Below are 113141 nucleotides of genomic sequence, written 5' to 3'. Positions count from 1 at the left end.
AATGGGCCAGGACGACTTCCGCTCCACCGAGAAGTCGGCCGTCATCGCCGAGGACGGTGCGCTGCGCATCGAGCTCAAGGGCGACGACGGCTCCACCACCGTGCTGCGCGAGTCGGTGCCCGTCCTCAAGGGCGAGGTCGTCGACGCCTCCGTGATGCGTGTCGCCGCGCTGCGCGAGTTCCTGACCGCGCAGGTCGCCCGCGCCAAGCAAGAGGGCGTGCTGTTCTCCGTGCACCTGAAGGCCACGATGATGAAGGTCTCCGACCCCATCGTCTTCGGCCACGTGGTGCGCGCCTTCTTCCCGAAGACGTTCGCGCAGTACGGCGACAAGCTGGCCGCGGCCGGTCTCACCCCGAACGACGGCCTCGGCGGCATCTACAAGGGCCTGGAGAGCCTGCCCGAGGGTGCCGAGATCAAGGCGTCCTTCGACGCGGAGCTCGCCGAGGGCCCGAAGCTGGCGATGGTCGACTCCGACAAGGGCATCACCAACCTGCACGTCCCCTCGGACGTCATCGTGGACGCCTCCATGCCGGCCATGATCCGCACCTCCGGTCACATGTGGGGCCCCGACGGCCAGGAGGCCGACACCCTCGCGGTGCTCCCGGACTCCAGCTACGCCGGCGTCTACCAGGCCGTGATCGACGACTGCCGCGCCAACGGCGCCTACGACCCGTCCACCATGGGCTCGGTCCCGAACGTCGGTCTGATGGCGCAGAAGGCCGAGGAGTACGGCAGCCACGACAAGACCTTCGAGATCCCCACCACGGGCACCGTCCGTCTGGTCGACGGCAACGGCGACGTGCTCATCGAGCAGGCCGTCTCCGCCGGTGACATCTTCCGCGCCTGCCAGACCAAGGACGCCCCGATCCGCGACTGGGTGAAGCTGGCCGTCACGCGCGCCCGCGCCACCGGTGACCCGGCCGTCTTCTGGCTGGACGAGACCCGCGCGCACGACGCCAACCTGATCGCCAAGGTCAAGGAGTACCTGCCGGAGCACGACACCGAGGGCCTGGACATCCGGATCCTCAACCCGGTCGAGGCGACCAAGCTGTCGGTGGAGCGCATCCGCCGCGGCGAGAACACCATCTCGGTCACCGGCAACGTGCTGCGCGACTACCTGACCGACCTGTTCCCGATCCTGGAGCTGGGCACCAGCGCCAAGATGCTGTCGGTGGTCCCGCTGATGGCGGGCGGCGGCCTGTTCGAGACGGGCGCCGGCGGCTCGGCGCCGAAGCACGTGCAGCAGCTGGTCAAGGAGAACTACCTGCGCTGGGACTCCCTCGGTGAGTTCTTCGCGCTGGTGCCGTCGCTGGAGCAGTACGCCGAGGCCACCGGCAACACCCGCGCCAAGGTCCTCGCCGACGCCCTCGACCGCGCCACGGCGACCTTCCTCAACGAGGACAAGTCCCCGACCCGTCGCGTCGGCGGCATCGACAACCGCGGCAGCCACTTCTACCTGTCCCTGTACTGGGCGCAGGAGCTGGCCGCGCAGACCGAGGACGCGGACCTCGCGAAGGCCTTCGCCCCGCTCGCCGAGACCCTCGCCGCCAACGAGGCGAAGATCGTCGAGGAGCTGAACTCCGTCCAGGGCAAGCCCGCCGAGATCGGCGGCTACTTCCAGCCCGACCCGGCCAAGGCCGCCGCGGTGATGCGTCCGTCCGCCACGTGGAACGAGGCGCTGGCGTCCCTCAGCTGACCCGGACACCCCTGCGCTCCGCCCCGGCCGGCGACCCGCCCGGCCGGGGCGGAGCCCTGTCCGGGGTCCGGCTCCCCTCGGTCCGGCTCCTCGGGGTCCGGCTCCCCCGGGCGGTCGCTCGAGGGCAGTTGTCAGTGGCGTGTGGCACCTTGATCGTCCGTAACCACCGACAGCACCTTCGGAGCAGCGCATGACCGTCGTGCCGCCCTCGTTCGACCTCCTTCCCGGGGACCCCGCCTCCCCGGTGATCCTGCACGTGCCGCACTCCGCCCGGGAGATACCGGCCGACGTCCGGTCCGGCATCGTCCTGGACGACGCCGCGCTGGAGCACGAGCTGGACCACATCACCGACGCGCACACCGCGTCGATCGCGGATGCGGCGGCCCGCGCGGCCGGCGTCACCCCGTGGCGGTTCGTGAACCGGCTCTCGCGTCTGGTCGTGGACCCCGAGCGGTTCCCGGACGAACGGGAGGAGATGCTCGCCGTGGGCATGGGCGCGGTGTACACGCGGACCACCCACAAGGACGAGCTGCGGCCGGACGGCTTCGACGCCGCCCCGCTGGTCGAGCGGTACTTCCACCCGTACGCGCGTGCCATGACGGAGGCCGTGGCCGGCCGGCTCGCGGCGACCGGGCGGTGCGTGATCGTCGACGTGCACTCCTACCCGAGCGCGCCGCTGCCGTACGAGCTGCACGCGGAGGGGCCGCGGCCCGGGGTGTGCCTGGGCACCGACCCGTTCCACACCCCGCCCGCACTGCTCGCCGCCGCCCGTGAGGCGTTCGCGCCGTGCGGGGAGACGGGGCTGGACAGCCCGTTCGCGGGGACGTACGTGCCGCTCGCGTTCTATGGCAGGCGGGCGGAGGTGTCCGCGCTGATGGTGGAGATCCGCCGTGACACCTACATGACCGAACCGGGCGGCCCGGCAGACGAGGGCCTGCCCCGCCTCGCGGCGGCACTCGGCACGCTGATCGACGCGGTCTGACGCCGCGGGGGCCGCCGCGGCAGCCGAGGCGCTCCCCCGGACCCGCCGCCCGACACCGGGGCCCGCGCCGAGCGGGGCCGGTCCACGGCGGACAGCCCCAGGTCCACGGCACCGGGTCCGCGGCGGACGGCCCCGGTTCCGCATCCGACAGCGCCCGGTCAACAGGCGGGCAGCGCCCGGACCCCCGTGTTCGGGTCGGTCAGACGCGGAGCCACTCCGTGACGACCACGTCGTCGTCGGTGCGCAGGCGCAGGGCGAACGGGCCGGACGGGGTGGTGTCCGCGGTGAAGCGGCCCATGTCGTCGGCCGTGAACGACGCGGCGGGCCGGGGGCCGTCCAGCACCTCGATGCGGGCGGGCCCCGGCGGCAGCACCTGGCCGATCAGTCCGTTCCCGGTCACCTCCACGTCCAGGGTGACCTCGCCCGCCGTGAACGTCAGCATGCGCGCCGTGTCCGCCGCCCCCCGCACGGGGATCGCGTCGGCCAGCGAGTCGAACGTCAGCTCGGCGACCCGGGCGTCCAGGTCGACCAGCGTGAAGGCGTCGACCGCGCTCTGGAGCAGCGCCGCGGGCACCGGGTCCAGGACGGCCGCGGCCTGCCGCAGCTCCTCCTCCAGCAGTTCGTCGTCCACGTCGGGACCCTGGAGCCCTGTCCCGTCCCTCATGTCGTCCATGCCGCTCACGTCGTCCCCCGTGACTCGAGCCGGGCCCGCAGCCGGCGCAGACAGCGCTGGCGCATCGGCCCGATGCTGCCCACCGCGATGTCGAGCGCGGCGGACACCTCCTGATAACTGGGCGGCGGCGAGGCGATCAGCACGCGCAGCAACTGGCGGCAGCGGTCGCCGAGTTCCTCGAACTCCTGCCACAGCCGCCGTACCCGCTCGCCCTGCGCGGCCGCCTCCTCCGACTCCAGCAGCGACTGTTCCGGTTCGCCGTCCTCGCTGACCCGGTCCAGCAACTGCGGGTCGTCCGTCAGCACCAGCCGGCGCGCGCCGCGGTGCACCTTCAGGCACTCGTGGCGCGCGGTGCTGGCCAGCCACGAGCCGGCCTTCTCCGGCTCCCGGATGCGGCCCAGGTGCTGGGTGAAGCGGAACCACACGGTCTGGTAGACCTCGTGGGCGTCGGCGTCGGAGAGCCGGTGCGCGCGCACCACGGACCACACGAGCGGGCCGAGCCCTTCCACGATCGCCTTCCAGGCCGCCGCGTCGCCGTCGACAGCGGACCGGACCAACGCGCCGACTTCCGAACGCTCCACGGTGCCACCCCTCGTGTACGGCACGTCATGGTACGCCGCGGAGGGGATGGTGGCGATCATCATGGGCGCGCGGTGGGCGCGGTGGCGCGCACGGGGCGCCAGGTGGGCGGGAGCAGCGCGGGCACGTGCGCCCCGCGCACTTCGGCGAACTCGGTTACGTCGTCGAGCAGTTGCCGGAGCGCCGCGCGCGGATCGCGTACCCCGTGCGCCGTCATGTACGAGGCGATCATGCCGACCGCGACCGGGGTCGCGAAGGAGGTGCCGCTCCACTGGGCGAGCCCCTCGAACATCACCTGGTCCGGCTTGGCGGTCGTGCCGTCCTCGCTCAACACACCCGTGTGACGGGGGTGGTTGCAGGTGCAGGCGTAGGTGAAGCCGTAGCGGCAGGCGTCGTAGGTGGAGTGCTGGTAGACGTACGGGACGGGCGTCTCGAAGCCGGTGAGGGCACTGGTCAGCCGCTCGCCGGGGGCGTAGGCCTTCACCCAGCCGCCGTGGTTGCTGAAGCACGCGCCGGCCTCCCCGTCGGCGCGCAGCGCTCCGACGGACAGCACGGTGTCCTCGTAGCCGGGGAGGTCCGCGTAGGCGGCGGGCCAGAAGGGCGTGGCGCTGCCGTTGTTGCCCGCGGCGGCGACCAACAGGGTGCCTCGGTCCCGCAGTTCGCGCATGAAGGCGTCGATGCCGAGGAGTCCGTCGGTGCGGCCGTTGGAGGTGCCCGCCGAAAGGCTGAGGACGTCCGGCCAGCCGCCCGCGTCGACGGCGTCGAAGAGCTTCTCGCCGAACTCGTGCTCCAGCACCGCCCCCGCGTCGTTGAGCGCGCCGCTGACGGTGATGTCGGTGTGCGGGGCGACGGCGGCGACCAGTCCGGCGATGAACGTGCCGTGTCCGCAGTACTGCTGGAGGATCCCGTCGTCGTCGCACTCGGCGACCTGGGCGTCCCCCACGGTGCGGGCGAGCGGCGGGTAGGAGCGGTAGTCGTGCATCAGGCCGGTGTCGACGACCAGGACGCGGGCCGCGTCCCCGGGCGGGTCGCCGTCGGTCTCGGCGACGGCCGGGTTCGGGCCGGCGTCGCGCGCCACGGGTACCGGCTCGTCGCCGGGGCAGGCGTTGACGGCGATGTGCACCACGTGGTTGCGGCTGACCATGCGCCGTCCTACGCGGCCCTGCACCGCGGACAGCGCGCGCAGCGCGCCCGTGACGGCCGGGTCCCCGGCGGCATCGCCCTCGCCGGGGTCGGAGACCTGGATGCGGACGACGCCGGAGCGGTTGGCCGCGGGGCCGAGCCGGCGCACGCGGTCCGGGACACCGGCGGCGAAGGTGGTGAAGTGCCCGCGCACGGTGTCCTCCACGACTTGGGCCTCCTCCCCCTCGCGGGCGAGGACGACGCCCTTCTCGTAGAGGAACTCCCCGGCGTCGTCGGGTCCGACGGCCAGCGGCACGTCGGGCATGGAGCGCTGGATCTGCCGGAACTGCTCATGGAATCGCCGGGGCGCCATGGCGTGTCCTCCACTCGGTCGACGGGGGCCGGGGCCGCGCAGTTGTCGTGAACTGGAGCCTCCGGACGGTCGTCTGATACAACGCCACATCTGTGAGGCATGGTTGCGGACCACTACCATCGTGGAGGTGACAGCCGGAAGCGACGCGGTGCAGGACCTCCTGCCGATGGTGTTCGCCGCCCCCGGCGAGGCCCGGACGAAGGCCGAGGCCGTCCTGCGCCACCGCCCCGAGCCCTTGCACGCCTCGGTCGCCCACCAGGTGATCGGCATCTGGCAGCGGGACTTCGGGGACATGCGGCTCGCCCTGCGCCATCTGCGCCGGGCGCGGGACTGGGCGGCCCGCGCGGGCTCGGCCGACCGGGAGGCGGACGTCCTCGCCACGCTCGGGGTCGCGCTGGTGCACTCGGGCCGCACCCGGCAGGGCCTGGACGCGCTGGGCCGGGGGGTGCGGCGCGGCACGGGCCACACACGCGCCCGGGTGCTGTTCCGGCGGGCGTACTCCTGGTGGGTGCTGGGCCACCACAAGGAGGCCCTGGAGGACGTACGGCGGGCCGTCCCCGTGCTGCGGCAGGCGGGGGACGTGATCTGGACGGCGCGGGCGCTGACGCTGCGGGCGACGGTGCACCTGGCGCTGGGCGCGGTGGAGCGGGCGGACGCCGACTTCGCGTCGGCGGAGGACCTGTGGGCGGTCACGGACCAGGAGCACGACAAGGCGGACGCGGTGGAGAGCCGGGGGCTGGCCGCCTTCCGGTCCGGTGACGTCCCGGCCGCGCTGCGGCTGCTGGACGAGGCGGAGGAGCGGTACGCCAAGCTGGGCACGCCGACGTTCATGCTGAGCATCCGGCGCTGCGAGGTGCTGATGGCGGCCGGTCTGGCGGCGGAGGCGCTGGCCGAGGCGGACGCGGCGATCGCCGAGCTGGACTCCATCGGCGGGCAGTCCACCCGCAAGGCGGAACTGCTGCTGGCCGCCGCGCGGGCCGCCCGGCTGGCCGACGACCCGGCGACGGCCATCGCGCGCGCGGCGCTCGCGGTGCGGCTGTTCGCGGGACAGCGGCGCTCCTGGTGGGAGGCGCATGCCCGACTGGTGCTGATCGGGGCCCGGCACGCGGCCGGTCGCCGTTCGGGCCGGCTGGTCGCGGACGCGGCGGCGGTCGCGGAGCGGCTGGTGGAACTCGGCGCGCCGGCCGCGCCGGAGGCGCTTTTGCTGGCCGGACGGATGGCGCTCGGCCTCGGCCGCACGGCGGACGCGGAACGGTATCTGGCGGTGGCCGCGCGCAGCAGACGGAGCGGGCCGCCGCTGGCGCGGATGACCGGCTGGGCGGCGCAGGCGCTGCGGGCCCGGGCGGCCGGCTCCACGCGGGGGATGCTGGAGGCGTGCCGGCGCGGCCTCGACGTGCTGGACGACCACCGGATGACGCTGGGCGCGTCGGAGCTGCGGGCCCGGGCCACCGCGCAGGGCGCGGAGCTTGCGGCGCTCGCGCAGCAGGCCGCCCTGCGGTCGGGAGGGCCGCGGCGGTTGCTGGTGTGGAGCGAACGCTGGCGGGCCACCGCGCTGTCCGCGCCGCCGACCCGGCCGCCGGCCGACCCTGAGCTGCTCCGGCACATGACCGCCTACCGGGAGATCGCCGCCCGCGCGGAGGCGACCCGGATGGAGGGCCGGCCGATGCCGGCCCTGGAGCGGGACCAACGGCGCCTGGAGCGGGAAATCCGCTCCCGCACCCTCCACATGCGGGCCGAGGCGCCCCACGGCGGCGACCGTTTCGACGCCGGCCGTCTGCTGGAGCGTCTGGGGGACGGCGTACGGCTGGTGGAGCTGGCCGTGGTCGACGGGCGGGTGCAGGTGCTGCTGTGCGGGCGGGGCAGGGTGCGCCGGTTCGAGGCGGGACTGCTGGCGGCGGCGGAGACGGAGGCCGAACACGTCCAGGCGGGACTGCGGCGGCTGGCGCATCCGGGGGCGCAGGCGCGGCTGCCGGTGGTGGAGGCGGCGGGCCGCCGCCTGGAGGAACTGCTGCTCGGTCCCGCTGTGACGCACCTCGGTGACGGTCCCCTGGTGATCGTGCCGCCGGGGCGGCTGCACCGAGTGCCGTGGGCGCTGCTGCCGTCGCTGCGGGAGCGGGTGGTCAGCGTGTCGCCGTCCGCCAGCAGTTGGCTGCGTGCGCGGGAGACGGTGCCGCCTCGCGGCGGACGCCAGGTACTGGTGCGTGGGCCCGGACTCGCCACGGGCGGCGCGGAGGTGACCCGGCTGGCCGACCGCTACGGCGGGGCCACGGTGCTGGAGCACCGGGACGCGTCCGTGCCGCGTGTGCTGGCGGAACTGGACGGTGCCGGGCTGGCGCACATCGCCGCGCACGGCACGTTCCGTACGGACGGCCCGATGTTCTCGGCGCTGCGGATGGCGGACGGTCCGCTGATCGTGCACGACTTCGAGCGGCTCGGCCGCAGCCCGTACCGGATCATCCTGTCCTGCTGCGACACCGCCCGCTTCGCCACCGTCGGCGCGGACGAACTCCTCGGCCTGGTCACGGCGTTGCTGCCGCTGGGCACGGCGGGGGTGGTGGCGTGCAGCGCCCCGGTCAACGACGCGGCGGTCGTCCCGCTGATGCTGGCGCTCCACGAGGGCCTGGAGGCGGGCCTGCCCCTCGCGGAAGCGCTGCGCGACGCCCGGGCAGCTCTCCCCCAGGACGCCCTGCACCGGGCCACGGGCTGGGCGTTCACTGCGTTCGGCGCGGCGTGAGAGGCGTGGTGCGACATGGGAGAAGTTGACGCATGCGTGGACGAGCCAGTCATGAACCCGGTACTCCTCGTGCGTCGCGGCGCGACTGGTGGGGCGTCGTGCTGGAGGCGCCTGATCCGTCGGCGCTCGCCCGCTTCTACTCGGAGCTGTTGGGCTGGGAGATCGGCAAGGAGGAGCCCGACGGCGCGGTCGTCGCTCCTCCGGAGGGCGTGGGGTACGTGGCCTTCCAGCTCTCGGACCCCTACGTCCCTCCCGTCTGGCCCGCACGAGAAGGCGCCCAGCGCATCACCATGCACCTGGACTTCGAGGTCGTCGATCTGCCGGCCTCCGTCGCGCACGCGCTGCAACTCGGCGCGCGGGAGGCCGGCGATCAGCCGCAGGACAACGTCCGGGTGATGCTCGACCCCGCCGGTCACCCCTTCTGTCTCTACCTGGACGAGGAGCAGTCGTGAACAGGCGGCGGCAGAAGAAGCTGACCCGTCGGCTGGTCGGGGCGGCGCCGTTCGGTGACAGCCGTGAGATCGACGCCCTGCTGCGGGCCGGGGCCGACCCGGAGGCCCGCGATCCCGAGGGCACCACGCCTCTCTACGCCGCGGCGGTCCACGGAGCCGCCGACAACGTACGGAGTCTGTTGAAAAGCGGCGCACTCCCCGACACCGAGAGCGGACATGGGAGCGAGGGCACGCCCCTGTGCGGGGCCGCGTGCTGGGGGCACACGGAGACGGTGCGGGTGCTCCTCGCCCACGGGGCCGACCCCTGCCTCCGGGAGGACCACGGGACGGGCCGTACGCCGCTCCGGTGGGCGGAGGAGGGTCCGTACCCGGAGACCGTCGCCGTTTTGATCGCCGCGGGCGCCCAGGGTGTCGGTCCGCGGGGATGAGAAGTGGAGGCCGGGCGCCTCCGTCTCGGTCGTCGTACGGCAGGCCCTGAGGGGTGATCCCGCCGGGCGCAGGCCAGTTGGTGTTCCCCTCCGGAGACGCCACCGGCCCGCGCCTGCCCGCAGGGCCCGCTCTAACCCTCGACGTCCAGCGCCGTTCCGTACAGCCGGTTCACCTTCAGGCGGATGACCAACCGCCGTTCGTCGACCAGCTGTTGCAGGACGGCGTCCTCGTCGTCCGGGCGGGCGAACCGCGAGACGATGTCGAGCAGTTCCCGGCCGGCCGCGTCACCCGGCACCGTCGTGACGTCCGACAGCTCGGCCTCGCCCTCGGCGACCGCGAACGACCAGACGTCGTCGCCCTGTACGTGCAGCGCCGCGTGCGGGTCGCGGCGCAGGTGCGCGACCTTGACGCGGTCGGCCGTGGTGGAGAACCGCACCGTGCGGGTGTCGGGGTCCCAGTCGTACACCATCGTGCTGAGGTGCGGGTGGCCGCTGCGTCTGACCGTGGCCAGCGTGCCGAACCGCTGTGCGCCGAGCAGGTCGGAGAGAGCGTCGTCGGTGAGGGAACGGGGTCCCGGTCGTGTCGTCACGTCCCGCACAACACCCGTTGCCCCGGGTTGGATTCCTCGTCACGCGAACAGGGGTCCGCCGTCGAACGGCGGGCCCCTGTCCTCGCATCGTCGGGACGACAGGATTTGAACCTGCGCCCCCTTGACCCCCAGTCAAGTGCGCTACCAAGCTGCGCCACGTCCCGATGCGGCTCCCGCGGTGAACCGCGTGATCTCGCAGGTCAACCCTACCGTATGCACGGGAGGGGACAGGCCGGGGCGGGGGCGCCGCACGCCCGCCCCTCGGATTGTCCTGTCAAATGGTTGACAGGACACCGAGCCGGACCCGAAGGTGGCGGGCGGAACAGGACCCGGCCGGAGAGAGGCAGTCATGGTGGATGCGCTGGGCGTCGCCGTCGTCGGATTCGGCTGGATGGGGCGGGTGCACACCCAGGCCTACGCACGGGTCGCGCACCACTTCCCGGGGCTGCCGCTGCGTCCGGAGCTGATCACCGTCGCCGAGGAGGTGCCGGGCCGGGCCGAGGAGGCCGCCGCGCAGTTCGGGTTCGCCTCGACGACCCGGGACTGGCGCGACGTGGCCGCCGACCCGCGCGTGCGGGCCGTCAGCATCACCGCGCCGAACTTCCTGCACCGCGAGATCGGCGTCGCCCTGGCGGAGGCCGGCAAGCACATCTGGATCGAGAAGCCGGTCGGTCTCACCGCGGACGACGCCCGGGCCGTCGCGGACGCGGCCGCCAAGGCCGGCGTCCAGGGTGCCGTCGGCTTCAACTACCGCAACGCGCCCGCCGTGGAGGCTGCCCGCGAACTGATCGCCTCCGGTGCGATCGGCACCGTCACCCACGCCCGCGTGCGGCTGTTCAGCGACTACGCGGCGCACCCCGACTCGGCGCTGACCTGGCGCTACGAGCGGGAGCGCGGCGGCAGCGGGGTGCTCGGCGACCTGGCCTCGCACGGCGCCGACCTGGCCCGCTTCCTGCTCGGCGACATCACCTCGCTGACCGCCGACACGGCGATCTTCTGCCCCGAGCGGGCCCGCCCGGCCGGCGCCACGGCCGGCCACTCCCGCGCGGCGGGGGGTGAGCTCGGCCCTGTGGAGAACGAGGACTACGTCAGCTGTCTGCTGCGGTTCGCCTCCGGTGCGCGTGGCGTGCTGGAGGCCTGCCGGGTCTCGGTGGGCGAGCAGAACAACTACGGCTTCGAGGTGCACGGCACCGAGGGCGCGGTGTTCTGGGACTTCCGCCGGATGAACGAACTGGGGGTCAGCCGCGGCACCGGCTACCAGGACCAGCCGGTCAGCACCGTGTACGTCGGGCCGAGAGACGGGGAGTTCGGGGCGTTCCAGCCGGGCGCCGCGAACGCCATGGGGTACGACGACCTGAAGGTGATCGAGGCGTACCGCTTCCTGCGGTCGGTCGCCGAGGGCGTCCCGTACGGCGCCACGCTCGCCGACGCCGTGCGCGGCGCCGTCGTGCTGGACGCGATGGTGCGGTCGGCGGAGAGCGGGTCCTGGGTGACGGTGGACGCGCCGGCGTGACTCCCCCGCCGGGGCGACGGTACTCACCCCGCCGCCGCGTTCTCCCTCCGTCCCAGCCACACCTTGACCGGCAGCAGCACCAGCCACCACCACATGGCGGCGGGCCCCACCAGCAGGGTCAGCGGAATGGTCACCACGAACACCACCACCGTGGCCCCCAGATCGATGGCGTAGAGGAACTGGTCCCGGACGGGTTCGGCGCCGCCGCGCAGCCAGGGCCGGCGGGCGATGACGGCGGCGAGCGCGAGGTGGACGGCGCCGAGGGAGGCCACGGCCGCCGAGTAGACGACCACGGAGACGCGTTCGTGGCCGTACTCGGAGACCAGCGCGGTGGGGAAGGGCAGCAGTGCGGCGAGGCCCAGGCCGAGGACGGTCAGTCCGATCACGTCGGGGTCGACCTGCCGCACCGGGCGGAAGATCGCCCGGTGGTCGCGCCAGAAGCCGCCCAGCACCGCCAGGCTGACGGCGTAGGCGCCCAGGTTGGGCAGGGTGTCGGCGAGCGCCTGGTGGAACTGTGCCGGGTCCAGGTCCTGCGGCACGGAGATGTCGAGGACCAGCAGGGTGATGGCGATGGCGAAGACGCCGTCGGAGAGCGCCACCAGCCGGTCGGGCCCTCCTTCCGTGGTCGGTTTCCTCATGCGCACGACGGTAGGCACGGTGCGACCGGGGGTCAGGGATACACGCCAGGCGGGTCACCCGCCCACGGCGGGGGCCGGCATGTTGTAGGGGGTCACCACCTGGATCGCGGACGGCAGGATCGGTCCGGCGGGAGGCAGCGCGCCGTGGGCGCGCATCACCAGGTGGCATGCCTCGCGCAGGTCGTGGCGCAGGTCGTGGTGGAGGACGGCGGACAGCCGGTGCTCGCGCAGCAGCCGGGTGTTGTCGTGGTCGAGGTCGTGGGCGATGAAGACGGCGCACTCGCGGCCGGCGTCCTGGAAGGCGCGCAGGGTGGCGATGTTGCCGCCGCCGATCGAGTACACGGCGCGGATCTCCGGGTCGCGTTCCAGGGCGGCGCGGACCAGGTCGTACTGGGTGGCGTCCAGGCCCTGGCCCTCGGCGATCTCGACGAGGGTGCGCTCCGGATGCCGGGCGCGCATGGTGCTGCGGAATCCCATCTCGCGCTCCTCCTCGTTGCGGAAGAAGCCGCTGGAGAGGCTGGTGAGGACGTTGCCGGGCCGGTCGCCGAGCCACTGCCCCATGAGGTAGGCGGCGGTGGCGCCCGCCGCGCGGTTGTCGCTGCCGACGTGGCCGACGCGGGCGCTGACCGGCAGGTCCGTCACCAGGGTGACGACCGGGACGCCGGCGGCCGCGAGCCGGCCGACGGCGGCGGTGACCTCGGGGACGTCGGGTGCCTTGAGGAGCACGCCCTGTGAGCCGCGGCGGGCGATCCGGTCGAGGACGGCGACCAGTTCCTCCGCCGGTCCGGTCTCCCGGAAGTGGAAGCGGGAACGCACCACCGCCGGGTGCAGGGAGGGCAGTTCGGCCTCCAGGGCGGCCCGTACGGCCGTGGAGAAGCGCTCCGGCGACTGCATGACGATGTCCACCATGAACGTCCGGCCGACCAGGCGGACCTGGGTGCGCTGCCGGTCCAGGTCGGCGACGGCCCGGTGCACCTCGCGCGCGGTGCTCTCCCGCACCCCGCCGCGGCCGTTGAGGACCCGGTCCACCGTGGCCTCGCTCAGTCCGGCCTGACGTGCGATTTCCCGGATGGGGAACGGGTGGCCCATGCGGTTGCTCCTGAGGGGTTTTTGATGGCTTCCTGATGGTGGTGCGAGGGGTTTGCTCTGACAAGAATGACATCACCCGCGTCGCTCCGTGACCCGAAGGGACGACTCCATGTCCGCATCGTCTTCCGTGCAGAACCCCGCGCCGGCCGCCTGGCTGTCGCGGCGGGACTGCGATCTGGACGCCTTCCGCGCCCTGGTCGAGCAGGCGACCGACGCCGCCGGCTACGGGCTGGCCTCCGCCGTCGACCGGAACGTGCTGCTCTACGACGCCGAGCGGCTCGCGCTCGCCGACCGCCGCTCCGCGCAGGCGGAACTGGTGCGCGCCCTCACCGACGGCCCCGGCATCGTGGTGATCCGCGGCGCCTTCTCCGACACCTCGGTGGTGGACCGGACCACCGCCGTGTTCGACGCCCTGATCGCGCAGCAGCGTGCCTCCGGCGCCACCGCCGGCGACCACTTCGCCAAGCCGGGCGCCAACGACCGGGTGTGGAACGCCCTGGAGAAGGCGGCCCTGCACGACCCGGAGGCGTTCGCCGACTACTACGCCAACGACATGATCGCCCTGGTGTCCACGGCCTGGCTGGGCCCCGGCTACCAGGTCACCTCGCAGGTCAACGTCGTCAACCCGGGCGGCGCGGCGCAGACCGTGCACCGCGACTACCACCTCGGCTTCCTCTCCGACGAGACCGCCGCCGCCTACCCGGCGCACGTGCACCGCCTCTCCCCCGTGCTCACCCTCCAGGGAGCCGTCGCCCACTGCGACATGCCCGTCGAGTCCGGGCCGACGCTGTACCTGCCGCACTCGCAGAAGTACGAGCCCGGCTACCTGGCCTGGCGGCGGCCCGAGTTCCGGGCGTACTTCGAGGAGCACCACGTCCAGCTGCCGCTGGCCAAGGGCGACGCGGTGTTCTTCAACCCGGCCCTGTTCCACGCCGCCGGCGCCAACCACTCGGCGGACATCCGGCGCGCGGCCAACCTGCTCCAGGTGTCCTCCGCGTTCGGGCGGGCCATGGAGACCGTGGACCGGGAGGCCGTGGTGGGCGCCGTCTACCCGGTGCTGCTGGCCCGCAAGGCCGAGGGTGCCTCCGAGCAGTGGCTGGAGAACGTGATCGCGGCGAGCGCCGAGGGCTACCCGTTCCCCACCAACCTGGACAACGACCCGCCGGTCGACGGTCTCGCGCCGCCCTCGCAGGCCGACGTGGTGCGCCGGGCGCTGCGCGAGGGCCGGACCCCCCGGGCCCTGCGCGACGAGCTGCGGGCCGCCGCCGCACGCCGCGCGAGCTGAACCCCGACACCGAAGAACCCGGAAGGACATCATGGGACTTCTCGACGACAAGGTCGTCCTCGTCAACGGCGGCAGCCAGGGTGTGGGTGCCGCCGTCGCACGGGCCGCGGTGCGCGAGGGCGCGGTCGTGGCGGTCAGCGGCCGCCGCCCGGAGCCGGGTGAGGCGCTGGTCGCCGAACTGGCCGGGCAGGGCGGCAAGGCCATGTTCGTACGGGCCGACCTGGCCGACGCGGAGCAGGCCAGGGAATCGGTCGCCCAGGTCGTCCAGGCGTACGGCCGAATCGACTGTCTGGTCAACTCCGCCGGACTGACCTCACGCGGGACGCTCCTGGACACCACGCCCGAGCTGTTCGACCAGCACATCGCGATCAACCTCAAGGCGCCGTTCTTCGCCATGCAGGCGGCGGTCGCCGACATGGTGCGGCGCGCCGAGCCCGGCACGATCGTCAACGTCATCACCTCCTCGGCGCACGGCGGGCAGCCGTTCCTCGCGCCGTACGTCGCCGCGAAGGCGGGGCTGATGGGCCTGACCCGCAACGCGGCGCACGCGCACCGGTGGGACCGGATCCGGATCAACGGCCTGAACATCGGCTGGACCGCGACGGAGGGCGAGGACGCCACCCAGCGCACCTTCCACGGCGCCGGCGACGACTGGCGGGAGCGGGCCGCGGCGCGGCTGCCGATGGGGAAGCTCGGCCGGCCGGACGAGATCGCCGACTTCGTGGTCCTGCTGCTCTCCGAGCGGTCCGGGGTGGTCACCGGGTCCGTGATCGACTGGGACCAGAACGTCCTCGGCGGCCTCGACTGACCGTCCCCCCGCGCCCGACCGCACCGGCAGTACCCCCAGCACCACCCGCACCGAAGGAGCACCGCCCCATGCGCATCGGAATCCTCGGCCTCGGCCGCATCGGCGCCTTCCACGCCGAGACCCTGTCCGGGCTCGACGCCGTCGAGTCCCTCGTCGTCTCCGACCCGTTCGCGGACGCCGCGAAGGCCGCCGCGGAGCGCTTCGGCGCGCAGGTCGCGGACTCCCCCGAGGCCCTGCTGGCGGCCGGGGTGGACGGCGTGGTCGTGGCCGCCGCGACCGACGCCCACCCGCATCTGATCACGGCCTGCGTCGAGGCGGGTGTCCCCGTCTTCTGCGAGAAGCCCGTCGCCCGCACCATGACCGAGGGCGTCGAGGTGCTGAAGGCCGTCGCGGGCCGGGACGTGCCCGTGCAGATCGGCTACAACCGCCGTTTCGACGCCGGCTTCGTCGCCGCCCACGCCGCCGTCCGGGCGGGCGAGCTGGGCACGCTGCACACCGTACGCTCGACGACCCTGGACCCGGCCCCGCCGCCCGCCGCGTACATCGCCGCGTCCGGGGGCATCTTCCGGGACTGCTCGGTGCACGACTTCGACATCATCCGCTGGGTGACCGGCCGCGAGGTGACCGAGGTGTACGCGGTCGGCGGCAACCGGGGCGCCGACTTCATCAAGGAGGCGGGTGACGCAGACACCACCGGCGCCGTGCTCACCCTGGACGACGGCACCATCGCCGTGGTCTCCAACAGCCGCCACAACGGCCGGGGTTACGACGTCCGCATGGAGATCCACGGCTTCGCCGACTCCATCGCGGTGGGCCTCGAGGACAAGCTGCCGCTGCGCTCCGTCGAGCCGGGCGTGACGTTCCCGGCGGGTGTGCCGCACGACTTCTTCATGGACCGCTTCACCGACGCCTACCGCGCCGAACTCACCGCGTTCACCGAGGTGGTGGCCGGGTCGCGCACGTCGCCGTGCACCATCGCGGACGCGCTGGAGGCGGGCTGGATCGCCGAGGCGTGCACACTGTCGCTGCACGAGCACCGTCCCGTCACCCTCGAGGAGGTACGGCAGGCATGAGCGAGTGCGCTCCACTGCGCATCGGCATCCTGGGGGCCGCACGGATCACCGAGCGCGCCCTCGTCGCCCCGGCCCGGGCCGGCGGCCACCGTCTGGTCGCGGTGGCCGCCCGCGACCGCTCCCGTGCCGAGGTCTTCGCCGCCGCGCACGGTGTGGAGCGGACCCTCGGCTCGTACGCCGAACTGCTCGCCGACCCCGAGGTCGAGGTGGTCTACAACCCGCTCGCCAACGGGCTGCACGGACCGTGGAACCTGGCGGCGCTGGCGGCCGGCAAGCATGTGCTGACGGAGAAGCCGTCGGCGAGCAACGCCGCGGAGGCCGAGGAGGTGCGGGAGGCGGCGAGGGCGTCCGGCACCGTGTTCATGGAGGCCTTCCACTACCTGTTCCACCCGGTGACCCGGCGGCTGCACGAGCTGCTGGCCTCCGGTGAACTGGGCGAACTGCGGCACGCCGAGGCGTTGGTGGCCATCCCCGCCCCGGAGGCGGACGACCCGCGCTGGTCGCTGCCGCTGGCCGGGGGTGCCCTGATGGACCTCGGCTGCTACGGCCTGCACGCGCTGCGCGTGCTCGCCCCGTACGCGGGTGGCGCGCCGCGCCCGGTCGCGGCACGGGCCGGGGAGCGGACGGGCGCGCCGGGCGTGGACGAGTGGCTGGACGCCGACCTGTTGTTCCCGGGGGGCGCCACCGGCACGGCCCGCTGCCACATGGCGTACGACCGCCTGGAGATGAGCCTGCGGATCGTCGGCAGCCGGGGCGAGGCGACCGCCCCGAACTTCGTGCTGCCGCAGCTGGACGACCGGGTCGTGATCCGCACCGCCGAGGGCGAGCGCACGGAGCACCTGGGCACCCGCTCGTCGTACGCCTACCAGTTGGAGGCGTTCGCCGCCCGGGTACGTCGGGAGGCGTCCCTGCCCCTCGACGCGGACGACGCGGTGGCGACGATGCGGCTGATCGACGCGTGCTACACGGCCGCGGGACTGTCCCCACGGCCTCGCACCGCACCCTGAGCCGACTCGCGGTACGCAACGGCCCGCCGACGCGGGTGTGGGCCGGGGGGAGTCTGCGCAACCCGGCGCTACGGGGTGCCGCCGCGCCCACCCGTACGCAACGGCCCGCCGACGCGGGTGTGGGCCGGGGCTCCGCACCGCGACGCCGGCGCGGGTGTGGGCCGGGGGGAGTCTGCGCAACCCGGCGCTACGGGGTGCCGCCGCGCCCACCCGTGCCGCCCCAGCGGCACGACTGCCCGCAGCTGGCGGGGGCGTGCCCCGCCGCCCGGCCGCGCGTCTACGGTTGGCAGGAGCGGCGTCCGCCACCGCTGTTGGTCGTGCCGCGCGCGGCGGGGAGGGGACGGGGTGGGGGTGGGCGCCCGCAGCGGCTGGCGCGTCCGCGCCCAGTAGGCGGGCTTCCTCGCGCCAGACCGAGGACGACCGCCCCCACCGCGGCCCCGCACCACCCACCGCCCGTAGGCGCTACGCCCGCCCCCACCGAAGCGCAACCCTGCGCCGCAGGCACACGACCTCACCCCCACCGGTCAGAACCGTCGCCGCAGACACACAGCCCCAACCCCCACCGGTCAGAACCGGCGCCGCAGACACACAGCCCCAACCCCCACCGGACAGAACCGGCGCCGCAGCGACGCGAGCTCAGCCCAGTGCCGCCTTCACCGCGTCGCGGACCAGTGCCGCCTCGCGGGCCTTGCGGCGGGCGCGGTTGCGGCGGGCGAGGAGCACGATCGCGGTGACCACCGCGATCAGCAGCAGCACGAGCAGCGTGAGCGTCCACGGGACGGCCCACGCGCCCGCAGTCCCCTCGACCGGCTTCAGCGGAGTCGTGGACCCGGAGGCGTCCGTCAGCAGGGGCAGCACCTTCGCGGTGGCCGTGAGCCGGACCCCGGGGGCGACGTCCGCCACAGGCACCGTCACCTTCCACCGCTCCCCCGGCAGCAGCGCGGGCGTGTCGGGCAGGTCGCCCGCGGCCGTGCGCAGCCATCCGAACGGTCCCTCCACGGCCACCTCCTGACGTCCCGAGAGCAGGGCGTTGCCCGTGTTGTGGACCGTGTAGGTGACGGTGGCCGAGCCCTTCGAGAAGGGACCCGCGCTGCCGTGGTAGTCGAGGTGCGCGTCCTCCACCGCGAGGCGCGGCTTCAGCTCGCCGCCGACCCGGACGGCGACACGGAGGCCGAGGCGCCGGTCGACGTTGATACCGGCGGCGGTGTCGGCCTGCTTGAGGGAGGTGAGGAGGCCGCCGACGTGGTCGCCGGGGGTGGCGTTCTCCGGGACGGTGACGGTGAAGGGGACGTCGGCCGACTTCCCGGGCGCGACGGTGACGGCGGTGACCTCCGGGCGGGTCCACACGCCCACGCCGGTCGACTTCTTGTCGCGGGTGAGCAGGTCGAGCTGTCCGGCGTCGGTGGTGTAGCCGTCGGAGGCGTAGACGGCGAGCCGCAGCGGTGTCCTGCCGCGGTTGGTGACGACCATGGTGTCCTCGACCGTGCCGCCCGGGTTCACCGCGTAGCTGAAGCTGGAGCGGTCGTCGCCGTAGGCGTTGGCGCCGGTGCGGACCCGCCAGCTGACGTCGCCGTCGGCGGCCGCCGCGGGTGTCGGGTGCGCGCAGACGAGTGCGAGGGCCGTCAGCAGGCCGAGGACGGCGGCGCGGAGAAGTACGGTGAGGCGAACGGGAAGGCGGGGTGTCCGTCGGGAGACGGCGAGCACGTGCATACGGGGGGTTCTCCAGGAGCGGGAGGCGTGGCGGGGCACACAAGGTGCGTGCCCCGCCACGCCGTCGGACGGATCAGCTGCTCAGCGCGGTGATCGTGAGGGTCGCCCGGTAGGAGCCCTTCGCGACGCTGTCCGGGATCTTCAGGTCCAGGTCGGCGCCCAGCCGGGCCTCGCCCCTTGGGTGGCCCTGCTCGGCGGAGGCGAGCCCCCGCGAGACGGACAGACCGGCACCCTTGTCGTCGTAGCCGGAGGCCACGGCGGAGGCCGCCTTGGCGCCCGCGCCGCCGTTGAGGACGTACGGCTTCCAGCCGAGGTAGGAGCCGGAGAACTTCTTGCCGGCGTCCTGGAAGTCGCTCACGTTGGCCGAGACCGACCAGGGCGCGAGCGAGCGGCGGCTGTCGGTCACCCGGAGCGGGTTGATCTTGCCGGCGGCCTCGAAGTGGTCGCCGTCGCGCTCCGTGGCCGTACCGAGGTCGACCAGGCCGTTGTAGCCGTCGATGGTCCAGCCGAACTCGCCGGGCGCCGCGTCCGGGACGTTCACCTGGAGGGACTGTCCGTCACCGTTGTACGGGTGCACGGTGACCTTGTCGACCACCGAGCCGACCGGCCTGTCCGGGTTGGAGCAGGGGACGTTGCCGTTGTCGACGGCCGGGTTCGGCGTGGCGCAGGTGCCGGAGCGCACGTTCTCCAGGACCAGCTTGTCGGACCGGACCTTGACGCGGACGTAGGAGCGGACGTGCTCCTGGTTCTCGACCGAGTTGAACCAGAAGTTGTCCGGGTTGAGCGGGTCGGGGCCGTTGCCCTGGACGCCCGTGCCGGAGTTGTCGGGCTTCTTGATGTCGTAGTACTTCGAGCCCGAGGCGGAGTTGGCGGTCACGTAGATGACGCCGCCCGGGCCCGGGTAGACCTCGGCCTGGCCCGGCTGCTCCGTCGGATCGGCCTTCTGGCCGTTCTTGATGGCGTAGCTGCGCGAGTAGCTGTGGTCGTGGCCCTGCAGCACCATGTCGATGCCCAGGTCGGAGAACGCCGTGGTGAAGTCCTTGCGGCGGTCCTTGTTGCCCTGGTCGTAGGAGTGGCTGGCGGGCGAGTAGATGGAGTGGTGGTAGACCAGCACCTTCCACTTGGCTTCCGAGCCGTGCTTCTTGATGACGTCGGTGATGTAGTCGACGTGCTGGGCGTCCTTGGTGTCGCTCTGGGCGTTGCTGTTGATGTCGATGAACAGCACGTCCTTGTGGATGAACCAGTAGTCGCCGCCGGACCGGGTCGCCGCGTCCTTGTCGTAGTACGCGTCGGACCGGTCGGTGTTGGGCGTGAAGTGGTGCTGCTCGTAGGCCTTGCCGCCGACGTCGTGGTTGCCGATGGTGGCGGCGAGCGGGACCTGGCGGAGCTGGTCGGGGCCGAGGAACGACGTCCACTGCTTCTCGTCGTTGGCGCTCTCGACGTGGTCGCCGCCGGACACGAGCAGTTCGGCGTCGGGGTTGGCCTCGGTGGCCACCTTCAGGGTGTCGGCCCAGCCCGCGCCGTCCTTCTGCGCGTCGCCGCTGGAGCCGATCTGCGGGTCGCCGAGGAAGAGGAAGTCGTAGTCGCCCTCGAAGTCACGCGTCCTGAAGGTGTACGTCTTCGACCAGTTGCCCTCGGAGCCGACCCGGTAGGAGTACTCGACGTTCTCCTTGAGGCCGGTGACGGTGGCGTGGCGGTTGAAGCCGCCACTGGAGGCGATGTTGGCGCCGCCGGTGGCGGCGAAGGTGGCCGCGTCGGCCGGGAACCCTCCGTCGGTGACGGTGGCGGTGGGGGCGACCTGGAGCTGCTGCGCGGTGTCCGCGGTGGAGTACCAGGTGACGGTCCGCTGGGTCTCGTCGGCGCCGACGCCGAGGACGACGCCGGACAGTTCGGCGGAGTCGGCCGCGACGGCCGGGGCCGCCCCGCCGCCGCCGAGCGCCATGGTCAGTCCCAGGACCGCCGTGGCGGCACCGCCGGCCACACGGCGCCGGACGGAGCCGTCGGTCTGGGTCTTGCTGCTGGGTCTCATGAGTTCTTTCGTTCCTTGTGCGTACATGAGTGCACGGATTGGCGATGTGAACGGTGTCGGCCCGCCATGAACCGGTGGGGAACGCTCCGATCGCCTTGCCTGAACGTTTCGCCAAGGGCGGTTCAGGTTTCGGTAATGCGCTGCACGCACCAGATCAGGCCCATGACGGCGACCCCGGCGGCGGCGAGTCCGGTGACGAGGCGGCCCGCCCGGGGTGCCCGGTGCCGCAGCATCGCCAGCGCGGGGAAGCTGAGCCCGATGAGCGCCAGCTGCACCGCCTCGATCCCGAGGTTGAACACCGCCAGCGACCACAGCAGGGTCCAGGACCACGCCGCGTCGATGCCCAGCGCCCCCGCGAACCCGAGCCCGTGCACCAGCCCGAAGCAGAACACGACGGCCAGCCGGGTCCAGCCGGCCCGGTCGAGCCGGAAGTGGCCTCGCCCGAACGTGGGCCGGCGGTCGTCGCGGCGGGCGAGCCGCCACAGGTGCCAGCCCGCGACGACGGCGATCGACGCGGCGATGACGGGTTCCACGACGTCGGCGGGGACGTCCACCAGGCCGAGCGCGGCGAGCAGGAAGGTGACCGAGTGGGCCAATGTGAAGCTGGTCGCGGCGAGCACGACCTCACGCGGGGTGCGCGAGCCCACGATCAGGGCCAGCAGGAACAGGATGTGGTCGACGCCGGTCAGCAGGTGCTCGGCGCCCAGGCGGAAGAACTCCGCGAACCGCTCGTACCAGGCCTGGTCGAGGGAGAAGGACGGGTGGGCGGCGTCGAGCGCGGCGCTGCCCGAGAGTCCGTCGACGGCATAGGTGACGATCGTCTTCGTGTCCTTGACGTACTGCTCCCGGTCGGGGAACAGCGTGCTGCGCAGCGTCGGTCCGTCGCCGTCCGCGCAGGTCCAGTCGAGGACGAGGACGGCGTACGGGACGCCCTCGCGCCGGGTCATGGTGACGTCGCCCGCCCGGTGGGCGGTGCAGGGCCGGCCGCCGGAGGTGAGGGAGAAGCGCCGGGTGACGTAGCCGACCGCGGCCTTCGCGTGGTCGTCGAGCACCCGGGCCCGGCTGCGGTCGTCGCCGTTCTCGAAGGCGGCCGTGCCCTCCCGGAAGAGGGCGTCGTCGTCCTCCGCGTCGGCGGCGGAGACGACGAGCAGGTCGTACTCGAGCTCCAGGGTGGTGCGGGGCCGGCCGTCGGTCTCGACGACGTCGGCGTACACGGTGGAGGTGAAGCCGTGAGCCTGCGCCGGCCCGCCGAACCCGGCCAGGGCGGCGACGGTCAGGCACAGGGTGAGAAGAGTGCGGCGAATCCGCTGTGACATGGTGCTCCTTCAGGTTTCCGGAGCACCGTGCGCGGGGCGGATGAACGGCTTCCGACGCGGTGGCGAAACGTCGGACAACAACCCGTTCCCGGGCCCTCGACGGGGTCGGTGAGGGTGTGCGGCGGCGCAGGATGGGGGCGCGCCCATCCGCGCACACCGCACCCGCCACCGCTCAGAGGGACGATCGTCTTGCGTTCACCGCTTCGGGCCGCCGCCGTGCTGGCAGCGGTCGCCGCACTGGCCACCGGATGCGCCTCGGCCGACGACTGGTCGCGACCGCACGCCGCCCCCACGTCCGTGGGCGCGCTCGGCCCGGGGTTCGTCGACCCCACCGCCACGCCCACGCCGGAGGCGACCGTGACCCCGCGGCCGGGCTCCTGGGACGACGTGCACCCGCCGAAGGGGTACCGGGTCGTGCTGCTGACCGCCGGGGACGACCGGCCGACGAGGTCGCTGGTGAGCGCGGTGCAGGAGTGGGCCGAGGAGGAGGACGTCGACCTGCGCACGGTGACCGCCGACGACCCCACCGGTTACGTCGCCGCCGTGCAGGAGGCCATGGACATGGGGCCGGACCTCGTGGTCAGCGCGGGGAACGACCTGGTGGACCCGCTCGCGGCGGTCACCCCGAGCCATCTGGGCCAGCGGTTCCTGGTGGTGGGGGCGGAGCTGGCCGAGCCGACGGAGAACGTGACGGCCGCCGACTGGAGCGGGGCCTCGTTCCGCGGCGAGGGGCTCGGCATGTCGTCCACGTACGACCCGGCGTCCTTCACCGAGGCCCGCTGCGCCGCCGCCGTGCGGGCGGGGGTGGCGGCGGTGCTGAACGGCCTGACGGGCATTGTGCTGTGGCTGGACGACGTGGCGTAGGGCCGGCCCGTACGCGACGGGCGGGTTCAGGCGTACAGCGGCGGCCTCTGCGCGAGGTCGACCCGCACCCGGCCGCCCTCCTCCATGGCGCGGACGCCGGCCTCGCAGACGGCCGCAGCGGCGTAGCCGTCCCAGGTGCTGGGGCCGGTGACCTCGCCGCGGCGGGTGGCGTCGACCCAGGCCCGCACCTCGTCGTCGTAGGCCTGGGCGAAGCGCTCGGTCCAGTCCTGGGCGATGGTGCCACCCCAGCGTCCCGCCATGTTGGTGACCAGCTGGTGGCCGTCGCCGATGCGGGCGGTGCCGCGTTCGCAGACCGCCTCGGCCTGCACCTGGTAGCCGAAGCCGCAGTTGACGAAGATCTCGACGTCGGAGAGCGCGCCGCCGTCGGTCTCCAGGACGACGAACTGCGGGTCGCGCAGTCCGTCGGGGGCGCCGGCGGACGGGGCCGGCCGCAGCACCGTCACGGCGGTGATCTCGTGGCCCAGCAGCCAGCGGGTGGCGTCGACCTCGTGGGCGACGGAGTCGCTGATCAGCATGGAGCTGGTGAAGAACGGCGGGCTGGCCACGTTGCGGTGACGGTTGTGCAGCATCAGTGGCCGGCCCAGCTGTCCGCTGCCCAGCAGGGCCTTCAGGCGGACGTACTCGGTGTCGTAGCGGCGCATGAAGCCGACCTGCACCCGGCGGTGGCCGAGAGCCTGTTCGGCTTCCACGACGCGCAGCGCGGAGGCCGCGTCGGGGGTGAGCGGCTTCTCGCACAGCACGGGAAGGTCCCGCGCGAACGCGGCGAGCAGGGCCTCCTCGTGGGCGGGCCCCGAGGAGGCGATCAGTACGGCGTCGACGGCGTCCGACGCCATCGCCTCGGCCGCGTCGGTGTGGGCGGTGCAGCCGTCGACGCCGGCCGCGACGGCCTTGGCGCGTTCGCCGTCGATGTCGACGACCGCCGCGACCCGCGCCCCGCTGATCACCCGGTCGATCCGCCGCACGTGGTCGGCGCCCATGCGGCCGGTGCCGATCACGGCGATGCCGAGGGGCTCGCGCCGGTTCATGTGTGTCGCCTCCCGGTCCGGTGGGTGGTGGTCAGGCGCCGCAGGAGCGGAGGAACTTCCGGGTGCGCACCGCGATGGGCAGCGGCTTGTCGGGCTCGCAGGGGTACATGTCCTGCTCGACGATCGCGAACAGGTCCACGCCCAGCTTCTGCGCGGCCGTGAGGACCGGGCCCAGCTCCGGCACGCCGGCGGGCGGCTCGCACATCACGCCGCGCTGGACGGCGGGTCCGAAGGGGATCTCGTTCTTGACGACGTCGGCGAGGATCTCCGGGTCGACCTGCTTGAGGTGCAGGTAGCCGATGCGTTCGCCGTAGGTCTCGATCAGCTTGACGCTGTCACCGCCGCAGTAGGCGTAGTGCCCGGTGTCCAGGCAGAGGTTGACCAGGCGCGAGTCGGTGGAGTCGAGGAACCGCTCGACGTGCTGCTCGGTGTCGATGTGGGTGTCGGCGTGCGGGTGGACGACGATGTCGAGTCCGTACGTCTCCTTCACCTCGCGGCCGAGGCGTTCCATGCCCCGGGTGAGGTGGCCCCACTGCTCGGTGGTCAGCTCCGGGGGTTCGAGGATCTCGGCGGTCTTGTCGTCGCGCCAGAACGACGGGATGACGACCAGGTGCTCGGCGCCCATCGCCTGGGTGAGCGCGGCGACGCGGCTGACCTGCTCCCAGGTGGCGTCCCACTCGGACGGGCCGCGGTGCAGCCCGCAGAAGATGGTGCCGGCGGAGACGCTCAGGTTGCGGCTGCGCACCTCGTCGGTGAGGCGGGCCGGGTCGGTCGGCAGGTAGCCGTAGGGGCCGAGTTCGATCCAGGAGTAGCCGGCCTCGGCGACCTCGTCGAGGAAGCGCTGCCAGGGCACCTGCTGCGGGTCGTCGGGGAACCAGACGCCCCAGGAGTCGGGGGCGGAACCGACCCGGATGCGGTCGAGCGCGACTGCCATGTCAGGACTTCCCTTCCGGGGCTGCGGCCGTGGGTGCCCGGAGGACGCCCGCTTCCGGGAGTCCCTCCGTGTCGACGCCGCGGACCTGCGCCAGCTCGTGCTTGAGGGCGGCCAGTTCCGCGCCGCCGGCCATGTGGTTGGTCAGCTCCTCGAGGCTGACCTGGCTGCGGTCGGCGCTGAGCTCCAGGGTGCCCAGGCGCAGCACGTTGAACTGGTCGCCGACCATGTAGGCGTGGTGTGGGTTGTGGGTGATGAAGATGACGCCGAGGCCGCGGTCGCGGGCCATGGCGATGTACTTCAGGACGACGCCGGACTGCTTGACGCCGAGGGCGGCGGTCGGCTCGTCGAGGATGAGGACGCGGGCGCCGAAGTAGACGGCCCGGGCGATCGCCACGCACTGGCGCTGGCCGCCGGAGAGCGTGCCGATGGGCTGCTCCAGGTCGTCCAGGACGATGCCCATGTTGCGCAGTTCCTCGTCGGCGGTCCGCTTCATGCGGTCGATGTCGAGGCGGCGCAGCGGCCAGGGGCCCTTGGTCATCTCGGAGCCGAGGAAGAAGTTCCGCCACACCGGCATCAGCGGGACGACGGCGAGGTCCTGGTAGACGGTGGCGATGCCCTTGTCGAGGGCCTCGCGCGGGGTGGAGAAGTGCACCGGTTCGCCGTCGACGAGGAACTCGCCCTCGGTGTGCCGGTGCAGCCCCGAGATGATCTTGATGAGGGTGGACTTGCCGGCGCCGTTGTCGCCGAGGACGCAGGTCACCCGGCCGGGGTGGACGGTCAGGTCGACGCCGTGCAGGGCGCGGATGTTGCCGTAGGACTTGCCGGCGGCGCGGAGTTCGACCAGGGGACGGTCGCCCTCGGCCGGGGTGTCGGTGAGGACGGCACCGTCGGTGCCGGTCGTCTTGTCGGTCATTGCGGTCACCTCCGGGTCGCCGTGCGCTGGACCCACAGATTGATGAGGACGGCGCCGAGCAGCATCACGCCGAGGAAGGCCTTGAACCAGTCGGGGTTCCAGCCGGCGTAGACGATGCCCTGCTGCACCATGCCGAACATGAAGGCACCGAAGACCGGTCCGATCGCCGAGCCGTAGCCGCCGGTGAGCAGACAACCGCCGATGACGGCCGCGGCGATGTAGATGAGCTCCTGGCCCACGCCCTCGCCGGACTGCACGGTGTTGAAGGAGAACAGGTTGTGCATGCCGACGAACCAGGCGCCGAAGCCGACCAGCATGAACAGGGAGATCTTGGTGAAGGTGACGGGGACACCCACCGCGCGGGCGCTCTCCTTGTTGCCGCCGACCGCGAAGATCCAGTTGCCGTACTTGGTGCGCAGCAGGACCCAGGTGGCGAGGGCGGCGAAGACCAGCCACCAGATCACGGTGATCTTCACCTGGACGCCGCCGACCTCGAAGCTGGACGCGAACAGGGCCTTGGCCTGGTCGAAGCCGTCCATGTCGCTGATGTTGTCGGTGGCGACGTTGCCGGTGACGAGCTTGGTCACCGCGAGGTTGACGCCCTGGAGGATCAGGAAGGTGCCGAGGGTGACCAGGAAGCTGGGCAGCCCGGTCTTCACCAGCAGCCAGCCGTTGAAGAAGCCGACGGCGAGGGACACCAGGAGGGCGACGATCACGCCCACCCACACGTTCAGGGTGAGCTGGTAGCTGAGCATGCTCGCGGTGAGCGCCGAGGTGACGACGGCGACGCCGGCCGAGAGGTCGAACTCGCCGCCGATCATCAGCACGGGCAGCGCCATGATCCCGATGGTCGACGACTGGTACAGGATGTTGGCCATCGAGCTGCCGTCGCGCACCGGCGGGGCGGCGAACAGGAAGAACACCAGGACGGCGACGGCGCCGAGGAACACGCCGACCTCGGGCCGGGCGAGCAGCCGCAGCGCCAGCGGGCGCCGCGTGGTGCGGCCGTCCTTCTGCTGCTCGGGGCCGGGGGCCGGCGGCGTGGTCGCCGCCGGCTCAGCCTGTTGGGCCATGCTCATCACCGGGTGCCCTTCGCGGCGTACTGGGAGACCGCGTCGACGTTGGACTTGTCGACGAACGCCGGACCGGTCAGCACGGGCTGCTCGCCGCCACCGCTGTAGTTGCCGTTGTTCTTGTAGAGCCACAGGCCGTCGACGGCGAGGTAGCCCTGGAGGTAGGGCTGCTGGTCCACCGCGAACTGGATGTCACCGTCCTTGATGGCGCCGGTCAGCTCCTTGTTCAGGTCGAACGTGGCGACCTTGGCCTTGCTGCCGGCCTCCTGGACGGACTGCACCGCGGTCGGCGCGAAGGGCGCGCCGAGGGTGACGACGTAGTCGATGGAGGAGTCCTGCTTCAGCTTGGCGCTGATGGTCGACTTCACCGACGGCATGTCGGTGCCGTTGACGTTGAGGACCTGCGTCTTGCCCTCGAAGGTCTTCTCCAGACCGGCGCAGCGCTGGGTCAGACCGATGTTGCCCTGCTCCTGGACCACGCAGACGGCGTTCTTGGCGCCGACCTCGTTGAGCTTCTTGCCGAACGCCTCGCCCGCGACGGTCTCGTCCTGCCCGAAGAACTCCAGCAGCCCGAGGTCCTTCCAGTCGCTGAGTCCGGAGTTGATGCCGACGACCGGGATTCCCGCCGCCTCGGCCTTGGCTATGACGCCCTTGAGCGCGTCCGGCTTGGCGAGGGTGACGGCGATGCCGTCGACCTTCTGGTCGATCGCGTTCTGCACCAGGTTGGCCTGGTTGCCCGCGTTCGGGTCCGCCGAGTAGATCAGCTTGACGTTGTCCTTGTCGGCGGCGGTCTGCGCACCCTTGCGCACGATGTCCCAGAAGGTGTCGCCGGGCGCCTGGTGGGTGACCAGGGCCACCGTCATCTGCGGCGTCGAGGCCTTGCCGGCCGAGGCGTCCGCTCCGCCTTCCTCGGACTTCTTGCCTCCGGAGCCGCTGGAGCAACCGGCGAGGGTCAGGGCGGCTGCCGCCGCGACCGCGACGAACGGTACGACTCTGCGGGAGCGGGGGTGGGAAGAGCGGTCCATCAGTCGTGCACCTCACTGTGCTTCACGGGGGAAAGGGCGAGGAGTCCGAGAGTCCGATGCCCGGAACCTCGGGAGTCCGGGGGTGTGTGCCATCACACATGGCGGTTGTGCTGGGACGCGATCCAATCCCCAGAACCGCCTGCTGTCAATACTTTGTTAAGACATCATTTCACGCGCTCGTCCGAATGTAAGTACAAACTATTGACACCGCCGCCCCTCGAGACCTACACCTGGGAGGCGGCAGGTCCCCGGAAGCACGTCCCACCGTGGCAGGGCGTCCTGGGACCCGCATCCCCAGCACCTCGAGGAGCGTCGCTCAATGGCCACACCACAGTATTTCGACCTCGTCACCATGGGACGCATCGGGGTCGACCTTTATCCTCTGCAGACCGGGGTGCCGTTGTCGCAGGTGGAGACGTTCGGGAAGTTCCTGGGCGGTTCGGCCGCCAATGTCGCGGTGGCCGCGGCGCGGCTCGGCCGCTCCACCGCGGTGATCACCCGCACCGGCGACGACCCCTTCGGCACCTACCTGCACGAGGCGCTGAAGGACTTCGGCGTGGACGACCGCTGGGTGACGCCGGTGGCCGCCCTCTCGACCCCCGTGACCTTCTGCGAGATCTTCCCGCCGGACGACTTCCCCCTCTACTTCTACCGCCGCCCCAAGGCCCCCGACCTGGAGATCCACCCGCACGAGCTGGACCTGCCCGCGGTCCGCTCGGCCGGCATCTTCTGGATCACCGGTACCGGGCTGAGCGAGGAGCCGAGCCGCACCGCCACCCTCACCGCCCTGGAGGCGCGCGACAAGGCCGGCACCACCGTCTTCGACCTGGACTGGCGCCCCATGTTCTGGCGGGACCCGGACCAGGCCCGCCCGTACTACCGCGAGGCGCTGCGCCACGCCACGGTCGCGGTCGGCAACCTCGACGAGTGCGAGATCGCCACCGGCGTGCGCGAGCCCGAGGCGTGCGCGGAGGCGCTGCTGGCCGCCGGGGTGGAGCTGGCCGTGGTCAAGCAGGGTCCCCGGGGTGTGCTGGCCGTGCACCGGGACGGCACCCGCGCCGAGGTGGAGCCGGTGCCGGTCGAGGTGGTCAACGGTCTCGGCGCCGGGGACGCCTTCGGCGGCTCGCTCTGCCACGGTCTGCTCGCCGGGTGGGACCTGGAGCGGACCATGCGCCACGCCAACGCGGCCGGTGCCCTCGTCGCCTCGCGCCTCGCCTGTTCGTCCGCCATGCCGACCGAGTCGGAGGTCGCGGACCTCCTCGCGCGGGCCGTGCCGCCGGACGCGGCGGGCCGGCCGAGCCAGTCCTGAACGGAGCCCTTCCCTTGAATCTCAGCATCCCCGACCTCACCACGGTCCGCGCCCGGCATCCCGAGGCCGTCGCCGAGGCGGCCGCCCGCCGGGCCCGCCGTCCGCTGATCGGCGACAGCGGACGGCTGCTGATCGTGGCCGCCGACCACCCCGCCCGGGGCGCGCTCGGCATAGGCGACCGGCGCCTGGCCATGGCGGACCGGGCCGACCTGCTGGAACGCCTGTGCGTCGCACTGTCCCGGCCGGGGGTGGACGGGGTGCTGGCCACCGCCGACATCCTGGAGGACCTGCTGCTGCTCGGCGCACTGGAGAACAAGGTCGTCATGGGGTCGATGAACCGCGGGGGCCTGGCCGGGGCGTCCTTCGAGATGGACGACCGTTTCACCGGCCACCGCGCCGAGGACATCGAGCGGCTCGGCTTCGACGCGGGCAAACTGCTGGTCCGCATCGACTACGACGACCCCGGCTCGCTGACCACGCTGGAGTCCTCGGCCCGCGCCGTGGACGCGATGGCCGCGCGCCGGCTGCCGGTGTTCGTGGAGCCGTTCATCTCCCGCCGGGTGGACGGCCGGGTCCGCAACGACCTGTCCGCCGAGGCCGTCACCCGGTCCATCGCGATCGCCTCGGGGCTCGGCGGCACCTCCGCCTACACCTGGCTGAAGCTGCCGGTCACCGAGGACGTCGACGACATGGCGGAGGTGCTGCGCAGTTCGACGCTGCCGGTGGTGCTGCTCGGCGGCGAGGTCGGCGACCAGGAGGCGGCCTACGAGCGGTGGGGCAAGGCACTGCGGCTGCCCACCGTGCAGGGCATGGTCGTCGGCCGCTCCCTGCTCTATCCGGCCGAGGGCAGTGTGGAGACGGCGGTGGACACGGCCGTCGGCCTGTTGTGAGAAGCCCGTACGACGACGTACGCAGACGGAGGCACCGCATGACCCATCACCTTCCCGCGGGCAAGGCCGTCGCCGGCCCCTACGCCGTCGACGTGAGCCCGGAGGGCGCCGGCTGGGGGTACTCCGGTCTCCGGGTGCTCCAGCTGCCGCCGGGCGGCTCGCACACCTTCGGCACCGGGGACAGCGAGTGGATCGTGCTGCCGCTGAGCGGCGCGTGCACGGTCACCGCGGACGACGACCTCGGGCACGACACCTTCGAACTGGCCGGCCGGGCAAGCGTGTTCGACGGCGTCACCGACTTCGCGTATGTGCCGCGCGACGCCCGGGCCACCGTTTCCTCGGCGGCCGGCGGACGGTTCGCGCTGACCGGCGCGCGCTGCACCCGCCGGCTGCCCGCCCGCTACGGCCCGGCGTCGGACGTGCCGGTGGAACTGCGCGGCACCGGGAACTGTTCGCGCCAGGTCAACAACTTCGCCGCGGCCGGCGTCTTCGAGTGCGACAAGCTGATCGCGGTCGAGGTGCTCACCCCGGGCGGCAACTGGTCGTCCTTCCCGCCGCACAAGCACGACGAGCACCGGCCGGGCGAGGAGTCGGTGCTGGAGGAGATCTACTACTTCGAGTTCGCCGCCCACGACGGCACACCGGGCCTCGGCTACCAGCGGGTCTCCCCGTCCGGACCCGGCCGGGACACGGACGTGCTGGCCGAGGTGCGCGACGGCGACGTCGTCCTCATCCCGGACGGCTGGCACGGCCCGTCGATGGCGGTGCCCGGCCACCACATGTACTACCTGAACGTCATGGCGGGGCCCGAGGCCGAACGCGCCTGGCTGATCTGCGACCACCCCGGCCACGCGTGGATCCGCGAGACCTGGCCGCAGCAGCCCGTCGATCCCCGACTCCCCCTCTACACCGCCCCGGAGAGGTCCGCATGAGCGCCACCACCCGCCGACTGACCACCGCCCAGGCCCTGGTGCGGTTCCTGTCCGCGCAGTACACCGAGCGGGACGGCGTGCGCCGCCGGCTGATCGCGGGCACCTGGGGCATCTTCGGCCACGGCAACGTCGCCGGGCTCGGGCAGGCGCTGGTCGAGTACCGCGACGCCATGCCGTACCACCAGGGCCGCAACGAGCAGTCGATGGTGCACGCGGCCGTCGGGTACGCCCGCCAGCTCAACCGGCTCTCCGCGCAGGCGGTGACGACGTCCATCGGCCCCGGTGCGACCAACATGGTCACCGGCGCCGCGCTCGCCACCATCAACCGGCTGCCGGTGCTGCTGCTGCCCGGCGACTACTTCGCCTCCCGCGCCGCCGACCCGCTGCTCCAGCAGCTGGAGCACCCCGTCGAGGCCGACGTGTCCGTCAACGACACGCTCCGCCCGGTCTCCCGGTACTTCGACCGGATCACCCGCCCCGAGGCGCTGATCGCGTCCGCGCTGAACGCGATGCGGGTGCTCGCCGACCCGGCCGAGACCGGCGCGGTCACCCTCGCGCTCCCGCAGGACGTGCAGGCGGAGGCGTACGACTGGCCGGAGGAGTTCTTCGCCGAACGGGTCTGGACGGTACGCAGGACCGCCCCCGACCCGGTGGAGCTGGACGCGGCCGTGGCGGCGGTGCGGGCGGCGCGCCGGCCGCTGATCGTCGCGGGCGGCGGCGTCCACCACAGCGAGGCCGAGGACGCGCTGCGGGCGCTGGTCGACGCCACCGGCATCCCGGTCGCCTCCACCCAGGCGGGTAAGGGCGCGCTGCGCCACGACCACCCCGCCGACCTGGGCGGCATCGGCCACACCGGCACCGCGGTGAGCGACGCGCTGGCCCGCGACGCCGACGTGGTGATCGGCGTCGGCACCCGCTACACCGACTTCACCACCGCCTCCGGCACCCTGTTCCGGAACCCGGACGTCACCTTCGTGAACCTCAACATCACCGGCTTCGACGCCCACAAGCTCGCCGCCCGCACCCTCGTGTGCGACGCGCGCACAGGTCTGGAGCGGCTCACGGAGGCGCTCGCCGGGTACCGCGTGGACGAGGCGTACGAAGCCGGGTACCGGGCCGGCAAGGCGCGCTGGGACCAGGTCGTCGAGGCGGCCCTGCGCGCCGACGACGACACCGCCGTGCCGACCCAGACGCAGGTGGTGGGCGCGCTGGACGCGGTGGTCGGCGACGACGACGTGGTGATCAACGCGGCCGGCTCGCTCCCCGGCGACCTGCACAAGCTGTGGCGCGCCCGCAGCCCGCGCCAGTACCACCTGGAGTACGGCTACTCCTGCATGGGCTACGAGATCCCGGCCGCGCTGGGCGTCCAGCAGGCCGCGCCCGGCACGCCCGTCTGGGCGCTGGTCGGCGACGGCACCTATCTGATGATGCCCACGGAGATCGTCACGGCCGTCCAGGAGGGCCTGCCCGTCAACGTCGTGCTGGTGCAGAACCACGGCTACGCCTCCATCGGCGGTCTGTCGGAGGAGACCGGCGGCGAGCGCTACGGCACCGCCTACCGCTACCGCGCCCCCGACGGTTCCTTCACCGGCGCCCCGCTGCCGGTGGACCTCGCGGCGAACGCGGCCAGCCTCGGCATGGACGTCCTGCGCGCGAAGACGGTGCGGGAGCTGCGCACCGCCCTGGCGGAGGCCCGCGCCTCGAACCGTCCGACGTGCGTCTACGTCGAGACCGACCCCGCGCCGACCGCTCCCCCGGCCGAGGCCTGGTGGGACGTTCCGGTGGCCGAGGTCGCCACCCGCGAGCCCGCGCGGAAGGCCCGCGAACGCTACGACGCCCAGGTCGCCGGGCGCCGCCGCCACCTGTGAACCCGTCCCCCGCGCCCCGGCCGGGAACCCCGACAGGAAGGCACGTCCATGGCGAAGACCGGTGACCCCGCGCGCGCGGCGGCCGGAACCGCGCTGCGCTCCCTGGACTTCGCCCTGGACCGGGGCAGTCCGGTGCCGCTGTACTACCAGCTCGCCCAGCAGCTGGAGACGGCGATCTCGCAAGGGGTGCTCGCCCCGGGCGATCTGCTGGGCAACGAGGTGGACCTCTCGGTGCGCCTCGGCCTGTCCCGGCCGACCGTCCGCCAGGCCATCCAGTCCCTGGTCGACAAGGGGCTGCTGGTCCGGCGGCGCGGGGTGGGCACCCAGGTGGTGCACAGCCAGGTGCGCCGCCCGCTGGAGCTGACCAGCCTCTACGACGACCTGGAGGCGGCCGGGCAGGCCCCGACCACGGAGGTGGTCCGCAACGAGACCGTCCCGGCGCCGCCCGGGGTGGCCGCCGCGCTGGGGCTGGCGGAGGGCGGCGAGGTGGTGCTGCTGGAGCGGCTGCGCCGCACGCACGGCCTGCCGGTCGCCCTGCTGAGCAACTACCTGCCGGCGGGCCTGCTCGACCTGGACAGCGCTCGTCTGGAGGCGGGCGGCCTGTACCGGATGATGCGGGCGGCCGGCATCACCCTGCACAGCGCCCGCCAGACGGTCGGGGCCCGCTCGGCGTCGGCGGAGGAGGCCTCCCGCCTGGACGAGAAGGAGGGGGCCGCCCTGCTCACCATGCAGCGCACGGCGTACGACGACACGGGCCGGGCGGTGGAGTACGGCAGCCACATCTACCGCGCCTCGCGCTACTCCTTCGACTTCCAGCTGCTGGTCAGACCGTGAACCGGTGAACCGTCGGGCGGCCTCCGATCGTCCTGATCACCGGAACAGGTCGTCCGGACGCACGAAGGAGCTGCCGCGTGGACATGGTGAGGCCCCTCCCGGCGCGAGGACGGGTGCCGGCGGCCCTGGCCGTGCTGACGGCGGGGCTGTTGGCGTTCCACGGGGCGGTGCCGAACACGCCGGGCCGGGTGGGGAGCGTGCTGGAGTCGTTCCTGCCGTGGCTCGGTGTGGCGGTCGTCCCCCTGTTCCTGTACGGACTGCTGCGCCGTGCGCCCGCCACGCTGGTGGCGCTGCTGCTGCCCGTGGCGGTGTGGACGCACCTCTTCGGCGATCTGCTCCTGCCCCCGGACACGGCGGGCCCGCGCGAGCTGGTCGTCGTGCAGCACAACGTCGCCGACGACAACCCCGACCCGGCGGGCACGGCCCGCGCCCTCGCCGGAACCGGGGCCGACCTGATCGCGCTGGAGGAGCTGGTGCCCGACGCCCTGCCGGTGTACGAGCGGGCGCTCGCCGCGCGCTACCCGCACCACGTGGTGCGGGGCACCGTCGGGCTGTGGTCGAGGCGCCCCTTGAGCGGGGCGCGGACGGTGGACATCAAGCCGGCGGACCTCACCGGGCCGTGGAGCCGGGGACTGCGCGCCGTGGCCGCCACACCGCACGGCGAGGTCGCGGTGTACGTGGCGCATCTGCCCTCGGTGCGGATCGGGCCGCGGGGTCTGGCGTCCGCCCGGCGTGACGAGAGCGCCGGGCTGCTGGGGCGGGCGGTGGCGGCCGAGCCGTTGGACCGGGTGGTCCTGCTGGGCGATCTCAACGGCACCGCCGACGACCGGGGGCTCGATCCGCTGACGTCACGGCTGGGGTGGCGCGGCGCGGGTTCGCGCCGAGTTTCCCGCCGGGTTGCCGGTGGTCCGGATCGACCAGGTGATGGCCCGCTCGGCGACCGTCGCCCATGTCCGCGCCCTGCCCGCCACCGGGAGCGACCACCTCCCGGTGGCCGCCCGGGTCGCCCTCCACTGAGGCCACGCAAACGAGAAGGCCGTATCGGAAGGCTCCGATACGGCCCGACGACCTGCTGTGTCGCAAGTCGGGACGACAGGATTTGAACCTGCGACCCCTTGACCCCCAGTCAAGTGCGCTACCAAGCTGCGCCACGTCCCGGTGCGCGTCGCGCGGGTGAACCGCGTGATCGCGCGAGAAGCACTTTACAGCACACTCCGCGCCGGACCGAAGCCGGGCGGTGAGCGGGGCGGTGAGCAGTGCGGGCCGCCGGGCACAATCGGCCGTATGGGCACCACGGACAGCACATCCACGGACCGGGCGGGCGCCGCGGGGCGCGACCGCGACAGTGAGGGGCGGGCGCGCAACGCCCGGCCGCGCGACGGACTGGGGCGGCCCCTGCCGTACGGCGAGGAGGGCGTGCCCCGGCAGCCGGAGGGAGTGGTACGGCGGCCGGAGGAGAGTGTCGCCGAGGCGCAGCGGCTGCTGGACGAGGGCAAACCGTTCCACGCGCACGAGGTGTTCGAGGACGCCTGGAAGTCGGGGCCCGGGGAGGAGCGGGAGCTGTGGCGGGGGCTGGCGCAGATGGCCGTGGGGCTCACCCATGCCGCCCGCGGGAACGTGACCGGTGGGGCGCGGCTGCTGCGGCGCGGGGCGGGCGCCGCCGAGGCGTGGGCGGAAGCGGGGGCGGGGTCCCGGCCGCACGGCATCGACCTGCCCGCTGTGATCGCGTGGGCGCGGGAGGTGGCCGCGGAGGTCGAGCGGGGTGAGGGTGCCCCGGTCGACCCGGCCGCCCGTGCGCCACGGCTGCGGGGCTCCGCCTGACCTGCCGGGCGACGGCACCTGACCGTGCGTGGGGCCGGCCTCCGGGTGCGATGTGATCGCGCCCGGGGGCGTGCGGCAGACTCGGTGCGTGCGGACTATTCATGTGATCGGTATCGGCGCGGGCGACCCCGACCAGCTCACCCTCCAGGCGGTCAAGGCCATGCGGGGCACGGACGTGTTCTTCATCCCCGACAAGGGCGAGGCGAAGGCGGACCTGACCGGGCTGCGCCGGGACATGCTGGACAGGCACCTGGCGACCGGGCGTACCGGGTCGTCGAGGCGCGTGACCCGGAGCGGGACCGCTCCGCGGGCGGCGCGGCCTACTCCCCGCCGTCGGGGACTGGCGCAGCGCCCGCGCGGACATCTACGAGCGGCTGATCGCCGACGAGCTGGGCGAGGACGGGACCGGCGCGTTCCTGGTGTGGGGCGACCCGGCGCTGTACGACAGCACCCTCGCCGTCCTCGAGGAGGTGCGGGAGCGGGGCACGGTCGCCTTCGACCACGACGTCGTGCCGGGCATCAGCAGTGTCTCGGCGCTCGTCGCCCGGCACCGCACCGGTCTCAACCGGGTGGGGCGCCCGGTGCAGATCACCACGGGCCGGCGGCTCGCGGAGGAGGGCCTCCCGGACGGCGTGGACGACGTCGTGGTGATGCTGGACGCCCACCAGCGCTTCCGCGCCTTCGCCGGCCAGGACGTGGACATCTACTGGGGCGCCTACATCGGCACCCCGGACGAGATCCTCGTCTCCGGCCCGCTCGCCGAGGCCGCCCCGCGCATCGAGCGGCTGCGCGCGGAGGCCCGGGAGCGCAAGGGCTGGATCATGGACACGTACCTGCTGCGCCGCTCCCCCGGCGACCGTTAGGCCGTCCACCGGGCCCCGTGAGGACGTCGTCCAGCTGACGCAGTGCCGACGGCACGTCGGGGGCCGCGGTGATCCCGTCCGGCAGCGGCGGGCGCCGGACGACGACGACCGGGAGCCCGAGGTCGCGGGCGGCCGTGAGTTTCGCGGAGGTCGCCGCGCCGCCGCTGTCCTTCGTCACCAGCACGTCGACGCGGTGCTCGCGCAGCAGTGCCGTCTCGTCGGCCACGGTGAACGGGCCGCGGGCCAGCAGCACTCGGGTGTGCGGGGGCATCGGCGGTTCGGGGGGCTCGACCGACCGTACGACGAAGTGCGGCTCCTTGAGATCGGCGAACGCGGCGAGGCCGAGGCGGCCGGTGGTCAGGAGGACCCGGCGTCCGAGCCCGGGCAGCAGGGCGGCGGCCGCCTCCAGCGAAGGAACCGGGTGCCAGTGGTCGCCGGGGCCGGGCCGCCAGCCGGGGCGGCGCAGCACCACCAGGGGCACTCCGGCCGAGGCGGTGGCCCGGGCCGCGTTCGCGGTGATCTCCGCGGCGAACGGGTGGGTCGCGTCGACGACGGCGTCCACGTGCCGCTCGCGCAGCCAGGCGGCCAGTCCCTCCGGGCCGCCGAAGCCCCCCACGCGCACCGCGCCGGCGAGTGCGCCCGGCCGGGTCACGCGTCCGGCGAGCGAGGTGGTCACCCTGGTACCGGGGCGGGCGGTCAGCTCGGCGGCGAGCCGGCGCGCCTCGGTGGTGCCGCCGAGGATCAGCACGTGCGGGGACATGCGCCGAGCGTACGAGGACCGGGTACGGCGACGGACAGCGCCCCGTCCGCCGGTGATCGCCTTCGGCCCGCACGGTGTGTGCCCGCACGGCCTACGATGACGCCGGACGATCGAAGGAGTCATGGCCGTGGACTGGAGCAGGCGGGGCTATCACGCCCAGCGGTGGGCCGCTCGGGGGGCGCTGCTCGCGGCCGCGCTCGCGGTGGCGGCGCCCCTGGTCTACGGCGGGCTGCGCGGTCTGCTGCTGCTGGTGTGCGGGGTGGCCGGGCTGGCGCTCAGCGCGGCGGCCCTGTGGTGGACGCTGACCCTGCGTGGGCCGCTGCGGTGGGGGGCCGCGCTGGTCGCCGTGTGCGTCCCGGCCGGCCTGCTGGCGCTGTTCGCGGTGACCTTGTTCTGGGCTCTGCTGGTGTCGTTGGCCCTGTGGGGTCTGGCGGTGTGGAGCGGCAGGTACGCGCTGCGCGGGACCGGGGGCCACACGCCGGTGCGGGAGCGGCGGCTTCCGCCGCCCCGCAAGCCGGTGCTGATCATGAACCCGCGGTCGGGCGGCGGCAAGGTGGGCCGGTTCCGGCTGCGGGAGAAGGCCGAGCGGCTGGGCGCGCGGGTGGTGCTGCTGGAGCCCGGCAAGCAGCACGACGTCACCGAGCTGGCCCGGGCGGCCGTCGCGGACGGCGCCGACCTGCTGGCGCGGCGGGCGGCGACGGCACCCAGGCACTGGTCGCGGCGGTGGCCGCCGAGCACGGCGTCCCGTTCCTGGTGATCAGCGCGGGAACCCGTAACCACTTCGCGCTGGACCTCGGCCTGGACCGGAGCGACCCGGCCGCGTGTCTGGACGCGCTGACGGACGGGGTGGAGATCCGGGTCGATCTCGGGTTCGCGGGTGACCAGCCGTTCGTGAACAACGCGTCGTTCGGCGCGTACGCGGCGATCGTGCAGAGCCCCGCCTACCGCGAGGACAAGCTCGGCACGAGTCTGGAGATGCTGCCCGATCTGCTCACCGGGCAGCAGGGCCCCCGGCTGGTCGCCCGCGCCGGGGGCACCACGCTCACCGCGCCGCAGGCGGTGCTGGTCAGCAACAACCCGTACCGCACCGGCGACCCGTTCGGACTGGGCCGGCGCGAGCGGCTGGACTCCGGGACGCTGGGCGTTCTCGGGGTGCGGGTCGAGGGCGCGATCAGTGCCGCCGCGCTGCTGCTGAACCCGGATCCGGCCGGGCTGACGGTGCTGACCGCGCCGGAGGTGGTCATCGAGGCGGACCGGGAGGAGATCGAGGCGGGTGTCGACGGGGAGGCCATGATGCTGCCCGCGCCGGTGCGCTGCCGTACGGCGCCGGGCGCGTTGCGGGTCCGCGTGCCGCGCAAACGGCCCGGTGTCGCTCCGGCCCCGCCGAAACTGGACTGGCGCCGGCTGAGGAAGCTCGCCGCGACGGTCGGCCGCACGGCGGCACCGAGCCGGCTGCACCGCCCGCACGCCGGGCAACGCGGCTCCTGACCGGCGCCGGACGGCGGGAGTCGCGATCGGCGTCCGGCAGGGCGGCTGATGTTCAGCGCAGCAGCAGCTGCAGCCCGCCCAGGACGGTCGCCGCGATCACCAGTCGCTCGAAGAGCCGCTGGTTGATCCGGGTCACCGCCCACTTGCCGAGCAACGCCCCGGGCACCACGAACAGCACCAGGGCCGCGTCGAGCAGCAGCGAGTCGGCGTCGATGAGACCGAGCCCGGCGCTGAAGGGCAGCTTGGACGTGTTGACGATGAGGAAGAAGAACGCCGACGTGCCCAGGAAGCCCAGCTTCCGGAAGCCGGCGGAGAGCAGGTACATCGACATCACAGGGCCGCCGGCATTGGCGACCATGGTGGTGAAGCCGCCGAGGACTCCGTAGGCGCGGGCCTTGACGCGGCCTGCCTTCGTGGTCACCGCGTCCGGTTCCTCCTCCGCGTCGGCGCGGCGCCGCCGCCACACCGTCACCCCGGACATCAGCAGCAGGATTGCCCCGATCGAGGTCCGTACGATCCCGTCGTCGGCCCACATCAGGAACACGGTGCCGACGACCACGCCCGCCGCCACGGCGGGGAACAGCCGCCACAGGGTCGGCCAGTGCGCGTGCCGCCGGTAGGTCAGCACGGCGAGGACGTCGCCGGCGATCAGGATGGGCAGCAGCACGCCGGTGGAGGCGCGGGCGGGCAGGACGGCGGCGAACACGGCGAGACTCACCGTGTTCGCCCCGCTGACGGCGGTCTTGGAGAACCCGACGAGCAGGGCGGCGAGGGCCAGTGCGGCGAACTGCCAGCCGGTGAGGTCCCAGAGGGTGGTGGTGTCCATGCGGCGACCGATGCTACGTGCGGGCATCGGTCGCCCGTACGGCGCCTCCCCCTGGTGACCGCCCGGGCCGCTGTCGCGGCGACCGTCCGTCAGTGCCGTTCGACCAGCACCGCGCTGCCCTGTCCCACGCCCACGCACATGGTGGCGAGGCCCCGTTCGGAGCCGGTGCGGCGCATCCGGTGCAGGAGGGTGGTGAGGATGCGGGCGCCGGAGCAGCCCAGCGGATGACCCAGCGCGATCGCGCCGCCGCTGACGTTGACGAGCTCCGGGTCGATGCCGAGCTGGTCCACGCAGGCCAGGGCCTGCGCGGCGAACGCCTCGTTGAACTCGGCCTCCTGGATGTCGCCGATGTCCCAGCCGGCGCGGGCGAGCACCTTGCGGGTGGCGGGGACGGGGCCGATGCCCATGACGTCCGGGTGGACCCCCGCGGAGCCGCCCGCGACGTAGCGGCCGAGCGACTCCAGGCCCAGGTCGTTCAGGGCCTCCTCGCTGACCAGGATCAGGCCGGCGGCGCCGTCGTTCATCGGGGAGGCGTTGCCGGCGGTGACCGAGCCGCCCGCCCGGAAGACGGGCTTCAGCCGGCCCAGCTTCTCCAGCGAGGTGTCCTCGCGGACGCACTCGTCGGCGTCGACGACCACCCCGTCCGGACGGGTCACGGGCAGCAGTTCGTCGTCGAAGTGGCCGTTGCCGCGGGCGTCGGCGGCGCGCCGGTGGCTGCGCAGGGCGAACTCGTCCTGGCGCTCGCGGGAGATGCCGTACCGGTCCGCCACCTCCTCGGCGGTCTCGCCCATCGCCAGCAGTCCGTGCAGCTCCTTCATCGCCGGGTTGACCAGGCGCCAGCCGAGGCGGGTGTCGACGGTCTCCATGCGGTGCGGGAGCGCCTCGTCGGGGCGGGGCAGCACGAAGGGGGCGCGGCTCATGGACTCGGAGCCGCCGGCGATCACGATGTCGGCCTCACCGGCCGCGACGGTGCGGGCGGCGGTGGTGACGGCCTCCAGGCCCGAGGCGCACAGGCGGTTGACGGTGGCGCCGGGGACGGACTCGGGGAGGCCGGCGAGCAGGGCGGCCATGCGGGCGACGTTGCGGTTGTCCTCGCCGGCCTGGTTGGCGGCGCCCCAGTAGACGTCGTCGACGCGGGCCGGGTCCAGCGCGGGCACGTCGGCGACCAGGCCGCGGATCACGGCGGCGGCGAGGTCGTCGGGCCGTACGCCGGAGAGGGCTCCGCGCAGTTTGCCGATGGGGGTGCGGCGGGCGGCCGCGAAGTGGACGGGACGCACGAGGACTCCTGATCCGGATGCCGACGGCTGGGCTGCGATCGGCGGCTCTCTTAATTAGCACCGCTAGTTTCGGACTATAGACCGCCGGACCCGGCACGGGGAAGATCCTGGGAGGTCACGGCGGGTCCTCCCACAGGTCACAGGGGGTCCTCCCGTCCCGCCGGCCGGGTTTGTCCTCAGGGGCTGGGGGCACCCGCGCGTTCACGGAGTGGTCACGGAGCGCGGCCCGCGCGGGCGACACCCGGCGCGAGGCCCCCGCTCCCTGTCCACGAGCGCATCAAAGAAGGAGGAACACCACTCCATGACCGTCGTGAGGAGCACACTTCCGGACGAGGCCCGCCGCGTTTCCAGCGAGGCCCTCCAGGAGACCCTGGTGGACCTGCTCGGGCTGTCGCTGATCGGCAAGCAGGCGCACTGGAACGTCGTGGGACCGCGGTTCCGCTCGGTCCATCTCCAGCTGGACGAGGTGGTCTCGGCCGCGCGCACGCACGCGGACACCGTGGCGGAGCGCGCCGCGGCGCTCGGCGTGCCGCCGGACGGCCGCCCGGAGACGATCGCCAAGGTCTTCTCCCTGCCCGCCCCCGCCGAGGGCTGGCTGCGCGACTCGGAGGCCGTCGCGGTGATGACGGACGCCCTGGGCGCGGCGGTCACCCGGCTGCGCGAGCGCATCGACGCCACCGAGAAGGCCGACCTGGTCACCCAGGACCTGCTGATCTCGATCACCGCCGATCTGGAGAAGCAGCGCTGGATGTTCGAGGCGGAGAACTTCCCCGGGGAGTCCTGAGCGTCTTTCCCGGCGGACGACGTACGTGAGCGAAGGGGCACATGATGAGCGACGCCCTCGAGATGGACGCGCTGTGGGAGGACTTCCACCGCGCGGTGAACATGACGTCGGCCGAGCTGTCCGCCTGGCTGCGGGTCAGCGACGCCGACGAGACGACGGAGCCGCTGCCGGACCGGGCGGGCAGCGACACGGGACAGCACGTGCTGTCCATCCTGCAGAAGCGCCGCACCGACCTCACCGAGGACGACCTGCGCGTGATGGAGGAGGTCGTGGACACCGTGTCCGAGGAGACGGACCCGGAGAGCGAGCCGGTGGCCGAGGACACGGCCCGCCGCCACCGTCTGATGACCCTGGGCCACGACCCGCTCAAGGGGTAGCCGTGGCCGGCCGCGACGACGAACGGGCCGTGCTGCGCGTCCTCGTCGACGCGCACGGCGAGACGTACGCGCACGAGGCGGGCATCACCCTGCGGAACACGCCCCAGCCGCTCTACCGGCTGCTGGTGCTCGCCCATCTGCTCAGCGCCCGCATCAAGGGGTCGATCGCCGTGGCCACCGCCCGTGCCCTGCACGAGGCGGGGCTGCGCGATCCCCGGCGGATGGCGGACGCGACCTGGCAGAAGCGCGTGGACGCGCTCGGCCGCGGCGGCTACCGGCGCTACGACGAGCGCACCGCCAGCCAACTCGGCGAGGCGGCCGGGCTGTTGCTGGACCGCTGGGGCGGTGACCTGCGCCGGCTGCGCGCGGAGGCGGACGGCGACGTCCGCGAACTGCGGCGTCTGCTGCAGGAGTTCCCCGGCGTCGGTCCGGCCGGCGCGGACATCTTCCTGCGGGAGGTCCAGGACGTGTGGCCCGAGGCCTCCCCGCAGGTCGACGCCAAGGCGCTGCAGGGCGCGCGGCGGCTGGGTCTGCCGCAGGACCCGGACCGGCTGCTCGGCCTCGCCGGACGGACCGAACCGGCCGTGCTGTCCTCGGCGCTGGTGCGCGCGGCGCTCGACCAGAGCGTCGCCGAGGACACGCTGCGCAGAGCCGGGTCACGCTGATGTCCGCCCAGTTCCCTTTCGGGTCGCCCCGGTTCACGGGGCGACCCGTTCCGTTCCCGGGACAACGTGATCACCGCGATGCACAATGGCCGGGGGGCCGGTACGGCCGTACGCGGGCGAGGGAGAGGGAGAGACCGTGAGTGAGAGCCACACCCCGACGAGCGTCTCGGCGAGGCTGAACACCGGTGTGGCGCACAACGCCCGCGTGTGGAACCACTGGATCGGCGGCAAGGACAACTACGAGGTCGACCAGCGGGTCGGTGACCACGTCGCGTCGATCAACCCGGTGATCCGGGACATCGCCCGCGCGGACCGGGACTTCCTGGGCCGCGCGGTGACGTATCTGACGCGGGAGCGCGGTGTGCGTCAGTTCCTCGACATCGGCACCGGACTGCCGACGGCGGACAACACCCATGAGATCGCGCAGCGGATCGCTCCGGACGCGCGGATCGTCTACGTCGACAACGACCCGATCGTCCTGGTCCACGCCCGCACCCTGCTCACCGGCACCGCCGAGGGCGCCACCGACTACATCGACGCCGATGTGCACGACCCGGACGCCATCGTGGCGCGGGCGTCCGCGACGCTCGACTTCTCCCAGCCGGTCGCCGTGATGCTGCTGGGCATCCTCAACTTCGTGCTGGACACCGACAAGGCCCGGGAGATCGTGCGCCGGATCATGGCGGCGATGCCCTCCGGCAGCTTCCTCGTACTCACCCACCCCACCTACGACGCCCAGGTGGGCGGTGAACTCCAGGTCCCCGCGATGGAGTTCTGGAACGCCAACGCCACTCCCCCGATCACCGCCCGCGGCGCGGCCGACATCTCCGCGTTCTTCGAGGGTCTGGACCTCGTCGAACCCGGTCTGGTCTCCTGCTCGCAGTGGCGCGCGGAGCCCGATACCACCCTCGTGGTACCCCAGTACGGCGCGGTGGCCGTGAAGCCCTGACCCTCGAAAGTATGATCAAGCAATGTCTGACATGACCGAGACCACGCCGGGCTGGCTGTCCTCCGACGACCTGGAGATGGCACGCGCCCAGATGCCGATCCTGTACGTCGAGGCCGTCCCCGTGCGCGTGGACGACAGCGGTGAAGTCACCAGCATCGGTCTGCTGCTGCGCATCGGACCCGACGGGACGGTCAGCCGGTCCCTGGTCTCCGGCCGGGTGCTGCACCACGAGCGCGTCCGGGACGCCCTGCTGCGTCATCTGGAGAAGGACCTCGGCCCGGTCGCCCTGCCCCGCGTCCCGGCGTCGCTGCAGCCGTTCACGGTCGCGGAGTACTTCCCCACCCACGGCATCACCCCGTTCCACGACCCGCGGCAGCACGCGGTGTCGCTGGCGTACATCGTGCCGGTGACCGGTGACTGCCGGCCCCGGCAGGACGCCCTGGACCTGGTGTGGTTCACCCCGCAGGAAGCCGTGTCGCGGGCCGTGCAGAGCGAGATGCCCGGCGGGCACGGGGTGCTGCTCAAGCAGGCGCTGGCGCACGCGGGCTGCGTGATCTGACCCGCCCGTCCGGGCCGCTCCCCGCGGGGGGCGGCGGCCCGGACGACGCACGCGCTGTCAGCTCTCCGGGTGGGTCAGGTTGGCGCCGTTCGACGGGTCGAAGACGTGCGCCTTGCCCAGGTCGACCCGCAGGTCGACGGGCGCGCCCTCGCGGGCGCGGGTGGCCGCGTCCAGCCGGGCCACGATCTGCTGGGCCGCCCCGGCGCCGGTGTCCTTCAGGCCCGAGTCCGAGGCCAGCTCCTCCAGTTCGGCCGTGCTCACCGGGCCGCCCTCGGCACTGAAGTAGACGTACGCGTCGGAGCCCAGCGACTCCAGCACGTCCACGGTGACGGTGACGACGGGGCCGCCGGTGTCACGGGCCAGGCTCGCGTCCTCGAACGCCTCGGGCCGCAGCCCGACGATCACCTCGCGGGGCGCGTCCCGGCGTTCCAGTTCCCGGCGCATGCGGTCGTCCAGCGGCAGGTCGCCGAGCGGGGTGTGCAGGGTGTCCGTGGTCAGGGAGGCCTGGACGAAGTTCATCGACGGGGAGCCGATGAAGCCCGCGACGAACAGGTTGCGCGGCATGTCGTACAGCTCGGCGGGGGTGCCGACCTGCTGGACCACGCCCTGGCGCATCACGACGACCCGGTCGCCGAGGGTCATGGCCTCGGTCTGGTCGTGGGTGACGTACACGGTGGTGGTGCCCAGCCGGCGCTGCAGCCGGGAGATCTGGGTGCGCATCTGCACGCGGAGCTTGGCGTCCAGGTTGGACAGGGGTTCGTCCATGAGGAACGCCTTGGGGTCACGGACGATGGCCCGTCCCATGGCGACCCGCTGGCGCTGCCCGCCGGAGAGGTTGGCCGGCTTGCGGTCCAGGAACTCGACGAGGTCGAGCACCCGGGCGGCCTCCTCGACCTTGCTGTCGACGGTCGCCTTGTCCACCTTGGCCAGCCGCAGCGGGAAGCCCATGTTCTCCCGCACGCTCATGTGCGGGTACAGGGCGTAGCTCTGGAAGACCATGGCCACGTCCCGTTCCTTCGGCGCGAGGTCGTTGACGACCCGTCCGCCGATGCGCAGGGTGCCCTCGGTGATGTCCTCCAGGCCCGCGATCATGTTCAGGGTGGTCGACTTGCCGCAGCCGGAGGGGCCGACCAGGATCACGAACTCGCCGTCGGCGATGTCGAGGTCCACGTCCCGCACGGCGAGGGATCCGTCGGGATAGCGCTTGGTGACTCCCTCGAGGACGATCTCGGCCATGGGTGCTGCCTCCTTGCCTTCGGGCTCATCCCTTGACCGCGCCGGAGGTGAGGCCGGCGACGATCCGCCGCTGGAAGAGCAGGACGAAGATGATGATCGGGACGGTGATCACCACGGCGGCCGCGGCGATCGATCCGGTGGGCTGCTGGAACTGCGAGCTGCCGGTGAAGAACGCGATCGCCGCGGGCACCGTGCGCGCGGACTCGGTGGAGGTCAGCGAGATCGCGAAGAGGAAGTCGTTCCAGCAGAAGATGAACACGAGGATGGCCGTGGTGAACACGCCCGGCGCGGCCAGCGGCACGATGACCAGCCGGAAGGCCTGCGCGGGCGAGGCCCCGTCCACCTTGGCGGCCTTCTCCAGGTCCCAGGGGATCTCCCGGAAGAACGCCGACAGGGTGTAGATCGCCAGCGGCAGCGAGAAGGTCATGTACGGGATGATCAGCCCGGGCCAGGTGTCGAAGATGCCGATGCTGCGTTCGATGTTGAACAGCGGCGACACCAGGGAGATCGGCGGGAACATCGCGATCAGCAGCGACATCCCGATGAGCACCTGCTTGCCGGGGAACCGCAGCCGGGCCACCGCGTAGGCGGCCATGGTGCCCAGGACCACCGCGATCGCGGTGGCGATGAGCGCGATGCCGATGGAGTTGATCAAGGCCCGGGTGAACTCGGAGGTCTGGAAGATCCCCCGGTAGTTCTCCCAGGTCCAGTCGGTGGGGATGTAGCTGCCGTCGGTGAGGGTGCTGGGCGCCTTGAACGACAGTGCGACGATCCACCACACCGGGAACAGGGCGTACAGCACCACCAGGACGTTGACGACGCCCCATCGCGTCGCGTGCGACCTGCCGGCGGCCATCAGCGCTTCACCTCCGCGCCCGGAGCGGCGGCGCCGAACAGCTTGACGAACGTGAAGGCGATGATCCCGACGCAAATGAAGATCAGGACCGAGATCGCCGACCCGATGCCCAGGTTCAGCGCGGTGAACAGGTTGTCGTAGCCGAGGATGGACAGGGATCCGGTGCCGTGGGCGCCCGCGGTGAGGATGTAGATGTTGTCGAAGATCCGGAAGGCGTCCAGGGTGCGGAACAGCAGGGCGACCAGGATCGCCGGTTTCATCAGCGGCAGCATGACCTTGACGAACCGCTGCCAGGGGGTGGCGCCGTCGACCATCGCGGCTCTCAAAGTCTCTTCGGGAACCAGGGCGAGGCCGGCGAGCAGCAGCAGCGCCATGAACGGGGTGGTCTTCCACACCTCGGCCAGGATGATCAGCCACAGCGCGGGCCACTGTTCGGTGAGCGGGGCCTCCCCGCTGGGCAACAGCCCGGCAAGGTAGCCGAGTTCGGGGGTCCAGGCGTACTGCCAGGAGAAGGCGGCGACGACGGTGACGATGCCGTACGGGATGAGGACGGCGGTGCGGACCGTGCCGCGTGCGAAGAGCGTGCGGTGCATCACCAGGGCGAGGCCCATGCCGAGGACCAGTTCGATGGCCACGGACACGACGGTGAGGAACAGCGTGACCCAGAAGGCGTCCCACCAGAACGGGGAGGTCAGCACGGCCCCGTAGTTGCTGAGGCCGGTGAACTCGGCGCGGCCCGGGAATCGCAGGTCGTAGCGCTGGAGGGACAGATAGACCGCGTAGCCGATCGGGTAGGCGGTCACGGCGACCATGACGAGGACGGCCGGCGCGCACAGCAGCCAGCCCAGCCGGCGTTCCTGCCGGGCGCCCGCCGACAGCGCCTTCTTCGCCTTCGCCTCGTCCTTCGCCGGCTCTGCCATGGTGCTCACGGGATCACACCCTCGGATCGCAGGGCCTCGTCGATCTGTTCCCTGATGGTGGAGACGTCGCTCTCCGGCTGGATGCCGGAGGGCGGGGACAGGGTGTGCGAGACGGCGATCGACACATTCTGGTAGGCGGGGGTGAGCGGCCGTACGCTCGCCGACTCCAGGGAGGTCAGGACCTCCTTGGAGAAGGGGTACTGCTTCATGAAGTCCGGCTCGTCGTACAGGGAGCGCAGGGTGGGGGGCAGTCCGCCCTCGAGCGCCGCGGTGAGCTGGTTCTCCCGGTCCCGCAGGCACAGGGCCGCGTCGAAGGCCAGGTCGGGGTGGCGGGAGAAGGCGCTGACGGCGAGGTCGATGCCGCCGATGGTCGGCCGGGAGGGGCGGTCGGCGTCCACGCGGGGGTAGACCGCCCAGCGGAAGTCCTTGAAGAGCTTGGGGTTGTTGCTCCTCATCGACGGATAGACGAACGGGTAGTTGATCTCGAAGGCCGCCACGCCCGACTCCATCGCGAGCCGGTTCTGGTCCTCCATCTGGTTCGGCAGGGAGGGGTCTGCGGCCGGGGAGCGGGCGAGGTCCCGCATGATCGAGGCGGCCCGGACGGCGGGCGGGCCGAGGGACGGCTCGGTGGCGCTCGGATTCAGGATGGAGCCGCCCGCGCTGTTGACCAGGGAGTTGAACCAGACGGTGAGGCCCTCGTACTGGGCGCCCTGGATCTCGACGTAGTGCGGTTTGCCCTGCCGGGCCAGGTCGCGGGACATGTCCAGCATCTCGGCCCAGGTCGTGGGCGGGGTGGGCACCAGGTCCTTGCGGTACCAGAGCAGCTGGATGTTGGTGTTGTACGGGACGGCGTACAGCTTGCCCTTCCAGGTCGCCGTCTGCAGCGGCACCTCCAGCGTGCCCTCGGTGGCCCGGCGCTCGGCGTCACCGGTCCACTCGCGGATCCAGCGCGCCTCGGCGAACTCGGCGGCCCAGGTCACGTCCAGGCCGAGGATGTCGAGGGAGTCGTCCTCGGCGGCGAGCCGGCGCACCAGCTGCTGGCGCTGGCCGTCGGCGGCGCGGGGCAGCTTGTTGTAGACGATGCGGTAGCGGCCGCCGGACTCCCGGCTGCACCGGTCGGCAGCCTGCTGGAGGGCGCCGGAGTCGTCGGGGAAGTTGTACCAGTTGAGGGTGGGGCGGGAGCCGTCGTCGCCCCCGCCGCAGGCGGCGAGCGTGGACGCCAGCAGGGTGAGTGCGAGCAGCGCCCGCGTGCGTCGCGGCCTTCTGTGACGTCCGCACCTCGCGTGCACGCGCTCCACACCTCGCTCCCGGGCCGGCGGCGCGGGCGTCGTGACCCGCGGCGATGTCTCCCCGCCGGAACGTTAGGCAGTCATGAATGCGACATCAAGGACATACGCGGACGATTATTCAGACACCGGGGCCGATGAGTTCGCGGCTCCCGGCCGGTCCTAGCTCGTGACACCCGAAGAAAGAGTCCTCAGGAAGGGACAGCGCCATGTCGGAGCTTCTCGTCGATTTCATCACCTCCCTCGACGGTTACGCGTCGGGAGAGGGGTGGCCCGGGTTCTGGGGCCTGGAGGGTCCGGAGTACCTCGCCTGGCTCGGCGAGCAGCCCGAGGTCACCTACCTGATGGGAGCGAACACCTACCGTCTGATGTCGGGCTTCGCCGCCGGCAAGGTGCCGGCCGGCCAGGACGAGTTCAGGCCCGAGGAGGAGGAGTCCGTCGACGAGCTCACGCAAGCCCCCAAGGTGGTGTTCTCCTCCAAGCTGGAGGAGCCGCTGGAGTGGGCGAACTGCACGCTCGTGCGCGACGACGCCGTCGAGGCCGTCCGCGCGCTGAAGGCGAGCGGCTCGGGGCTCCTCAGCACGATCGGCAGCCTCAGCCTGAGCCGGTCCCTGCTGCGGGCCGGGCTCGTCGACCGCTTCCGGGTCGTGATGTTCCCGGTGATCACCGGGGCCACGGGCGAGGAGCGCATCTACGACGGCTATCCGGACGTCGCCCTGGAGATGACCGAGCACCGCACCTTCGACGGCCGCATCCAGCTGGTCGAGTACAAGCCGCGGGTGCTGGAGCACCCGCCGCTCGGCGCCCCCGCCTGACGCCGCCACGGCCTCCGGCGCACCGGAGGCTGTGTACGCAGAAGTAAGGGCCGGTTCGGATGCCTCCGAACCGGCCCTCACCTACGACTCCGACGAGTCGGGACGACAGGATTTGAACCTGCGACCCCTTGACCCCCAGTCAAGTGCGCTACCAAGCTGCGCCACGTCCCGTTGCCCGTCTGACCTGGGGATTCCCCCGGCCGAACGCGCACGGAAACCATACCGCACTCGGGGCGGTGATCGCGCATCCGTTTCCCGGCGCCCCTGCCCGCGAGTGACGCTTGACCTCAAGCAAGCTTGAGGTCGCAGGATCGGTGGCATGACGATCACCGAGCAGCGCACACAGACGTACGGATACGCCGGTCTTCCGCACCTGATGGGGCTGATGACCGGGGACGAGAAGCACGGGCCGGCGGCCACGTCGACGCTGGACGTGCTGTGGGTGCTCTACGACCGGGTGCTCCGCGTCGGTCCGGAGAGCATGGGCGACCCCGCACGCGACCGGTTCCTGCTGTCCAAGGGGCACGGGCCGATGGCGTACTACGCCGTCCTCGCCGCCAAGGGGTTCCTGCCGGTGGACCGGCTGCCCGGCTTCGGCTCGTACGACTCCCCGCTGGGCCACCATCCGGACCGGATGCTGGTGCCGGGGGCGGAGATCGGCAGCGGGTCGCTGGGGCACGGGCTGCCGATCGCGGTGGGCACGGCGCTGGGGTTGCGCGCCCAGGGGCTCGGCGAACCGGCGGTGTGGACGCTGGTCGGGGACGCGGAACTGGACGAGGGCAGCAACCACGAGGCGATCGCCTTCGCCGGCCCCGCCAGTCTGGACCGGCTGCACACGGTCGTCGTCGACAACTCCTCGGCGTCGTACGCCCGTCCGGGCGGGATCGCCGCACGCTTCGAGGTGGCCGGCTGGTCCGCCCGCACGGTCGACGGACGCGACCACGAGGCGCTGTACGCCGCGTTCACCGCGCCGCACCCGGGCAGGCCGCACGTGGTCGTGGCCCGGGTCGAGCCCAAGTCCGCGTGAGCCGTCCCTTCCTCCCCACACCTCACTCAACGAAAGGACGATCCCCCGTGGACAGCATGCGTGATCGTTTCGCCCCCGTCGTCACCCAGCTCCTCGACGAGGACCCGCGGGTCGCCGTGGTCCTCGCGGAGGTCGGTGCCGACCGCTTCACCGAGGCGCTGCGCCGGCACCCGGACCGGGTGGTCAACGTGGGCATCCGGGAGCAACTGCTGGTCGGGGCGGCGGCCGGGATGGCGCTGACGGGGCTGCGGCCCGTGGTGCACACCTTCGCCTCCTTCCTGGTCGAGCGGCCGTTCGAGCAGGTCAAGCTGGATCTCGGGCACCAGGGCGTGGGGGCGGTGCTGGTGAGCGCCGCCGCCTCGTTCGACTGGCCGGCCGGGGGCTACACGCACATGGCGCCGGGTGACGTGGCGCTGCTCGACACCCTGGACGGCTGGACCGTGCATGTGCCGGGCCATCCGGACGAGGCGGACACCCTGCTGCGGCGCGCGGTGGCCGCCGGCGACGACAAGGTGTACGTACGGCTGTCCCTGCAGTCCAACCCGCACGGACTGCCCGTGGACGGGGAACGGTTCCGCGCCGTCCGCGAGGGCCGCGCCGGGGTGGTGGTCGCGGTGGGGCCGATGCTGGACGCGGTACTCGCGGCGACGGAGGGCCTGGACGTCACGGTGCTGTACGCCACCACGGTCCGTCCCTTCGACGCGCCCGCGCTGCGTCGTGCCACCGCGACGGCCGGGACCGACGTGGTGCTGGTGGAGCCGTACCTGGCGGGGACCTCGACGGCCGCGGCGAACGACGCGCTCGCCGATGTGCCGCACCGGGTGCTGGGGCTGGGTGTGGGCCGGGCCGAGCTGCGGCGCTACGGGCAGTTCGAGGAGCATGTCGCGGCGCACGGCCTCGACGCGCGGTCCCTGCGCGCCCGGATCACCGCCTTCACCGCCGGGCCGTACCGGCCGGGTGTGACCCGCGCCCGGCGGGACAAGGCGCGGTGTGGCCGCCGGAACCCCCCTCCGGCCCCGGCGGCCACCTGCGATCGGGATCTTGCCACGGGGCACTGACAACGGGACGGGGCCGGACGGCCCCGGGAGGCCGGTCCGCGGCCGGACGGCCCGGGACGTCAGTCCGCCGGGGGCAGTCCCAGCCGGGGGTGCGCCTCCAGCAGCCGGGACGGGGCCGCCTGGCGCCAGGAGTCGGCGAGGATGTCCTGCAGTTCGTCCTCGTCCTCCAGGGGGGCGAGGCGGACCCTGACCCACGCGAACATGGCCTCGTGGTCCGCGATCCAGAACTTCTCCGGCTCGGCGAGGGCCAGTTCGTCGCGCTCCTCCTTGGGGCAGCGCACGGCGACGGACGTCTCGTCCTCGGGCAGCGTGGCGAACATCTTCCCGGCGACCCGGAACGTGGGCATGTTCCAGGCGACCTTCTCCGTGGTGTCCGGCAGGGACAGGGCGATCCGTCGTACGTCTTCGGAATCCGGCATGGCAGGCACGGTAGCGGCCGCCACCGACACTCACCCGACGGGAGGCGGGGACAGCCGTTTGTAGTAGATCGTCGTCGGCCGCAGCACCCCGCCCGGGTCCGCCGCGTAGTCCGGGATCGCGCCGACCTCGGTCCAGCCGGACGTGCGGTACAGGTGCTCGGCGGGGCTGCCGGTCTCGGTGTCCAGGTACAGCAAGGTGATGCCCTGCCCGGCCGCCGCCTCCTCCGCCACGGTCAGCAGCCGCCGGGCGAGGCCCCTGCCGCGGGCGGAGCGGTGCACCATCAGTTTCACCAGTTCCGCGCGGTGCGCGCTGTTGGGCTTGTCGGGCAGGGCGAGGCTCACGGTGCCCAGCACCCGGCCCGGTTCCTCCCGCGCCGTCCAGACCGCGAGCCGGCCGGCGGCGACGGCCTCGCACCGCTGCGTCCACCAGGCGGTGGCGGCGGCACGGTCGAGCGACGCGAGGAAGCCGACGGACGCGCCGCCGTCCACGGTGTCGGTCAGCAGCTCTGCCAGCGTGCCGGTCATGCCCAGCAGCCGGGCGGCGTCGGGGCGTTCGATGTTCACGGCCGCACCACCGCCAGCACGTAGAGCACGTCCTCGGGGCCGGGGCAGCGGAACCGGGTGGGCCCCCAGACCCGCAGGCGCAGGCAGTCGCCGCGGCCGAGGCGGTGCCCGGTGTCCCCGACGGTGACGGCGAGGGAGCCTTCGAGCACCCAGATGTGCTGTTCCAGGCCGGGCACCGGCGGCCGGTCGTAGGCGATGTCGGCGCCTGCGGTCAGGCGTCCCTCGACGAGTTCGCCGCGCAGTCCGCCGTGCGGCGGGGACACCGACCGGCGCACGAAGCCGGAGGCGCGGTCCTGCCACACCGGCTGGTCGGCGGCGCGCACCACCGGCGCGGGTTCCGCCTCGATCTCGCTGAGCAGCTGGGACATGGTGCGGCCGTAGACCGCGCACAGCCGGTTCAGCAGCGAGGCGGTGGGGCTGGTCTCGGCCCGCTCTGCCCGGGACAGCGTGGACCGGCTGACGCCGCTGCGCTCCGCCAACTCCCCGAGAGACCAGCCGTGTTCGGCCCGCAGTTCGGACAGACGCGCACCGAGCCGGACGTCGACGGGATCGAGGACGAGCCCTTGCTCCTGTTTCACATCCGGGACGATATCCCGAATACGACCGGCCTGGAAGCCGGCGACCCGAAAGCCGCCCCGCGACGTCGGCCGCCCGCGTCCCCCAGGCCGTCGCCCGGGCCGCTCAGAGGAGGGCGCCGCCGGAGACCTCGATCCGCTGGGCGGTGACCCAGCGCAGGCCGTCGGAGGCCAGGGTGGCGATGGCGTCGCCGATCTCCTCGGGTTCGCCGACGCGGCCGAGCGCGGTCTGCCCGGCCAGAACCTGGCGCATCCCGGCGTCGTCCCGCATCGCCCCACCGTTGAAGTCCGTGGCGGTCGGCCCCGGGGCGACGGAGTTGACCCGGATGCCGCGCGGGCCGAGCTCTGCGGCGAGGGTGCGGCTCAAGGCTTCGACGGCGGCCTTCGAGGCGGAGTAGACCGACGTGGCGGGGCTGGTGTGCCGGGTCAGTGACGTCGAGACGTTGATGACGCGGCCGCCCCGGGCCAGCAGTGGCACGAGTGCCTGGGTGAGGAAGAACGTGCCCCGGACGTTGGTGCCCATCACCGTGTCGAAGTCGTCGGTCGTGACGCCCTCCAGCGGTCCGAAGATCCCCACCCCGGCGTTGTTGACCAGGATGTCGAACCGCGAAGCACCCCAGCGCTCCAACTGCTCACCCAGTGCGGAGGTGAAGGACGGGAAGGAGGAGACGTCACCGATGTCGAGCCGGAGCACAGCGGCGGTCCCACCCGCCGCCCGCGCCTGTTCCGCCGTCCTTCCGGCCCCGTCCGCGTCGCCGCGGTGGGTGACCAGGACCCGCACCCCGCGTGCGGCCAGGGCGACGGCCGCGGCACGTCCGAGACCGCGATTCGCGCCGGTCACCAAAGCGATCCTGTCGTTGGTCATGAACTGTCCCTCCGCCGCGCGACCATCGGCTCACCCGGGCGTCGCAGATGCGATGCGAGTCACTCGACTCGCCTTCCTCTCGTACCGTAGGCAGCACCAATGAGGCGAGTCAAGTGACTCGCCTCGGATCTACGGCATACTGTCCGCATGGCAGCAGAGCTCTCCGCACACCACCGCAGACTCGCTCAGCGCAAGCGCGAGGCGATCATCACCGCGGCCACGGAACTGTTCCTGGACCGCGGCTACGACGGCACCTCGCTGGCCCGGATCGCCGAAGCGGCCGGGGTCTCGAAGTCCACTCTGTTCAAGCAGTTCCCGACCAAGGCGGCACTCTTCGAGGCCATCGTCGCCGAGTCCTGGCAGCGCGACGCCGACGACGCCGCCGCTCGGCCGCGAACAGGGGACCTGCGCTCCGGACTGACCGCCATCGGCCACCGCTATGCCGACCTGGTCGGCCGGCCCGGCATGGCAGCCCTGTTCCGGATCGTCATCGCCGAACTGCCTCGTTTCCCCGAACTGGGACGGATGCAGTTCCAGCTCGGCAAACTGCCCTACTTCACGTCCGTCCGGCACTACCTGGAAGCCGAGCACGAGGCGGGCAACGCCGAGGTCCCGGACGCCGAGAGCGCCGCGAACCAGTTCCTCGGCATGATCGCCAACTACGTCCTGTGGCCGCGCATGCTGCTGACCGACTGGAACCCCGCGGCCTCCGACATCCACGACGCCGTCGAAGAGGCCGTCCGGACCATGCTCGCCCGATACGCCCCGGCCCGCCGGCCCGACCCGACGCCGCAAGGCTGACAGCGGCGCTCCACGCTCGGCACGCGTGTCGCCTTCGTCCGGCGAGAGCCTCTCAGGCGTCCTCGGCGGCGGCGTGGAGCGCGTCGAGGACCGGGCGGATCAGCGGGTGCTCCTCGGCGCCCCGGCGCACGGCGGCGAACACCCGGCGCGTGGGCGCCACCCCGTCGACCGGGCGGACGACCACGCCCGCGAGGTCCATGCCGCGCAGCGCCGAGCGGGGCACGAGGGCCACGCCCACGTCCGCCGAGGCGAGGGCGACGACCGCGCGGAAGTCGTCCGAGGAGTGTTCGAGGCGCGGCTGGAACCCGGCGTTCTCACAGGCCAGCACGACCACGTCGTGGCACGGGTTGCCGGGGTACGGGCCGATCCAGGGGTCCTTGGCCAGCTCCGCGAGCGGCACCTCGGGACCGTCGGCGAGGCGGTGGGTGACGGGGACGACCGCGTCGAACGGCTCGGCGTACAGGGGGACGTGCGTCAGCCGCGGGTCGTCGGCGGCGGGCGCCCCCCGGTACTCGACCGCCACGGCGACGTCGACCTGCCGGTCCAGGACCATCGGCAGGCTGGCGTCGCCCTCCGCGTCCTGCACCCTGATGCGGATGCCGGGCGCCGACCGCGCGAGCCGGGCCACCGAAGGCGCGACGACCTGCGCGATGCCGGTGGCGAAGGCGGCGACCGTGACGGTGCCGGCCTCCCCCGCCCCGTAGGCGGCCAGCTCGGCCTCGGCCCGCTCCAGCTGGGCGAGGACCGCGTGGGTGTGGCTGAGCAGGATCTCCCCGGCCGGGGTGAGCCGTACTCCCTTGGCGCCGCGCTCGACCAGGCGGTGGCCGGTCTCCTGTTCCAGCGCGGTGAGCTGCTGGGAGACGGCCGAGGGGGTGAGGTACAGCGCGGCGGCCGCCGCGGTGACCGTGCGGTGGTCCGCCACCGCACGGAGGATGTGGAGCCGCCGCGCCTCGATCATGGGATCGATTGTCTCAAACGCAGCGGTGCGCGACGGTCAGGCGTCGAGCTCCGCACGCGCCGCGACGAACGCGTCGACGGCGCGGTGCACGTCGTCCGTGGAGTGCGCCGCCGACAGCTGCACGCGGATGCGGGCCTGACCCTGGGGCACCACCGGGTAGGAGAAGCCGATCACGTACACGCCGCGCTCGAGCAGCAGCTCCGCCATGCGTCCGGCGCGGGAGGCGTCGCCGATCATCACCGGGGCGATGGCGTGGTCGCCGGGGAGGATGTCGAAGCCCTCCTCGGTCATCCGGCGGCGGAACAGGGCGGTGTTCTCGGCCAGGCGGACGCGCAGGTCGTCGGCCGACTCCAGCAGGTCCAGGACCTTCAGGGAGGCGGCGGCGATCACCGGGGCCAGGGTGTTGGAGAACAGGTACGGGCGGGAGCGCTGGCGCAGCAGCGCGACGATCTCGGCGCGGGCGGCGACATAGCCGCCGGAGGCCCCGCCGAGGGCCTTGCCGAGCGTGCCGGTGATGATGTCGACGCGGTCCATGACGCCGTGCAGTTCCGGCGTGCCACGGCCGCCGGGGCCGACGAACCCGACGGCGTGCGAGTCGTCGACCATGACCATGGCGCCGTGCCGGTCGGCGAGGTCGCAGATCTCGTCCAGCGGGGCGACGTAGCCGTCCATGGAGAAGACGCCGTCGGTGACGATCAGCGTGCGGCGGGCACCGCCCTCGGCGGCCTCCTTCAGCTGGCGCTCCAGGTCGGCCATGTCCCGGTTGGCGTAGCGGAAGCGGCGGGCCTTGGAGAGCCGGATGCCGTCGATGATCGACGCGTGGTTCAGCGCGTCGGAGATCACCGCGTCCTCGGGGCCGAGCAGCGTCTCGAAGACACCGCCGTTGGCATCGAAGCAGGAGGAGTAGAGGATCGTGTCCTCCTGGCCGAGGAACGCCGACAGACGCGCCTCCAGCTCCTTGTGCACCTCCTGGGTGCCGCAGATGAAGCGGACGGACGCCATGCCGTAGCCCCAGCGGTCCAGGGCCTCGTGGGCGGCGGCGATCACCTCGGGGTGGTCGGCGAGGCCGAGGTAGTTGTTGGCGCAGAAGTTGAGGACCTCGCCGGGGCGGCCGCCGGCGGTGACGTTCACGGTCGCGGACTGCGGGGTGCCGATGACGCGCTCGGGCTTGTGCAGGCCGGCGGCGCGGATCTCGTCGAGGGTGGCGCGCAGGTCGTCGCGCACGGAGTCGAACATCTCAGAAGCTCCTTGGAAGGCAGATGACTTACGCGGTCCAGTCGAGGATGACCTTGCCGCCCTTGCCGCCGGCGGCGTCCTCGAAGGCGGCCTCGAAGTCGCGGTGGGAGTAGCGGCCGGTGATGACGGGGGCGAGGTCGAGTCCGCCCTCCAGCAGCACCGACATGGCGTACCAGGTCTCGAACATCTCGCGGCCGTAGATGCCCTTGACGGTGATCATCGAGGTGACGACGCGGGCCCAGTCGACCGGGAACTCCTCGGCGGGCAGGCCGAGCATGGCGATGCGGCCGCCGTGGGTCATGTTGGCGATCATGTCGCGCATCGCCTCGGGGCGGCCGGACATCTCCAGGCCGATGTCGAAGCCCTCGCGCAGGCCGAGGGTGTGCTGCCCGTCGGCGATCGTCGACTCGGACACGTTCAGCGCCAGGGTCGCGCCGATCTTGCGGGCGAGTTCCAGGCGCTCCTCGCTGACGTCGGTGATCACGACGTTGCGCGCGCCCGCGTGGCGGGCCACGGCGGCGGCCATCAGCCCGATCGGACCGGCGCCGGTGATCAGGACGTCCTCACCGACCAGCGGGAAGGACAGCGCGGTGTGCACGGCGTTGCCGAACGGGTCGAAGATCGCGGCGACGTCGAGGTCGACGGGGACGCGGTGCACCCAGACGTTCGTGGCGGGCAGCACGACGTACTCGGCGAACGCGCCGTCGCGCCCGACTCCCAGACCGACGGTGGCCCGGCAGAGGTGGCGGCGGCCGGCCAGGCAGTTGCGGCACTTGCCGCACACCAGGTGGCCCTCGCCGCTGACCCGGTCACCGGGCTTGATGTCGTCGGGGACGTCCCGGCCGGTCTCCACGACCTCGCCGACGAACTCGTGCCCGAGGACCAGCGGGGTGTCGACGGTCTGCTGCGCCCAGCCGTCCCAGTTACGAATGTGCAGGTCGGTGCCGCAGATACCGGTGCGCAGCACCTTGATCAGCACGTCGCCGGGTCCGACGGCGGGCTCCGGGACGTCCATGAGCCACAGCCCGGGCTCCGCCTTCTCCTTGACCAGCGCCTTCAACGCTACGGCTCCTGAGGGTGAGTCCCGCGCCCGGGCACGCCGCAGCGGCCCGGTCCGGGAAGAGGAGTGGAATGCACTGCAATCTGCCGTACAACACCCTCACCGGTCCATCGAGGATTTCTTAAGCGCGGCCACAGCTTTGCTTCACGCGTCACCCGTCCGGCCGCGGGCGGGCGCCTCGCCTCACAGCGGCAGCCCGTCGCCCTCCCGGCGCTCCAGCCGTACGACGAGTTCGGCGGCCTGCGCCTTGATGGCGGCGAGTCCGGGCTGCCCCCAGCCACGCGGCCGGATGTCGCTGACCGCGACGGTGCCCAGCACCATGCCGGTGCCGTCGATGAGCGGCGCCCCCATGTAGGAGCGGACGCCGAATTCGTCCACGACCGCGTTGCCCGCGAACCGCGGGTAGTCGCTCACGTCCTCCAGGACCAGCGCCTTGCGCCGGGCCACCACATGGGTGCAGAAGCCGTGGTCGCGGGGCAGCGCCCGGCCCAGCACGGCGCCGGTGCCGTCACTGCGCAGGACCGGGGAGACGCCCGGGGTGTACAGGCCGGCGAAGAACTGCCCGTGTTCGCCGAGGAAGTTGACCACGGCGTACGGCGCCCCGGTGAGCTCGGCGAGACCACGGGCGAAAGCGTCGAGCCCGGGATCGGGGTGCTCCCCGAGGCCCAGCCGACGCAGTCTGCGGGCGCGTTCCGGGGCCTGTCGGTCCTCCGGGGTGAGCAGCAGTCGACCGGCCGGGCGGGGCGGGTCGTAGCTCATGGGCGGACTCCCGGGAGGTGGGCGTGGTTCATGGACGGGCTCCGAGACGGTGAGCGGGGATCACAGGGGGGCGCCGTACCCCGTGTATGTGGCGGGCGTGTGCGCGATGAGGTGGCGGACGAGTGTCAGCAGGGTCTGCACGCCGGAGCTGGAGATGCGGGCGTCGCAGCAGACGACGGGCACCTCGTCCGGGAGGTCGAGGGCGGCCCGTACCTCCCCGGGGTCGTAGCGGAAGGCGCCGTCGAACTCGTTGACGGCGACGACGAACCGGAGACCGCGCTGCTCGAAGAAGTCGACCGCCGCGAAGCACTCCTCCAGGCGCCGGGTGTCGGCGAGGATCACCGCGCCGAGGGCGCCCTCGCACAGTTCGTCCCACATGAACCAGAAGCGTTCCTGGCCGGGCGTGCCGAACAGGTACAACACGTGTTGGGCGTCGAGGGTGATGCGGCCGAAGTCCATGGCCACGGTCGTCTCGACCTTGTTCTCGATGCCGTCGAGGTTGTCGGTGGCGGCGCTGACGGTGGTGAGCAGCTCCTCCGTGCTGAGCGGCGCGATCTCGCTGACCGCGCCCACGAAGGTGGTCTTGCCCACCCCGAACCCGCCCGCCACCAGGATCTTGAGGGCGGTCGGGAACAGGTCGTCGCCGTGCCCGGCGCCGTCGACCCGGTCAGAGCTGTCGTCGTAGTCCATCGAGCACTGCCTCCAGAAGGGCCCGGTCCGTCGGGTTGTGGTGGAACACGGGGGGTTTGTCGGTCAGCGCGCCGCAGTCGACGAGGTCCGCCAGCAGCACCTTGGTGACGGCCACCGGCAGCCCCAGGTGGGCGGAGACCTCGGCGACCGGGACGGGTGCGCGGCACAGGTCGAGGGCCTGCGCGTGCTCGGGGCCGAGATAGCCGAGGGGGGTGGCGCCGGTGGCCCGCACCTGCGACATGAGGTCGAGGGCGACGGTCGGACGGGTACGCCCGTTGCTGACCGTGAAGGGGCGCACCAGCCGGCCGGCCGCGTCGTCGAGCCACGGCCCGTCACCGGCCGCCTGCACGCTCAAGGCCTCATCGCCGGGGGCTCGACGCCCTGCTGCCGGGGAGCTGTCATCAGGTACGGCCGGACGGACTTCACCAGCATCGCCATCTCGTAGCCGAGCACCGCCGCGTCGGCCTCGCGGCCGGCCATCACGGCGAGGCAGGTGCCGGATCCGGCCGTGGTGACGAACAGCAGCGTCGAGTCGAGCTCGACGACGACCTGCCGGACGTCGCCGCCGTCGCCGAAGCGGATGCCGGCGCTGCGGCCGAGGGAGTACAGGCCGGAGGCGAGGGCGGCCATGTGGTCGGCGGCGTCCGGGTCGAGGCCGTGGACGGACTTCACCAGTCCGTCGCAGGACAGCAGGACGGCGCTGCGGGTGTGCGGCACGCGTTGCACGAGGCCGCTCATCAGCCAGTCGAGGTCGGATACCTGGGCGGTCGGCGCATCGCTCGCCATGGTGGATCGACTCCTTGGGGTACGAAGGTCTGCGGGAGCGGTGGGGGTGGGGGTGGTCATCCGGCGGACGCGCTCCCGTCGTGCCGGGCGGTGTGGTCGGTGCGGGGTGCGGGCACGGCGGGCCGCGCGGGCGCGGGGGACTCCGCCTGGGACTCCGCGAGGCTGATGCCCCGTTGGAAGGCGGCCATCAGCTGGGGATCGTGGCCGGGGACGTGCGCGCTGTCCTGCCGGGGCGCGGGCCCGTCGCGCAGCTGGGGCGCGATGTGCTCCTGGGCGCGGCGGCGGGGCAGTTGGGGCCTGCCCATGGTGCCGCGGACCGGGGTGGCGCGCGGGACGAGGGGCGTGGGCCGCCGGTCGCCCGCGGAGTCCTGCTCGCCGTGGCCGGTGTGGTGGACGCCGGGTACGGCCTCGGCGGGTGTGGGCCGTGCGGCCCGGGAGCCGCGCAGGGGCAGCGGTGGCGGTACGGCACCGTTGTCGGGGGACACGGCCGGGGCGGGCCGGGCGAGCGGGGCCGACAAGGGCGCGGGTGGGTGGGCCGGGACGGCGTGCGCGGCGCCGGGTGCGGGTGTGTCCGGCAGGACATCCGCCGGGCCGCCCGGCGACCTGTCCGCCGGGGTGGCCGACGGGCCGGACAGGGCCGGTGTGTGACGGACCGTGGGCACCGCGCCGGTGTCCGCCGAGGACAGGGGCGCGGTGGTTCCCGGTGCGCCGGCGACGGCGGCCGGTTCCCCGCCGAGCAGGGCCTGCGGCACGACCAGCACGGCCTGCACCCCGCCGTAGATGTTGGTCTGCAGCCGGACGTGGATGCCGTGCCGCCGGGCGAGCTGGGACACGACGAACAGGCCGATCCGGCCGTCGGCCAGCAGGCTGGCGACGTGCACCTGGTCCGGGTCGGTGAGCAGCGCGTTCATCCGGTCCTGCTCGCCGACGGGCATCCCGAGGCCCCGGTCCTCGACCTCGACGGCCAGTCCGGAGGTGACGAGGTTCGCCCGCAGCAGCACCTGGGTGTGCGGGGCCGAGAACACCGTGGCGTTCTCCACGAGTTCGGCCAGCAGGTGGATGACGTCGGCGACCGCGTGCCCGCGCAGGGTGCCGTCGACCGGCGGGACCAGTTTGACCCGCGAGTACTGCTCGACCTCGGCGATCGCCGAGCGCAGCACCTCGGTCATGGGGACCGGGTTGCTCCACTGCCGGCGGGAGACGGCCCCGCCGAGCACGGCGAGGTTCTCGGCGTGGCGGCGGATGCGGGTGGCGAGATGGTCGACGTGGAAGAGCCCCTTGAGCAGGTCGGGGTCCTCCATCTCGTTCTCCAGCTCGTCGAGGATGGAGATCTCGCGGTGCACCAGTGACTGCAGACGCCGGGCGAGGTTGACGAACACCTCGAGTTTCTGTTCGCTGCCCGCCTGGCTGGAGAGCTGCACGGCCTGCACGACGGCGGCCACCGCGCCGTCGTGGGCGCGGGCGAGGTCGGCCGCGAGCAGGTCGAACTCGTCGCCGTCGGCCGGCCGTTCGTCGCGCCGGCCGCGCGGGGGCGGCGGCTCGCCGTTGCGCAGGGCCTCGACGAGGGCGTGCAGGTCGGCCTCGCGCCGTGCGGTGCTCCGGCGCAGGGCGCCGACGCGGTCGTGCACGGAGCGGGCCGCGCGCTCGGCGGCCACGGCGGCGATGACGATGCCGGCGAGGGCCACCGCGGTGGCACCGGAGAGCACGGCCCACAGGGAGGCGCCGGGCCGTGCGCCGGTGGAGCGGACGGTGAACAGCACGGCGGCGCAGGCGCTCAGGGCCACCGCGACGGGCGGCAGTACGGCGAGCCGGAGGAGCTGGGACCGTATGTGCGTCTCGGGCAGGCCCGCGGTGGTCCGTGCGGAGGGCCGTCCGTGGCGTCCGCCCTCGCGGCGCTCCGGCCGTCCGGCCGGGCCGCCCCGGCGGGCGCCGGGGCCGGTGGACCGGGGGGCGCCGCGGTCGGGTGTGCGGGCCACGATCGTGGTGCCGGGCGCGGCTCCGCCGCCGGTCCGGGTCCCGGGCGGACCGGGCGTGCCGGCCGGTCCCGGGTGTCGGAGCCCCTCGCCCCGTCGGCTCCCTCGTCCGCCTTGTGGCTGCACGTGCCGGTCCCCGCTCCCTGTCCCGATCCCAACGACGCGGCCCTCGACGCGAGGCGTGCTGCGACATGAGCCGTCGCGAGCCGTCACGCCGGGCGACCGACACTCACCGTAGTCGCCACCGCATCATGTGCGGTGGGCAGTTGACAAACTCGTGCGGACAGCATCGCGCTCTGGTATGAGGCCTCGTACGACAGACCGATAACCGTCCGGCTGAATGCATCGGGAGTGATCAGCCGTCGATCAGGGCTGGTCAGAAGCGGTCGACGGATCACGGGGGGGCGCGGGAGTACGAGTAGGGGCGCGGGGAGTTGGACGCACGCCCCCGGTGCGACCACGGGCGCCGGGGGGCCGTGGAGGACCTTGAGGCCCCCGGCCAGAACATCACCCTACGTAGTGACGAGTGGTCGCGCCCGGGCAGGTTTCGACGGCCCGTCAGCGGCGCGGCACCGGGGTCTGCGCGGCCGACGACCGGAGCTGTTCGATCACGTCGTCCAGGTGCGCCGCGGCCGCCCGCGCCGCCGCCTCGGGGTCACCGCCGACCACCGCGTCGATGATGGCCAGGTGCTGCGGCAGCGACTGGGCGGGGCGCCCCGGCCGCAGGGCGAGCCGGAACTGGAAGCGGACCATCGGTCCGTTCAGCCGCTCGAGCTGACGCCGGGCGACCTCCTGCCCGCTGGCCTCGATCACCAGTTCGTGCAGCCGCTGGTTGAGGGCGGAGTACGCGTCCCAGGCGCCGTCCGCGACGGCCTGCCGCATGTCCGTGCCGATCCGCTCCAGTTCGGCGCGCTGCCCCTCGTCCGCCCGGCCGGCCGCCTTGCGCGCGCACAGCTGCTCCAGCGCCGACCGGCACTCGGTGATCTGCACGGCCTCCTCGACGGACACCGCGCGGATCCGGGCGCCGCGGCGGGGGACGATCTCCACGATGTCCTCGGCCGCGAGGTCCTGCAACGCCTCACGGACGGCGCCGCGCGTGGTGCCGTAGGACTCGGCGAGCTCGAGTTCGACGAGCCGCTGCCCGGGCACCAGGTCCCCGGAGCGCAGGGCCTGCCTGATGGCGTTCGCCACATACTCGCGGCCGGCAGCGCCCGTAAGCTTGTCCGTCACTCCGTCGACCTCTTCCTCGTCTTCCGTCGTCCGTTCCCGGCGGCCCTCGCTGGAAGAACCCTAGTGCGCGGTCCGGAGGCGACGGCACCCGGGATCCCATCAGGTGAGCATTTTCGTCGGAACATCTTGTCAACAATATCGTTGATGATTTAGCTTCCTTGCACGTTCGCCCCACCTGCTCCCCCAGACCGATCCACCGAAGGAGCGACCATGTCCGCCGTCGCAGCCGCCCGGGTCCCCGAGGTCACCCGCCGCGGCTCCCAGACCGCGATCCCGTGCCTGTTCATGCGGGGCGGCACGTCGCGCGGGCCCTTCTTCGACGCACGGCTGCTGCCCGCCGACCCCGGCCACCGGGACGCCGTCCTGCTGGCGGCGCTGGGCTCGCCGGACCCGCGGCAGATCGACGGCGTCGGCGGGGCGCACCCCCTGACCAGCAAGACCGGTCTGGTGCGCCCGGGCACGGAGGCCGGCATCGACGTGGAGTGGACCTTCGCCCAGGTGCAGCCCGACGGGGACACCGTCGACACCTCGGCCAACTGCGGGAACATGCTCGCCGCCGTGCTGCCCTTCGCCGTGGAGACCGGCATGGTCGTGCCCACCGGGGACCGTACGACGGCCCGGGTGCTGACCCGCAACACCGGCATGGTCGCCGAGATCACCGTCGCCACCCCGGCCGAGCCCTCCGGGACACGGCACGTCGCCTACGACGGCGCCGCGCGCGTCGACGGCGTCCCCGGCACCGCCGCCCCGGTCGAGATCGGCTTCCTGGACACCGCCGGTTCCGTCGCGGGGACGCTGCTGCCCACCGGGCGTCCCCGGGACACCGTGGAGGTGCCGGGGCTGGGCGCCGTGGACGTCACCCTGATCGACAACGGCCAGCCGCTGGTGGTCGTCGAGGCCGCCCGCCTGGGCGCCACCGGCTACGAGAGCCCGGCGGACATCGACGCCGACGAGGCGCTCAGGGCCCGCGTGGAGGCGCTGCGCCTGGTGTGCGGCGAGGCCATGGGCCTGGGCGACGTCGGCGGGCGCAACTACCCGAAGATGACCCTGGTCGCGCCGCCCCGGCACGGCGGCACGCTCAGCACCCGCAGCCTCATCCCCCGGGTCTGCCACCAGTCCATCGGCGTGCTGGCCGCCGTCACCGCGGCCACCGCCTGCGTCGTCGAGGGCACCGTCGCCCGGGACGTGGCGGCCGGGGTGTCCGGCGCGGAGCCCACCGTCTCCGTCGAGCACCCCGCCGGTGAGTTCAGCGTCACGCTCGGGCTCGACCCCGCCGACCCGCGGCGGGTGACACGCTCGGCGCTGCTGCGCACCGCCCGGCTCCTCATGGCCGGCGACCTGCTCGTCCCCCGATCCGTCTGGGACCCCACTCCCACCCTTCAGGAGAAGCACGCGTGATCATCGACATCCACGGCCACTACACCACGGCCCCCGCACCCCTCGGGCAGTGGCGTGACGCGCAGGTGGCCGCGCTCACGGACCCGCTGCGGGCGCCCGATCCGGCGGGACCGGTGATCGGCGACGACGAGATCCGCGAGTCCATCGAGGGCAACCAGCTGCGGCTGATGGACGAGCGCGGCATCGACGTCACCGTCTTCTCCCCCCGCGCCTCGTTCATGGCGCACCACATCGGCGACTTCGCCACGTCCGCCGCCTGGGCACGGATCTGCAACGACCTGTGCCACCGCGTGTCCGAGCTGTACCCGGACCGCTTCGTCCCCGGCGCGATGCTGCCGCAGTCCCCCGGCGTGGACCCGGCCACCGTGGTCCCGGAGATCGAGCGGGCGGTGCTGGAGCTGGGCGCGGTCACCGTCAACCTCAACCCGGACCCGAGCGGCGGCCACTGGACCGCTCCCCCGCTGACCGACCGGTCCTGGTACCCGGTGTGGGAGAAGCTCGTCGAGCTGGACGTGCCGGCCATGGTGCACGTCTCCACCAGCTGCAACCCGGCCTTCCACACCACCGGGGCGCACTACCTCAACGCCGACACCACCGCGTTCATGCAGCTGCTGGCGGGCGACCTGTTCGCCGACTTCCCCGGCCTGCGGCTGGTGATCCCGCACGGCGGCGGCGCGGTGCCGTACCACTGGGGCCGGTTCCGGGGTCTGGCGCAGGCGCTCGGCCGCCCCGAGCCGGAGGAGTCGCTGCTGCGCAACGTCTTCTTCGACACCTGCGTGTACCACCAGCCCGGCATCGACCTGCTGCTGGAGGTGCTCCCCGTAGAGAACGTCCTGTTCGCCTCCGAGACGGTCGGCGCCGTGCGCGGCATCGACCCGCGCACCGGCCACCACTTCGACGACACCCGCCGCTACGTCGAGAAGGCGGGCCTCGCGCCCGAGGACCTGGCCGCGGTCGAGGAACGCAACGCCCGGCGGGTCTACCCCCGCCTCGACGCCCGTCTGACCGCCCAGGGCCGCTGACCCCGCCCGTCCCCCGCGGGGCCACGAGCCCCCGAGAAGCAAGGAGCCGCACCATGCACCACCTCGGAGTCGTCCACCGGACCGTCGACCGCGCCGACCCGGCCGCGGTCGAGGCCCTGTCGCGGTTCGGGGTCGCGACCGTGCACGAGGCGATGGGCCGCCTCGGTCTGCTGCGCCCCTACATACGGCCGGTGTACGAGGGCGCGAGGCTGTGCGGGACCGCGGTCACCGTGCTGCTCCAGCCCGGCGACAACTGGATGCTGCACGTCGCCGCCGAGCAGGTGCGCGAGGGCGACGTGGTGGTCGCCGGCTGCACCACGGAGAGCGAGGACGGCTTCTTCGGCGAGCTGCTCGCCACCTCGCTGCGCGCCCGGGGCGCCCGGGGCCTGGTGATCGACGGCGGCTGCCGTGACGTGGACGAGCTGCGCGGGATGGACTTCCCCGTCTTCTCCCGGGCGGTGAACGCCAAGGGCACGGTCAAGGCCACCCTGGGTTCGGTGAACGTGCCCGTCGTCGTCGCCAACGCCCTGGTCAACCCCGGCGACGTGATCGTCGCCGACGCCGACGGCGTGGTGGTCGTCCCCGCCGCCCGCGCCGCCGAGGTCGCCGAGGCGTCCGCGCGGCGCGAGGCGGCGGAGGAGGGCAAGCGGCAGCGGTTCCGGGCCGGTGAGCTGGGGCTCGACATGTACGGCATGCGCGGCCCGCTGGCCGAGCTGGGCCTCACCTACGTCGACTGAGATCCGAGGAGCACCCACCATGACCGACCGGAACGTCACGGTCACCCCCGGCTGGCTCGACTGGTACCGGGGGCCGAGCACACCGGCCTTCGTCCTGCCGCCGGGCGCGGTCGACGCGCACTGCCACGTCTTCGGACCGGCCGCCGAGTTCCCCTTCGCCCCCGAGCGGAAGTACACGCCGGTCGACGCCTCCAAGCACGACCTGTTCGCGCTGCGCGACCACCTCGGCGTCGACCGCAACGTGATCGTGCAGGCCACCTGCCACGGCGCGGACAACAGCGCCCTGGTGGACGCCCTGCGCGACGCCGGGGGGCGCGCCCGCGGTGTGGCGACGGTCCGCCCGGACGTGACCGACGCGGAGCTGCGGCGGTTGCACGACGCCGGGGTGCGCGGGGTGCGCTTCAACTTCGTCCGCCGCCTGGTGGACGCGGCGCCCCGCGAGGCGCTGGAGACGGTGGCCCGCAGGGTGGCGCCGCTGGGCTGGCACGTCGTCCTGTACTTCGAGGCGGCGGACCTGCCGGACCTGGAGTCGTTCTTCGCCTCCCTGCCGGTGCCGCTGGTGATCGACCACATGGGACGCCCGGACGTCACCGCCGGCCCGGACGGGCCCGGGTTCGCGCGCTTCCTGCGGTTCGTGGAGGCGAACGACGTGTGGGTGAAGGTGTCCTGCCCCGAGCGGCTGACCGTCACGGGACCGCCCGCGCTCGACGGGGAGCGGCACGCCTACCGGGACGTGGTGCCGTTCGCCCGCAAGGTCGTCGAGGAGTTCACCGACCGGGCGCTGTGGGGCACCGACTGGCCGCACCCGAACCTGAAGGACCACATGCCCGACGACGGTCTGCTGGTCGACCACATTCCGCACATCGCGAGCACCGCCGAGCGCCGGCGGGCGCTGCTGGTCGACAACCCCTCGCGTCTGTACTGGCCCGAAGAGGCCCGCTGACGTCACCCCCGGCCCGTGAGACCGGCCCCACCTTCCCAGGAGCGTGCAGTGCAGCACATCCGCACCACCAACGCGGCGAACCGGCTCGACCGGCTGCCGATCACGAAGTTCCACAAGAGGACGATCCTCGCGGTGGCGTTCGCCTACTTCTTCGAGTTCGCGGACATCAACACCTTCGCCATCACGGCACCGGTGGTGCGCGAGCAGTGGGGCGCCGACGTCGAGCACGTCGCGTACGTCACCTCACTGTCGTTCGTGGGCATGTTCGTCGGCGCGGTCGTGGCCGGCGGGCTGGCCGACCGGCTGGGCCGCAGGCGGACCCTGACGCTGACCACGCTGTGGTTCACGGTGTGGTCGTTCGCCTGCGTCTTCGCCTGGGACATCTGGTCCCTCGGGCTGTTCCGCGTGCTGACCTCGGCGGGCCTGTCCGCGATGACCGTGGTCGCCGTCGTCTACATCAGCGAGCTGTTCCCCAGCGCCAAGCGCGGCAAGTTCCAGGCGTACGCCATTGTCGTCGGCATCTGCGGCACGCCCGTCACCAACCTCATCGCCTCCGCCGTCGTGCCGATGTCCGACTGGTCGTGGCGGCTGGTCTACCTGTGGGGCTCGCTGGGCGCGCTCTTCCTGTTCCTCGTGCGCCGGCTCGAGGAGTCCCCGCTGTGGCTGGAGTCGCGCGGCCGGCACGAGGAGGCGGAGGCGACGCTGGCCCGCGTCGAGGCCCACTCGGTGGCCGAGCACGGCCCGCTGCCCGAGCCGCAGCAGCCGAAGCCCAGGGGTCCGGTGGTCAAGCCCGGCCTGGGCCTGCTCAAGGACAAGAAGTTCCTGTACCCGACGATCCTGCTGTCGGTCCTGTGGATCACCCAGACCATCGGCTTCTTCGGGTACTCCAGCTGGGCGCCGACCCTGCTGGCCGCCGAGGGCGTCAGCGTGGAGGACTCGATCTTCTACGTCGCGCTGACGACGGTGGGAGCGCCGCTCGGCTCCTTCCTCGCGGCGATGGTGACCGACCGCTTCGAGCGCAAGTGGTGCCTGGTGGTGTTCGGCCTGGTCATCGCCGCGTCCGGCCTGCTCTACGGGCTGACGTTCACCCCGGTGCTGATCGTCGTCTTCGGCTTCCTGGTCAACCTGTTCGAGCGCGGCTACACCGCCCTGGCGTACGCCTACGCCCCCGAGCTCTACAGCACCGAGGGCCGCTCGCTGGGCACCAGCATCGCCTACGGCCTGGGGCGTCTGTCGAACGCGGTGGGGCCGCTGATGATCGCCGGTGTGTACAACGGCGTCGGCTACCAGGCCGTCTTCATGGTCATCGCGGGCACCTGGACGCTCGGCGCGCTGGTCCTGGCGGTGTTCGGACCGGCGACCCGGCGGCGCCGGCTGGCGGCGGAGGCGGCCGCACAGGCCCGGCCGCGGTCCGTCACCACCTCCTGAGCACCCGTGTACGACGGTGGGCCGGATGACGTTTCCGGCCCGCCCGTCGTCGTACGGCGTCCCCGGACCCCGGCGTTCGCCCGCGCGGTGGCGTTTCGCCCGCGCGGTGGCGTACGGAGCGCTCACCGGAACAGGTGGGCAGTGGATCAGCGCCTCCCCATCTCCGGGTAACGTCGAGGTATGAGTCATCCACACCCCGAACTGAAAGCCGCCCCACCCCTTCCCGAAGGAGGGCTGCGGGTCACACCCCTGGGCGGCCTGGGTGAGATCGGCCGCAACATGACCGTCTTCGAGCACCGGGGCAAGCTGCTCATCGTCGACTGCGGCGTGCTGTTCCCCGAGGAGACCCAGCCCGGCGTGGACGTGATCCTGCCGGACTTCACCTCCATCCGGGACCGGCTGGACGACGTCGTGGCGGTGGTACTCACCCACGGACACGAGGATCACATCGGCGGTGTGCCGTACCTGCTGCGCGAGCGGTCCGACATTCCCGTCGTGGGCTCCAAGCTGACGCTGGCCTTCCTGGAGGCCAAGCTCAAGGAACACGGCATCCGCCCCCGCACGGTGCGGGTGCGGGAGGGCGACCGGCGCGGCTTCGGGCCCTTCGACTGCGAATTCGTGGCGGTCAACCACTCCATCCCCGACAGTCTCGCGGTCGCCCTGCGGACCCGGGCCGGGATGGTGCTGCACACCGGTGACTTCAAGATGGACCAGTTCCCTCTCGACGACCGCATCACCGACCTGCGCGCCTTCGCCCGCCTCGGCGAGGAGGGCGTGGACCTGTTCCTCACCGATTCCACCAACGCCGAGGTCCCCGGCTTCACCACCTCCGAGCGTGAGCTGAACCCGGCGATCGAGCAGGTGATGCGCACCGCTCCGCGCCGGGTCATCGTCTCCAGCTTCGCCAGCCACGTGCACCGCATCCAGCAGGTGCTGGACGCCGCCCACCAGTACGGCCGCAAGGTCGCCTTCGTCGGCCGGTCGATGGTCCGCAACATGGGGATCGCCCGTGACCTCGGCTATCTGAAGGTCCCCTCCGGTCTGGTCGTCAGCACGAAGGAGCTGGAGAAGCTCCCGGACCACAAGGTCACCCTGGTGTGCACCGGCTCGCAGGGCGAACCGATGGCCGCGCTGTCCCGGATGGCCAACCGCGACCACATGATCCGCATCGGCAAGGGCGACACCGTCCTGCTCGCCAGCTCCCTGATCCCCGGCAACGAGAACGCCATCTACCGGGTGATCAACGGACTCACCCGGTGGGGCGCCCACGTGGTCCACAAGGGCAACGCCAAGGTGCACGTCTCGGGGCACGCCAGCGCCGGCGAACTCGTCTACTGCTACAACATCGTCAAACCGCGCAACGTCATGCCCGTGCACGGCGAGTGGCGCCACCTGCGGGCCAACGCCGACCTCGCCATCCGGACGGGCGTCGACCCCGAGCGGGTCGTCATCGCCGAGGACGGTGTCGTCGTCGACCTCGTCGACGGAAAGGCGTCCATCACCGGGAAGGTCCCCGCCGGCAACGTCTACGTGGACGGCATGGAGGTCGGCGGCGCCACCGAGGCGTCCCTGAAGGACCGCCTCACCCTCGCCGCCGAGGGTGTCGTCACGGTGGTGGCGATCGTCGACGCGGACACCGGCGCCCTCACCGAGCCGCCCGACTTCCTGGCCCGTGGCTTCGTCCACGACGACGCCACGTTCGAGCCGGTCGTCCCTCTCATCGAGAAGACCCTGGCCACCGCGGCCGAGGAGGGCGTCGGGGACGCGCACCAGCTGGAACAGCTGGTCGCCCGCGCCGTGGCGAACTGGGCGTTCCGCACCCACCGCCGTCGGCCGCTCGTCATCCCGGTCATCATCGACGCCTGAGCGACGGCCCGGCCGCACGTCGCCGGTCACCGGCTCACCCGTACGACGTTCCGTGCCCGCCGACACCGGCGGGCACGCTCGTCTCATTCGGCCGTCGGGTGTCCCGCTTCGGCGGCGCGCCGGTACTCGGCGTTGAGGCGCTGGGCCTCCTCCAGCTGGTCCTCGAGGATGACGATCCGGCAGGCGGCCTCGATGGGGGTGCCCCGGTCGACGAGTTCCCTGGCGCGGGCGGCGATGCGCAGCTGGTAGCGGGAGTAGCGGCGGTGGCCGCCCGGGGAGCGGAGCGGTGTGATGAGACGGGCCTCGCCGAGGGCGCGGAGGAAGCCCTGGGTGGTACCGAGCATCTCGGCGGCCCGGCCCATGGTGTAGGCGGGGTAGTCCTCGTCGTCAAGACGGCCGAACGTGTCGTCTGCTGTCATTGCACCTCTCTGCGTAACTCGTGGCGGGGCCCTGGTGCCGTCCGGCACCAGGGCCCCGCAGGAACTACTACACCATCCGCCGGCTCCGATGCCGCACCGGCCCTGCCGATGCCGGCCCGCTTCACGCGCTGTGGGCCCCGCCGGCGTACCGGTGGGGCCCACAGCGCCGAAGACGGCGTGGTGTCTCAGCAGGCGGCGAGCGGGACGCGTCCGCGGTCGCCGAGGATGTCGCGCAGGCGGACGCGGTCCGGGCGGGCGCCGCTGTCGCGGACGGCGGTGAGGTCGGTCCGGGTCACCAGGCCGACGCGCTGGTCGTCCTCGTCGCAGACGGCCAGCCGGCCGGTGCGCGCGGCGGCCATGACGGCCAGCGCCACCTCGACGCTCATGTCGTCACAGACCCGCGGTCCGGCCGCGTCCATGACGTCGACGGCCTTCCCGGGCGCGGTGTCGGCGTCCGCCGAGCGGTGCTTCATCCGGATCACGGTCAAAGGTGCCTCCTGCGGAGATGGGCCGGGTGGACTGATGGCGAAGGACCTAGGCCGCCGCGTCGAGGACGGGCCTGCGCACTGACGTGCGCGGGGCCGCCGAGGAGGGGCGGCGTCGGCCGCGGGGCGAGGCCCCGCGCCTGGGGCGTTCGGCCGCCGGTGCCGTGATGACGACCGGGACACCGGACGGGGCCTGCGCCCCGGTGATCCGGCTCAGGGCCTCGTCGCCCGGGCGGACCCGAGTGGTCTGCGGCTGGATGCCGGCGTCCGCCATGAGGCGGACCATGCCGCGGCGCTGGCTCGGCGTGACGAGCGTGACGACGCTGCCGGACTCCCCGGCTCGGGCGGTGCGGCCGCCGCGGTGCAGGTAGTCCTTGTGGTCGGTCGGCGGGTCGACGTTCACGACGAGGTCGAGGTTGTCGACGTGGATGCCGCGCGCCGCGACGTTGGTCGCCACCAGCACGGTGACGTGCCCCGTCTTGAACTGCGCGAGCGTGCGGGTGCGCTGCGGCTGCGACTTGCCGCCGTGCAGGGCGGCGGCCCGTACTCCGCTGTCGAGCAGGTCCTGGGTCAGCCGGTCCACGGCGTGCTTAGTGTCCAGGAACATGATCACGCGGCCGTCACGGGCCGCGATCTCGGTCGTGGCGGCGTGCTTGTCGGCGCCGTGGACGTGCAGGACGTGGTGCTCCATCGTCGTGACCGCGCCGGCCGACGGGTCCACCGAGTGCACGACGGGGTCGGTCAGATAGCGGCGGACCAGCAGGTCGACGTTGCGGTCCAGGGTGGCGGAGAACAGCATCCGCTGCCCGTCCGGGCGCACCTGGTCGATCAGCGCGGTGACCTGCGGCATGAAGCCCATGTCGGCCATCTGGTCGGCCTCGTCCAGCACGGTGGTGTCCACGTCGTCCAGCGTGCAGTCGCCGCGGTCGATGAGGTCCTTGAGCCGTCCGGGCGTCGCGACGACGATCTCGGCGCCGCCGCGCAGCGCGCCGGCCTGCCGTCCGATCGACATCCCGCCCACCACCGTGGCCAGCCGCAGCCTGACGGAGCGGGCGTACGGCGTGAGCGCGTCGGTCACCTGCTGCGCCAGCTCACGCGTCGGCACGAGGATCAGCCCGAGCGGCCGGCGGGGTTCGGCACGCCGGCCGGCGGTGCGGGCGAGCAGGGCGAGACCGAAGGCGAGGGTCTTGCCGGAGCCGGTGCGCCCGCGGCCCAGTACGTCACGGCCCGCCAAGGCGTTGGGCAGTGTCGCGCCCTGGATCGGGAACGGCACGGTCAACCCCTGGTGGCCGAGTTCGACCAGCAGCCGCTCGGGCATGGCGAGATCGGCGAACGTCTTCACGGGGGGCAGGGCGGGGGTGATCGTCCGGGGCGGTGCGAACTCGCCTCGCACGGCGGCAGGCCGACGGCCACGGCCGTTGCCACGTGCGCGGTCGCTGTTACGTGTGCGGTCACTGCTACGTGTGGGGTTCATGCGGAACCTTCCTCGACATGGCGCATATCAAGGAATTTTCCGGGGCAGCGAGCAGCACGGAGAATTACGAGTATGGACCGATGGGAAAAACAGATGCGGGCCGACCAAGAAATCGGAGATGCAGCTGGGGCCCGCACCCCGAAGGATGCGGGCCCCAGCTGCGGTCTGTGTGCGGGCGTCAGGCCGGGACGATGTTCTCGGCCGTCGGGCCCTTCTGGCCCTGCGCGATGTCGAAGGTCACCTTCTGGCCTTCGAGCAGCTCACGGAAGCCCTGCGCGGCGATGTTCGAGTAGTGGGCGAAGACGTCGGCGCCGCCACCGTCCTGCTCGATGAAGCCGAAGCCCTTTTCCGCGTTGAACCACTTCACGGTTCCAGCAGCCATGTTCATATCTCCTTCGGGGCAGTGCGTCGGCATCCGCACCGTGCGGACGCCGTGTCGCCGCGATGATTACCCCGCCCGGAAATGACCGGAAAAGCAGGCGCTCCCCGCCGGCGGAACCGGGTGGGGGCACCCGAAGTTTTCGGGAACCACAACTGCAACTGAGACAGACAGTAGCACGCGGAAATTGACCTGCCCTAATGACGAGATTTCGCTCCGCCCATTGCGTCACAATCTCTCATGTCACAGTCCGTGCAATTCTCACTTCGCCGGCACAGACTTTTTGTTCATTGTGAAGAGGTGCGGAACTCGAGTTCGGGACGGTCCCACGGTACGGCGGGCGGGTTCGCGGGCACGGTCCCGGTCCGCACCGCGCCGACGCGCTGGTAGAAACCCTCTGCGGGGATGTGCGACACGACCACGACGCGGTCGAGCCCGGCGGCCCGGGCCTCGGACCGCATGTGCGCGACGAGCTGTCTCCCGATCCCCCGTCCTTGCGCGTCGTCGGCGACGAACAGCAGGTCGAGCTCCGGCGGGGCGAGAACGAGCGAGTAGAACCCGAGGACCCGGCCTTCGTCGCCGTCGGCGTCGACGGCGACGAAGACACGGTGGGCCTCGATGTAGTCGGGACCGACCCGGTAGCCCGCGACCGCGGTGGCGTATCTGCCCTCGTAGGCACCGGAGCCGCGCACGATCCGCGTCAGCCGCTTGGCGTCCCTCGCGACGGCCCTCCGGATCGTGATCGTCCGGCCGGTCGGGGCAGTGCGGGAACTCATCGGGAGATCCACACGCCCGCGCCGCCGCACATCAGTCCTCGCCCACGAGGTCGAGGCCGTCACGGGACGCCTGCGGGGTGATCCCGGGAACGGGCCACTCGCGGTCCAGCGGCCGGGACACGTCCTGCCACCAGGGACGTACGGGAAGGTCACCGGCAGGCTCGAAAGGCTGACCCGGGACGGGGAAGGCGACGGCCTGCCCGACCGCGCCGGCCGCTGCCCGCATCCACTCCGCGGGCTCCGCCCACGGGTGCGGGGCCAGGTTGAAGGTGCCCCAGTGGATCGGGAGCAGGACACCGCCCGGCTCGCCTCCCTGGAGGTCGAGGTGCGCGCGCACGCCCTCCTCGGGCGTCATGTGGATGTCCGGCCAGAAGTCCGAGTAGGCGCCGACCTGGATCATCGTCGCGTCGAACGGGCCGTGGGCGGCGCCGATGTCCCGGAAGCCGTCGAAGTAGCCGGTGTCACCGCTGTGGTGGATCCGGTGCCGCTCGCCGGCGACGACCCAGGAGGCCCACAGGGTGTGCTGGGTGTTGCGCAGGCCCCGGCCGCAGAAGTGACGGGCCGGGGTGGCGGTCAGTGTGAGCCCCCCGATCCGCGTCGACTCCTGCCAGTCCAGCTCGCGCAGCCGGTCCGCGGACACGCCCCAGCGCTCCAGGTGCGCGCCCACGCCGAGCGGCACCGCGAAGACGGTGTCCGTGCCGGCCAGCTCCTTGATCGTGGGCAGGTCCAGGTGGTCGTAGTGGTCGTGGGAGATCACCACGACGTCGACCGGTCCGAGCGCGGCCAGGGGCAGCGGCACGGGATGCAGCCGCTTCGGTCCGGCGAAGGGGAAGGGGGAACAGCGCTCACCCCACACCGGGTCGAACAGCACCCGCTGCCCGTCGATCTCCGCGAGCACACCGGAGTGGCCCGCCCACGTCAGGCGCAGCCCCGTGGCGGGCGGGCGGGAGATGTCCGCGAGGGTCGTGGGATGCACCGGGATCGCGCCCTGCGGGGCGCGCCGGGAGCGGGCGTCCTTGTCCAGGTAGAGCTTCGCCAGGTCCCGGTTCGACCCCGTGGGGCGGATCCGGGCCGGACCGCCCGGGTTCCGGAAGACGCCGTTCTCGAAGTGCGGGGACCTGCGGATGCGCGCCATGCGCTCGCCACTCGGGTCCGCGCCGAAGGCCAACGGCCGCAGGGCCCTTGAACCCGGCCCGAGGTTCGAAGAAGCGGCCACGGTACCTCCACGTGAAATCGATCGGAGATTCCATTATGGGCGGCGCCCGCGACACCCGGGCCGGGTTGTGGAAGAGCCCACGGGGCCGGGCCGGGTCCAGGAGGTTCCGCAGGGGCCCGGACCGGGCCTCGTCATGGGCGTCCGGCGCTCAGGCGACCGCCGCGATCCGTTCCCTGATGTCGTCCGGGGAGAGCGTGCCCTTGGGAATCACGTGGTCGCCCGAGGACTCGCCGCGCAGCCGGCGGCCGATCCACGGCACCAGGTACTCGCGGGCCCAGTGGACGTCGTCCCTGCGGATCTCCAGGGTGCCGCGCGGCGGCAGCGCCGGCCAGGCCTGCTCCGGGTCGGCGGGGACCGTCAGGCCGAGGGCCAGGCCCGCGCGGAGCGCGACCCGTGTGTGCCCCTCGGGTGACAGGTGCAGCCGGTCGGCGTCCCAGGCCCTGCGGTCCTGCACGCTGCGCAGGGACCACAGGTCGAGCACCGGGCAGCCGTAGCGGTCGGCGACGGCCCGCACATGCCCGTTGTACGTGGCGATCTTGCCGCGCAGATGCTTGAGCAGGGGGACGCCACGGGTGTCGAACCCGGTGGTCACCAGGACCGTGCCGGCCGTCGCGGCGAGCCGGGCGACGGCCCGCTCGAAGCGCTCGGCCACCTCGTCCGGGTCGGTGCCCGGGCGCAGGATGTCGTTGCCGCCCGCACAGAACGAGACCAGGTCGGGGGCGAGTTCGACCGCCCGGGGAAGCTGGTCGGCCACGATCTGGTCCAGCAGCCTGCCGCGCACGGCGAGGTTGGCGTAACGGAAGTCGCCTTCGGGCCTGCGGTCGGCGAGCAGGACGGCCAGCCGGTCGGCCCAGCCGACGTACGACCCGTCGGGGCCGGGGTCGCCGACGCCCTCGGTGAAGCTGTCCCCCACCGCCACGTACGACCCGATCACTCTTGCCTTGTCACTCTTCGAATCGTCTGCCACAGCCGGACATGATTCACCTTCCGATGTGACCTACGCGACCGTAGGGGAGGGTTGACGTGCGGTGAGATAAGCCACTCTCAAATGTTGGCCAAGCCCGGAATACGCCGAAGGCCGGCCCCGTGGATCGGGGTCGGCCTTCGGCGCGCGTGTCAGGAAGGGTGCCGCGAGGGGTCAGAGAGCGACGCCCTTGGAGCGGAGGTAGGAGATCGGGTCCACGTCCGAACCGTAGTTCGGGGTGGTACGGATCTCGAAGTGCAGGTGCGGGCCGGTCACGTTGCCGGTCGCACCGGAGAGACCGACCTGCTGGCCGGCGCTCACGGTCTGGCCCGCCGAGACGGACAGGGAGGAGAGGTGGGCGTACTGGGCGTAGTGGCCGTCGCTCAGCTGGATGACGACCTGGTTGCCGTACGCGCCGCCCCAGCCGGCGGAGACGACGGTGCCGGCGCCGACGGCCTTCAGGGGGGTGCCGGTCGGGACGGTGAAGTCCACACCGGTGTGGTAACCGCTGGACCACATGCCGCCGGCCACCTTGTAGGCGGTGCCGATGCCGCCACCGGACACCGGGGAGGTGAAGCCGGAGGTGGTCTGGGTGGAGGCCCCGGAGGAGGACTCCTCGGACGACTTCTGGGCCGGCTTCTCGGCGGGCTTCTCCGCCTTGGGCGCGGCGGGCTTCTCGGCCTTGGGCGCGGCGGGCTTCTCGGCCTTGGGCGCGGCGGGCTTCGACTCCTGCGGCGAAGTCGACTGCTTGGGGGCGCTCTTGGCGGCCTCGCCCTGGAGGGACAGCTTCAGACCCGGATGGATGAGCGACGGGTCCTCGCCGACGGCCTCGCGGTTGTCCGCGTAGAGCTTCTTCCAGCCACCGTCGACGTGCTCCGCCTCGGCGATCTTGGCGAGGTAGTCGCCGGCCTTCACGGTGTACGTGCGGGCCTCGTCGCCCTTGTCGCCCGTGGCCTGGTGGCTGGAGACGGAAAGGGACTGAACGGCCTTCTGGGGGGCCGACTGCGGGGTCGCGGCGTGCGCGCCGGTGGCGCCCAGAAGCGGCAGGGCGAGCGCGGCGCCACCGGTTCCGGCGACGGCGATGGAGCGGGTGAAACGCTGAGCCTTGGTACGGCGGTGCTTACCCTTCGCGGGCATGTCGAATTCCTCTCCGGCGCCTACGAGGTGAGCTGTCGGGTGCGGACTGGAGATGTCCGGCCGCGTCGCTGCGCGGCTTTACCCCAAGCCTGTTTCCGGGGTCCGGAACAGGCGGTTGTACCTGTGGGTCCCCCGCTCCTGCCGTGCGTCGGGTCAGTGTGTGCGGGCTCCGGGCGGCGGCAGGATTAGGCGTCCGTCCGGATCGGTTGGGAACGTAAGCGACCTCGACGCGGCGAAACAAGCGCGTGTTCCCGCGAACCGGCTTTTTCCGTGATCGAAAGGGGGAAACGGCGTCACCCTGCGTGGACCGTTGAAGTGGCGCGGGAACGAATTCCCCTGCCATGAAGGGGGATTACGTGAGCATGGCGACAGCGCACGGTCACCGATATGACGATGCTCACGCACCCCATCCTCAATTCCCGTCCTATGGGGGCACTTTGACCTCAAGCGAACCAAACGGACACAACGCCTTTATCACCCCAAGTACGACGTCACACCTGGAGCATTCACGACATCTGGATCTTCCCGTCAGCGACCGCCCAAGAGGTTCACGCAATCAAACAGAATCACTCATGAACGGACAGCGCACACACGCCCCGCTCGCCCCGCGTCTGCCCTGTGGACAACTCATTGCCCCTGGCAGGCATGTCGTATCGTCGAGTGGTGCCCGTCGACGAGCCGCGGCGACGGCGCCGAGTGGGAGGAGCCGTCCGTGACGCAGGAGATCCCGTCGACCGAGCCCCAGCTGACCGGGGTGCGCAACTTCCGCGACGTGGGAGGACTGCCGACCGTGGACGGCCGGCGCGTGCGGCACGGCGTGCTGTTCCGCAGCGGCCACCTCGCCCACGCCACCGCGGAGGACGCCGCCTTCCTCGCCTCGCTCGGCCTGCACACGGTGTTCGACTTCCGTAACGCGGCCGACCAGAAGCTGGAGGGGCCGGACGTCGAGCTGCCGGGCGTGCGCAACGTGAACCTGCCGCTCAGCGACCCGGCCGACGGCGCGGAGTTCTGGAAGATGGTGCGCGACGGCGACATCGACCAGCTGCGCGCGATCCTCTCCGACGGCCAGGGCGCCGACCGGATGATCAACTCCTACCGCACCACCATCAAGGCACGCACCGGCGAACACTCCCAGGTGCTGAGCGCGCTCGCCGAGGACAGCGTGCCCGCGCTGATGCACTGCGCGGCCGGCAAGGACCGCGCGGGACTCTCGGTGGCGGTGACGCTCCTCGCCGTGGGCGTGGAGCGGGACGCGATCGTCGAGGACTACCTGAAGTCCAACGCCAAGCACCGCCGGTACAGGGTGCGCCGCAGCGGCAGCTCCCCCGACACCTACTCCCCCGAGGTCATGGAGCTGCTCAGCCCGCTCTTCGACGCGCGCGAGGAGTACCTGGCGGCCGCCTTCGAGACGATCGAGGAGACCTGGGGCGGGGTGGACACGTACCTGGAGCAGGGGCTCGGCCTCACGTCCGCCCACAGGGAGCGGCTGCGCGAGCGCCTGCTCGACTGACGTCCGTCTGCCTCTACCGCGGCGCGCTCACTTCTTCGGGGCCATCTCGAAGAGGAAGTAGATGAAGGCCGCGAAGAGATGCCCGACCACGACGTAGACGAACAGCCTCACCCACAGGGCCCGCGGGAGCTTCTCCTCCATGTCTTTGCCGGTCACGGTGTCTCTCCATGGGTCGGGCCCAGGCACAGGGCGGCCGTGGGACTCTGCAGCAGGGTGTGGACGAACAGCAGCTCGACCCCGTCGGGGTCCTGGGCGGCGATGCGGTGCGGGGTCAGCGAGTCGAAGTGCGCGCTGTCGCCCGGGCCCAGCCGGTGCAGGGTGTCACCGAGGCGCAGCCGCAGCCGCCCCTTGAGGACGTACAACCACTCCTCACCGGGGTGGACGCGCACGATGTCGCCCTGGGAGCCGTGCGGCACATGGACCCGCAGGGCCTGCATGCCGCGCCCGGCGGCACCGGCCTGCCAGTACGTCCAGCCGCCGGCCGCCGTGGGTTCCATGTCCGTGGCGCGCACCACGGCGTCCCGGTCGGCGGCCGACTCCCCGAGCAGCTCGGAGACGGTCGTGCCGTAGATCCGGGCCAGGGAGAGCAGCATGGGCAGCGAGGGCTGGCGCTGCCCGGTCTCCAGCCGGGAGAGGTGGGCGGGCGACAGACCCGCCTGCCGGGCGGCGGCCTCCAGCGTCAGGGAGGACCGCCGGCGCAGGGCGCGCAGCTGCGGAGCGACCGCGGGGAGCGCTTCGGCAGGCTCGTCCCGCGGCTCGGTCTCGGAGGAGCTCATGCCTCCATTGAGCACCCAGCCTTGCCCCTGAGGCAATTTTCTTGCCTCTGAGGCAAAGCCAGGGCTCCGTCCGCTCGCCGCGGCCGGCGCGACGCGACGCGACCGCCAGTCAGCGGTTGGCGACCGCCTGCTTGACCAGGGTCTTGCCGAACTCCCAGATGAGTCCGCCCTCGTGGGCGTCGTCCATCACCGCGGTGAAGGCGTCCACGAACCGGTTCACGTCGTCCTCGTCGATGATCAGCGGAGGGATCAGTTTGATCACCTCCAGATGGTCGCCGGAGACCTGAGTGAGGATACGGTGCCGCTGCAGCAGGGGCACCACCACCATCTGCGCGAACAGCCCCTTGCGGGCCGCCTGGAGCATGGTCCAGCGCGAGCGCAGCTTCAGCGAGCGGGGCCGGCCGAACTCGATGCCGATCATCAGGCCCCGGCCGCGGACCTCGGCGAGCAGTTCGTAGCGGTCGGTCAGGGCGGCCAGCCGGGTCCGCAGCAGGTCGCCGGTGGTGCGCACGTGCGCGACGATCTGCTCGTCCTCAATGACCGACAGGACCGCGAGGCCCGCGGCCATGGCCTGCGCGTTGGACCCGAAGCTGGCCGAGTGCACCAGCACCCGGTCCATCGACGAGAAGACCTTCTTGAAGATCCAGTCCCTGCCGAGCGTCGCCCCCACCGGCACGTACCCGCCGGACAGCGCCTTGGCGACGCACACCAGGTCCGGTTCCACCCCCTCCTCGTGCTGGTAGCCGTAGAAGTCGCCGGTGCGGCCGAGCCCGGTCTGCACCTCGTCGGCGATCAGCAGTGCCTTGTGCCGGTGCAGCAGTTCCTGCGCGGACCGCAGATAACCGGGCGGCGCCTCGAGCACGCCCTTGCCCTGGATGGGCTCCACGATCAGGGCGGCCACGTCGCCCTTGCGCAGCTCCCGCTCCAGGGCGTCGAGGTCCCCGAGCGGTACCGCCGTGTCGGGTAGCAGCGGGGCGAACCCGTCCCGGAAGCCCGCCTCGCCGTTGACCGAGAGGGAGCCGGTGGTCAGGCCGTGGAAGGCGTGCTCGCAGTAGAGCACGCGCGGCCGCCCGGTGGCGTACCGGGCGAACTTCAGGGCGCCCTCCACGGCCTCCGTGCCGCTGTTGCCGAAGAACACCCGGTCCAGGTGCGGGCTGTGGGCGAGGAGCCGCTCGGCGAGCAGGCCGGGCAGCGGCTGGCAGTCGAAGCGGGTGAGGTCGGCCAGGGACAGGTCCAGCACGTCGTGCAGTGCCTTGCGGACCACCGGGTGATGGCGGCCGAGGCCCATCACTCCGAACCCGGCGAGCATGTCCAGGTGGTCGTTGCCGTCGGCGTCCCAGAAGTGGGCGCCCTCGGCCCGCTCGTAGACCTTGTCGAAGCCGATGGTGTGCAGCATGCGCGGGAGCTGCGGGTTGAGGTAGCGGTTGTGCAGGTCGTAGCGCTCGGCCCCGCGTTCGGCGAGCAGCGCGCCGAGGTCGAACTTCACGGCCTGTGACGACTCCGACGCGGACTCCGCGGTGGTCATGCCTGGTGCTCCTGTGCGTCCTGTGGCTGTTTCGCGAGTTCTTCCCCGACGGCGAGGCTCGCGCTGATGCGCCCGGCGATGTCGACGGGGGTGAGACCGATGTCGGCGAGCACCTCACCGCGCTTGGCGTGCGCGAGGAACTGCTCCGGGACGCCGAACCGACGTACCGGCACGTCGATCTCGGCGTCGCCCAGCGCCAGCGCGACCGCCGAACCGACCCCGGCGGCACGGCTGTTGTCCTCCACGACGGCCACCAGCCGGTGGTCGGCGGCCAGGTGCGGGAGGGCCGGGTCGACGGGCTTGACCCAGCGGGGGTCGACCACGGTGCATCCGATCCCGCGCGCCTGGAGCAGGTCCGCGGCCTGGAGGCAGACCGGCGCCATCACCCCGACCGCCACCAGCAGCACCTCGGGGTCGTCCGACCGGTGCAGGACGTCCAGCCCGCCGACGCGGTCCACCGCCGGGATCGCCGGGCCTGCGGACTCCTTGGGGAAGCGCAGCAGGGTGGGCGCGTCGTCCACGGCGACCGCCTCGCGCAGCTGGGCGCGCAGCTGGTCGGCGTCGCGGGGCGCGGCGATGCGCAGACCGGGCACCACCTGGAGGACGGACAGGTCCCACATGCCGTTGTGCGAGGGCCCGTCGACCCCGGTGACACCGGCCCGGTCCAGGACGAAGGTGACCCCGCAGCGGTGCAGGGCCACGTCCATCAGGAGCTGGTCGAAGGCGCGGTTGAGGAAGGTGGCGTAGACGGCGACGACCGGATGGAGTCCGCCGGTGGCGAGGCCGGCCGCGGACACGGCCGCGTGCTGCTCGGCGATGCCGACGTCCCACACCCGGTCCGGGAAGCGCTCGGCGAAGGCGCCGAGGCCGACCGGGTGCAGCATGGCGGCCGTGATGGCCACCACGTCCTCGCGTTCCTCGCCGATCCTGACGATCTCCTCGCCGAAGACGGACGTCCAGGACGGCCCGCCGGAGGGGGCGAGGGGCGCACAGGTCAGGGGGTCCATCACGCCGACGGTGTGGAAGTGGTCCTCCTCGTGGGCGAGGGCCGGTTCGTAGCCGCGGCCCTTCTCGGTGAGGCAGTGCACCAGGACCGGGCCGTGGAAGCGTCTGGCCCGGCGCAGCGCGGACTCCACCGCCTTGATGTCGTGACCGTCGATCGGGCCGACGTACTTCAGGCCCAGGTCCTCGAAGAGTCCCTGGGGGGCGAAGGCGTCCTTGAAGCCCTTCTTCGCGCCGTGCAGCGCCTCGTAGACGGGCGGGCCGACCACGGGGGTGCGCTGGAGGACGTCCTTGCCCCAGGCCAGGAAGCGCTCGTAGCCGTCGGTGGTGCGCAGGGCGGCGAGGTGGTTGGCGAGTCCGCCGATGGTGGGGGCGTAGGAGCGTTCGTTGTCGTTGACGACGACGATCAGGGGCCGGTCCTTGGCGGCGGCGATGTTGTTGAGCGCCTCCCACGCCATGCCGCCGGTGAGCGCGCCGTCGCCGATCACCGCGACGACGTGTCCCTGCTCCCCGCGCACCTCGCGGGCCTTGGCGAGCCCGTCGGCCCAGCCGAGGGAGGTGGAGGCGTGGCTGTTCTCGACGACGTCGTGCTCGGACTCCTCCCGGGAGGGGTAGCCGGACAGGCCCCCCTTGCCGCGCAGTTTGGAGAAATCCTGACGTCCGGTCAGCAGCTTGTGCACGTAGCTCTGGTGGCCGGTGTCCCACAGGATGCGGTCGACCGGCGACTCGAAGACGCGGTGCAGGGCGATGGTGAGTTCCACCACCCCGAGGTTGGGTCCCAGGTGGCCTCCGGTCCTGGCGACCGCGTGCACCAGGAACTCCCTGATCTCGTCGGACAGTTCACCGAGTTCCGCCTCGGACAGCGCCTTCAGGTCACGTGGTTGCCGAATGCTCTCCAGAATGGTCACGCTCGGGCCCCCTTCGGTTCCGTGCTGTTCAGCTCACGGTGACGGCCGGCTCCCCCGACGCGATACCGTCCTTCTCCATCTGCTCGGCGATCTTCATCGCCTCCTCGATCAGCGTCTCCACGATCTTCGACTCCGGCACGGTCTTGATGACCTCGCCCTTCACGAAGATCTGCCCCTTGCCGTTCCCCGACGCCACACCCAGGTCCGCCTCACGCGCCTCACCCGGACCGTTCACCACACAGCCCATCACCGCGACCCGCAACGGCACCTCCATACCCGTCAGGCCGCCGTGACCTCCTCGGCCAGCTTGTACACGTCCACCTGCGCCCGCCCGCACGACGGGCAGGAGACGATCTCCAGGCCGCGCTGACGCAGGTTGAGCGACTCCAGGATCTGGATACCGACCTTGACCTCCTCCACCGGCGGCGCCGACAGCGAGACACGGATCGTGTCCCCGATGCCCTGCGACAGCAGCGCGCCGAAGGCGACGGCGGACTTGATCGTGCCCTGGAACGCCGGACCGGCCTCGGTGACGCCGAGGTGGAGGGGGTAGTCGCACTGCGCGGCGAGCTGCCGGTAGGCCTCGACCATGACGACCGGGTCGTTGTGCTTCACCGAGATCTTGATGTCACGGAAGTCGTGCTCCTCGAACAGCGACGCCTCCCACAGCGCCGACTCCGCCAGCGCCTCGGGAGTGGCCTTGCCGTACTTCTGCAGCAGCCGCCGGTCCAGCGAGCCCGCGTTCACCCCGATACGGATCGGGGTGCCGTGGTCCTTCGCCGCCTTCGCGATCTCCTTGACCTGGTCGTCGAACTTCTTGATGTTGCCCGGGTTCACCCGCACCGCCGCACAGCCCGCCTCGATCGCGGCGAACACGTACTTCGGCTGGAAGTGGATGTCCGCGATCACCGGATCTGCGACTTCCTCGCGATCACCGCCAGCGCGTCCGCGTCGTCCTGCGTCGGGCACGCCACCCGCACGATCTGGCAGCCCGACGCGGTCAGCTCCGCGATCTGCTGCAGCGTCGCACCGATGTCCGACGTCCGCGTCGTCGTCATCGACTGCACCGACACCGGCGCATCCCCGCCCACCGCCACGGATCCGACCTGGATCCGCCGGCTCTTCCGGCGCACGGCGAGGGGGCGCAGCGGCACCTCGGGGAGGCCCAGGGAGACTGCGGTCATCTGCTTCACTCCCTGTTCGACGAGACGGTCTCGCGCATCGCGCGCAGGGACTCCTTGAGGGACCCCATGGTGGCGAGGACGGCGGTGGGCTCGTAACCGCAGTGCGCCATGCAGTTGGCGCAGCGCGGGTCCTTGCCGCGGCCGTACTGGTCCCAGTCGGTGTCCTCGATCAGCTCCCGGTACGTCGGCACGTAGCCGTCGCTCATCAGGTAGCAGGGGCGCTGCCAGCCGAAGAGCGAGTAGTTGGGGATCGCCCACGCGGTGCACGGGAAGTCGACCTTGCCCTCGAGGAAGTCGAGGAACAGAGGTGAGTGGTTCAGCCGCCAGCGGCGCCGGTTGCCGCCCGCGAAGGCCTTCTTGAACAGCTCCCGCGTCTGCTCCACGCCCAGGAAGTGCTCCTGGTCGGGAGCCTTCTCGTAGGCGTAGGCGGGCGAGATCATCATCTCGTCGACCTTGAGGTCGTCGTTGAGGAAGTTGAGCACCTCGACGATGGTCTGCGGGGTGTCGGTGTTGAAGAAGGTCGAGTTGGTGGTGACGCGGAAGCCGCGCCGCTTGGCCTCCTTGATGGCCTCCACGGCCTCGTCGAACACGCCCTCCTTGGCGACGGACTCGTCGTGCCGCTCCCGCAGCCCGTCGATGTGCACCGCGAACGCGAAGTACGGCGACGGGGTGAACTTGTCCATCTTCTTGCGCATCAGCAGCGCGTTGGTGCACAGGAAGACGTACTTGCGGCGGGCCACCAGCTGGCGCACGATCTCGTCGATCTGAGGGTGCATGAGGGGCTCACCGCCGGCGATCGACACCATCGGCGCCCCGGACTCCAGGACCGCGCCGACGGCCTGCGCGACGGGCATGCGCTGCTTGAGCACGCCGGCCGGGTGCTGGATCTTGCCGCAGCCCTCGCACTTGAGGTTGCAGGCGAAGAGCGGTTCCAGCTCCACGATGAGCGGGAACTTGTCCCGCCTGCGGAGCTTCTGTTCGGCCAAGTATGTAGCGACCTTGATGGACTGACGCAGCGGCATGGCCATCTGGCTCACCTCCTGGGGAGCAGCAAGGAACGGTGCCATTCATAGAAAGCCGGTAGTACGGAACGAAGGACACGGAAAGCCGATATTCCACCGCGGACCGTGCCGATGCGGACGAGTTCGTGTTCAGGAGCGTCCACGACCACCCGGACGGCCGCAACCGGGCGCTCGGCCACCCGGACGGCGCTCAGGAGCGTGGCCGCCGATTCCATGTCGACCGCGATCGCGCCGGTCGCGAGCAGGTCGGACCGTTCGTGGCCGCGGACGACGTGGTCGGAGCCGGTGAGCGGGCCGGTGTGCACGGTGCGCCCGGGCACCGCGCGCACCAGTTCCTTCACCAGCAGCTCGGTGCCCACGCAGCTCACGCTGGAGCGCGGGTCACGGGTCTCCTCGGCGACCACCAGGTCGCCGGGGTGCATGCCGGGGGCGAGGCCCGCGCAGAAGCCGGTGGCGAGGACGGCCGCCCCGCTCAGGGCCGGGTCGCCTAGGACCCGGGTGACGGACCGCTCGGCCGCCGCCGGCCCCATGCCCGTGCGCAGTACGGTGACCGGCCCGCCCGGGGTGGTGCGCTCCCGCCTGCGCAGCGCGATGTGTTCGATGCCGAGCGCGCAGGCGATCAGCAGCGGGACGGGGGCGGGCCGGTTGCTCATCAGCTGCCCTTCGCCTCGGCGAGCGCCTGGCCCGAGGCGGCCGTCGCCTCGGCCGGCTTCTTGGTGAAGGGCTCCCCGTGGACGTACCGGCCGAGTGCGGTGAGCGGGAAGACCTGCCGGTAGAGGTGGTAGTTGATGGAGAAGTCCCAGGGGAAGCCGGTGCCGGTGAAGTAGGGCTCGTCCCAGGAGCCGTCCTCCCGCTGGGTGTCCGCGAGCCAGGCGATGCCGCGTTCGACGGCGGTGGAGTCCCGCTCCCCCGCCGCCAGCAGCGCCATCAGCGCCCAGGCGGTCTGTGAGGCGGTGGAGGCGCCCCGGCCGCTCCACTCCTTGGTGCAGCGGTAGGAGCGCAGGTCTTCGCCCCAGCCGCCGTCCTCGTTCTGCACCTTCTCCAGCCAGGCCACGGCCCGCCGGATCGCCGGGTGGGACGTCGGGATGCCGGCCGCGGTCAGGGCGGGGACCACGGACCCGGTGCCGTAGACGTAGTTGACGCCCCAGCGCCCGAACCACGAGCCGTCCGGCTCCTGATCGGCGAGCAGCCATGCGACGCCGCGCCGGGTGCGCGGGTCGTGGGCCAGTCCCTCGACGGCGAGCATCTCCACGACGTGCGCGGTGACGTCGGCCGACGGCGGGTCGATGACCTCGCCGAAGTCACAGAACGGCAGCCGGTTGGGGAAGGGGCTGGTGTTGTCGGCGTCGAAGGCGCCCCACGCGCCGTCGCGGGACTGCATGCCGAGGTTCCAGCGCACCCCGCGGCCGACGGCGCTGTCCACCCGGTCCGGGTCGTGGTGCTTGACCCGGCGCAGCGCGAGGACCACCTCGGCGGTGTCGTCGATGTCGGGGTAGTTGTCGTTGTGGAACTCGAACGCCCAGCCGCCCGGCGGCAGATGGGGCCGGCGCACGGACCAGTCGCCGGGCCGTACGACCTGTTCGCCGAGCATCCAGTCGGCGGCCTTGACCAGTCGCGGATGGTCGGCGGGCAGACCCGCGTCGGCCAGCGCGATGGTGGCCAGGCAGGTGTCCCACACCGGGGACTGACAGGCCTCGATCATCCGCGCGCCGTCCTCACGCCACACGGCGAACCGGTCCAGGGACTCCAGTCCGGCCCGCATCACCGGATGGTTGAGGTCGTAGCCGAGCAGGTGCAGGGCGATGACCGAGTAGACGGCCGGGGGCTGGATGCCGCCCCAGCAGCCGTCGTTCTCCTGCCGCTCGATGATCCAGCGGGCGGCGGTGTTCATGGCCGCCCGGCGCAGCCTGCGCGGGATCGCCCGGCGCACGGCGTGCAGGCCCTTGTCCAGCCGCTGGAAGGCGCCGTCCCAGGTGTTCGCCGGGGCGAACGGCCGGGGAGGGTTGGGCAGGGCGGGGTCGGTGTGCAGCTCGTCCAGCGGGAACGGGGCCGGGCGCACCGGCCGCTCGGCGGAGACGATGGTGAGCGGCACGATGGTCTGCCGCGCCCAGCAGCCGAAGTCGTAGATGTTGAGCGGCACCCAGGTCGGGAACCAGATCAGCTCGGGCGGCAGTTCGGGCAGGTCCTCCCACTTCCACCAGCCGAACAGGGCCAGCCAGATGCGGGTGAAGACCCGGCAGGCGGCGATGCCGCCCTGCTCGCGCACCCAGGCCGAGGCCTTCGCCATGTGCGGGGCGTCCGGGGCGTCGCCGGCCAGGCGGAGCGCGACGTACGCCTCGACGGTGGCGGAGAGGTCGCCCGGGCCGCCGAAGAAGGTGGCCCAGGTGCCGTCCTCGCGCTGTTCCCCGCGGATGAACAGGGCGGCGGCGCGGGTGGTGTCCTCGTCGCGGATGCCGAGGAACTGACGCAGCAGCAGGTCCTCGGCATCCATCGTGACGTTCGTCTCGAGGTCGCCCTTCCACCAGCCCTCGTCGTGCTGACGGGACAGCAGGAAGTCGGTGGCGCGCCGCATGGCGCTGGCGGCTCTGTCGGGAACCCCGGCCGCCTCGGGGATGTCGGTGTCGTTTTCGCTGGCCGCGGCCACACGGGACGGCGAGGCCGCCCCGGTGCTTCCGTCGGTCGTCGCTGTCATGGCTTCCCCTTCGTGCAGTCCTGCAAATGGTGCGTCTGCTGTGGGTCCGCCGTCGGCCGGTGAGGTACTCCCGTACCACCGGCCGGCGACTACGCGAGGGCTATTCGACCGATAGTGATCATCTCTTTCGTACGACGACGAAGTCCGCGAGTGCCGTGAACTGTTCCCGCACCCGGTCGGGCATGTCCACGGTGTCCAGGGCTCCGATGGCGATGGTGTGCTGACGTCGTGCCTCCTCGGCGGTCCACTCGCGACCGCCGGCCTCCTCGATGAGGGCGGCACGGGCCGCGAACTCCTCCTCGGAGAAGTTCGCGAAGTCACTGCTCTTGGCGTCCGCGGCGAGGATCTCGCCGAGCCGTGCGGCGGCCGGGCCGTCCGCGGCGAGGGCGGCCACGACCGGGAGGGACTTCTTGCGCTGGCGCAGGTCGCTCCAGGTCTGCTTGCCGGTGGACTCCGGGTCGCCCCAGATGCCGAGGAGGTCGTCGACGGCCTGGAAGGCGAGGCCCAGGTGGTGGCCGTACCTCTCCAGCGCGTCCGCGGTGCGGTCGTCGGCGCCGCCGAGCACCGCGCCGATGGAGCTGGCGCAGGCCAGCAGGGCGCCGGTCTTGTTGCCCTCCATCTCCAGGCACTCCTCGACGCTGACCCGGTCGCGGTGCTCGTAGGAGATGTCCTGGGCCTGTCCGTCGATGAGCGCCCGGCTGGCGCGGGTGAGCCGCCGCGTGGCGCGGCCGGCCTCGACGGTGCCGAGTTCCAGCAGCACCTCGTTGGCCAGGGCGAACAGGGCGTCGCCGACCAGGATGGCCTGGGCGGGGCCGTGCACCTTCCAGACGGTGTCGCGGTGGCGGCGCTGCTCGTCGCCGTCCATCAGGTCGTCGTGCAGCAGCGAGAAGTTGTGGACCAGTTCGACGGCGACCGCGCCGGGCACGCCGGTCTCCGGCGCGGCACCGGTGACCTCGGCGGACAGCACGGCGAGGGCGGGACGCACGGCCTTGCCGCCGTCGCCGTCCGCGGGGCGGCCCTGGGCGTCGATCCAGCCGAAGTGGTAGGCGGCGACCGTGTCCATGGGAGGTGCCAGGCGGTCGACGGCCGCCCGCAGTACCGGCGTGGCCAGGGTCCGCCCGCGCTCCAGGAGCGCGGACACGTCCACCGCGGTCCTTCGAGCGGCCTGCGGGGCCGGGGGCACAGTGGGCACAGTCTCTCCTCTTGTTGCGGTACCGGGGGTGCGGGGACCTGCCGCGCCGCTTCGCTGCAGCATCAGGCCGCCTCCTCGAAGGCGAAGAGGTGACGCGGGCGGGGCCGGCCGAGGGCGCCCAGCGCGGCGTCCGCCGCGCCGACGCCGCTGCGGACCGCACTCTCCATGGTCGCGGGCCACCCGGTGGCGGTCCACGCTCCGGCCAGGTACAGGCCGGGTGCCTTGGTGCGGGCGCCGGGCCTGAGACGTCCGACGCCGGGGGCGGGAGCGAAGGTGGCGGTGCGCTCCCGGGTGACGAAGAAGTCCTCGACCCGGGCGTCGCGGGTGTGCGGCAACAGCCGCTCCAGTTCGGGCAGGTACCGCTCGCGCAGGGCGGCGACCGGCGCGTCGATGTCGTCCTGGGCGACCGACTGGGACAGCGCCAGGTACTGGCCGCGCCGCAGGCCGGAGGCGTCGGTGCGGTCGAAGACCCACTGCACGGGGGTGCCGAGCGCCGCGAAGAAGGGTTGGGCGAGCACCTTGCGGTCGTAGACGACGTGGACGTTGAGGATGGGGGCGGTGCCGATGTCGAGCAGCCGTTCGGGGTGGTCGAGCGCGCCGGCGGGGAGCAGGTCGTGCGCCTCGCGCTGCGGCACGGCCAGGACCACGGCGTCGGCGTGGATCGTCTCGCCGGGGATCTCGACCGTCCAGCTCCCGTCGGCGCCGGTACGGACGGAGGTGACGCGGGTGCGGACCTCGGTGCGCACGCCCGCGGCGTCCAGCGCCTCTCGGGCGAGCCGGTCGTGCAGGTCGCCCAGCGGCACCCGGGCCCAACCGATGTCGGCCGCGCCGGGGTCGGAGAGCAGTCCGGTCTTGAACACCATCGCGGCGAGCGCCAGCGACGAGTCGCCCGCGACCGCGTTGAGGGTGGCGACCCCGACCAGGTCCCACAGGGCCTCGACGGCGCGCGGAGACTGGCCGTGGGCGGCCAGCCAGCTGCCGAAGTCCTCGTCGTCCAGGGCGGGGTCGGTGAGGTCGAGGCCCTTCAGCGCGAGCGCGGCCCGGCCCACCCGGGCCCGGTCGGCGAGCGACAGGTGCGGGTACGCGGCGAGGCTGCGCCCCAGGTGCAGGGGCACCGGCAGCGGGTCGCGCCGCAGCCGGCCCAGCCGGCGCCCCTCGGGGCGGTCGGCGTCGACCACGGGCACGTCGAGGCGGTCCTGCAGGGGGGCCAGGTCCGCGCCCCCGATCCGGTCGAGGAACCAGCGGTAGGCGGTGCAGCAGCGCAGGTACACGTGCTGGCCGTTGTCGACGGTCAGCTCGCCGCGCCGGAAGGAGAAGGCGAGTCCGCCCAGCCGGGGCCGGCCCTCCAGAAGGGTGACGCGCACCCCGGCGTCGGCGAGGGCGAGGGCCGCGGTGGTGCCGGCCAGTCCGCCGCCGACCACGGCGGCATGGCGTCCCGGCGGGACCGGGCCGTCCGTGCGGGGCCCCTCGGAGCGTGTGCCGTGGCTCATGCGCCCTCCCCTGCCCGACGGGGCCGCGCGAACGGTGCGAGGCCGGCCGTCTCGGTGAGGGACGCGGCGGCGCCGCGGAGGGTTGCCCGCCGCTTTCCGTCCGGGTACGCGGTGTCCATCAGGCACGCCTCCCGACGGTACGCCGGGTGACGTGGCGGGTGTCCAGACCGGAGAGACCGCGCACCGCCACGTACGCCTTCTCCCGGCCGGGCAGGGAGACCCGGCCACGCAGCACGGCCTCCGGGTCGCGCTCGATGCGGTCCAGGAGCCGGCGGTAGATGCCGGCCATGGCGGCGACGCAGGCGCCGCTGCGCCGGTCGAGCATGGGCAGCAGGCGGTAGCCCTCGGCGAAAAGGGCGCGGGCCCTGCGCACTTCGAAGTGCACCAGGCCCGCGAAATCGGAGCCCGCGGGTGGTGTCGGCCCGTCGAACCCGGCGGAACAGCCGAACTTGGCGAGGTCGTCGGCGGGCAGGTAGGTGCGCCCGCCCTCGGCGTCCTCGCGGACGTCCCGCAGGATGTTGGTGAGCTGCAGCGCCAGGCCGAGCGTATCGGCGTACTCGGCGGCGCGTTCCACGCCGCGCGCGCCCGGCTCGGTGCCGAACACGCCGAGGGAGAGCCGTCCGATGGCGCCGGCGACGCAGCGGCAGTAGACCTTCAGGTCGTCCCAGGTCTCGTACGTCTCGCCGCGTACGTCCATCTGGACGCCGTCGATGAGTTCGTCCAGGCCGCCGAGCGGGATCGGGAAGTGCGTCGCGGCGTGCGCGAGGGCGACCGCGACCGGGTCGGTGTCGTCCTCGTCGACCGCGCCGTCCCGGACGCGGGCGAGCAGCGCGCGGGTGTCCTCCAGCCGGGCGACCTTGACGTCGTCGGGGAGCGGACCGTCGCCGATGTCGTCGACCCGCCGGGAGAACGCGTACAGCGCCGACATCGCGCGCCGCTTGGGCGTCGGCAGCAGCCGGATGCCGTAGGCGAAGTTGCGTGCCTGCTGGCCGGTGACGGTCTCGCAGTAACTGTAGGCGGCGAGTACCGGTGCGGACGCGGATGGTTGCGACTCCACGGTCCGGATCACCCCTTTCCTCGCAGAGTCACGCCCGCCTCGCGCAACAGCTGCGTCTTGCCGGGCTTGGGCGGGCCGGGAAGTACGTCGTATTCGGCGGCGGCGATCGCACGGACGGCCGCCCTGCCTCCTGCCACGAACCCCGCGAGCAGCAGGCGGAGCCTGCCCCGGACGCTGCTCACCAGGGGTGCGCCCTCGTCCAGCAGGTCCCGGGCGCGCTCGGCCTGGTACGCGACGAGGGCGCGCACCGATGCGCCGGCGGTGGGTGCGGCGAGATCCGCCTCGGTGACATGAAAGAGCTTCATGTCCGCGGCGGGCAGGTAGATGCGGTCGCGGCCGAGGTCCTCGGCGACGTCCTGGAGGTGCTCGACGATCTGCAGGGCCGTGCAGACGGCGTCGGAGCGGCGGATGCGCTCGGGGGTGGCGGTCCCGGTGACGGCGAGCACCAGACGGCCGACCGGGTTGGCCGACAGCTCGCAGTAGGCGAGCAGGTCGTCGTAGGTCTCGTAGCGCTTGACGAGCTGGTCCTGGCGGTTCGCGGCGATCAGGCCGAGGAACGGCTCGGGGGTCAGCGCGCGGAGCCGGACCGTCGGCTCCAGCCGGAGCATCAGGGGGTGGCGGGGACGCGGGCCGGCCGGGTCGAACAGCCGATGAAGATCGGCTTCCAGCGCGTCCAGCAGGGCGAGGCGGTCGTCGGCCCGCTCGACGGGGACGCCGAGGGCGCGGGCGTCGGCGCCGCCGGGGGCCAGGTCGCCGTCGCCGATGTCGTCGACCAGACGGGCGAAGCCGTAGACGGCCATGAGGTCGGCGCGCCAGGCCTTGGGCAGGAAGAAGGGGGCCACCGGGAAGTTCTCGGCGGCGGCCTTGTCGAGTGTCGCCCGCTCCATGGCGTCGGGACGCGCGTGGGCCGCCGTCATCGCGGACTGCCCGGGAAGAGGACGGCGCATGCTGAGTTCAGCCGGGGAGTCTCCGAAGCCATTGCCGTCACATCTCCCGTTCTACACTGCTGACCCAATTCACACTATTTCGGACACGCCGCCCAGGCGTCCACCCGACGGCACCGATGAATGGTGTCGGGCATTATGGCCCTGATTGCCGCCTTTCGGGACCGGTACAGCTTACGTTGTACAACGCGCCTTGCCTCGCCGGGGGTCTCCACAGCACCACGACAACACACCGATCGGCGTCAAGATTCCTCCCCGTACGAGGAGTTGACGCATCTTTTGCAGACGCAGGGCCCCGCCGGACCGTTCCGGCGGGGCCCTGGACAACCGGGCTACTTGCCCGTGAACTTCTCGTACTCCCGCAGCACCTCGTCGGTCGGGCCGTCCATGCGCAGCTCGCCGCGCTCCAGCCACAGCACCCGGTCGCAGGTGTCCCGGATCGACTTGTTGTTGTGGCTGACCAGGAACACCGTGCCGGCCTCCTTGCGCAGCTCGCGGATCCGCGCCTCGGACCGCTTCTGGAACTTGCGGTCACCCGTCGCCAGCGCCTCGTCGATCATCAGGACGTCGTGGTCCTTGGCGGCGGCGATGGAGAAGCGCAGGCGGGCCGCCATGCCGGAGGAGTAGGTGCGCATCGGCAGGGTGATGAAGTCACCCTTCTCGTTGATGCCGGAGAAGTCGACGATCTCCTGGTACCGGGCCTTGATCTCCTCACGGGACATGCCCATCGCGAGCCCGCCGAGGATGATGTTCCGCTCACCGGTGAGGTCGTTCATCAGGGCCGCGTTGACGCCGAGCAGGGACGGCTGGCCGTCGGTGTACACCTTGCCGCTCTCGGCGGGCAGCAGCCCGGCGACGGCGCGCAGCAGGGTGGACTTGCCGGAGCCGTTGGAACCGATCAGGCCGATGGCCTCGCCGCGGTAGGCCACGAACGACACCCCGCGCACGGCGTGCACCTTGCGCACGCCCCGCTCCTCGCCGCGCTTGAGGATCCGGCTGAGCGCCGCCGTGGCGCTGCCCTTCCCGCCCCGGGCGCCGTTGACCCGGTAGACGATGTGCAGGTCGTCCGCGATGACGGTGGGCACCCGCGTACCCGTCTTGTCGTCAGCCACGGCCGTACCTCTCCTCTGCCTTCCAGAAGTAGACGAAGCCGACCACGGCGGCCAGCACCGCCCAGCCCAGCGCGAACGCCCAGATGTGCGGCGGCAGGTACGACGAGCCGTACTCGTCGATCATCGCGAAGCGCACCAGGTCCATGTAGACCGCGGCCGGGTTCCACTGCAGCACGTCCGCCAGCCAGGCCGGGACGTTCTTGTCCTCCAGCATCGCGGGGATGGAGAACATCACGCCCGAGGCGTACATCCAGGTCCGCAGCACGAACGGCATCAGCTGCGCCAGGTCGGGGGTGTTGCTGCCCATCCGCGCGAAGATCAGCGCCAGTCCCGTGTTGAACAGGAACTGCAGCGCCAGCGCCGGCACCACCAGCAGCCACGACAGGCTCGGATAGCTGCCGAAGCCCACCATGATCACGGCCAGCACGATCAGCGAGAACAGCAGCTGCTGGAGCTGCTGCAGCGCGAACGAGACGGGCAGCGACGCCCGCGGGAAGTGCAGCGCCCGCACCAGCCCCAGGTTGCCCGAGATGGCCCGCACGCCCGCCAGCACCGAGCTCTGCGTGAAGGTGAACACGAACACGCCCGTCACCAGGAACGGCACGTACACGTCGCTCGGGATGCCCCGCTTGGCGCCGAGGAGCAGGCCGAAGATGAAGAAGTACACCGCCGCGTTCAGCAGCGGCGTCGCCACCTGCCACAGCTGGCCGAGCTTGGCCCTGCTGTACTGGGCGGTGAGCTTGGCCTGCGAGAAGGCCAGGATGAAGTGCCGCCTGCCCCACAGCTGACGGACGTACGCGCCGAGAGGCGGACGGGCACCGCTGACGGACAGCCCGTACTTGGCGGCCAGCTCGGCCGCCGGGAGGCCCTCGTCGGGCGACACGGGCGCGGTCACCGCGACCGTGCCGTCGTGCGTTGTCTCACTCACTGGTGGATAACTTTCGTCCTCGATGTGCGTGGCCCACGCGGGCCCGCCAGGAGCCGGGGCCGGGGTGGGGCCCGGTCCCCGGACTCGAAGCTTGTCAGATCACCGGGGGCCGGCCCAGTCGGGTCAGCCGCCACACCGTACGCCACTTCATGGGCCGGCGGGGGCCGCAGGGGGTGCTCCACCCCTCGCGGAAGCCGCCGAACCACGCCTTGAGCGCGGGGCCCGAGGGACGGCGCAGCAGGGTGAGCAGCAGCCAGACGCCCAGGTACACCGGGACGAGCGGGGCGGGCAGGTTGCGCCGGGCGAGCCAGACGCGGTTGCGGGCCACCATGCGGTGGTAGACCGCGTGCCGCGAGGGGGCGGTCGTCGGGTGGTACAGGACCATGTCGGACCGGTAGTCGATCATCCACCCGGCGTCCAGGGCGCGCCAGGCCAGGTCGGTCTCCTCGTGGGCGTAGAAGAACTCGCCGGGCAGGCCGCCGACCTCGGCGATGACCTGGGTGCGCACCGCGTTGGCGCCGCCGAGGAAGGTGGTCACCCGCGAGGAGCGCATCGGGTCGGAGGCACGCAGCCGCGGCACGTGCCGGCGCTGGGTGACGCCGGTGTCCGGGTCGGCGATGCGGAAGCTGATGATGCCGAGCGACGGATCCTCCGTGAACGCCTTCCGGCACAGCTCGGCGGTGTCGGTGTGCGCGAGCAGACCGTCGTCGTCGAGGAAGAGCAGGACGTCGACGTCCCGGCCGCTGGGCCCGAAGGCCTCGATGCCGACGTTGCGCCCGCCGGGGATGCCCAGGTTCTCGGGCAGCTCGACGGTCCGTACGCCCTCGGGGACGTCGGGCACGGGTGCGCCGTTTCCGACGACGACGACCTGGACGGGGTCGCCGTCCTGCTTGGCGACCGAGTCGAGCAGGGCACGCAGTTCGTCGGGGCGGTTGCCCATGGTGATGATCACCGCGCCGACCTTCATCCCGGCGCTCACTTCAGCCTGCTGGAGACGAGGATGGACACGAGGTGCAGCACGGTCTGCAGCAGGGCGATCCCGGCCAGGACGGCGGTGCCGAGCCGGGTGAAGAACAGGTCGCCCCGGGCGGAGTCCACGATCGCGAGGAGCAGGATCAGCAGGGACGCCTCTATGCCGAGGATCAGGCGGTGGAACTTCAGGGCGGCGGCGGCCCGGCGGGCGAGCGCCATGCCGGAGGAGCGCGGCTCGGCGGCGGACTCCTTCACCGGCGGCAGACCGTTCTGGTGGCGGGCGACCCCGACCAGGTCGGTCTCCGCCTTCACGAGTATCGCGCCGAGCGCGGCGAGGGTGCCGAGGAAGGCCCACAGCCAGTCGATGCGGCCGGTGCCCCACAGGTCGGCGGCGCGCAGACCGAGGCCGACCAGCACGGCGGCGTCGGTCAGGTAGGCCCCCACCCGGTCCAGGTAGACCCCGCCGAGCGAGTACTGCTTGCGCCAGCGGGCGATCTCGCCGTCGACGCAGTCCAGCAGCAGGTACAGCTGGACCGCGACCACCCCGAGGACCGCGCCCGTGATGCCCGGCACCAGCAGGGCGGGGGCCGCGAGGACACCGCAGACGGTCATCAGATACGTGAGCTGGTTGGGGGTGACCCGGGTGTTCACCAGGTAGCGGTCCACCCGCAGGGACACCTCACGCATGTAGAGGCGTCCCATCCAGTGCTCACCGCTGCGCCGGTCCTTGACCCCCGCGGGGTGCACGACCGGACGGAGTTCAGCTACCGATGGCCTTGACATAGTCGGCGTAGACGTCCTTGATCTGTTCGGTGGTCAGGGCGAGATGTTCGAGGATGGTGAAGCGGCCGGGGCGGGTCTCGGGGGCGTACTCGACGACGCGGACGAACTCGTCGACGGAGAACCCGATCTCCTCGGGCAGGACCGGCAGCCCGTGCCGGCGCAGCACCTCGGCCATGGCCGCCGACTCCTCGTGCGCGCCGCGCAGGTACATCGCGAAGGCGGCGCCCAGTCCGCACTGCTCGCCGTGGGCGGCGGCGCGCTGCGGGTAGAGCAGGTCGAAGGCGTGGTTGATCTCGTGGCAGGCGCCGGAGGAGGGCCGGGAGTCGCCCGAGACGGACATGGAGATGCCGGTGAGGACCAGCGCCTCGGCCAGCACCTGGAGGAAGCCGTCGTCGCCGACCCCGCCGGGGTGGCGGAGCACGGCCTCGCCGGCCTGCCGGGCCATGGCCGCGGCGAGCCCGTCGACCTTCTCGCCGGTGACGCGGTGGGACAGTTCCCAGTCCGCGACGGCGGAGATGTTGGAGACGACGTCGCCGATGCCGGAGCGCACGAACCGGACCGGGGCCTCGCGGATGACGTTGAGGTCGATCACGACCGCGATCGGGTTCGGCACGCCGTACGAGCCGCGGCCGGCGTCGTTGTCGAGGGTCGCGACCGGCGAGCACAGGCCGTCGTGCGCCAGGTTGGTGGCGACCGCGACCAGGGGCAGGCCGACGCGCGCCGAGGCGAACTTGGCGCAGTCGATGATCTTCCCGCCGCCGAGGCCGACCACCGCGTCGTAGCGGCCGCCCTGGATGGCGCCCGCCAGCCGGACCGCGTCGTCGATGGTGCCGCCGCCGACCTCGAACCAGTCGGCGCCGGGCAGCGACGGCGCGACGCGGTCGCGCAGCCGGGCGCCGGAGCCGCCGCTGACCGCGATGGCGAGCCGGCCGGACTGCGAGATGCGCTCGTCGGCGAGGACGCAGGCCAGGTCGTCGAGGGCGCCGGGGCGGATGTCGACGACGACCGGCGACGGGATGAGCCGGGTCAGTACTGGCACGCGATCTCCCGTCCACGGGCGAGGTCGTCGTGGTTGTCGATCTCGACCCACCGGACGTCACCGATCGGCGCCACGTCGATCCGGAAGCCCCGGTTCACCAGCTCCTGGTAGCCGTCCTCGTAGTACAGCTGCGGATCCCGCTCGAACGTCGTCTTCAACGCGTCCGCCAGCTCGGCCGCCGCCTCCCCCTCGATCAGCGTCACGCCGATGTACTCACCCGTCGCCTCCGCCGGGTCCATCAGCTTCGTGATCCGCGTCATCCCCTTATCCGAGTCGACGACGACCTTCATCTCCTCGTCGGCGAGCTTCTTCACCGTGTCCAGCGCCAGGATGATCCTCCTGCCGTCACCCCGCGCGTCCAGCAGCGTCCGCTCCACCGACACCGGGTGCACCGTGTCACCGTTGGCCAGGATCACGCCGTCCTTCAAAGCGTCCCGCGCGCACCACAGCGAGTAGGCGTTGTTCCACTCCTCCGCCTTGTCGTTGTCGATCAGCGTCAGCTTCAGCCCGTACTTCGCCTCCAGCGCCGCCTGCCGCTCGTACACGGCCTCCTTGCGGTAGCCCACGACGACACCCACCTCGGTCAGCCCGATCTCCGCGAAGTTCGCCAGCGTGAGGTCGAGGACCGTCGGCTCCCCTTCTATGCCCGCGGGCCCCACCGGCACCAATGCCTTGGGCAGGGTGTCGGTGTAGGGGCGCAGACGCCTTCCGGCGCCGGCCGCAAGCACGAGGCCGATCATGCGGGTTCTCCTTCGTCGTGTACGGCGGGCGCGCCACCCTGATGGGCGGCCACCCAGAAGCGGATGCTCTCGGCGAGCACCACGAGAGCCACGGCCACGGCGAGGGCCGTGAGCGCGACGGTGAATCCGGACGCGGTGAGCACGGCCGCCAGCACGGCGACCGCCAGCGTGCGACCTTCGTGCCCCCCGATCGCCCGCACCAGAAGGCGCGGGGGCGCGCCCGCGTCGCCGCGGATGCGGTAGACCGTGTCGTAGTGATGGTAGGCGACCGCGGACACCAGCCCGTAAGCCGCAGGAAGGGCTCCGTTCACGTCCGCCCGGGCCGCCAGCAGCAGGACCGTGCCGTACTCGGCGGCGCGGAAGAGCGGCGGGACCAGCCAGTCGAGGGGGCCGGTGAGGGGGCGGCGGACGGCGGCGGCCGAGCAGACCACGTAGGCCGCGGCGCCGAGCACGGTCTGCCAGCCCGCACCCCACACGGCGGCGGTGCCCGTCACCAGGGCCGCGCCGAGGACGGCGGCGACCACGCCGCCGCCGGACCAGGAGACCTTGAGCAGGGTGGCCAGCGGTCCGCTGTCCGCGAGGTCGGCCAGCGCACACGCCGACCGGGCCGTCTCCCGCTCCGGCCCGGCGTCGGTCGGGTCGGCGGCCGGGCGGAGCCGCAGCGAGCGCAGCACGCGTCCCGCGGTGGTGTACACGGCGGCGAAGGCGCAGCCCACGAGCAGCGCGTAGAAGGTGATGCGGGGGGTCGTGAGGGCCGTCAGGACGGCGATCAGCGCCCAGCGCTCGCCGATCGGCAGGACGACCATGCGGCGGGCCCAGACGGTCCACCCGACCCGGTCGAGCCGGCCGGACAGGGCGGCGGCGGGGCCGGCCGCCGCGGGCGCGCCGGACCGGGACTCGGCGAAGGAGAAGTCGACGACGTGCCGGCAGGACTGGAGGATTATGGCGCCGAGCGCCAGGGCCCACACGTCGTCGCCGCCGCGGGCGGCGCCCAGGGCGAGACCCGCGTAGTAGGCGTACTCCTTGGCCCGGTCGAAGGTCGCGTCGAGCCAGGCGCCCAGCGTGGAGTACCGCAGCGAGTACCGGGCGAGCTGGCCGTCGGCGCAGTCCAGGACGAACGAGGCGAGCAGCAGCACCCCCGCGGCGACGAAGCCGGCGCGCGTGCCGGTGGCGGCGCAGCCGGCCGCGACCAGCGCGGTGAGCAGCGAGGCGGTGGTGACCTGGTTGGGGGTCAGGCCCCGGCGGGCGCACCAGCGGGCGACGTACCGCGAGTAAGGGCTGACGCAGTGGGTGGTGAAGAAGCCGTCGCGGGCCTTGACGGCGGAGCGGAGGCGGACTGCCTCCTCGTCCACGCCGGCGACGGCCTGCCGGGCCGCGTTGCGGGTCTGGGGGTCGGCGGGCACGAGGGCGACGAGGCTGCCCAGCTCGGGGCGGTGCACGTCGGTGTCGAGGGCGGCGACGACCCGGTCCGGGAGGCCCTCCACGAGGGTGCTGCCGGCGCCCGCCCCCTGGCCGGCGGAGTTCTCCCGGGCGACGGCGCGGGTCAGGGCCTGCCGGCCGGGGCCCTGGGCGGTGACGGCGCCGGGGACCGCGGAGAGCGGGAAGCGGGGGTCGGTCAGGCCGAGGCGCAGCGCGTGCACATGGCCCACGAACCGGGTGTCCACCAGGGCGACCCGCTGCTCCCCCGGCACCCCGGCGAGCAGCGTCTCGGCCTCGGCGGCACCGGACGCGGTCCGTACGTCGAAACCGAGGGAGCGCAGGTCCGCCTCGAGGGGCGAACCGGGGACCGGGGGGCCGGTGAGGATGGCGGTCGGCAACCGAATCTCACTCCCTGGGGGGCGACGCGTCCACGCCGGTCATGTACATGGTTATGCACCCGTTCGGAGGCATCCGGGCGGCATGTCGGCAGAGGCTATCGGATAGACGGAAGCCCGCGTTCACCGACCGTTCGCCGGTCGGATCGACGCGGTTCGCCGACGCCGGTGCCGGGCTCATCATCGGGGATACGGGCCCCGGCTCACAAACCGCGCCGGTCCCTCGCCTTAGGGTGGTCCACCATGACGTGGCTGATCACCGGCGGAGCCGGATACATCGGGGCCCATGTGGTGCGGGCCATGACGGACGCCGGGGAGCGTGTCGTCGTGCTGGACGACCTCTCGGCCGGGGCTCCGGCGCGGCTGCCCGACGGCGTCCCGCTGGTCAGGGGCTCCGCGCTGGACGGTGACCTGCTGGCCAAGGCGCTCGCCGAGCACGAGGTGACCGGCGTGCTGCACCTCGCCGCGCGCAAGCAGCCCGGCGAGTCCGTGGCGCAGCCGACCCGGTACTACCGGGAGAACCTGGGCGGCCTCGCGACCCTGCTGGACGCCGTCGCCGAGGCGGGCGTCGCGCGCTTCGTCTTCTCCTCGTCCGCGGCCGTCTACGGCGACCCCCACGTGGACCTCATCACCGAGGACACGCCCTGCGCCCCCGTGAACCCCTACGGGGAGACCAAGCTCGCCGGGGAGTGGCTGGTCCGGGCGGCGGGCCGGGCGCACGGCATCGACACGGTGTGCCTGCGCTACTTCAACGTCGCGGGGGCGGCGGTGCCGGAGCTGGCCGACACCGGCGTGTACAACATCGTGCCGATGGTCTTCGACCGGCTCACCCGTGACGAGGCCCCGCGCATCTTCGGGGACGACTACCCGACCCCGGACGGCACCTGCATCCGGGACTACATCCACGTGGCCGACCTGGCCGAGGCGCACCTCGCGGCGGTCCGCCGGCTGTCCGAGGGCGGGGTGCGGGGCGACCTGACACTGAACATCGGCCGCGGCGAGGGCGTCTCCGTGCGCGAGCTGATCACGGTCATCGGGGAGGTCACCGGCGACACCCGGACGCCCGTCGTCGAGCCCCGGCGACCCGGCGACCCGCCCCGCGCGGTGGCCTCGGCGGCCCTCGCGGCCGAGCGCCTCGGCTGGTCCGCGCGCCGCTCGGTGCGGGAGATGGTCGAGTCCGCCTGGCAGGGCTGGCAGCTCCTGCAGCACGCCTGAGGCACCTGACCTGCGGATCGGTTTCCGCAGGTCAGGGCACATGACAACGGTGTTCAGTGCCGCGTTGCCCCACCCCCCTGCCGCGTAGTTCACTGTGGTCCGGACGGCAGCGACGAAGGGCGGCGGAGGGCATGGGGGCAGGCCACGATCACGGGCACGCGCACGGCGTCCCGGCCGGTGCTACGGCATCCGCGGCCTACCGCGGCAGGCTGCGGGTCGCGCTGGCGATCACGATCGGCGTCATGGTGGTCCAGATCGTCGGCGGTCTGCTCGCCGACTCGCTCGCCCTGGTCGCGGACTCGGCCCACATGGCGACCGACGCGCTCGGCCTGGGGATGGCCCTGCTCGCCATCCACTTCGCGAGCCGCCCGCCCAGCGAGCGGCGCACGTTCGGGCTGGCCCGCGCGGAGATCCTCGCGGCGCTGGCCAACTGCGTGCTGCTGCTCGGTGTGGGCGGCTACGTCCTCTACGAGGCGGTCCAGCGGTTCGTCACCCCGGCGGCCACCGAGGGCGGCCTGGCGGCGGTGTTCGGCGCGGTCGGCCTGGTCGCCAACCTGGTGTCGCTGTCCCTGCTGATGCGGGGCCAGAAGGAGAGCCTGAACGTGCGCGGCGCCTTCCTGGAGGTGGCGGCGGACGCGCTCGGCTCGGTCACGGTGATCCTGTCGTCCCTGGTGATCGTCACCACCGGCTGGACGGCCGCCGACCCGATCGCCTCCCTGGTCATCGCACTGATGATCGTGCCCCGCACCCTGAAGCTGCTGCGCGAGACCCTCGACGTGCTGCTGGAGGCGGCGCCCAAGGGCGTGGACATGGCGCGGGTGCGGGCGCACATCCTGGACACGCCGGGGGTGGAGGACGTGCACGACCTGCACGCCTGGACGATCACCTCGGGCATGCCCGTCCTCTCCGCGCACGTGGTGGTCAGCGCCGACACCCTGAACGCCATAGGGCACGAGAAGATGCTGCACGAGCTGCAAGGCTGTCTGGGCGACCACTTCGACGTGCAGCACTGCACCTTCCAGCTGGAGCCCAGCGGGCACGCCGAGCACGAGGCGCGTCTGTGTCACTGAGGGTGCGCCCGGGCCACTGAAGGCGCGTACGGGCCCTTGGAGGCGCGTCCGGGCCGTTGAAGGGGCGTGAAAGCTCCCGCGCGCGCCAATGCGCCAGGGAACGCGGCCCTCCGCCCCCGTGCCGGCGTCCGTTCGCTTCGGCCGGCGCGCGGGACACGCATCTCCGCCGCCCGGCACGGGCACGATCAGCCCGGGTCCGGTGGAGCCGGGCGGCCGGCACGACCGTCCGTGGCACCGGGGGCGGGACATGCGGGAGAGGACCGGAGTGCCGGGAGTGCCGGATTCGTGCGGCAGACTTGGGCACGAACACCGAGTGAAGGATGGGTATGCCGATCACACCTGCCACCGCGACGAACAGCCCGTCGAGCGGCACCGCCGAGCCGATTTTGCTGGAACTGGTCGACGAGGACGGCGCGACGATCGGCACCGCGGAGAAGCTCGCCGCCCATCAGCCGCCGGGGCGGCTGCACCGGGCGTTCTCGGTGTTCCTGTTCGACGAGCGCGGACGGCTGCTGCTGCAGCAGCGGGCGCTCGGCAAGTACCACTCCCCCGGCGTGTGGTCCAACACCTGCTGCGGCCACCCCTACCCCGGCGAGGCGCCGTTCGCGGCGGCGGCCCGGCGGACGTACGAGGAGCTGGGGGTGTCGCCCTCGCTGATGGCGGAGGCCGGCACGGTCCGTTACAACCACCCGGACCCGGCCTCGGGTCTGGTGGAGCAGGAGTTCAACCACCTCTTCGTCGGCATGGTGCAGGCGCCGGTGCGGCCCGACGAGCAGGAAGTGGCCGCCACCGCGTTCGTGACGCCCCAGGAACTGGCGGAGCGGCACGCGCAGGACACCTTCTCGGCCTGGTTCATGACCGTGCTGGACGCGGCCCGCCCGGCGGTACGGGAGCTGACGGGGCCGTCGGCCGGCTGGTGACGGCGGCGCCGTTCCGCGTCCCCGCCCTCCCCGGGCGGGGCGCCGCGCGCCCGGCGGGCGCTAGTAGGTCTGCGCGGGCTTGAGCGGGAGGGCGGCCCAGATGACCTTGCCGCCGGTCGCCGTGTGCTCCACCTCGCAGGCCCCGCCGGCCTCCCGGGTGATCTCCCGCACCAGGAGCAGTCCGCGGCCGCCGAGGCGGCCGTAGTCGTTCTCCAGGGCGGTGGGGCGGTAGGGGTGGTTGTCCTCCACGGACACCCGCACCCACTCGGCGCCCACCGCGAGCTCGACGGCGAGCATCGGGGACAGCAGCGCCGCGTGTTTCACGGCGTTGGTGACCAGCTCGGAGACGATCAGCAGCAGTCCCTGCACCACGTCGTCCGCGACCGGCACCCCCTGCCGCAGCAGCAGGTCCCGCACGGCGTGCCGGGCCTGTGGCACCGAGGCGTCCACGGCAGGGGCGGTGAACCGCCAGACACCTTCGTACGGCAGCGGGTCGCCACCCTCACGCTCGATTGTCACCACACGTCGAGTGTTGGGACCGAGCGCCTCCCCCCTTCCCCACTGAACACAAGTCAGCGGATATCGAACGTTCCCGACCGTTCGTGCCCGACCCGGTCGGGTGCAGGATCGTTCCAGCCCGGTGCGTGCCGGGTTTGGGGCACTCTTCCGTTTGTACGGGTCCAAGGCGCCGGCGACCCCGTACGGTCAGCGGCCGGCGACCATGCCGACGACGCGGCGGCCGCCGTAGCCGGTGGCGATCAGGCCCAGCCCGTCGAACAGCAGGGACAGCGAGAAGAACGTACCGATGACGTACTGGCTGCTGCTCGGCCAGGTGGCCAGCACCAGGATGCCGAGGAGCAGCCCGAAGGCGCCCTGCACCAGCGTCCAGCCGAACTGCGGACCGCGCACCACCATGCTGCCGACCAGCCGGAACACCCCGCCGGTGAGGAACAGCAGCGCCGCGAACATGGTCAGCGCCTCGGCCGCGGCCTCCGGGGTCTTGATGACCACCACCCCGGCCGCGATGTTCAGGGCGGCGACGACGACGCCCAGCCAGAAGAAGTTCGTCTGCCGCGCCTGCACCGCGTGCAGCAGTCCGACGAGGCCGCCGACCAGCAGCAGCCAGCCGAACAGCAGCATCGTGGTCAGCGTGGCGACGGCCGTGTACACCAGGCCGGTCAGTCCGGCGACGACCAGGATCACTCCCAGCACGGCGATCCAGCCGAAGCCACGGTTCAGCTTCGCCGCGTCACCCTGCCGCCCTGCGGTCCCGCCGGACCTGGCCATGACTGCCTCCCGGAGCTCGGCCCCTCTTCCCGTCCCCGTGTCCCCTTCCCGAGACGGTCGTAACCGGTGGCGGGGCGCCCGGCGTCCATGGCCGTGACCGGGGCGGATAGCATCCGGCGCATGGAGCCGCAGCTGCTGCACAGCGTCACCGACTCGGTCGCCACGGTCGTCATCAGCCACTCCGCGAAACGCAACGCGATGACGGCCGCGATGTGGGCGGCCCTGCCGCCGCTGCTCGGCTCGCTGGCCGCCGACCCGCGGGTGCGGGCGCTGGTGCTGACCGGTGACGGCGACACCTTCTGCGCCGGGGCGGACATCTCCACGCTCCAGGGCTCCCCGCTGGAGGCGCAGCGGCTGGCCGTGGAGGCGGAGGAGGCGCTCGCCGCCTTCCCCAAGCCGACCCTGGCCGCCGTGCGCGGTCACTGCGTGGGCGGCGGCGCCCAGCTCGCGGCGGCCTGCGACCTGCGGTTCGCCGAGGAAGGGACACGGTTCGGGGTGACCCCGGCGAAGCTCGGCATCGTCTACCCGTCCTCCGCCACCCGCCGGCTGGTGTCGCTGGTGGGTCCGGCCGCCGCCAAGTACCTCCTCTTCTCGGGCGAGCTGATCGGCACGGAGCGGGCGCTGCGCACCGGCCTGGTGGACGAGGTGCTTCCCCCGGGCGCCCTGGACGCGCGGGTCGCGGAGTTCACCGCGGTGCTGGCGTCCCGCTCGCAGCTGACCCAGGCCGCGGCGAAGGAGTTCGCCGACGGCCGCACCGACCGGGACGACCACTGGCACGAGGTGGCGTCCGCGAGCGACGACACAGCGGAGGGAGTCAGGGCGTTCCTGGAGCGCCGGGCACCGCGGTTCACGTGGAGCCCCTCCGCGTCAGGCTGAACCGGCTGCCGGAGCGGAACTCCCCCGTGACGGGCGTCCTTGCGCCGGGTGCATGTTGAAGCGTGGACGAGGTACCCGTAGGTGAACCGGCCGGACGGGTCGGAGTACGAAAGGGGAGACACGTGTTCCGTGCCATCGCAGACGTCCTGCGCCAGATCGGCGGCGCCGTCGCCACCGTCGTGACCCTGCCGTTCCGGGCGCTCGCCCGGCTGTTCGGCGGTGCCTCGTCCTCCGCGCACGGCCGTCGCACCTGAGTCCGCCCGTGGGGTGTCCGGGCGCGTCGCCGCCCTGATCCCCGATTGTCGTCGTCACCTGCCACAATTGCCGCGCAACCTCAGTGGAGAAGGCGGTACGGGAACGTGACGACACCCTTCGCAGGGTCCATCGAAGGCAGGATCGCCGAGGAACTCGGCGTACGGGAGCGGCAGGTCAAGGCCGCCGTGGAACTGCTCGACGGCGGTTCGACGGTGCCCTTCATCGCCCGCTACCGCAAGGAAGCGACCGAGATGCTCGACGACGCGCAGCTGCGCACGCTCGAGGAGCGGCTGCGCTACCTGCGGGAGCTGGAGGAGCGTCGTACGGCGATCCTCGACTCGGTGCGCGAGCAGGGCAAGCTCACCGAGGAGCTCGAGGCCCGGATCCGGGGCGCGGAGACCAAGGCGCGCCTGGAGGACATCTACCTGCCCTTCAAGCCCAAGCGGCGCACCAAGGCGCAGATCGCCCGCGAGGCCGGGCTGGAGCCGCTGGCGGAGGGGCTGCTCGCCGATCCCGGCGTCGAGCCCCTCACCGCGGCCGCCGCCTTCGTGGACGCGGAGAAGGGCGTGGCCGATCCGCAGGCCGCGCTGGACGGCGCGCGGGCCATCCTGACCGAGCGGTTCTCCGAGGACGCCGACCTGATCGGCGAGCTGCGTGAGCGCATGTGGGTGCGCGGGCGGCTGGCGGCCAAGGTGCGCGAGGGCAAGGAGGAGGCGGGCGCCAAGTTCGCCGACTACTTCGACTTCGCCGAGCCGTTCACCGCGCTGCCCTCGCACCGGATCCTGGCCATGCTGCGCGGTGAGAAGGAGGAGGTCCTCGACCTCGTCCTGGAGCCCGAGGAGCCCACCGACGGCCCCTCGTCGTACGAGGGCGTCGTCGCGCACCGGTTCGGGATCGCCGACCGTGGACGCCCGGGCGACAAGTGGCTGCAGGACACCGTCCGCTGGGCCTGGCGGACCCGCATCCTGGTGCACCTGGGCATCGACATCAGGCTCCGGCTGCGCACCGCGGCCGAGGACGAGGCGGTGCGGGTGTTCGCGGCGAACCTGCGCGACCTGCTGCTGGCCGCCCCGGCGGGCACCCGTGCGACGCTCGGCCTGGACCCCGGTTTCCGTACGGGTGTGAAGGTGGCCGTGGTGGACGCGACCGGCAAGGTCGTCGCCACGGACGTGATCCACCCGCACGTCCCGGCGAACCGGTGGGACGAGGCGATCGCCAAGCTGGCCCGGCTGGCGGAGGAGCACGCGGTCGAGCTGATCGCCATCGGCAACGGCACGGCGTCCCGCGAGACCGACAAGCTCGCCGGCGAACTCATCGCCAAGCATCCCGAGCTGAAGCTGACGAAGGTGATGGTGTCCGAGGCGGGCGCCTCCGTGTACTCGGCGTCCGCGTTCGCCTCGCAGGAGCTTCCCGACATGGACGTGTCGCTGCGCGGCGCGGTGTCCATCGCCCGCCGGCTGCAGGACCCGCTGGCCGAGCTGGTGAAGATCGACCCCAAGTCGATCGGCGTCGGCCAGTACCAGCACGACCTGTCCGAGGTGAAGCTGTCGCGTTCGCTGGACGCGGTGGTGGAGGACTGTGTGAACGGCGTGGGCGTGGACGTCAACACCGCGTCGGCGCCGCTGCTCTCCCGGGTCTCCGGCATCTCCTCCGGGCTGGCCGAGAACATCGTGGCGCACCGCGACTCCAACGGGCCGTTCAAGAGCCGCTCCGAGCTGAAGAAGGTGGCCCGGCTCGGCCCCAAGGCGTACGAGCAGTGCGCGGGCTTCCTGCGGATCCGCGGCGGTGACGACCCGCTGGACGCGTCCAGCGTGCACCCCGAGGCGTACCCGGTGGTGCGGCGGATGGTGAAGAGCACCGGCCAGGAGGTCGCCTCGCTGGTCGGCAACACGGCGGTGCTGCGTTCGCTCAGGCCGCAGGAGTTCGTGGACGACACGTTCGGTCTGCCGACCGTGTCGGACATCCTCAAGGAGCTGGAGAAGCCGGGCCGGGACCCGCGTCCGGCGTTCAGGACCGCTGCCTTCAAGGACGGCGTGGAGAAGATCTCCGACCTGTCCTCCGGGATGGTGCTGGAGGGCGTGGTCACCAACGTCGCCGCGTTCGGCGCGTTCGTCGACGTCGGCGTCCACCAGGACGGCCTGGTGCATGTCTCCGCGATGTCGAAGACGTACGTCAAGGACCCGCGGGACGTGGTGAAGCCGGGCGACATCGTCAAGGTGAAGGTGCTGGACGTCGACATCCCGCGCAAGCGGATCTCGCTGACGCTGCGGCTGGACGACGAGGCCGCGCCGCAGGGCCAGGCGCCCGCCGGCGACCGTGAGCGCGGCAGGCAGCGCGGCGGCCGTCCGCCGCTGCAGCGCCAGGGCCGCGGGGTGGGAACGGCGGTGGGGGCGGCGGTTCGCGCCAGGCACCCGCTCCGGCCAACAGCGCGATGGCCGACGCGCTGCGCCGGGCCGGTCTGGTCGATCCGAAGAGCGGCCGCCGCTGACCCGTGCGCCGGGCCCGTGTCCCCCCGTTCCGTGGGAGGACACGGGCCCGGTGTGTTCCTCGCGGCCGGCCCGTGCCGCTCGTAGGGCGTCGGCATGCCGGCATCACGGGGGTGCCGGTGCTGCGGCACGGTCTGCACCGCCCCCGGGGGCTTCCGCGGCGATCCGACCTTCGACGAGGACGGCTGTGCCGTCGACCACCCGCATGCGGCACGGCGGGGCGCCCCGCGGGTCCCGTCCCCGCGGGGCACGGAGGCCGCCGACGGGGTCTAGTGTTCGGTCACCTTGCCGTCGGCGACGTGCAGGCGGCGGGTGACGTGGACGGCGTCCAGCATCCGGCGGTCGTGGGTGACCAGCAGTAGGGTGCCCTCGTAGGTGTCGAGGGCGCCCTCCAGCTGTTCGATGGCCGGCAGGTCCAGGTGGTTGGTCGGCTCGTCGAGGACGAGGAGGTTGACGCCCCGGCCCTGGAGCAGCGCGAGGGCCGCGCGGGTGCGCTCGCCCGGTGACAAGGTGGCCGCGGGGCGCAGGACGTGGCCGGCCTTGAGGCCGAACTTGGCGAGCAGTGTGCGGATGTCGGCCGGTTCGAGGTCCGGGACCGCCGGGCGGAAGGCATCCAGCAGCGCTTCCGGGCCGTGGAACAGCGCGCGGGCCTGGTCGACCTCGCCGAGCAGCACGCCCGATCCCAGGGCGGCGTGTCCGGTGTCGAGCGGTACGCGGCCCAGCAGGGCGCCGAGCAGCGTCGACTTGCCCGCGCCGTTCGCGCCGGTCACCGCGACCCGGTCCGCCCAGTCGATCTGCAGGGACACCGGCCCAAGGGTGAAGTCGCCGCGGCGCACCTCGGCGTCGCGCAGGGTGGCGACCACCGCGCCGGAGCGCGGGGCGGCCGCGATCTCCATGCGCAGCTCCCACTCCTTGCGCGGCTCGTCGACGATCTCCAGGCGCTCGATCATGCGCTGCGTCTGGCGGGCCTTGGCGGCCTGCTTCTCACTGGCCTCGCTGCGGAACTTGCGGCCGATCTTGTCGTTGTCGTTGCCCGCCTTGCGGCGCGCGTTCTTCACGCCCTTGTCCATCCAGGCGCGCTGCGTCTGCGCCCGGTCCTGCAGGGCGGCCCGCTTGTCGGCGTACTCCTCGTACTCGTCGCGCGCATGCCGACGGGCCACGTCACGCTCCTCCAGGTAGGCCTCGTAGCCGCCGCCGTAGAGGTTGATCTCGCCCTGGGCGAGGTCGAGTTCGAGGACCTTGGTGACCGTGCGGGTGAGGAACTCGCGGTCGTGGCTGACGACGACGGTCCCGGCGCGCAGCCCGCTCACGAACCGTTCGAGGCGCTCCAGCCCGTCGAGGTCGAGGTCGTTGGTCGGCTCGTCGAGCAGGAAGACGTCGTAACGGGACAGCAGGAGGGAGGCGAGTCCGGCGCGGGCCGCCTGGCCGCCGGAGAGCGCGGTCATCGGCTGGTCGAGGCCGACGTCCAGGCCGAGGCCCGCGGCGACCTCCTCGGCGCGGTCGTCCAGGTCGGCGCCGCCCAGCGCCAGCCAGCGTTCGAGGGCGGTCGCGTACGCGTCGTCCGCGCCGGGGGCGTCGTCGACCAGCGCCTGGGTCGCCTCGTCCATGGCGCGCTGGGCCTCGGTGACGCCGGTGCGGCGGGACAGGAACGCCCGCACGGTCTCGCCGGGGCGCCGCTCCGGCTCCTGCGGGAGGTGGCCGACGGTGGCGGTGGGCGGGGAGAGGCGCAGCTCGCCCTCCTCGGGGGCGGTCAGGCCGGCGAGCAGGCGCAGCAGGGTGGACTTGCCGGCGCCGTTGGCGCCGACCAGGCCGATCACGTCGCCCGGCGCGACGACGAGGTCGAGCCCGGTGAACAGGGCGCGGTCGCCGTGTCCGGCGGCGAGGTTCTTGGCGACGAGGGTGGCAGTCATCAGACCGCCGATATTAGGGCCTGCCCCGGACACCGGACCCCGAGGGTGCGGTCAGGGGCGGGCCACCGCGACCAGCACGGTTCCCGCGGTGCGCGCCACGACGTACGCCTCCCCCCTGACCGCCGGGGCGTCCAGCGGGACGCGGTGCCGGCCCGGTGCGAGGACCCCGTCGAAGAGGTCCCGGCTGCGGGCGCGGGAGAGACGGTCGATCCGGTGGGCGGTGAGCCGCACCCAGCAGGCCGATACGACCTCGAACTCCGCAGTGGAGCCGGTCACGGTGAGGCCGGTGAGGCGCCGGCGGTCGCCCCGGCCGGCCTCCAGGGCCTGTTCGGTCTGGGCGACCAGCAGCGGTACGACGGGGCGAGCGCGTCGACGCAGGGCACCTCGGCCCCGGCGTCGGCCAGGGCACGGCGCACGGTGTCGCGTTCGCGCGCGGGAACCGCCCGGCCGAACAGCACCGCGTCGTACGTGCGCAGTTCGTCGGCGGGAACACGGTCGGCGCTCTGGGTGACGTCGGCGCCGATGCCGATGGTGCGCAGCGCTGCGGCCGGGCGAGCGGCGCGGCGCGGGCGCCGATGAGCAGGACGCGGCGGCGGCTGCCCGGGAGGGCGCCGTCCAGGAGGGCGGACAAGGCCGCGCGGTACTCGGGTCCGCGGAAGCGGAACGGGCCCATGCCGTGGTAGCCGTCGCGTTCCAGGTCGGGGTCCTCGGCGGTCTGCCAGGCGAAGTCGCGCCAGATGACGTCCTCTCCGTCGCGCTCGATCACCGCGGTCACGGCGCCGCAGGCGAGGTCCTCGCACTCGGGGCAGCCGTAGACGACGTACCGGCCGCCGGGCAGGGGTGCCCCGGTCTCCAGCAGCAGCGCGCGGACCTGAGCGGTGAAGAGGGACGGCGGGACGTCGGAGGCGAGCGGGGAGACGGCGTCGAGGTCGGACAGGCGGTACAGCAGCGGGCGTCCGTCGACGACGAAGTCGACGAAGTCGCGGTGCACCTGATGGTCACGCCGGCGAGGAGACCCCCGGCCCGGGTCGCCGGCGCCAGGCCGAAGGTCGCGTACTCGGCAGACATGCCGTGAGTATTCCCACCCGGGAGCGGACGCGAGCACGGCCGGGCACATCCGCTACCGTCCGCCGGATGGGAAGCGAAGCGAACAGCGGTGTCGTAGTGGTCGGCGGCGGGGTCGTCGGGCTGACCACGGCGGTGGTCCTCGCCGAGCGGGGCGTACGGGTACGGCTGTGGACGCGGGACCCGGTCGGGAGGACCACCTCGGCGGTCGCGGGCGCCCTGTGGTGGCCGTACCGCATCGATCCCCGGGAGTCGGCGCGGGCGTGGGCGCTGCGGTCGCTGGAGGTGTACGAGGAACTGGCGCTGCGTCCGGAGGCCACGGGCGTACGGATGGTCGAGGGAGTACTCGGCGAGACGCCGATGGACGAGGCGGACTCGTGGGCCGCCGCGCGGCTGCCGGGGCTGCGTCCGGTGACGGAGGCCGAGTACCCGGGCGGGTGGGGACTGTGGGCCCGGCTGCCGCTGCTCGACATGGCGGCCCATCTGCCGTATCTGCGCGAGCGGTTGACGGCGGCGGGCGGCGCGGTGGAGACGCGCGCGGTGGCGGATCTGGCGGAGGCCGACGCGCCGGTGGTGGTCAACTGCACGGGGCTGGCGGCGCGGGAGCTGGTGCCGGACCCGTCGGTGCGGCCGGTGCGGGGGCAGTTGGTGGTCGTGGAGAACCCGGGCATCCGCACCTGGATGGTCACCACGGGCGCCGACGGCTCGATGGCGTACTTCTTCCCGCAGCCGGGGAGGCTGGTGCTGGGCGGCACGGCCGAGGAGGACGCGTGGTCCGCGCGGCCGGACCCGGGGACGGCGGAGGCGATCGTGCGGCGGTGCGCGGCGCTGCGTCCGGAGATCGCGGACGCCCGGGTGCTGGAGCACCGGGTGGGGCTGCGCCCCGCGCGGGACGCGGTCCGTCTCGAGCGCACCCGGCTGCCCGACGGGCGGGTGCTGGTGCACAACTACGGCCACGGCGGCGCGGGCGTCACCGTGGCGTGGGGCTGTGCGCGCCGGGCGGCGGAGCTGGCGACGGGGTGAGCGGCGCGGGGCGGGCGTCCCGCGCCCGCCCCGCGTCCCGGTCCGCCCCGCTGCGGGCGGGTCAGTGCTTCCCGATGGGGTCGCCCTCGACGTCCGGGCCGCGGCCCGGGCCGACGCGCAGCTCGAACTCGCCGTCGTACTTCTTGTGGCCCTGGATGACCGCGAGTTCGACCGCCTCGCTGCCCATCCTGTCGCGCACGATGAGCGGGTCACGCCGCAGGTCGCGCATGAGGGCCACGCACATGAAGAGCATCACGACGACGAACGGCGCCGCCGCGAGGATGGTGAGGTTCTGCAGACCGGTCAGCGCGTCGCCCTGGCCGCTGCCGACCAGCAGCATGATGGCGGCCACCGCTCCGGTCACGATGCCCCAGAACACCACCACCCAACGGTTCGGTTCGAGGGAGCCCTTCTGCGACAGGGTGCCCATCACCACGGAGGCCGCGTCCGCGCCGGAGACGAAGAAGATGCCCACGAGGACCATCACCAGCAGGCTGGTGGCGGTGGCGACGGGGTACTGCTGCAGCACCGCGAACAGGCGGCCCTCGGGGGTCGTCTCGTCACCGAGCCGGTTCTGCTCCTGCAGGCGCATGGCCGAGCCGCCGAAGATCGCGAACCAGACGAGGCTCACCGCGCTGGGCACGAGGATGACGCCGCCGATGAACTGACGGATGGTCCGGCCCCGGCTGATGCGGGCGATGAACATGCCGACGAAGGGCGTCCAGGAGATCCACCACGCCCAGTAGAAGACGGTCCAGCTGCCCAGCCAGTCGGCGACGCCCTCGCCGCCGCTGATCTCGGTGCGGCCGGCCAGTTCGGGCAGGTCCCCCAG

At 72.6% G+C, this 113141-nt stretch carries 104 protein-coding genes, 3 tRNA genes, 6 pseudogenes and 1 riboswitch (2 of these 114 cut by a window edge); of the genes and pseudogenes, 43 read left to right on the top strand and 70 right to left on the bottom strand.

Annotated features, from left to right (window positions below):
- Positions 1 to 1696, top strand: partial view of an NADP-dependent isocitrate dehydrogenase gene (locus F3L20_RS15470; protein ID WP_150154887.1) — the 3' portion only. The gene continues 524 nt to the left of window position 1, outside the view; 1696 of the gene's 2220 nt are visible here — the last part of the coding sequence; its start codon lies off the left edge, out of view; it ends in the stop codon at positions 1694 to 1696.
- A 190-nt stretch (positions 1697 to 1886) separates the two neighbouring features.
- Positions 1887 to 2678, top strand: a complete 792-nt coding sequence (locus tag F3L20_RS15465; protein ID WP_150154886.1) for an N-formylglutamate amidohydrolase — start codon at positions 1887 to 1889, stop codon at positions 2676 to 2678.
- 199 nt (positions 2679 to 2877) lie between these two features.
- Here the strand turns inward: F3L20_RS15465 and F3L20_RS15460 are convergent, their stop codons facing one another.
- Genes F3L20_RS15460 through F3L20_RS15450 form a run of 3 tightly spaced genes read right to left on the bottom strand, consistent with a single transcriptional unit; the run spans position 2878 to position 5425 of the window.
- Entirely contained in the window at positions 2878 to 3351 is a 474-nt protein-coding gene (locus F3L20_RS15460) for a hypothetical protein (protein WP_150154885.1), read from the bottom strand.
- Between the two features lie 5 nt (positions 3352 to 3356).
- A complete protein-coding gene (locus F3L20_RS15455) occupies positions 3357 to 3932 on the bottom strand; it encodes an RNA polymerase sigma factor (protein ID WP_150154884.1) in 576 nt (191 codons plus the stop codon).
- A gap of 59 nt (positions 3933 to 3991) precedes the next feature.
- Positions 3992 to 5425: a S8/S53 family peptidase gene (locus F3L20_RS15450; RefSeq protein WP_150154883.1), complete on the bottom strand. Its 1434-nt coding sequence runs from the start codon at positions 5423 to 5425 to the stop codon at positions 3992 to 3994.
- A gap of 166 nt (positions 5426 to 5591) precedes the next feature.
- Between F3L20_RS15450 and F3L20_RS15445 the strand changes: the two genes are divergently transcribed.
- The 3 genes from F3L20_RS15445 (at position 5592) to F3L20_RS15435 (ending at position 9039) form a co-directional block, all read left to right on the top strand.
- Positions 5592 to 8159, top strand: coding sequence for a CHAT domain-containing protein (locus F3L20_RS15445; RefSeq protein ID WP_240810940.1), 2568 nt, complete (start codon positions 5592 to 5594; stop codon positions 8157 to 8159).
- 98 nt (positions 8160 to 8257) lie between these two features.
- A complete protein-coding gene (locus tag F3L20_RS15440) occupies positions 8258 to 8611 on the top strand; it encodes a VOC family protein (RefSeq protein WP_346768109.1) in 354 nt (117 codons plus the stop codon).
- On the top strand, positions 8608 to 9039 hold the full coding sequence (locus F3L20_RS15435; RefSeq protein WP_150154880.1) for an ankyrin repeat domain-containing protein: 432 nt from the start codon (positions 8608 to 8610) through the stop codon (positions 9037 to 9039). The genes F3L20_RS15440 and F3L20_RS15435 overlap by 4 nt, the downstream gene beginning before the upstream one ends.
- Before the next feature lie 131 nt (positions 9040 to 9170).
- Here the strand turns inward: F3L20_RS15435 and F3L20_RS15430 are convergent, their stop codons facing one another.
- Positions 9171 to 9629, bottom strand: a complete 459-nt coding sequence (locus tag F3L20_RS15430; protein WP_150154879.1) for a PPOX class F420-dependent oxidoreductase — start codon at positions 9627 to 9629, stop codon at positions 9171 to 9173.
- A gap of 90 nt (positions 9630 to 9719) precedes the next feature.
- Positions 9720 to 9793 (bottom strand) — tRNA-Pro (locus F3L20_RS15425).
- Positions 9794 to 9978: 185 nt separating this feature from the next.
- Here F3L20_RS15425 and F3L20_RS15420 point away from each other — a divergent pair.
- The gene (locus F3L20_RS15420) at positions 9979 to 11142 is read left to right on the top strand and encodes a Gfo/Idh/MocA family protein (protein ID WP_150154878.1); all 1164 of its coding nucleotides are present in this window, start codon (positions 9979 to 9981) and stop codon (positions 11140 to 11142) included.
- Between the two features lie 23 nt (positions 11143 to 11165).
- Here F3L20_RS15420 and F3L20_RS15415 read toward each other — a convergent pair whose 3' ends face one another.
- Both F3L20_RS15415 and F3L20_RS15410 read right to left on the bottom strand, forming a co-directional pair.
- A complete protein-coding gene (locus tag F3L20_RS15415; RefSeq protein ID WP_150157350.1) occupies positions 11166 to 11741 on the bottom strand; it encodes a TMEM175 family protein in 576 nt (191 codons plus the stop codon).
- A gap of 93 nt (positions 11742 to 11834) precedes the next feature.
- Entirely contained in the window at positions 11835 to 12869 is a 1035-nt protein-coding gene (locus F3L20_RS15410) for a LacI family DNA-binding transcriptional regulator (protein ID WP_150154877.1), read from the bottom strand.
- 109 nt (positions 12870 to 12978) lie between these two features.
- On the opposite strand from F3L20_RS15410, the gene F3L20_RS15405 reads away from it, so the two are divergent.
- The 4 genes from F3L20_RS15405 (at position 12979) to F3L20_RS15390 (ending at position 17042) form a co-directional block, all read left to right on the top strand.
- Positions 12979 to 14154, top strand: a complete 1176-nt coding sequence (locus tag F3L20_RS15405; protein ID WP_150154876.1) for a phytanoyl-CoA dioxygenase family protein — start codon at positions 12979 to 12981, stop codon at positions 14152 to 14154.
- Between the two features lie 31 nt (positions 14155 to 14185).
- Complete coding sequence (locus F3L20_RS15400; protein WP_150154875.1) at positions 14186 to 14962, top strand: SDR family oxidoreductase; 777 nt, start codon at positions 14186 to 14188, stop codon at positions 14960 to 14962.
- A gap of 68 nt (positions 14963 to 15030) precedes the next feature.
- Positions 15031 to 16035 (top strand): Gfo/Idh/MocA family protein, encoded by a 1005-nt coding sequence (locus tag F3L20_RS15395; RefSeq protein WP_150154874.1) that lies wholly within the window; start codon positions 15031 to 15033, stop codon positions 16033 to 16035.
- The gene (locus tag F3L20_RS15390; protein ID WP_150154873.1) at positions 16032 to 17042 is read left to right on the top strand and encodes a Gfo/Idh/MocA family protein; all 1011 of its coding nucleotides are present in this window, start codon (positions 16032 to 16034) and stop codon (positions 17040 to 17042) included. The genes F3L20_RS15395 and F3L20_RS15390 overlap by 4 nt, the downstream gene beginning before the upstream one ends.
- 636 nt (positions 17043 to 17678) lie before the next feature.
- On the opposite strand, the gene F3L20_RS15385 is transcribed toward F3L20_RS15390, so the two are convergent.
- The 3 genes from F3L20_RS15385 to F3L20_RS15375 all read right to left on the bottom strand — a co-directional run bounded on the left by F3L20_RS15385 (position 17679) and on the right by F3L20_RS15375 (position 22097).
- Complete coding sequence (locus tag F3L20_RS15385; protein ID WP_150154872.1) at positions 17679 to 18752, bottom strand: WxL protein peptidoglycan domain-containing protein; 1074 nt, start codon at positions 18750 to 18752, stop codon at positions 17679 to 17681.
- A gap of 73 nt (positions 18753 to 18825) precedes the next feature.
- Entirely contained in the window at positions 18826 to 20781 is a 1956-nt protein-coding gene (locus F3L20_RS15380) for an FN3 domain-containing metallophosphoesterase family protein (protein ID WP_150154871.1), read from the bottom strand.
- Positions 20782 to 20903: 122 nt separating this feature from the next.
- Complete coding sequence (locus tag F3L20_RS15375; RefSeq protein WP_150154870.1) at positions 20904 to 22097, bottom strand: HupE/UreJ family protein; 1194 nt, start codon at positions 22095 to 22097, stop codon at positions 20904 to 20906.
- A 189-nt stretch (positions 22098 to 22286) separates the two neighbouring features.
- On the opposite strand from F3L20_RS15375, the gene F3L20_RS15370 reads away from it, so the two are divergent.
- A complete protein-coding gene (locus F3L20_RS15370; protein WP_150154869.1) occupies positions 22287 to 22961 on the top strand; it encodes a hypothetical protein in 675 nt (224 codons plus the stop codon).
- Between the two features lie 26 nt (positions 22962 to 22987).
- Here F3L20_RS15370 and F3L20_RS15365 read toward each other — a convergent pair whose 3' ends face one another.
- From F3L20_RS15365 to F3L20_RS15345, 5 genes are read right to left on the bottom strand one after another with little or no spacing between them, the layout of a single operon-like run.
- Positions 22988 to 24007 (bottom strand): Gfo/Idh/MocA family protein, encoded by a 1020-nt coding sequence (locus tag F3L20_RS15365; RefSeq protein ID WP_150154868.1) that lies wholly within the window; start codon positions 24005 to 24007, stop codon positions 22988 to 22990.
- Between the two features lie 31 nt (positions 24008 to 24038).
- A complete protein-coding gene (locus F3L20_RS15360) occupies positions 24039 to 24941 on the bottom strand; it encodes a sugar phosphate isomerase/epimerase family protein (RefSeq protein WP_150154867.1) in 903 nt (300 codons plus the stop codon).
- 1 nt (position 24942) lies between these two features.
- Positions 24943 to 25854 carry an ATP-binding cassette domain-containing protein gene (locus tag F3L20_RS15355; protein ID WP_150154866.1) on the bottom strand — a complete coding sequence of 304 codons (912 nt, stop codon included), beginning with the start codon at positions 25852 to 25854 and terminating at the stop codon, positions 24943 to 24945.
- 5 nt (positions 25855 to 25859) lie between these two features.
- A complete protein-coding gene (locus F3L20_RS15350; RefSeq protein WP_150154865.1) occupies positions 25860 to 26933 on the bottom strand; it encodes an ABC transporter permease in 1074 nt (357 codons plus the stop codon).
- Entirely contained in the window at positions 26933 to 27952 is a 1020-nt protein-coding gene (locus F3L20_RS15345; RefSeq protein ID WP_145824905.1) for a sugar ABC transporter substrate-binding protein, read from the bottom strand. The genes F3L20_RS15350 and F3L20_RS15345 overlap by 1 nt, the downstream gene beginning before the upstream one ends.
- Before the next feature lie 319 nt (positions 27953 to 28271).
- Here F3L20_RS15345 and iolC point away from each other — a divergent pair, with 319 nt between their 5' ends.
- The 6 genes from iolC to F3L20_RS15315 all read left to right on the top strand — a co-directional run bounded on the left by iolC (position 28272) and on the right by F3L20_RS15315 (position 34888).
- On the top strand, positions 28272 to 29261 hold the full coding sequence (gene iolC, locus F3L20_RS15340) for a 5-dehydro-2-deoxygluconokinase (protein WP_150154864.1): 990 nt from the start codon (positions 28272 to 28274) through the stop codon (positions 29259 to 29261).
- 14 nt (positions 29262 to 29275) lie between these two features.
- On the top strand, positions 29276 to 30151 hold the full coding sequence (locus F3L20_RS15335) for a Cgl0159 family (beta/alpha)8-fold protein (protein WP_150154863.1): 876 nt from the start codon (positions 29276 to 29278) through the stop codon (positions 30149 to 30151).
- A 38-nt stretch (positions 30152 to 30189) separates the two neighbouring features.
- Positions 30190 to 31083: a 5-deoxy-glucuronate isomerase gene (iolB, locus tag F3L20_RS15330; RefSeq protein ID WP_150154862.1), complete on the top strand. Its 894-nt coding sequence runs from the start codon at positions 30190 to 30192 to the stop codon at positions 31081 to 31083.
- Entirely contained in the window at positions 31080 to 32951 is a 1872-nt protein-coding gene (iolD, locus tag F3L20_RS15325) for a 3D-(3,5/4)-trihydroxycyclohexane-1,2-dione acylhydrolase (decyclizing) (protein ID WP_150154861.1), read from the top strand. The genes iolB and iolD overlap by 4 nt, the downstream gene beginning before the upstream one ends.
- A gap of 48 nt (positions 32952 to 32999) precedes the next feature.
- Positions 33000 to 33785: a GntR family transcriptional regulator gene (locus tag F3L20_RS15320; protein ID WP_150154860.1), complete on the top strand. Its 786-nt coding sequence runs from the start codon at positions 33000 to 33002 to the stop codon at positions 33783 to 33785.
- Between the two features lie 83 nt (positions 33786 to 33868).
- The gene (locus tag F3L20_RS15315) at positions 33869 to 34888 is read left to right on the top strand and encodes an endonuclease/exonuclease/phosphatase family protein (protein ID WP_240810914.1); all 1020 of its coding nucleotides are present in this window, start codon (positions 33869 to 33871) and stop codon (positions 34886 to 34888) included.
- Here the strand turns inward: F3L20_RS15315 and F3L20_RS15310 are convergent.
- Positions 34870 to 34943, bottom strand: a tRNA-Pro gene (locus F3L20_RS15310). The two genes, F3L20_RS15315 and F3L20_RS15310, sit on opposite strands and share 19 nt — an antisense overlap.
- Before the next feature lie 126 nt (positions 34944 to 35069).
- On the opposite strand from F3L20_RS15310, the gene F3L20_RS15305 reads away from it, so the two are divergent.
- Entirely contained in the window at positions 35070 to 35606 is a 537-nt protein-coding gene (locus tag F3L20_RS15305; RefSeq protein WP_150154859.1) for a DUF309 domain-containing protein, read from the top strand.
- Between the two features lie 88 nt (positions 35607 to 35694).
- Positions 35695 to 36469: pseudogene (gene cobF / locus F3L20_RS15300) on the top strand (precorrin-6A synthase (deacetylating)).
- On the opposite strand, the gene F3L20_RS15295 reads toward cobF, so the two are convergent.
- Positions 36426 to 37229, bottom strand: a complete 804-nt coding sequence (locus F3L20_RS15295) for a cobalt-precorrin-6A reductase (protein ID WP_150154858.1) — start codon at positions 37227 to 37229, stop codon at positions 36426 to 36428. The pseudogene cobF and the gene F3L20_RS15295 overlap by 44 nt on opposite strands.
- Before the next feature lie 121 nt (positions 37230 to 37350).
- Here F3L20_RS15295 and F3L20_RS15290 point away from each other — a divergent pair.
- A pseudogene (locus tag F3L20_RS15290) lies at positions 37351 to 38717 on the top strand (diacylglycerol/lipid kinase family protein).
- Positions 38718 to 38769: 52 nt separating this feature from the next.
- On the opposite strand, the gene F3L20_RS15285 reads toward F3L20_RS15290, so the two are convergent.
- Entirely contained in the window at positions 38770 to 39543 is a 774-nt protein-coding gene (locus tag F3L20_RS15285; protein WP_150154857.1) for a sulfite exporter TauE/SafE family protein, read from the bottom strand.
- 89 nt (positions 39544 to 39632) lie between these two features.
- A complete protein-coding gene (locus tag F3L20_RS15280) occupies positions 39633 to 40820 on the bottom strand; it encodes a thiolase family protein (protein ID WP_150154856.1) in 1188 nt (395 codons plus the stop codon).
- A 301-nt stretch (positions 40821 to 41121) separates the two neighbouring features.
- Here F3L20_RS15280 and F3L20_RS15275 point away from each other — a divergent pair, with 301 nt between their 5' ends.
- From F3L20_RS15275 to F3L20_RS15255, 5 genes are all read left to right on the top strand, one after another.
- Positions 41122 to 41604, top strand: a complete 483-nt coding sequence (locus F3L20_RS15275) for a Dps family protein (RefSeq protein ID WP_145824917.1) — start codon at positions 41122 to 41124, stop codon at positions 41602 to 41604.
- A 44-nt stretch (positions 41605 to 41648) separates the two neighbouring features.
- Positions 41649 to 41981 (top strand): DUF3140 domain-containing protein, encoded by a 333-nt coding sequence (locus F3L20_RS15270; RefSeq protein ID WP_150154855.1) that lies wholly within the window; start codon positions 41649 to 41651, stop codon positions 41979 to 41981.
- Positions 41982 to 41983: 2 nt separating this feature from the next.
- Complete coding sequence (locus F3L20_RS15265; RefSeq protein WP_150154854.1) at positions 41984 to 42646, top strand: endonuclease; 663 nt, start codon at positions 41984 to 41986, stop codon at positions 42644 to 42646.
- 136 nt (positions 42647 to 42782) lie between these two features.
- Positions 42783 to 43595, top strand: a complete 813-nt coding sequence (locus F3L20_RS15260) for an SAM-dependent methyltransferase (protein WP_150154853.1) — start codon at positions 42783 to 42785, stop codon at positions 43593 to 43595.
- Between the two features lie 31 nt (positions 43596 to 43626).
- On the top strand, positions 43627 to 44154 hold the full coding sequence (locus F3L20_RS15255; protein WP_167534695.1) for an NUDIX hydrolase family protein: 528 nt from the start codon (positions 43627 to 43629) through the stop codon (positions 44152 to 44154).
- A gap of 57 nt (positions 44155 to 44211) precedes the next feature.
- On the opposite strand, the gene F3L20_RS15250 is transcribed toward F3L20_RS15255, so the two are convergent.
- From F3L20_RS15250 to F3L20_RS15235, 4 genes are read right to left on the bottom strand one after another with little or no spacing between them, the layout of a single operon-like run.
- A complete protein-coding gene (locus F3L20_RS15250) occupies positions 44212 to 45390 on the bottom strand; it encodes an ABC transporter ATP-binding protein (RefSeq protein WP_150154851.1) in 1179 nt (392 codons plus the stop codon).
- 25 nt (positions 45391 to 45415) lie between these two features.
- Positions 45416 to 46246, bottom strand: a complete 831-nt coding sequence (locus tag F3L20_RS15245; RefSeq protein WP_150154850.1) for a carbohydrate ABC transporter permease — start codon at positions 46244 to 46246, stop codon at positions 45416 to 45418.
- Positions 46246 to 47166: a carbohydrate ABC transporter permease gene (locus F3L20_RS15240; protein ID WP_186567860.1), complete on the bottom strand. Its 921-nt coding sequence runs from the start codon at positions 47164 to 47166 to the stop codon at positions 46246 to 46248. Before F3L20_RS15240 ends, F3L20_RS15245 begins: the two co-directional genes overlap by 1 nt.
- A 5-nt stretch (positions 47167 to 47171) precedes the next feature.
- Positions 47172 to 48455 carry an ABC transporter substrate-binding protein gene (locus F3L20_RS15235; protein ID WP_206338899.1) on the bottom strand — a complete coding sequence of 428 codons (1284 nt, stop codon included), beginning with the start codon at positions 48453 to 48455 and terminating at the stop codon, positions 47172 to 47174.
- 206 nt (positions 48456 to 48661) lie between these two features.
- Between F3L20_RS15235 and F3L20_RS15230 the strand changes: the two genes are divergently transcribed.
- Complete coding sequence (locus F3L20_RS15230) at positions 48662 to 49267, top strand: dihydrofolate reductase family protein (RefSeq protein WP_150154849.1); 606 nt, start codon at positions 48662 to 48664, stop codon at positions 49265 to 49267.
- 97 nt (positions 49268 to 49364) lie between these two features.
- Here the strand turns inward: F3L20_RS15230 and F3L20_RS15225 are convergent.
- Positions 49365 to 49438, bottom strand: a tRNA-Pro gene (locus F3L20_RS15225).
- Positions 49439 to 49586: 148 nt separating this feature from the next.
- Here F3L20_RS15225 and F3L20_RS15220 point away from each other — a divergent pair.
- Positions 49587 to 50294, top strand: a complete 708-nt coding sequence (locus F3L20_RS15220; RefSeq protein ID WP_150154848.1) for a transketolase — start codon at positions 49587 to 49589, stop codon at positions 50292 to 50294.
- A 47-nt stretch (positions 50295 to 50341) separates the two neighbouring features.
- Positions 50342 to 51352 (top strand): transketolase family protein, encoded by a 1011-nt coding sequence (locus F3L20_RS15215; protein ID WP_240810913.1) that lies wholly within the window; start codon positions 50342 to 50344, stop codon positions 51350 to 51352.
- A 59-nt stretch (positions 51353 to 51411) separates the two neighbouring features.
- Here the strand turns inward: F3L20_RS15215 and F3L20_RS15210 are convergent, their stop codons facing one another.
- The 4 genes from F3L20_RS15210 to F3L20_RS15195 form a co-directional block, all read right to left on the bottom strand.
- Complete coding sequence (locus F3L20_RS15210) at positions 51412 to 51771, bottom strand: MmcQ/YjbR family DNA-binding protein (protein ID WP_167534529.1); 360 nt, start codon at positions 51769 to 51771, stop codon at positions 51412 to 51414.
- Between the two features lie 30 nt (positions 51772 to 51801).
- Positions 51802 to 52335: a GNAT family N-acetyltransferase gene (locus F3L20_RS15205; RefSeq protein WP_431193191.1), complete on the bottom strand. Its 534-nt coding sequence runs from the start codon at positions 52333 to 52335 to the stop codon at positions 51802 to 51804.
- Positions 52332 to 52913 carry a helix-turn-helix domain-containing protein gene (locus F3L20_RS15200; protein ID WP_150154846.1) on the bottom strand — a complete coding sequence of 194 codons (582 nt, stop codon included), beginning with the start codon at positions 52911 to 52913 and terminating at the stop codon, positions 52332 to 52334. The genes F3L20_RS15205 and F3L20_RS15200 overlap by 4 nt, the downstream gene beginning before the upstream one ends.
- A 103-nt stretch (positions 52914 to 53016) precedes the next feature.
- The gene (locus tag F3L20_RS15195) at positions 53017 to 53775 is read right to left on the bottom strand and encodes an SDR family NAD(P)-dependent oxidoreductase (protein ID WP_150154845.1); all 759 of its coding nucleotides are present in this window, start codon (positions 53773 to 53775) and stop codon (positions 53017 to 53019) included.
- A 147-nt stretch (positions 53776 to 53922) separates the two neighbouring features.
- On the opposite strand from F3L20_RS15195, the gene F3L20_RS15190 reads away from it, so the two are divergent.
- Positions 53923 to 54576 carry a TetR/AcrR family transcriptional regulator gene (locus F3L20_RS15190; RefSeq protein WP_150154844.1) on the top strand — a complete coding sequence of 218 codons (654 nt, stop codon included), beginning with the start codon at positions 53923 to 53925 and terminating at the stop codon, positions 54574 to 54576.
- 52 nt (positions 54577 to 54628) lie between these two features.
- On the opposite strand, the gene F3L20_RS15185 is transcribed toward F3L20_RS15190, so the two are convergent.
- The 9 genes from F3L20_RS15185 to F3L20_RS15145 all read right to left on the bottom strand — a co-directional run bounded on the left by F3L20_RS15185 (position 54629) and on the right by F3L20_RS15145 (position 63268).
- Entirely contained in the window at positions 54629 to 55534 is a 906-nt protein-coding gene (locus F3L20_RS15185; protein WP_150154843.1) for a LysR family transcriptional regulator, read from the bottom strand.
- Positions 55535 to 55570: 36 nt separating this feature from the next.
- A complete protein-coding gene (locus F3L20_RS15180) occupies positions 55571 to 56770 on the bottom strand; it encodes a glycine C-acetyltransferase (RefSeq protein WP_145824931.1) in 1200 nt (399 codons plus the stop codon).
- Between the two features lie 28 nt (positions 56771 to 56798).
- Positions 56799 to 57830 (bottom strand): L-threonine 3-dehydrogenase, encoded by a 1032-nt coding sequence (gene tdh / locus F3L20_RS15175; protein ID WP_150154842.1) that lies wholly within the window; start codon positions 57828 to 57830, stop codon positions 56799 to 56801.
- A 183-nt stretch (positions 57831 to 58013) separates the two neighbouring features.
- Positions 58014 to 58589, bottom strand: a complete 576-nt coding sequence (locus F3L20_RS15170; RefSeq protein WP_150154841.1) for a GAF domain-containing protein — start codon at positions 58587 to 58589, stop codon at positions 58014 to 58016.
- Positions 58590 to 58649: 60 nt separating this feature from the next.
- Positions 58650 to 59279 (bottom strand): GTP-binding protein, encoded by a 630-nt coding sequence (locus tag F3L20_RS15165; protein ID WP_150154840.1) that lies wholly within the window; start codon positions 59277 to 59279, stop codon positions 58650 to 58652.
- Positions 59257 to 59628, bottom strand: coding sequence for a DUF742 domain-containing protein (locus F3L20_RS15160; RefSeq protein ID WP_145825029.1), 372 nt, complete (start codon positions 59626 to 59628; stop codon positions 59257 to 59259). Before F3L20_RS15160 ends, F3L20_RS15165 begins: the two co-directional genes overlap by 23 nt.
- A gap of 2 nt (positions 59629 to 59630) precedes the next feature.
- Positions 59631 to 60065, bottom strand: coding sequence for a roadblock/LC7 domain-containing protein (locus F3L20_RS15155; RefSeq protein WP_006130361.1), 435 nt, complete (start codon positions 60063 to 60065; stop codon positions 59631 to 59633).
- 56 nt (positions 60066 to 60121) lie between these two features.
- Positions 60122 to 62041 (bottom strand): sensor histidine kinase, encoded by a 1920-nt coding sequence (locus tag F3L20_RS15150; RefSeq protein ID WP_150154839.1) that lies wholly within the window; start codon positions 62039 to 62041, stop codon positions 60122 to 60124.
- A 555-nt stretch (positions 62042 to 62596) separates the two neighbouring features.
- On the bottom strand, positions 62597 to 63268 hold the full coding sequence (locus tag F3L20_RS15145) for a GntR family transcriptional regulator (RefSeq protein WP_150154838.1): 672 nt from the start codon (positions 63266 to 63268) through the stop codon (positions 62597 to 62599).
- A gap of 210 nt (positions 63269 to 63478) precedes the next feature.
- On the opposite strand from F3L20_RS15145, the gene F3L20_RS15140 reads away from it, so the two are divergent.
- The 6 genes from F3L20_RS15140 (at position 63479) to F3L20_RS15115 (ending at position 70662) form a co-directional block, all read left to right on the top strand.
- Positions 63479 to 64666 (top strand): 4-oxalomesaconate tautomerase, encoded by a 1188-nt coding sequence (locus tag F3L20_RS15140; RefSeq protein ID WP_150154837.1) that lies wholly within the window; start codon positions 63479 to 63481, stop codon positions 64664 to 64666.
- Entirely contained in the window at positions 64663 to 65688 is a 1026-nt protein-coding gene (locus tag F3L20_RS15135) for an amidohydrolase family protein (protein ID WP_150154836.1), read from the top strand. Before F3L20_RS15140 ends, F3L20_RS15135 begins: the two co-directional genes overlap by 4 nt.
- Positions 65689 to 65741: 53 nt before the next feature.
- Positions 65742 to 66425, top strand: a complete 684-nt coding sequence (gene ligK / locus F3L20_RS15130; protein WP_150154835.1) for a 4-carboxy-4-hydroxy-2-oxoadipate aldolase/oxaloacetate decarboxylase — start codon at positions 65742 to 65744, stop codon at positions 66423 to 66425.
- 19 nt (positions 66426 to 66444) lie between these two features.
- Complete coding sequence (locus F3L20_RS15125) at positions 66445 to 67368, top strand: amidohydrolase family protein (protein ID WP_150154834.1); 924 nt, start codon at positions 66445 to 66447, stop codon at positions 67366 to 67368.
- 48 nt (positions 67369 to 67416) lie between these two features.
- Positions 67417 to 68796 carry an MFS transporter gene (locus F3L20_RS15120; protein ID WP_150154833.1) on the top strand — a complete coding sequence of 460 codons (1380 nt, stop codon included), beginning with the start codon at positions 67417 to 67419 and terminating at the stop codon, positions 68794 to 68796.
- 180 nt (positions 68797 to 68976) lie between these two features.
- Positions 68977 to 70662, top strand: coding sequence for a ribonuclease J (locus F3L20_RS15115; RefSeq protein ID WP_150154832.1), 1686 nt, complete (start codon positions 68977 to 68979; stop codon positions 70660 to 70662).
- An 83-nt stretch (positions 70663 to 70745) separates the two neighbouring features.
- Here the strand turns inward: F3L20_RS15115 and F3L20_RS15110 are convergent, their stop codons facing one another.
- From F3L20_RS15110 to F3L20_RS15075, 8 genes and pseudogenes are all read right to left on the bottom strand, one after another.
- Complete coding sequence (locus F3L20_RS15110; protein ID WP_024883740.1) at positions 70746 to 71081, bottom strand: MerR family transcriptional regulator; 336 nt, start codon at positions 71079 to 71081, stop codon at positions 70746 to 70748.
- A gap of 209 nt (positions 71082 to 71290) precedes the next feature.
- Positions 71291 to 71554 (bottom strand): annotated as a pseudogene (locus tag F3L20_RS15105) (CBS domain-containing protein); the annotation flags it as partial.
- Between the two features lie 61 nt (positions 71555 to 71615).
- A complete protein-coding gene (locus tag F3L20_RS15100) occupies positions 71616 to 73040 on the bottom strand; it encodes a DEAD/DEAH box helicase (protein ID WP_150154830.1) in 1425 nt (474 codons plus the stop codon).
- Positions 73041 to 73218: 178 nt separating this feature from the next.
- Entirely contained in the window at positions 73219 to 73422 is a 204-nt protein-coding gene (locus F3L20_RS15095) for a cold-shock protein (protein WP_023586116.1), read from the bottom strand.
- Between the two features lie 284 nt (positions 73423 to 73706).
- Positions 73707 to 74195 carry a GNAT family N-acetyltransferase gene (locus tag F3L20_RS15090; RefSeq protein WP_150154829.1) on the bottom strand — a complete coding sequence of 163 codons (489 nt, stop codon included), beginning with the start codon at positions 74193 to 74195 and terminating at the stop codon, positions 73707 to 73709.
- A 31-nt stretch (positions 74196 to 74226) separates the two neighbouring features.
- Positions 74227 to 75411 (bottom strand): MBL fold metallo-hydrolase, encoded by a 1185-nt coding sequence (locus F3L20_RS15085; protein WP_240810912.1) that lies wholly within the window; start codon positions 75409 to 75411, stop codon positions 74227 to 74229.
- Positions 75412 to 75559: 148 nt separating this feature from the next.
- The gene (locus F3L20_RS15080; RefSeq protein ID WP_150154828.1) at positions 75560 to 76345 is read right to left on the bottom strand and encodes an SGNH/GDSL hydrolase family protein; all 786 of its coding nucleotides are present in this window, start codon (positions 76343 to 76345) and stop codon (positions 75560 to 75562) included.
- 204 nt (positions 76346 to 76549) lie between these two features.
- Complete coding sequence (locus tag F3L20_RS15075; protein ID WP_150154827.1) at positions 76550 to 77512, bottom strand: LysM peptidoglycan-binding domain-containing M23 family metallopeptidase; 963 nt, start codon at positions 77510 to 77512, stop codon at positions 76550 to 76552.
- Positions 77513 to 77516: 4 nt separating this feature from the next.
- Positions 77517 to 77674, bottom strand: a riboswitch (cyclic di-AMP (ydaO/yuaA leader).
- Positions 77675 to 78224: 550 nt separating this feature from the next.
- Between F3L20_RS15075 and F3L20_RS15070 the strand changes: the two genes are divergently transcribed.
- Positions 78225 to 79022 (top strand): tyrosine-protein phosphatase, encoded by a 798-nt coding sequence (locus tag F3L20_RS15070; protein ID WP_150154826.1) that lies wholly within the window; start codon positions 78225 to 78227, stop codon positions 79020 to 79022.
- 27 nt (positions 79023 to 79049) lie between these two features.
- Here F3L20_RS15070 and F3L20_RS15065 read toward each other — a convergent pair whose 3' ends face one another.
- From F3L20_RS15065 to F3L20_RS14975, 20 genes and pseudogenes are all read right to left on the bottom strand, one after another.
- Complete coding sequence (locus F3L20_RS15065; RefSeq protein ID WP_073935004.1) at positions 79050 to 79178, bottom strand: DUF6126 family protein; 129 nt, start codon at positions 79176 to 79178, stop codon at positions 79050 to 79052.
- Entirely contained in the window at positions 79175 to 79798 is a 624-nt protein-coding gene (locus F3L20_RS15060) for a helix-turn-helix domain-containing protein (protein ID WP_150154825.1), read from the bottom strand. Before F3L20_RS15060 ends, F3L20_RS15065 begins: the two co-directional genes overlap by 4 nt.
- 109 nt (positions 79799 to 79907) lie before the next feature.
- On the bottom strand, positions 79908 to 81323 hold the full coding sequence (locus F3L20_RS15055; protein ID WP_150154824.1) for an aspartate aminotransferase family protein: 1416 nt from the start codon (positions 81321 to 81323) through the stop codon (positions 79908 to 79910).
- Complete coding sequence (gene dxs, locus F3L20_RS15050) at positions 81320 to 83233, bottom strand: 1-deoxy-D-xylulose-5-phosphate synthase (protein ID WP_150154823.1); 1914 nt, start codon at positions 83231 to 83233, stop codon at positions 81320 to 81322. The genes F3L20_RS15055 and dxs overlap by 4 nt, the downstream gene beginning before the upstream one ends.
- A 28-nt stretch (positions 83234 to 83261) precedes the next feature.
- A pseudogene (gene ispG / locus F3L20_RS15045) lies at positions 83262 to 84417 on the bottom strand (flavodoxin-dependent (E)-4-hydroxy-3-methylbut-2-enyl-diphosphate synthase).
- A 5-nt stretch (positions 84418 to 84422) separates the two neighbouring features.
- A complete protein-coding gene (gene hpnH, locus F3L20_RS15040) occupies positions 84423 to 85445 on the bottom strand; it encodes an adenosyl-hopene transferase HpnH (protein WP_024888636.1) in 1023 nt (340 codons plus the stop codon).
- 5 nt (positions 85446 to 85450) lie between these two features.
- Positions 85451 to 86092, bottom strand: coding sequence for a 1-hydroxy-2-methyl-2-butenyl 4-diphosphate reductase (locus tag F3L20_RS15035; RefSeq protein ID WP_145824952.1), 642 nt, complete (start codon positions 86090 to 86092; stop codon positions 85451 to 85453).
- Complete coding sequence (gene shc / locus F3L20_RS15030) at positions 86092 to 88131, bottom strand: squalene--hopene cyclase (protein ID WP_150154822.1); 2040 nt, start codon at positions 88129 to 88131, stop codon at positions 86092 to 86094. The genes F3L20_RS15035 and shc overlap by 1 nt, the downstream gene beginning before the upstream one ends.
- A 118-nt stretch (positions 88132 to 88249) precedes the next feature.
- Positions 88250 to 89314: a polyprenyl synthetase family protein gene (locus F3L20_RS15025; protein WP_167534693.1), complete on the bottom strand. Its 1065-nt coding sequence runs from the start codon at positions 89312 to 89314 to the stop codon at positions 88250 to 88252.
- A gap of 71 nt (positions 89315 to 89385) precedes the next feature.
- Complete coding sequence (gene hpnE, locus F3L20_RS15020) at positions 89386 to 90813, bottom strand: hydroxysqualene dehydroxylase HpnE (protein ID WP_150154820.1); 1428 nt, start codon at positions 90811 to 90813, stop codon at positions 89386 to 89388.
- The gene (locus F3L20_RS35615) at positions 90810 to 90932 is read right to left on the bottom strand and encodes a DUF6380 family protein (RefSeq protein ID WP_382686256.1); all 123 of its coding nucleotides are present in this window, start codon (positions 90930 to 90932) and stop codon (positions 90810 to 90812) included. Before F3L20_RS35615 ends, hpnE begins: the two co-directional genes overlap by 4 nt.
- Positions 90932 to 91882 carry a presqualene diphosphate synthase HpnD gene (gene hpnD / locus F3L20_RS15015; RefSeq protein WP_167534528.1) on the bottom strand — a complete coding sequence of 317 codons (951 nt, stop codon included), beginning with the start codon at positions 91880 to 91882 and terminating at the stop codon, positions 90932 to 90934. Before hpnD ends, F3L20_RS35615 begins: the two co-directional genes overlap by 1 nt.
- Positions 91879 to 92787 carry a squalene synthase HpnC gene (gene hpnC, locus F3L20_RS15010; RefSeq protein WP_150157345.1) on the bottom strand — a complete coding sequence of 303 codons (909 nt, stop codon included), beginning with the start codon at positions 92785 to 92787 and terminating at the stop codon, positions 91879 to 91881. The genes hpnD and hpnC overlap by 4 nt, the downstream gene beginning before the upstream one ends.
- A gap of 359 nt (positions 92788 to 93146) precedes the next feature.
- Complete coding sequence (locus tag F3L20_RS15005; RefSeq protein ID WP_150154818.1) at positions 93147 to 93926, bottom strand: ABC transporter ATP-binding protein; 780 nt, start codon at positions 93924 to 93926, stop codon at positions 93147 to 93149.
- Complete coding sequence (locus F3L20_RS15000; protein WP_150154817.1) at positions 93919 to 94854, bottom strand: ABC transporter permease; 936 nt, start codon at positions 94852 to 94854, stop codon at positions 93919 to 93921. Before F3L20_RS15000 ends, F3L20_RS15005 begins: the two co-directional genes overlap by 8 nt.
- Positions 94855 to 94948: 94 nt before the next feature.
- Positions 94949 to 95821 (bottom strand): glycosyltransferase family 2 protein, encoded by an 873-nt coding sequence (locus tag F3L20_RS14995; RefSeq protein ID WP_382686287.1) that lies wholly within the window; start codon positions 95819 to 95821, stop codon positions 94949 to 94951.
- Positions 95822 to 95829: 8 nt separating this feature from the next.
- Positions 95830 to 96573: a CDP-alcohol phosphatidyltransferase family protein gene (locus tag F3L20_RS14990; protein ID WP_150154816.1), complete on the bottom strand. Its 744-nt coding sequence runs from the start codon at positions 96571 to 96573 to the stop codon at positions 95830 to 95832.
- 13 nt (positions 96574 to 96586) lie between these two features.
- The gene (locus F3L20_RS14985; protein ID WP_145824962.1) at positions 96587 to 97648 is read right to left on the bottom strand and encodes an iron-containing alcohol dehydrogenase family protein; all 1062 of its coding nucleotides are present in this window, start codon (positions 97646 to 97648) and stop codon (positions 96587 to 96589) included.
- The gene (locus F3L20_RS14980; protein ID WP_150154815.1) at positions 97636 to 98388 is read right to left on the bottom strand and encodes a sugar phosphate nucleotidyltransferase; all 753 of its coding nucleotides are present in this window, start codon (positions 98386 to 98388) and stop codon (positions 97636 to 97638) included. Before F3L20_RS14980 ends, F3L20_RS14985 begins: the two co-directional genes overlap by 13 nt.
- On the bottom strand, positions 98385 to 100205 hold the full coding sequence (locus F3L20_RS14975; protein ID WP_150154814.1) for a DUF5941 domain-containing protein: 1821 nt from the start codon (positions 100203 to 100205) through the stop codon (positions 98385 to 98387). The genes F3L20_RS14980 and F3L20_RS14975 overlap by 4 nt, the downstream gene beginning before the upstream one ends.
- 240 nt (positions 100206 to 100445) lie before the next feature.
- On the opposite strand from F3L20_RS14975, the gene galE reads away from it, so the two are divergent.
- The 3 genes from galE to idi all read left to right on the top strand — a co-directional run bounded on the left by galE (position 100446) and on the right by idi (position 103407).
- The gene (galE, locus tag F3L20_RS14970; protein ID WP_150154813.1) at positions 100446 to 101417 is read left to right on the top strand and encodes a UDP-glucose 4-epimerase GalE; all 972 of its coding nucleotides are present in this window, start codon (positions 100446 to 100448) and stop codon (positions 101415 to 101417) included.
- 131 nt (positions 101418 to 101548) lie between these two features.
- Positions 101549 to 102487 carry a cation diffusion facilitator family transporter gene (locus F3L20_RS14965; RefSeq protein WP_150154812.1) on the top strand — a complete coding sequence of 313 codons (939 nt, stop codon included), beginning with the start codon at positions 101549 to 101551 and terminating at the stop codon, positions 102485 to 102487.
- 326 nt (positions 102488 to 102813) lie between these two features.
- Entirely contained in the window at positions 102814 to 103407 is a 594-nt protein-coding gene (idi, locus tag F3L20_RS14960; RefSeq protein ID WP_150154811.1) for an isopentenyl-diphosphate Delta-isomerase, read from the top strand.
- 60 nt (positions 103408 to 103467) lie between these two features.
- Here the strand turns inward: idi and F3L20_RS14955 are convergent, their stop codons facing one another.
- Positions 103468 to 103929 carry an ATP-binding protein gene (locus F3L20_RS14955; protein WP_145826197.1) on the bottom strand — a complete coding sequence of 154 codons (462 nt, stop codon included), beginning with the start codon at positions 103927 to 103929 and terminating at the stop codon, positions 103468 to 103470.
- A gap of 183 nt (positions 103930 to 104112) precedes the next feature.
- Entirely contained in the window at positions 104113 to 104694 is a 582-nt protein-coding gene (locus F3L20_RS14950) for an HdeD family acid-resistance protein (RefSeq protein ID WP_150154810.1), read from the bottom strand.
- Positions 104695 to 104814: 120 nt separating this feature from the next.
- Between F3L20_RS14950 and F3L20_RS14945 the strand changes: the two genes are divergently transcribed.
- From F3L20_RS14945 to F3L20_RS14940, 3 genes and pseudogenes are all read left to right on the top strand, one after another.
- Positions 104815 to 105570, top strand: coding sequence for an enoyl-CoA hydratase/isomerase family protein (locus tag F3L20_RS14945; RefSeq protein ID WP_150154809.1), 756 nt, complete (start codon positions 104815 to 104817; stop codon positions 105568 to 105570).
- A 122-nt stretch (positions 105571 to 105692) separates the two neighbouring features.
- Positions 105693 to 105824 carry an LPFR motif small protein gene (locus F3L20_RS35265; protein ID WP_261383857.1) on the top strand — a complete coding sequence of 44 codons (132 nt, stop codon included), beginning with the start codon at positions 105693 to 105695 and terminating at the stop codon, positions 105822 to 105824.
- Between the two features lie 105 nt (positions 105825 to 105929).
- A pseudogene (locus tag F3L20_RS14940) lies at positions 105930 to 108313 on the top strand (Tex family protein).
- Positions 108314 to 108580: 267 nt separating this feature from the next.
- Here F3L20_RS14940 and F3L20_RS14935 read toward each other — a convergent pair.
- Together F3L20_RS14935 and F3L20_RS14930 are read right to left on the bottom strand one after the other, a co-directional pair.
- Positions 108581 to 110221: an ABC-F family ATP-binding cassette domain-containing protein gene (locus F3L20_RS14935; protein WP_150154808.1), complete on the bottom strand. Its 1641-nt coding sequence runs from the start codon at positions 110219 to 110221 to the stop codon at positions 108581 to 108583.
- Between the two features lie 51 nt (positions 110222 to 110272).
- Positions 110273 to 111289 (bottom strand): annotated as a pseudogene (locus tag F3L20_RS14930) (oxidoreductase).
- A 66-nt stretch (positions 111290 to 111355) separates the two neighbouring features.
- Between F3L20_RS14930 and F3L20_RS14925 the strand changes: the two are divergent.
- Positions 111356 to 112309 carry an FAD-dependent oxidoreductase gene (locus tag F3L20_RS14925; RefSeq protein ID WP_150154807.1) on the top strand — a complete coding sequence of 318 codons (954 nt, stop codon included), beginning with the start codon at positions 111356 to 111358 and terminating at the stop codon, positions 112307 to 112309.
- 61 nt (positions 112310 to 112370) lie between these two features.
- On the opposite strand, the gene F3L20_RS14920 is transcribed toward F3L20_RS14925, so the two are convergent.
- Positions 112371 to 113141 carry the 3' portion of a BCCT family transporter gene (locus F3L20_RS14920; RefSeq protein ID WP_150154806.1) on the bottom strand. 951 nt of this gene lie beyond the right edge of the window, so only the last 771 of its 1722 coding nucleotides appear in the window; the start codon falls outside the window, past its right edge — the gene reads right to left on this strand; it ends in the stop codon at positions 112371 to 112373.

This window comes from Streptomyces tendae (assembly GCF_008632955.1).
Classification (GTDB): Bacteria; Actinomycetota; Actinomycetes; order Streptomycetales; family Streptomycetaceae; genus Streptomyces.
The sequence above is the reverse complement of the archived record's forward strand: the minus strand, read 5'-3'. Positions and strand labels throughout refer to the sequence as shown.

Coding starts and splice junctions, on each gene's coding strand:
- hpnE (WP_150154820.1), bottom strand. CDS start 90,813: ATGAGCCACGGCACACGCTCCGAGGGGCCCCGCACGGACGGCCCGGTC.
- F3L20_RS15410 (WP_150154877.1), bottom strand. CDS start 12,869: ATGGGCCACCCGTTCCCCATCCGGGAAATCGCACGTCAGGCCGGACTG.
- F3L20_RS14995 (WP_382686287.1), bottom strand. CDS start 95,821: ATGAAGGTCGGCGCGGTGATCATCACCATGGGCAACCGCCCCGACGAA.
- F3L20_RS15180 (WP_145824931.1), bottom strand. CDS start 56,770: ATGTTCGACTCCGTGCGCGACGACCTGCGCGCCACCCTCGACGAGATC.
- F3L20_RS15380 (WP_150154871.1), bottom strand. CDS start 20,781: ATGAGACCCAGCAGCAAGACCCAGACCGACGGCTCCGTCCGGCGCCGT.
- F3L20_RS15230 (WP_150154849.1), top strand. CDS start 48,662: ATGTCGGAGCTTCTCGTCGATTTCATCACCTCCCTCGACGGTTACGCG.
- F3L20_RS15100 (WP_150154830.1), bottom strand. CDS start 73,040: ATGAACCCCACACGTAGCAGTGACCGCACACGTAACAGCGACCGCGCA.
- F3L20_RS15220 (WP_150154848.1), top strand. CDS start 49,587: ATGACGATCACCGAGCAGCGCACACAGACGTACGGATACGCCGGTCTT.
- F3L20_RS15405 (WP_150154876.1), top strand. CDS start 12,979: ATGTCCGCATCGTCTTCCGTGCAGAACCCCGCGCCGGCCGCCTGGCTG.
- F3L20_RS15400 (WP_150154875.1), top strand. CDS start 14,186: ATGGGACTTCTCGACGACAAGGTCGTCCTCGTCAACGGCGGCAGCCAG.
- F3L20_RS15185 (WP_150154843.1), bottom strand. CDS start 55,534: ATGATCGAGGCGCGGCGGCTCCACATCCTCCGTGCGGTGGCGGACCAC.
- hpnC (WP_150157345.1), bottom strand. CDS start 92,787: ATGACGGCGGCCCACGCGCGTCCCGACGCCATGGAGCGGGCGACACTC.
- F3L20_RS15075 (WP_150154827.1), bottom strand. CDS start 77,512: ATGCCCGCGAAGGGTAAGCACCGCCGTACCAAGGCTCAGCGTTTCACC.
- F3L20_RS15055 (WP_150154824.1), bottom strand. CDS start 81,323: ATGACCACCGCGGAGTCCGCGTCGGAGTCGTCACAGGCCGTGAAGTTC.
- iolC (WP_150154864.1), top strand. CDS start 28,272: ATGGCCACACCACAGTATTTCGACCTCGTCACCATGGGACGCATCGGG.
- F3L20_RS15365 (WP_150154868.1), bottom strand. CDS start 24,007: ATGAACCGGCGCGAGCCCCTCGGCATCGCCGTGATCGGCACCGGCCGC.
- F3L20_RS15390 (WP_150154873.1), top strand. CDS start 16,032: ATGAGCGAGTGCGCTCCACTGCGCATCGGCATCCTGGGGGCCGCACGG.
- F3L20_RS15060 (WP_150154825.1), bottom strand. CDS start 79,798: ATGAGCTCCTCCGAGACCGAGCCGCGGGACGAGCCTGCCGAAGCGCTC.
- F3L20_RS14925 (WP_150154807.1), top strand. CDS start 111,356: ATGGGAAGCGAAGCGAACAGCGGTGTCGTAGTGGTCGGCGGCGGGGTC.
- F3L20_RS15360 (WP_150154867.1), bottom strand. CDS start 24,941: ATGGCAGTCGCGCTCGACCGCATCCGGGTCGGTTCCGCCCCCGACTCC.
- F3L20_RS15270 (WP_150154855.1), top strand. CDS start 41,649: ATGAGCGACGCCCTCGAGATGGACGCGCTGTGGGAGGACTTCCACCGC.
- F3L20_RS15170 (WP_150154841.1), bottom strand. CDS start 58,589: ATGAGCTACGACCCGCCCCGCCCGGCCGGTCGACTGCTGCTCACCCCG.
- F3L20_RS15250 (WP_150154851.1), bottom strand. CDS start 45,390: ATGGCCGAGATCGTCCTCGAGGGAGTCACCAAGCGCTATCCCGACGGA.
- F3L20_RS15275 (WP_145824917.1), top strand. CDS start 41,122: ATGACCGTCGTGAGGAGCACACTTCCGGACGAGGCCCGCCGCGTTTCC.
- F3L20_RS15345 (WP_145824905.1), bottom strand. CDS start 27,952: ATGGACCGCTCTTCCCACCCCCGCTCCCGCAGAGTCGTACCGTTCGTC.
- F3L20_RS15190 (WP_150154844.1), top strand. CDS start 53,923: ATGGCAGCAGAGCTCTCCGCACACCACCGCAGACTCGCTCAGCGCAAG.
- F3L20_RS15155 (WP_006130361.1), bottom strand. CDS start 60,065: ATGGCGAGCGATGCGCCGACCGCCCAGGTATCCGACCTCGACTGGCTG.
- F3L20_RS15165 (WP_150154840.1), bottom strand. CDS start 59,279: ATGGACTACGACGACAGCTCTGACCGGGTCGACGGCGCCGGGCACGGC.
- ligK (WP_150154835.1), top strand. CDS start 65,742: ATGCACCACCTCGGAGTCGTCCACCGGACCGTCGACCGCGCCGACCCG.
- galE (WP_150154813.1), top strand. CDS start 100,446: ATGACGTGGCTGATCACCGGCGGAGCCGGATACATCGGGGCCCATGTG.
- F3L20_RS15315 (WP_240810914.1), top strand. CDS start 33,869: ATGGTGAGGCCCCTCCCGGCGCGAGGACGGGTGCCGGCGGCCCTGGCC.
- F3L20_RS14965 (WP_150154812.1), top strand. CDS start 101,549: ATGGGGGCAGGCCACGATCACGGGCACGCGCACGGCGTCCCGGCCGGT.
- F3L20_RS15095 (WP_023586116.1), bottom strand. CDS start 73,422: ATGGCTGCTGGAACCGTGAAGTGGTTCAACGCGGAAAAGGGCTTCGGC.
- F3L20_RS15295 (WP_150154858.1), bottom strand. CDS start 37,229: ATGTCCCCGCACGTGCTGATCCTCGGCGGCACCACCGAGGCGCGCCGG.
- hpnH (WP_024888636.1), bottom strand. CDS start 85,445: ATGGCCATGCCGCTGCGTCAGTCCATCAAGGTCGCTACATACTTGGCC.
- F3L20_RS14980 (WP_150154815.1), bottom strand. CDS start 98,388: ATGATCGGCCTCGTGCTTGCGGCCGGCGCCGGAAGGCGTCTGCGCCCC.
- F3L20_RS15210 (WP_167534529.1), bottom strand. CDS start 51,771: ATGCCGGATTCCGAAGACGTACGACGGATCGCCCTGTCCCTGCCGGAC.
- F3L20_RS15320 (WP_150154860.1), top strand. CDS start 33,000: ATGGCGAAGACCGGTGACCCCGCGCGCGCGGCGGCCGGAACCGCGCTG.
- F3L20_RS15460 (WP_150154885.1), bottom strand. CDS start 3,351: ATGGACGACATGAGGGACGGGACAGGGCTCCAGGGTCCCGACGTGGAC.
- F3L20_RS15255 (WP_167534695.1), top strand. CDS start 43,627: ATGACCGAGACCACGCCGGGCTGGCTGTCCTCCGACGACCTGGAGATG.
- F3L20_RS15035 (WP_145824952.1), bottom strand. CDS start 86,092: ATGAGCAACCGGCCCGCCCCCGTCCCGCTGCTGATCGCCTGCGCGCTC.
- F3L20_RS15445 (WP_240810940.1), top strand. CDS start 5,592: ATGGTGTTCGCCGCCCCCGGCGAGGCCCGGACGAAGGCCGAGGCCGTC.
- F3L20_RS15465 (WP_150154886.1), top strand. CDS start 1,887: ATGACCGTCGTGCCGCCCTCGTTCGACCTCCTTCCCGGGGACCCCGCC.
- F3L20_RS15395 (WP_150154874.1), top strand. CDS start 15,031: ATGCGCATCGGAATCCTCGGCCTCGGCCGCATCGGCGCCTTCCACGCC.
- F3L20_RS15245 (WP_150154850.1), bottom strand. CDS start 46,246: ATGGCCGCCGGCAGGTCGCACGCGACGCGATGGGGCGTCGTCAACGTC.
- F3L20_RS15140 (WP_150154837.1), top strand. CDS start 63,479: ATGTCCGCCGTCGCAGCCGCCCGGGTCCCCGAGGTCACCCGCCGCGGC.
- F3L20_RS15195 (WP_150154845.1), bottom strand. CDS start 53,775: ATGACCAACGACAGGATCGCTTTGGTGACCGGCGCGAATCGCGGTCTC.
- F3L20_RS14935 (WP_150154808.1), bottom strand. CDS start 110,221: ATGACTGCCACCCTCGTCGCCAAGAACCTCGCCGCCGGACACGGCGAC.
- F3L20_RS14950 (WP_150154810.1), bottom strand. CDS start 104,694: ATGGCCAGGTCCGGCGGGACCGCAGGGCGGCAGGGTGACGCGGCGAAG.
- F3L20_RS15125 (WP_150154834.1), top strand. CDS start 66,445: ATGACCGACCGGAACGTCACGGTCACCCCCGGCTGGCTCGACTGGTAC.
- idi (WP_150154811.1), top strand. CDS start 102,814: ATGCCGATCACACCTGCCACCGCGACGAACAGCCCGTCGAGCGGCACC.
- F3L20_RS15305 (WP_150154859.1), top strand. CDS start 35,070: ATGGGCACCACGGACAGCACATCCACGGACCGGGCGGGCGCCGCGGGG.
- F3L20_RS15240 (WP_186567860.1), bottom strand. CDS start 47,166: ATGGCAGAGCCGGCGAAGGACGAGGCGAAGGCGAAGAAGGCGCTGTCG.
- F3L20_RS15350 (WP_150154865.1), bottom strand. CDS start 26,933: ATGAGCATGGCCCAACAGGCTGAGCCGGCGGCGACCACGCCGCCGGCC.
- F3L20_RS15355 (WP_150154866.1), bottom strand. CDS start 25,854: ATGACCGACAAGACGACCGGCACCGACGGTGCCGTCCTCACCGACACC.
- F3L20_RS15385 (WP_150154872.1), bottom strand. CDS start 18,752: ATGCACGTGCTCGCCGTCTCCCGACGGACACCCCGCCTTCCCGTTCGC.
- F3L20_RS15115 (WP_150154832.1), top strand. CDS start 68,977: ATGAGTCATCCACACCCCGAACTGAAAGCCGCCCCACCCCTTCCCGAA.
- F3L20_RS15110 (WP_024883740.1), bottom strand. CDS start 71,081: ATGACAGCAGACGACACGTTCGGCCGTCTTGACGACGAGGACTACCCC.
- iolD (WP_150154861.1), top strand. CDS start 31,080: ATGAGCGCCACCACCCGCCGACTGACCACCGCCCAGGCCCTGGTGCGG.
- F3L20_RS15450 (WP_150154883.1), bottom strand. CDS start 5,425: ATGGCGCCCCGGCGATTCCATGAGCAGTTCCGGCAGATCCAGCGCTCC.
- F3L20_RS15090 (WP_150154829.1), bottom strand. CDS start 74,195: ATGAGTTCCCGCACTGCCCCGACCGGCCGGACGATCACGATCCGGAGG.
- F3L20_RS15375 (WP_150154870.1), bottom strand. CDS start 22,097: ATGTCACAGCGGATTCGCCGCACTCTTCTCACCCTGTGCCTGACCGTC.
- F3L20_RS35615 (WP_382686256.1), bottom strand. CDS start 90,932: ATGGACACCGCGTACCCGGACGGAAAGCGGCGGGCAACCCTCCGCGGC.
- F3L20_RS15420 (WP_150154878.1), top strand. CDS start 9,979: ATGGTGGATGCGCTGGGCGTCGCCGTCGTCGGATTCGGCTGGATGGGG.
- F3L20_RS15285 (WP_150154857.1), bottom strand. CDS start 39,543: ATGGACACCACCACCCTCTGGGACCTCACCGGCTGGCAGTTCGCCGCA.
- iolB (WP_150154862.1), top strand. CDS start 30,190: ATGACCCATCACCTTCCCGCGGGCAAGGCCGTCGCCGGCCCCTACGCC.
- F3L20_RS14945 (WP_150154809.1), top strand. CDS start 104,815: ATGGAGCCGCAGCTGCTGCACAGCGTCACCGACTCGGTCGCCACGGTC.
- shc (WP_150154822.1), bottom strand. CDS start 88,131: ATGACAGCGACGACCGACGGAAGCACCGGGGCGGCCTCGCCGTCCCGT.